This window comes from Georgenia sp. Z1491 (assembly GCF_057652395.1).
Genome location: NZ_CM172729.1, coordinates 3,019,016 through 3,134,358, shown reverse-complemented (window position 1 = coordinate 3,134,358; position 115,343 = coordinate 3,019,016). Strand labels below are relative to the sequence as shown.

Below are 115,343 nucleotides of genomic sequence, written 5' to 3'. Positions count from 1 at the left end.
GTGGTCACGAACGGGAGTGGTCAGGACCGGGCGCGGGCAGCGCCGTCCGGAGTCACGACCGGGCAGGCTCCTCGCCGTCGCCGTCGCCGTCGCCGTCGCCGTCGCCGTCGCCGTCGCCGTCGGAACCGGCCCCGTCGTCGCCGTTGCCGTCGGAACCGGCCCCGTTGTCCGGTCCGCCGCCGGCCGGGCCACCGTCCGGTCCGGCGTCCGGCGCGTCCATCCGGGTCTCCGCGTCCGCCTCGTGCGGCGCGTCATCCCGACCGGGTCCGGCCTCGTCGTCGGAGAAGAGCCCGGCGAGGAAGGAGTCGAGGTCGGAGGACTCCTCGGCCGCCCGGTCCCGTCCCGCGGCGAAGCCCTCCGGGTCGGCGAGCTCCTCGGCGGTGGGCAGCACGTCGGGGTGGGACCACAGCTCGTCGCGGGCGGCCTGACCGCGCTCCGCGCCGTACAGCTCCCACAGGCGCGCGGCCTCCCGGAGGCTGCGGGGGCGCAGCTCGAGCCCGACGAGCGTGGAGAACGTCTGCTCGGCGGGCCCGCCGGCCGCGCGCCGGCGCCGGACCATCTCGCGCAGCTGGACGCCGTGGGGGAGGTGCGGCGCGACGGCGCGCGCCGTCACCTCCTCGACCCAGCCCTCCACCAGAGCGAGCAGGGTGGCCAGGCGGCTCAGGGCCGCCTCCTGCTCGGGGGTGTCGTCCTGGTCGAACACGCCCCCGGCCATCGCGCCCTGCAGCGCCTCCGGGTCGGTCGGGTCGACGGATCGCACGGCCTCCTCGATCTTCGAGGTGTCGATGACGATGGCGCGGGCGTAGGCGCTCACCGCGTCGACCACTCCGGAGCGTAGCCACGGGGAGTGGGTGAACACGCGGGCGTGCGCGAGCTCGCGCACGGCGAGGAAGTGCCGGACCTCGTCGAGGGGGACGTCCAGCCCCTCGGCGAAGTCGGCGACGTTGGACGGAACGAGCGCCGCGCCCGGCTCCTCGAGCAGCGGGATCGAGATGTCCGTGGTGCCCACGACCTCCCGGGCGAGCGTGCCGACGGCCTGGCCGAGCTGCATGCCGTACACGGCCTGCCCGATCTGACCGAGCAGCCCGCTCTCGTCGCCGAGCTGCGCGCCGAACGCCTTGAGCTCCTCGGGCGCGTCCTCGAGCTGGTTGCGGATCGCCGCCGCCATGGCCCGGGACATCGACGCGGCGACCGGCTCGGCCAGCGAGCGGAACATCGGCAGGGTGCGCTCCACCCATGCCGCGCGCGTCAGCGCCTCGCGCGGGCCGCCCGACGGCGGGAGCTCGGTCGCGACGTCGAGCCACAGGTCCGCAGCGCGCAGGGCCGCGCGGACCGAGTCGGCCTCGGCCGAGGTGACGGCCGGGTCGCCACCGGTGACGGCCGTGCGCCGGGCGAGGTCGGTCGCGAGGCGCCAGTTGACGGGGCCGCTGCCGTCGGGGCGCATCATGGCCTGGACCTGCGCGATCAGCGGGGCGAGCGCGGAGGCGTCACCCGGCAGGCCGGCCGCCTGACCCATCGTCGCCGGGTCCATGCCGGCGCTGCGCATCGCCTGGACGGCCTGTGCAGCGGCCTCCGGGCCCAGCATCGAGGAGAGCATCTCCTCCCAGCTGCTCCTCTCGCCGTCGTCGGGCTCGCGCGGGGCGGGGTCCTGGCTCATGGCACTCCTCGGCATCGGTCGTGGTGCCACGGTAGTGCGCGCGGACCTGCGGCCCGGGATCGGTTCGCCCACGGCTAAGGCCGCAGGTCCCCGCCGCCGTGTGACCGGTCGTGGCCGGTGAGAGGCATGATGGCCGGGTGCCGATCCCGAACGACCCCTACACCGCGCACGTGCCCGAGGACGAGTCCCGCGTCGCTCTCGCCGCACGCACGCTCACGCTCGCGGTCTCCGGCACGCTCACGGTCCTGCTGCTGCTCGTCATCATGCTCGTGCCGGTGCCGTACGTCGTCGAGCGCCCCGGGCCGACCGCGGACACCCTCGGCGAGCTCCAGGGACACCCGCTCATCACCGTCGACGGCGCGGAGACCTACCCCACCTCCGGCGAGCTGCGCCTGACCACGGTCTCCACGCTCGGCGGCCCGGGCTACCCGGTCACCGCGGGCGACGTGGTCCGCGGCTGGGTGCTGGGTTCGGAGACCGTCGTGCCGCGCGAGGCGGTGTACTCCGAGACGGAGACGTCCGAGTCGATCGCCGAGCGCGGGCAGGCGCAGATGCTGTCCTCACAGACGAGCTCCACGGTCGCCGCCCTCACCGAGCTCGGGCACGAGATCCCCATGACGCTGACGGTCTCGGTCGTGTCTCAGGACTCGGGCGCCGCGGGGGTCGTCGAGGTCGACGACGTCATCACTGGCATCGCCGCCCCCGGCGGCCGGATGGAGGACGTGCCGGACTACCAGGAGCTGGTCGGGACCCTCGCCGAGGTCGAGCCGGGACAGACCGTGCGGCTGCGCGTCGAGCGTGACGGCGAGCCGCGGGAGGTCGAGGTCGTCACGTCGGCCCCGCCGGTCGACGCCACCGGCGCGCCCCTGCAGGAGGGCTCCCTCCTCGGCATCGGGATCCTGCCCGACGTGGATCTCCCCGTCGACGTCGCCTTCGACATCGACCGGATCGGCGGGCCCTCCGCGGGCATGATGTTCGCCCTGGCGATCATCGACATGCTCACCGAGGGCGAGCTGACCGGCGGCGAGGTCGTCGCCGGCACCGGGACGATGGACCTCGCCGGCCGCGTGGGGCCCATCGGCGGCGTCCGCAAGAAGATGGTGGGTGCCGAGAACGACGGCGCCGACTGGTTCCTCGCCCCCGCATCGAACTGCGCGGAGACCGTGGGCTACGTGCCGGACGGGCTCACTGTCGTCCGGGTGGCCACCCTCGAGGAGGCGCGCACCGCGGTCGAGGAGATCGCCGCCGGGCGCGGTGACCAGCTGCCGGGCTGCGACGTCGTCGCGGCCGACTGACGCTGCCGCGCACCGACTCCGCCGGCCCCTCCTGAGGCGTCCCGCCCCGGGGCCGCCGGCCCCGCGCGCGGGCTCAGCTCAGGGTCGCGGCGAGCGCGTGGACGAGGCCGGGCACGGCGTCGGGCGAGCCGGCGACCATCGTGTCGTCGTCGTGGGCGCGGGTGCGCAGCGCGCACCACGACTCGCCGGAGCGCAGCACGCCGACGGCCATGCGCACGTCCTCGCGCGACGGGTGCTCCCGGAGAGCCCGGAGCGACTCCTCGGGGTCCGACGGCAGCCCGGCCTCCGCCTCCGGCGGGACCACGATCCGCTCGACGACGATCGCGGCGCCGGCGACCTCGTCCGGCCACGCCAGCTGACCGAGGAGCTCGTCGAGGGTGTCCGACTCGGGCAGGCCCTCCTGCTCGACGGCGAACAGGTGGTCGGGATCCGTCCGGCCCGCCAGCACGGCCTCGACCCCGAGGGTCGTCTCGAGCGACGGGTCCGCGGCAAGGGCCTCGCCGGTGCGCACGAGCGCCGCGACGATCACCGGACCGTCCCAGCCGGCCCGGGCGGCGTGCCGCTCGAGGTCGAGCACCGCGGCTCGCACGGCAGAGGTCCGTGGGGACGGCGCGGCACCGTCGGTCGACGGGGTGTCGGTGCCGGCTGCGGGCACGGCACCGCCGGGCGTGGTGGGACCGGGTTCGGGCGGGTTCGGGGCGTCCGTCATGGGCCCATCCTCACCCACGCGTGCACCGGCGGGGTGCCGAGGCTGCGCCCTGCGCGAACAACGTGGCCGAGGCCTCCCGAGGGGCGAACCGGGCCGGGCGTGCAGCGCTTACCCTGGAGTGGACCATCGACAGTCGTGGGGCCCGATGCCGGACCGCGCGACCGCACATCCGTGAGGTGCCTTCCGCGTGACCATTCCACCCATGTCCCGACCCGGCCGCGCGCAGGGCCCTCGACCGGGCTCGGGCTCCAACGAGCGCACCGTCGGCACCCTCGCGATGACGATCATCGTCATCGGCGTGCTCGCGGCGCTCGTGTTCGCCTTCGCCCAGGTCTGGACGGAGCTGTCCTGGTACCACCAGATCGGCTACGAGGGGGTGGTCTACCGGGAATGGGGCTCGCGCGCCGTCCTGTTCGTCATCGGCCTCGTCGTCTCCGCGGGCGTGGTGCTCACGTGCCTGGAGATCGCCTACCGCTCGCGGAAGGTCTACGCCCCGACGACTCCGGAGGAGCGGAACCTCGACCGCTACCGCGGCATGATCGAGCCGCGACGGAGGCTGCTGTTCGTCGCCGCCGCGCTGGTCCCCGGCATCTTCATGGGCCTGCGCCTGCAGTCGTCCTGGCGCGAGCTGCTGCTGTGGCTCAACGGACAGACGTTCGGGACCACCGACCCGCAGTTCGGCCTGGACCTGGGCTTCTTCGTCTTCACCCTGCCGGCGCTGCGCGCCCTGCTGTCGGTGGTCATGACCATCGTCGTGCTGGGCCTCATCGCCACCGTGGTCGCGCACTACCTCTACGGCGGGCTCTCGCTGGCGCGCAAGGACAGCCGGGTCTCCCGTGGCGCGCGCGTCCAGCTCGGCGTGCTCGCGGCGCTGTTCGCCCTGCTGCTGGGCCTCTCCTACTGGCTGGACCGCTACTCCCTGCTCGTCGGTGACAACCAGCGCTTCTCGGGTGCCTCGTACGCCGACGTCAACGCCGCGCTACCCGGGCGCGCGGTGCTCGCCGCCATCGCGGTGCTCGTCGCCGTGATGTTCGTCGTCGCCGCGGTGCGCAGCACCTGGCGCCTGCCCGCCGCGGGGGTGGCGATGATGGTGGTCGCGGCCATCGTCGTCGGGACCGCCTACCCGGCCGTCGTCCAGCGGTTCGAGGTCGAGCCGAACGCCATCGAGGCCGAGTCGCCGTACATCCAGCGCAACATCGAGGCCACCCGGGCGGCGTACGGGCTCGACGGCGTCGACAGCGAGCCGTACGAGCCGACGACCGACGTCGAGCGCGGCCAGCTCGGCGAGGACAGCGCGGCGACCACGCAGATCCGCCTCCTCGACCCCAACCTCGTGTCGCCGACGTTCGACCAGCTCCAGCAGATCCGCCAGTACTACGGCTTCCCGGAGCAGCTGAGCGTCGACCGCTACGAGCTCGACGGCGAGATGCAGGACACCGTCATCTCCGTGCGCGAGGTCAACCACGACGGCCTCAGCGACGAGCAGCGCACCTGGGTCAACCAGCACACCGTGTACACGCACGGCTTCGGCGTCGTCGCCGCCCAGGGCAACTCGCTCGACCGGGACGGCCGTCCGCTGTTCTTCCAGGAGGGCATCCCGTCCCAGGGAGAGCTCGGCGACTACGAGCCGCGCGTCTACTTCGGACAGGACACCGACTTCTACTCGGTCGTGGGCGCCCCCGAGGGGACCGACCCGTGGGAGCTGGACTACCCGTCGGACTCCGCGCCCAACGGGCAGGTCAACTCGACGTTCACCGGCGACGGCGGACCGTCGATCGGCAACTTCCTCGAGCGCGCGATGTTCGCCATGCGCTTCGGCGACATCCAACTGATGTTCTCCGACCGCGTGACGTCGGAGTCGCAGATCCTCTTCCACCGCGACCCGCACGAGCGCGTCGCCCGGGCAGCCCCGTACCTCACGCTCGACTCGCGGGCCTACCCCGCGGTCGTGGACGACGACGACGACCCCGAGACGCCGTCGCGGCTCGTGTGGATCATCGACGGCTACACGACGTCGAACGACTACCCCTACTCGGCCCGCGAGTCCCTCGAGGAGGCCACCGAGGACTCCCTGTCCGAGGGGCAGGCCGGTGTGGCCGGCACGGCCTACGTGCCGGAGCAGGTCAACTACATCCGCAACTCGGTCAAGGCCGTGGTCGACGCCTACGACGGCTCGGTCACCCTCTACGAGTGGGAGCAGGGCGAGGACGAGAACCCGGACCCGATCCTTCAGGCCTGGCAGTCCGTGTTCCCGGAGAGCAACATCCAGCCGGTCAGCGAGATGAGCGGCGACCTCATGGCGCACATGCGCTACCCGGAGGACCTGTTCAAGGTGCAGCGCACGCTCCTGTCGCAGTACCACGTGACCGACCCGGCCACCTTCTACTCCGGTGCGGACTTCTGGAACATCCCGACCGACCCGACGGCGTCCGGCAACGGCGTGCAGCAGCCGCCGTTCTACCTGACCCTGCAGATGCCCGGCCAGGACGAGGCGACGTTCTCGTTGTCGACCGCGTACATCCCCGGCGGTGAGAACCCGAGGAACGTGCTCACCGGGTTCGTCGCCGTCGACTCGGAGACGGGCAACACCCCGGGGGAGGTGAGGGACGGCTACGGGGACATCCGGCTCATCGAGCTTCCGCGCAACTCGACCGTCCCGGGACCCGGGCAGGTCCAGAACAACTTCAACTCGAGCCCGGAGGTCTCCACCGAGCTCAACCTCCTGAGGCAGGGTGGCTCCGACGTCCTCCTCGGCAACCTGCTCACGCTCCCCGTGGGTGGCGGTCTGCTCTACGTCCAGCCCGTGTACCTCCAGGCATCCGGCGGTACCGCGTACCCGACGCTCCAGCGCGTGGCCGTGGCGTTCGGCGACGAGATCGGGTTCGCCCCGACCCTGGACGAGGCCCTCGACCAGATCTTCGAGGGCGAGTCCGGCGCGGCCACGAGCGAGGGCGCCGGCGTGGAGTCCCCGTCCGAGGGCGCCGAGCCTGAGGAGCCGACCGGTTCGGTCGACGTCCCGGCCGGTGCGCAGCAGCGGCTCGCCGACGCACTGGCCGAGATGCAGGCGGCGCTCGCCGAGTCCAACGAGGCGATGGCGGCCGGCGACTGGACGGCCTACGGCGAGGCGCAGGAGCGGCTCAGTGCGGCCGTGGAGGACGCGCTCGCGGCCGAGGCCGAGATCGCCGCGGCGACGGGTGAGGACCCGATCGGCGAGTCCGCGTCCGAGGCGCCGTCCCCCGGGGTCGAGACCCCGAGCGAGTAGCCCGCACGACGACGGAGCCCCGGCCGCGAGGTCGGGGCTCCGTCGCGTCCCGGCCGGTCGGCACTTGGTCGCCTGACGATCACCGGCCCCCGCCGACGGCGTTCGCGCCCGAGGCGGGGGCCGTGAACGTGCCCGGGTGCGGCCGTGAGGCGGGTCGCAAGGTGAGCGGACCCACGTCGTCATCGGTTGAGTCCCTGTTCCCCGTGTCGTAATGTTGAGGAGTCGCCGCGGGGTGGAGCAGTTCGGTAGCTCGCCGGGCTCATAACCCGGAGGTCGCAGGTTCGAATCCTGTCCCCGCTACGAGATAAGGCCCCTGGCCAGCGGAAACGCTGGTCAGGGGCCTTCTTCATGTCCCCGGCAACGCCCCGACTACGGTCTAACCTACGGTCTGGCAATCAAGCCCGGCCACCCGGGCTGTCGGTCGCCGTCGATAGGATCGCCTCAGAGATGCGCCCCGCTTCCGGCGGTGCAGCAGAGCCGGTGAGGAAGGGCGACGATGGTGACGGAGGCGGAGGGCACCACCAGAGTGCGGACGAGGAACGCCAACCTGGTCTCGGCGAAGGCCGCCAAGAACGATGAGTTCTACACGCAGTGGGCGGACATCGAGCGGGAGATGAACGCCTACCTGGAGTACGACCCTGACGTCTTCCGTGACAAGGTGATCCTGCTGCCGTGCGACGACCCGGAGTGGTCCAACTTCGCCAAGTTCTTCGCCCTCCACTTCACGGACTACGGCATCAAGAAGCTGATCTCCACCTCGTACGCACCGGACAGCAACCCGGCGAAGATCAGCCATCAGCCGACGCTGTTCGAGGTGAACGACCCGCAGTTCGATGAGACCAAGACGCACACCAACGGCAAGAAGTTCATCCTCGAGCCGAAGGACATCAACGACGACGGCGTCGTCAACATCGATGACCTCCGGTGGGAGTACCTCGAGGGCGACGGGGACTTCCGCAGCCCCGAGGTCACTGCGCTCCGCGACGAGGCCGACATCATCATCACCAACCCGCCCTTCAGTCTCTTCAAGACGTTCATCCCCTGGGCGATCGAAGCCGGCAAGAAGGTCGCTGTCATCGGCAACAACGGTGCTACCACCTATGTAGAGGTCTTCCCCCTCATCCGGGACAACCGACTCTGGAAGGGCGCGACAGCCAACAGCACGGACATGGTCTTCGGGGTCCCCAAGGGCACCCCTGTGAAGGACGCCGACCGCCTCAAGGCCGAGCGGCTGGGTTATCTGTCCACGGATGAGTACGATTTTACGCGAATGGGTCATGCATGCTGGTTCACCAACATCGAGCACGGTAGAAGGCACGAGCCTCTGCAACTGATGACCATGGCGGACAACATCAAGTTCTCCAAGCACAAGGACGTACGGGGCGTCGGCTACCAGCGCTACTACAACTTCGAGGCGGCCATCGAGGTCCCCTGGGTCGATTCGATCCCGAGCGACTTTGATGGGCCGATGGGTGTCCCCATCACGTTCCTGGATAAGTACAACCCCGACCAGTTCGAAATCGTCGCGCACGCCGATGACATGGATGCGATGCGCGAGATCGGAGTGGACACGCTCGGGGAGGAGTTTGTCAAGAAGTACTACGAGGACGGCGGCACCGGAAGCAACAGCGCCGGACACCGTCGGCTCGGCCTGACCAAGCCGTATCACCACACTGCGTACAAGCGCATCATCATTCGGCGGAAGGACGCACTGTGAAGACCGATCTCAAGCACTACTCTGTCGCAGACGTCCTGGAGGGCTTCGTGTACAACGAGCTCGAGGCTAAGGGGCTGTTCGGTCTGGCAGGAAAGCTTGTCATCCAGCCCGAGTACCAGCGCCACTACATCTACGGCGACGGCAAGAAGGACGTCGCCGTCATCGACTCGCTGCTCAAGGGCTACCCGCTCGGCCTCATCTACTTCAACGTGGACGACGAGAACGATCAACTCGAGGTCCTGGACGGCCAGCAGCGCATCACGAGCATCGGTCGCTTCATCACCGGGAAGTTCGCAATCAAGGACGCCAACGGCAAAGAGCAGACCTTCTCCTCGCTGCCCAAGGACGACCAGCAGCGGATCCAAGACGCCGAGCTCCTCGTCTACCACTGCTCTGGCACGGAGTCCGAGATTAAGGAATGGTTCCAGACCATCAACATCGCCGGCGTCCCGCTCAACAAGCAGGAACTGCTCAACGCGATCTACTCCGGCCCCTTCGTGACCAAGGCGAAGGCTGAGTACAGCAACTCGAACAACGCGAACATGCAGAAGTGGGCCTCCTACATCAAGGGCGACCCCAAGCGGCAGGAGATCCTCGCCGTCGCGCTGGACTGGGTCTCGTCCTCCGAGGGCGTCACTGTCGACTCCTACCTCGCCAAGCGCCGGCACGAGGAGAACATCGCCGGGTTGAAGACCTACTTCACATCCGTGATCGACTGGGTCGACGGCGTCTTCATCCGCCCGCCGGATAAAGAGATGCGCGGGCTCGAGTGGGGTCGGCTCTACGAGGAGTATCACGCCACGTCGTACAACGCTGCCCAGATCGACGCGAGGATCGACGAGCTGCGCGCTGACCCAGCCGTGCGCAACGTCAAGGGCATCTACGAGTACGTGCTCGGCGGCGAGAAGCAGCGGCAGCTCCTGGCCATTCGCCTGTTCGACGAGAAGGACAAGCGCGTCGCCTACGAACAGCAGACGAAGAAGGCCAAGGCTGACAAGGTGTCCAACTGCCCGCTGTGCGCGAGCGGCACCGACAACAACAGGGCTCGCATCTACAAGCAGAACGAGATGGACGCAGATCACGTGACCGCCTGGTCCAAAGGGGGCTCGACTGACCTGTCCAACCTGACCATGCTCTGCCAGTCGCACAACCGCGCCAAGGGCAACAAATAGCCGCCGCACCGCTGGTGACAGGAGACGACGATGCCGAAGGGCGACAGCTTGCCGACCGTCTGGACTCGGCCACCCCATACGAAAGCCAAGCACGACATCCTCACGCGGTACCTCGGCGCGTGGTTCGGCATCTTCGGAAGCAGCAAGTTCCACCCGCGGGTCAACGTGCTGGACGGCTTTGCCGGCCCCGGTCACTATGGTGACGACGAGCCCGGTTCGCCGGTCTTGACGCTCAACACCCTCTTGGAGCACCGTTCCTTCGCCGACTTTGGCAGCACTACGTTCAACTTCATCTTCAACGAGTGGAATGACGAGAGGTTCGCGTCGCTCAAGGGCGTGCTTGCCGACGTCAAAGCGATCCGTGCGCCCTGGCCGGTGAACGTGCGAGTCCTCGAGCGTAAGCAGAACTTCCAGACCCTTGCCCGGGAACTGCTCGACTCTATCCCCACGGGCAAACAGTTGGCACCGACGTTCGCGTTCATCGACCCGTTCGGTTACAAGGACGTCCCGATGTCCTTGATTCGCGACTTGGTCAGCCATCCGTCGTGCGAACTGTTCATATACTTCGATTTCAACAGCGTCAATCGGTTCGCGAACGCCGGAAACGTTGACCCGCACTTCACAGCGCTCTTCGGATGTGATGATTACAAGAACGCCCCGGCCGCCGACGCCGGTCGCGGACAGTTCATCCATGACCTGTATGAGGAGCAACTGCGCAACGAGTGCGACTTCGCGCACGTCTGCAGTTTCGAAATGATCAACGCGAGCGGGCGTACCGGAAGCTATCTCTTCTTCTGCACCAGAAACGACCAGGCGTACGACAAAATGAAGGAGGCGATGTGGAAACTTGCTCCTGGCGGCGGGTACCGGTTCGATGACCGGCTAGCTGGTCGTCCGGTGCTCTTCGAGGACGAGGCCAACACAGGGCCACTGCAGGACGAACTGGCCAAGCATTTCGCCGGGCGAACGGTAATCTTCGAAGAGGTCAACCAATACGTGATAACCAGGACGCCCTTCCATAGCGGTCAGGTTAAAAGGATGACCTTGAAGCCGATGCAAGAGGCGGAGCGCATCTCTTCGCCGAATCAGAAGAGGAAGAACACATTCCCAGATGGCACCCTGATCGAGTTTCCGCCGCTGCCCGCCTGACAGAGGCTGTCATAGAGCTCTCGCCAAATGGGGCATGTCGTCCCAGGTGCGGCCGTTGAGTTCACGTCCGTTCGCTTTGGGTGTTCGTCCGCCCCACTGCTTGAAGAAGAACGCCACGCCGGCCTGGCCACACTGGTCGCGGATGTCCTCGACCCAGGCCGGGTCCATCGGGCGCGCTTGTGGTCCGGACTCGCCCCCGGCGATCACCCAGTCGATGTCGGCAAGGTTCAGGTCGGGCAGTGCCGTGAGGAGCGGTTCGCAGGACAGGAACCGCGTTGTCGCTGGGACTGTTCGGAGGTGATCGATCCGATTGACCACGTCGTCGGACTCCACCGAGACACCCATCCAGAGGTTGTCTGGCCAGTCGAGCTTGTGGGCGACCCGCTCCATCCGCAGGGCGCGCTTGGTGAGCACCTGGTACGTGTGCTGTGGGGTGTCACGGATTACATCGAAGATGTCGCGGATGAAGTCGAGTGGGACCTTGGCGTGGAACAGGTCGCTCATCGAGTTCACGAAGACCACCTTCGGCGTCCGCCACCGCAGCGGCTGGTTCAAGGCTCGCGGGTGGATGGTCACCCCGAAGCCGGGCCCGGATGTCCTCGGGTCTCCGTCGTTCTGGTACTTTTCCGCGCCCATCGCCTTGAGGCGCTTGGAGAGTGCCAGCGCGTAGCAGTTGTCACAGCCGGCCGCGACGCGGTCGCAGCCCGTGACGGGATTCCATGTGACCTCGGTCCACTCGATGGCGGAGTTGGTTGCCATATCCATCTCCTCTCCGGGTCATGGTCCGAACGTAGTGCTGAGGTGCGACAGCCTAGTCGTCGTGGCGTGGCGCACTTCTGGCGCGTCTGTCGGGGACTGGTCGTCGCGGGGGAGTGACGCGGACAGTAGCCCGCTTCGATGCTCTCCTGATATTCGAGTCGATGCTGGTTCTGCGCCGAGATCGGGCTCTGACGTCGGCGGATCCAGGTGGCAGTCTCGTGTCATGGATGAGCCGACTCTCGCCGATCTGGGCATCGACTTCACTACCTTTGGGGCTGACGATCTCGAGATCTGGTTGAGCCTCTACCGCGTCGAAGACGATGGCGGTCTCCTGCGTGGCTTCCGGGCTGAAGTCACCTACGTCGACCTTGTCAGCAGCGTGCACGACGTCGGCACCATGACCGGCTGGTGCACCCGATGGGCCGACTCCGGACGGTTGGCTGACGCGGGCGACTGCTTGAGCACGGATGCCGCCATCCTCGCCGCTGTGGCCGAAGACATCGTTGACTCGCCTGAGGTGGGGATCATCGAGGACGTGCTCATGATCGACCGGGTCACGCTCGCTGAGGAGTGGCGCGGGCACAAGCTCCTCGGCGCGATCGTGACGAACGTCGTCGACCTGCTTCAGGTGTACCCGAGCTCGACGATTGCCGTGACCCAGCCCGAGCCGCTGTCCCTGTCCTCCGGCAAGGCGCTGGAAGAGGGGCCGTTACGCGATGCGGGGATGGCCAAGTTGCACCGGGCATGCGCCGCAGCAGGGTTCCAGCAGTGGGAGGACACCATCGTCTGGTGGCGCACCTTCGATGACGGCGACGCGAACGTGCCCTTCGAGGACCCGTGGACGTGAACCGGGCAGCACCTGGCCTCAGGGTGGTCAGGCATGCCCGCGGCGTGGCCTCGCTGCGCCAGCCGACGGATGCCAAGCATCCTCGGCCATTGATGGGCGCCTCTCGGTCACAGAGCGCCCATTCGTGGCTCGGATCGGGTGCCACTTTGGACCGTAGGCGCCCAGCTTTGACCAGTGGAGCCCGGCTCTCCCGACGGTCGGGTCACTCACCGAGTTCGGGACCATCCTGCGAAGTGATCGCCTCGATCTCGGTGGCAGTACTACGCATCCTCGCAATGGCGTCGATGTTGCGCTGCGCGCTGCGTCCCTTCTTCGTCTGCGGGTTGAGCTGCTCCCAATCGTCGACCACGGGCTGGATCCGGGCGCTGAGCGCGGCGAACTGCGCGGCCGCTGCCTCGTAGGCCGCACGGTCCCTTCGGACCCGCTCCTCGTCTTGCTCCCGCTGGCGCTGCAGCGCTGCTCGGGCCGGTCCCAGCGCCTGCTCGACCCGCTCCTGGACCTCGGCTTCGATGGTGGCCTCCGCAGCCGCCATACCCTCGGCACGGCCCTCCTGCACCGCCTGAGCCCGCAGCCGCGGGATCTCCGCCTCGCGGCGGTCGAGGACGCCCGCGCGGTCGTCGAGCTCGGCACGCTCTCCCTCGATCCACGTACGCGCGTCGTCGACTCCCGACCTGAAGTTCTCCACCTGGGCCGCCACCCGATGCGCGCGCTCAGTGACTTCGCGCTTGGCGTCCAGGGTCTCGGTGTACTCGACCTTGCCGAGACCGGAGAGGTGACGCTCGGGGTCGTAGTCGCGCTCGACCGGGTACCCCAGGCGGTGCATGTGCTCGCGCAGACCCTCCTGGTATCGGGCCATCTTCGCCTTGGCCTGCTCCATCACCTGCTCGACCTCGCCAGTGCCCGTATCGATGACTGGCTCCCCGGTGGCCCTGTTGACCTTGTCGACCGTGACGTCGCGATGGGTTCCCCACATCCGTGAGGCGTCCACGCGCAGCTTGCCCGGGTGCTTCGGATCAGGCCCGAGGGTGTCGGCCATGATCTGGATGTGCGGGGTCGACTCGTCGAAGTTGACGTCGTAGCCATGGATCGCCGCCTGACCACCGGTCAGGACGCTGCCGGAGTAGTAGCGCACGACCTCGTCGAAGTACCGCAGCGCCTCCTGCCGGTCCCTGGCGACCCACCGGCTGCGCGTCCTCGGCTCACCCGAGTCGTCCAGCGCTGGCTCGCCGGTGTCCTTGTCGACGATGGGGTAGTAGCTGGGGATCTCCTCGCAGAGCGTCTTGGGGAGGTGCACCACGATCAGCGTCGTCTCGAACGAGTTGTCGTTCCACTTCCGGTGGACGTTGTCGATGCGCTCGTCGCCGTAGTCGAGGACCTCCCTCGTCGACGTCGGGCGACGGAACCCGCCCTCGGTGTCGTTGACCATCGCCACGTTCAACGGGGTGTCCTCGAGCACGATGTTGCGGTTGATCGCGGCGTGGATCTTCGCCGCCTCGGGGTCCAGCTCGCGCATCGACTCGTGGAGCAAGGAGGCGCGATCGGCACGTGTGCCGCCTGTGCCCTTCGTGCCCCGATGCTGCAGATGTCTGATGTTGCCGCCAGCGCGTCCGGTGATCGTGCTCATGACGCCACCCGCTCTCCGTTGATGTGGTTCCAAACGGGTGGAAGCGGATCGTCTTTAGCCCCGTAAAGACGATCACTCGCTGCGCTCGTGATCGTCCGGGGCCCTCCGGGGGAACCTGTATGGACCATGAGGGCGTCGCCGACCGCGATACGGGTCTCCGGCGACGTCATGATGACCATCGCGGACGAGGTGCTCTCCGTGTTCATGCGGCACCTCCCTCGACGGCTGCGGGCGTCTCGGCAAGAACGATGCCGCGGTCAGCCAGCTGGCTCCTCAACGACCGTGCCCGCTGGCGCTCAGCATGGGCTGAGAATCGACGGGTCTGGTCGATCTCCAAGCCCGCGTCAGGCGACCTGTCCGCGACCTCGCCCAGGACGACGTCCACGGCGAACTCGTGATCGAGGTCCCTGACGGTGACCAACTCCCCGTGGGAGACCCGCACCCGCTCGGAACGAGAGCCATCGACGCGATGGGGAATCGCAATCAACCGTTCCCGGGACACGGTCTGCCCGACCGTGCTGACGGCGTAGTGCGGCTGGCCGTCGATCTTCTTCGCCTCAACCATCAAGGTGATGCGGCGCACGAGCTGATCCAGGGAGTCACCAGTCGAGCGCTTCCCGGGAACGAAGAAGCCGAACTCGACGGGATCGACCGCGACGGCGATGAGGATCAGTCGCGGGGCCGCGTCGCGCTTGTTGGCGTAACGAGCCGAGATGGGGCCGGCCTGGCGCGGATCGAGGAGCTGGAGGAAGTCGGCCCACTCCAAGACCCGGGAGCTGGGCTCGTTCATCATGAAGATCTGCTCGCCGTTGTAATCGTCCGGCCCGTTCTTCGCAGTGGCGCGGAAGATCGGCCAACCCAGGCGAGCAGAGAGTTCCGCGGCGACGGATTCGACCAGGTAGCTCTTGCCCTGATCGCTGGCTCCCATCGCCCAGACGACCGTCTTCTGGAAGATCCCCGCCCGGAGCTTCTCGACCTCGAGGTGCATCTCGCGCTTGGCGCGGTTCTTCAGCGCCAGGTTCACCTTCGCCTCGTTTCGCGTGTAGATGTCCATCAACGTCTTGTCCTTGAGGATGTCCAGCTCGTCGACCTCGCCGTCGAGCACCTTCTGCACGAGGGTGTCGCCCAACTCGTTCCACTCCTTCATCGGGATCGCGGCCTTGCGGCCGATCACGGCGCGGCGGGCCCAGGCATCGCGGTGCTCGGCCTCGATCTCGGCGTAGTCCTTCCCCCGGAGCGTGATGACCTCTTCGACGCCGTACTGATGCTTGTCGGGGTCCTTGGCGTGGATCAGGTAGGCCTGCGCGTTCTCGATGCGACCGCCACGAGGCGGACCCTTCACGACGCTCTTGTCCCAGCCGAAGGCCTGATCCATCGCGGCGCACTGCAGCTTCCCCTCGACCTGCCGCCCGGCGCTCTGCTGGATGATGACGTGGACGTGGTCGTCCTTCGGGCACCCGTCCGCCAGGAGATCCTTGTCGTGCTTGATGATCCAGAACCCTTGGCAGCCGCCGCCCGCTGCTTCGTATCGGCGCAGGACCTCTTCACCGATCGCCCGCGTGTCACCCGAGAGGATCAGTGCCACGTCCCAGCCCGGCCAGTACTCCGGCTTGAGCTGCTGAGTGAATGTCACGTACGCCGGCGGCTTCCGGCCGCTGGGGCCACTCCGCCTCTTCGTTGCCTGGCTCATCGCGACCACCGCCCCACGCGCGCGCCATTGCCTCCATCGCGAACCAAATGGCGCGCGTAATGGCGCGCGTCGGAGGCCCGGTCGAGACTGTGCTGACGGGCCACGGAACGCAGCGCGGCGCGGGTCGAAACCCCTGGATTATGAGGCAGTTCGTAGTGCGGGGGGCTATCGGCAAGCTTGAGCCCCCCGCGCATTGGAACCGGCGCTGCGCGCCATTTGGTAGCAATGGTGGAGCAACTCTTCATCGGCGCGACACGCCGGTGGTCACCAACGGACGGATCGATCTCGCTCTGCTCGTCGAGCGCCAGACCAGGCTCCACGACATGCTCAGGACCGGCCTTCGGCCGGCTGGGGGACAGGCGGTAGGCGCTGGGCGCCTTCGCCGCGGTCGAGGTCACGATCACGCTCGGAGCAGGGCATTCCAAGGCCCTCAACGGGCTTCCTCCCACCCGTGTCGTGGACCAAGACAGATGGGGACGACTCGCGGTCGCGGTCGGGGGTCCTGCGGCACTGGTCGCGTTCGCCATCGACCCACCCATGCCCTCCTGAGGGGCATCGGCATCGAGGGGGACATCTCCCGTCATGGCTTGCTCACCTCCGACCAGCCGGTGGCGTGAGTCATGGCGTTCAGGACGAGCTTGGTGTGCCACTCATCGAGGCCGGTCAGGACCTCCGCCAGGGGGACGGTGCGGTCGAGGTCGACCAATGACGCGGCGATCTGCAGGAGCCGCTGCTCGCCGCCGGAGAGCCATCCGGACTCGTCCACACGGGAGGTATCGAAGTAGGGCCCGTGCTCATCGGTGCGGATCCAAGGTCCGCTGAGCAGAGCTCCATGGACGGACTGGGCCAACAGGTCGATGCCGGCCTCCTCGGTCGGGATACCGGTGGCTCGTTTGCGGAGCTCGATGCTGACGTCGTCGGGGCTCATCGGCGCTCACCACCGGTGGCGGTCTCGAGCTCGCGCAGCCAGGCATCGAGGCTCTCCACGCGGTAGACAATCTTGCGGCCCATCCGTGCGAACGGCGGACCCTCGCCGCGGTGTCGCCACTGCGACAACGTGCCTTCGGTGGTGGCAAGGAAGCCCGCAGCCTCTTTGGCTGAGAGGACGCCGCGGTAGACGAGGGGGGTTTCAGACATGACTCTCCTGCAGGATCGTGCTCTGCAGGTAGAGAACCCGGTGCGCCGTCGCAGGCGATCAAAATCGGGGGAACTACCAGTCGGGAGATGCCCCTAGGGCGTGTCTCCTAACTGGTTGGGGTTGCGGGCGGCAGGGTGGGGGTCATGTCGCGGACTCGTGTGTTGTCGGATGCTGCGTGGGCTCGGATCGAACCGCTGATGCCGGCCCCGTCTCGCAAGGGAGGTCGTCCGTTCCAGGACCACCGCCAGGTCGTGGAAGGGATCGCTTGGCGGTTCCGCACGGGCTCTCCGTGGCGGGACCTGCCCGAGTGCTTCGGACCGTGGCAGACGGTGTGGAAGCGGCACCGCCGGTTCAGTAGCGACGGCACGTGGGACCAGATCCATGCGGTGCTGCTGGCCGAGGCCGACGCGGTCGGGGAGATCGACTGGGCGGTGAGCGTGGACGCCACGGTCAATCGCGCCCATCAGCACGCCACGAACCTCCCGCGGGACACAGGGGGCACCGTCGAACTACACGAATCTGCTCATCGAGCCCGCTAACCACGCAGTCGGACGCTCCCGTGGAGGGTTGAGCACCAAGATCCACCACCTCGTCGATGGCCGCGGGCTTCCGCTGGTCGTGCTGGTGGGCCCGGGCCAGGGCGGTGATGCGCCGATGTTCCCGGTGCTCATGGGCCACCTGCGCGTCGCTCGCTGCGAGTCGGGCCGGCCCAGGACCCGACCAGAGCGGGTCCGCGGGGACAAGGCCTACTCCTCCCGAGCGATCCGTCACCACCTACGCCGGCGCGGGATCGGCGCTGTCATCCCTGAACCGTCCGACCAGCAAGGACACCGCAAACGCCGTGGCCGCAAGGGCGGGCGGCCCGTCACCTACGACATCGAGGACTACAAGGGCCGCAACGTCGTCGAACGCGCCTTCAACGAGGACAAGCAATGGCGTGGCCTGGCCACCCGCTACGACAAGCTCGCCCTGACCTACCGCGGCGGCGCCGTCCTGCGGGCCATCACCCTCTGGCTCAAACGGTTAGGAGACACGCCCTAGCCCTTCATTCTGCTTCGGGCTGCTCTGTCTGTATGACTCCAGATTACACGTGTGTGACTCCCGTATCTAGTGGTGAGTGGGAGTCAATGCACAACATCTTGTGGATAAGAGTCGAATGGCCTTTCTTGAACCTGCGCTCGAGGGCTACGGTCTAAGGATGGGGACGACACGACGCAAGGCAGCCACCACGCGGCTCGAGCCCGGTGAGCACAGCATCGATCGCAACACCCCGACCAGGCGCACCCTGAAGGGGCGCGAGGTCATGGTGCTTGACTGGAGCGTCCGCCTGCACGACGGACGCCTGCTGCCAGACCGTCGCACGCAGGGCGCAACGGCGGCTGAGGTCCGTCGCAAGGCAAAGAGGCGCGCCGACGAGCTGCTGGCCACCGGTGGGCACGCCGTGTGGAAGGGCTCCGACAAGATCGAGCGCTACCTCGACGAGGTCACTGCCCCACTGATCGAGGACGCCGGACGCCCGGCGACGGTGCTCCAGTACCGCCGGGTCCTGAAGATGGTGCGCTCCCGTCTGGCCGGCCATTCCATCGTCTCCGCGTGGCACTACGACGTCCTGACCAGAGCCCTGCACGCTATCGCCTCCGAGCACGGTGCCGAGAGCGCCCGGCAGGCCAGGTCGGTGCTGGGCAAGTACGTCGGTCAACCCATGCAGCGACACCGGCTGGTCGACAAGAACCCCCTCGAGGGAGCGCGGCTGGATCTGAAGAAGAACGCACGCCCGGTTACCAAGCCGAAGGTTGGCGGTCGCGCACTGAACGCCGCCGAGCAGGAACGGGTGATCACCTGGTTGCTGTTCGCCGATCCAGCCCAGGGCGTCGAGCCGCCCAAGCGGGGGCGGTGGACGCTGGCAGATCGGGTCTCGAAGCGTCGGGGCACCATCGATCTGACGATCCTTCAGGCCGGCACCGGGCTGCGGATCAGCGAGGCCCTGCAGATCACCTGCGACCTGCTCTACGTCGGCGACGACGGGGTGCTGAGGGTTAACGTCACCAAGGAGATCGCCAAGACCGGAGTTGCCCGCCAGACCCCGGTGGCCGACCCGCGCATCGAGGCGCACTTGCTGGCGCGACTCAACCGAGCCAGGTCGCCCAAGGAGTTCGTCGTCGGGTCACCTGCGGACCCGATGAAGCGCTGGAGCAGCAGCGGCAACGGTGGTGCTGGCGGGCAGGTGGCCATTCTCTACCGTCGACTGGCCGAGGAGCTCGACATCCCACTGATGGAGCACGCGCGCACGCACTTGTGGCGCACCACCCTCTCGAGCCGGTACGCCGAGGCCGGGGTCGACCGCGAGGACTACTCGGCGGCGCTGGGCCACGACGAGCAGACCAACGAGGCCTCGTACACCGATCGAACCGACACCAGCGCCCTGGTGCAGGCGTATCGCCGCATCCACGCCAGTTGAACATCTACGGGCAAGACTACGGGCTAGATCAGTAATCTACGGTCAAGGCGAGTCACTTCGAGTAAGGAAGCGTGGCCCGAAAACCGTTGATGTGTCGGGCAAAGATGAGGTGTCGGCTCATCGAGGGGAATATTGGTCTCCTAACCCGGAGGTCGCAGGTTCGAATCCTGTCCCCGCTACCACGCGCAAGGCGCCACGAAGGCCCGGACCACATGGTCCGGGCCTTCGTCGTGCGTCAGGTGCCTGCCGGTCGGGTGCGCGCCACCTGCGGCACAGCCGGGACGCCATGCCCGGGCACGCAGCCTCGGCGTCGGCGTCCCCACCGAGTGGTGAGCGGCGAGCGGCGGCAGCGGCCGACGAGCCGCCGGCCGGCTCACACGTAGAAGCCCTCGCGCAGGTTGATGCCGTGCTCCACCCACGCCTTGAGCGCGTTGAGCATGCTCGTCCAGCCCTCGCAGTTGTCGAAAGCGGCGCGGGCGCCGGCCTCCGTGGGCAGCCAGGACTCCTCGGTGATGGTGGCGAGCGTGCGGGAGCCGCCGTCGATCGGCTCGAGCGCGAAGGTCGTCCGCGTGGCTCCGGAGGTGGTGGTGCCCTCGTCGGCCCCCCACTGGATGACGATGCGGTGCGGCGCCTCGCTCTCGAGCACGGTCACCGGGAACCGCCCGGGGAAGTCGGCGAAGTCCCACGTGACGTCGGCTCCGGCGTCGAGCCGGCCGCGTGCGCCGCCGGTGGTGAAGTATCGAGAGAGCTGGTCGGGATCGGCGATGGCCTCGTAGACCTCGGCGCACGGTCGTGCGACACGTCCGGAGACGGTGAACGACAGGTGCTCGGGCGGGTTCTCCATTGACATGTGATAGTTTTACAACATGTTGGCTCGGCGTGACAAGGGGTTGCCCGACATCCGCGACGACATCCGCGACGACATCCGCGACGACGTCGGTGGCGACGTCGGTGAGGGCACCGGTCACGACGCGGGGGACGCGGCCGACGACCTGGTGTTCAAGGCGCTCGCCTCGCCCGCCCGACGGCGCATGCTGGACGCCCTCAAGGAGGCCCCCCGTACCACCGGCGAGCTGTGCGCGGCCGTGTCCTTCCTCGACCGCACCACGGTGCTGCAGCATCTACGGGTGCTCGAGAGGGCAGGGCTCGTCACGGGACGCAGGGTCGGCCGGGAACGTCACCTCGCCCTCGCGCCGATGCCCATCCGGCGCATCCACGACCGGTGGATCAGCTCCTACATGCGTGCCGCGGTCGACCTGCTCGACGAGCTCGGTGCCGAGTGATCGGGCCAGGCTGCGTGGAGCCTGGACGTGGTTCGTTGCTACAGGCGCCGCCCGCGGAGCAGGCGCGTCACGATCCCGCCGATGCCGCGACCGCCGGCGCGTGGACCACCTGCCCTCGGCGCCGCCGGGCCGGCGCCGGGTCCGGGGCGGGTCGTGCGGCGAAGGAGTCGAGCTATGCGGCCGAGAATCATCGTTCGCTCCGATCAATGGTCGGTGGGGCCCGTGCACCTTAAGCCTGAGGTCCCGTGTTCGGCGCGGTGAACCTGTGCGGGCTGCCTCGGCCACCTGCGCGTTGCCCGCCGTGCGACGAGCCTGGTGCGGCACCTCCGAGGCCGGCCTCGTCGTCGTCGGTCCGTGCCGGCAGCATCTCGGAGATGGTTACCGGAACCACGCCCGGCGCATGAGGCGGGACGTGAACCGGCCGAGGAAGCGGTTACCGATCCGCCGTCCGATCCGGCCGCGCTTCACGGCGTTCACGTCACGGACGGTGCGGTTCGTGAGGTGCAGGAACCGGGACAGCTTGTTGAGGCTCATCGTGTGCTCCGTTCGGGGTGCGCTCTCGCGACCGTATCCGGCATGAGGGACATGGGGAGCGGATGAGTCCGAGATGTCGGGACCTGGGGGTGAGCGGGTGCGCCAGGTCGTCGGCGAGCCGCACGTCGATCTCCGTGACGACCACGCGGCTCACGTGCGCCAGCACGGCGGCGTACACCTGACCCCGCCCATGACCCAGCCGCCCTCGCCGGCGAGGCGGAGCGCCTCGGCGAGATCCGACGTCGCGGCCCTCGAGCGTGGTCAGCAGGATTGGTCGCTATTGACCATCCAGGGGACCTGGACCCCTACCTGCAGCCAGCTACTCCGGGCGCATCCCGCAGCAGGAGCTGACGACTTACCAGCGGGCTGACCGTGATGTCCTGGCTAAGGACCGCCACATACTTCAACTACGCTGTCAGGTGTCGAGAATGTGCATCCGGATGCGGGTGATGTCCTCGACCTTCGTCTCGCGACGGGGGATCTCGTCCAGTACCCGGCTGCCGGCGCGGTCCACGAGGAGTACTCGGTGGGAGTCGATGAGCAGCCCGGGCACCACGAGATCACGGACGTATCCCCTGAGCTGTGCGAACTGCTTCGTGCTTGTCCAGTCGCCGTCCGTGGGGGCTGGGGCCGCGATCTTGACCTCCACCACGGCGAGCGGCTGCTCGTCTCGCAGCACTGCGTAGTCGACCTGCTTGCGGCCGACCCTGAACTGACGAACCAGGTCGAGACCAGTCCCCTCGAGCACCTGCCGGAGCAGCGGCTCGACAACGTACCGTTCGACCGTCGCCTCGAGCCCGAGCGCTCCCGAAGCGATCGTGCGCCACCTGTCCAGGTCGAAGACGCTGGGATCGGGCAGTTCGGGATCGCCGGACGGAGGCCTGATGATCCTCTCGAGCTCAGCTTGGTCCGCAGTCCTCGCGGCACGGAACTGCAGCCGTTCGATGACCTCAGGACGGAGGTACTTGCCGGACTGTCCCTGCATGACGAGGGCGGAGTCCGACGCGCGGCGGAGGTCGGACAGGGGGATCGGCTCGATCTCGACGGGTGCCGTGAGATACGTCCAGTGCTGCGCCCTGCCGGCAGGAGAGTCACCTTCGACCTCCAGGTCGGTCGAGAAGAATGACTCGCTCGCCGTGCGCGCGACGAACCGGACCTCCTTGTACGGAGTGGTGAGGTAGATGAGCGCGAGGTCTCCGGGCTGAGCACGCTGGTTCGAGGTCCACATGAGTTCAGCACCTGCCCGTCGATAGCTGGCGAGACTCCGGGTGTCGAGAAGTGCGTCCGACGCGCCGAGCAGCAGCCAGGCGTTCATGGGCTCGGTCTCGACCGGCGCCAGCGGATCGATGGCCGACCGTCCGCGTGGAGCCCGGCGGACCCGGTTCCCGGTCCGTACGAGACCGTGCTGGTCGTGGGAGTCGGCCAGGCTTCGACGAAGGCGCTTCCTCATGGTGACGATTATTCCTGAGGGGTCTGACATCTGATTGCTGCCAGCACGAGCGAGGCCGTGACGTGGCGAGCGGATGCCTTCAGAGGGATCCACTCGAGCGGTCAGGACTCCACCCGCGCCGAAAGTGGCACGATCACGCCGCCGGGATCTGCTTCCGGAACGCGTTCGCCTGCTCGTAGGACTCCAGGCCGGCATCGGAACCGAGCCCGGTGGCCACGAGCGACCCGCACGCCATGCCCAGGCGAGCGGCCTCAGCGACGGGCTCCCCGTCGAGCAGCCCCCGGATGAATCCGGCGGCGAAGGCGTCCCCGCATCCGGTGGTGTCGACGACGTCGACGGTCGTCGTCGGGTAGCGCACGTCGATGCTGTCCTTGGTGCTGATCGAGACGCCCTCGGCGCCGAGGGTGATGATCGCTGTGCCCACGCCGCGGTCGAGGAACCAGCGGGCGGCGTCGGCGTATGTGTCGGCGCCGGTCAGCAGCAGGGAGTCGTCGTCCGACGGCAGGATGTAGTCGATCAGCGGCAGGATCGGGTCGAGGGCTGCATGGTCGGACTCGCCGCCGTCGGTCGGCAGGAGGTCCACGGTGACGGTGATCCCGCGGTCCTTCACGCGGCGGAGGAACTCGACCGACGCGTCGCCGTCGATCCCGGGCATGAGCCCGACGCCGCCGAGGTGGACGTGCTCGATCCCCTCGAGGATCTCCTCGCCGAGGTCGTCTGGGGTGATGTGACCGTTGGCGCCCACCACGTGCAGGGCCGGGCGCGAGCCGTCGCGACGGATGTTGAGCATCGAGGCGGACGTCGGGGCGTCGCCCGAGGCGCGCAGGCCGCTCACATCGACACCCTCGTGGGTCATCTGATCGCGGACGAACTGGCCGAGGGCGTCCTCGCCGACGACCCCGGTGGTCGCGATCGGTACCCCGAGGCGGGCGAGGTTGACAGCAGGGGCGGCGGCGGTGCCGGCCACCGTCAGCTTGATCTCGTCGAGCAGCGTGAGGCCCTGCCCGTCGGGGATCGCCTCGACGTAGCGGCCGAGGACGTCGGCGATGTGCAGGCCGATGGTGCGGACTCGAGCGGTGCTCATGGTGACTCCTGGGCATCGTTGGACGGAGAATCCGCGCTCTGTGGCGCGGATTCTCGAGTGTACGAGCAGGTCAGCGGTGTGTGGCCGCGCCCACGCTTCGGCTCGTGCCCAGCAGCGTGTCCCGCGCCAGGGCGCCGGCGGCCGCACCGACGGGCCGGTCGCCGAGGAGGCTGCGATGCTCCTGCGGACGGCCCCCGAGGACCATGTTGCGCAGGACCGTCGATGCGGGCAGCCAGCGCACGTCGTAACCGTCCGTCGCGGTGCCGTCGTCGTGGACCCAGCCGAGGTCGCCGAGGAGGGACCCCACGACGTCGTAGGCGGGGGGTCGGTCGGGCGTGGCCGCGGCGTGTGCGAGCAGCAGGAGCGTGGCCGTCGCGTCGAACCCGGTCCCGGCAGGGACCAGACGCGTCGCGAGGTGCTCCCACAGGAGGCGCGGGTCGTTCTGTGCCGCGCGGCCTGCATTCGTCAGGTGCAGCTCTCCATTGACGGTGCGCAGGAGGCCGTGGGTGCGCAGGGTCCGGCGCAGCTCGAGCAGCGGGATCGCGTGGGACTCGCGGTTGTTCGCACCGATCCACTCCCACAGTGTCGGGACCAGAGGGGCCACCGCCATGACGTCGCCCGGCCGCAGGTAACCGGCCGACGTCAGCCGGATCGGCTCGTCGGCCGCGCGGTCGAGGAACCAGCGATGGGGGGTCAGGGCGTCGGCGAGCTGAGCGTCGGTGAGTGCGCTCGGTGACTCCAGCGCGTCGGCGACGGCGCCGGCCAGCCCGCGGGTCGGCGGGAACGACTCCGTCGCCACCAGCAGGTCGACCAGGCGCGGGTCCGCCCGGAGGCCCGTGAGCCGGAGCGGCGGGGAGGCGAACGACGCGTCGACGGCCGCGACGTCCAGGTGATCCGGGTCGTCGAGGACCAGCGCGAGCGCCGCGCGGTCCACGGCCCCACCGGAGTCTTCGGGCGGCGCAGCCCGTTCGCCGTCGACGAACCGGGCGACCGGCGACCCGGGCTCGACGTCGAGGACCGCCGACAGCACGACGGTTACCTCCCACGAGTCGCCGTAGTCGTAGACGTAGCGCAGCACGTCGGCCGGCTCCTGCAGCGTCTCGTCGAGCCGGACGTCGGCCGCCGGGCTCCCGTCGTCGTCGGGCTCCTTCTCCTCGAGGTCGAACGGGCACAGGAACAGCTGGCTGTCGAGGTCGAACGGGTAGCCGCCGAGGGAGAACCGGTGGAGATGACGGTCCTCCCAGCCGAACGCCGCCTGGATCACGCGGTGCGCCGCATCGAGGGTGAGGTCGGACCGGACGTCGACCAGGCGCCAGATCGGTGGGTCGGACTGGTCGAGGTGCAGCAAGAGCCGGAAGGTGCGGGCCTCCTGCCGGGGTGGGCGGCGATGCTCGGGGCGCCCGGTGGCAGGTGCGTCGGGGCGGGGCCGACGGCGGACGGCCTGAAGCCTCGACCGGTCGCCGGCGCGGAGCTGGTCGAGGAGGGTGCTCGGACGGAGGGCATCTGCCATCGCACGAAACTATGCACCAGGGGCGCGCTCTGCCTACCGCCGGTGCAGCTCGCGGAACCGGTATCGCGCGCCCGACGACGACACGTGCCAGCCCTCGGCCGGCTCACGGCGCACCTCGGTCCACTCACCGGGGTCCAGGGTCGGCGCTCGCACGAGCGTCGGGTCGTCGCCGAGCCGCACGTCGATCTCCGTGACGACCAGGCGGCTCACGTGTGGCAGCGCGGCGGCGTACACCTGGCCCCCGCCCATGACCCAGCCGTCCTCCCCGGCGAGGCGGAGCGCCTCGGCGAGGTCCGACGTCGTCGTCGCGCCGGGGAAGCGCGCCGGGTCACCCGAGGTGAGGACGACGTTGAGCCGGCCCGGCAGCGGGCGGAACCGCTCCGGGAGTGAGTCCCACGTGCGCCGGCCCATGACGACCGCGTGCCCGCGCGTGGTGGCGCGGAAGTGGGCGAGATCCTCGGGCACGTGCCAGGGCATCGAGGTGCCGTCGCCGATGACGCCGTCGAGGGACTGGGCCCAGATCGCGCCGAGCCCCGGGGCGGACCGCCCGTCGCCTGTCGCGGCGTGCTCGCCGAGAGACATGCTCAGACGGCGACCGGCGCCTTGATGGCCGGGTGGTGCTCGTAGCCCTCGACCGTGACGTCGCCGATCTCGTGCTCGAAGATCGACCCGCGCGGGGCGAGCCGCAGGGTGGGGAAGGGGTGGGGTTCCCGCGTCAGCTGCTCGGTGACCTGCTCGACGTGGTTGTCGTAGACGTGGCAGTCGCCGCCGGTCCAGATGAAGTCGCCGACCTCGAGGCCGACCTGCGCGGCGACCATGTGGGTGAGCAGCGCGTAGGAGGCGATGTTGAACGGGACGCCGAGGAAGAGGTCGGCGCTGCGCTGGTAGAGCTGGCAGGACAGCTTCCCGTCGGCCACGTAGAACTGGAACATCACGTGGCACGGCATCAGCGCCATCTTGTCGAGCTCGGCCACGTTCCAGGCCGAGACCACCATCCGGCGCGAGTCGGGGTTCGTGCGTAGCTGCTCGAGCACGGCGGAGATCTGGTCGACGTGGCTGCCGTCGGGTGTGGGCCAGGAGCGCCACTGCACGCCGTAGACGGGACCGAGGTCGCCGTCCTCGCCGGCCCACTCGTTCCAGATGCGGATGCCGTTGTCCTGCAGCCACCGCACGTTGGAGTCGCCCGCGAGGAACCAGAGCAGCTCGCCGACGATCGACCTCAGGTGCACCTTCTTGGTCGTGATGAGCGGGAACCCCCGGGACAGGTCGAAGCGCAGCTGGTGTCCGAAGATCGAGCGCGTCCCCGTGCCCGTGCGGTCCGACTTGCGCGTGCCGGTCTCCATGACCAGGCGGAGCAGGTCCTCGTAGGCGGTGCTGACGGTCGAGGGGGCTGTGGTGGTCACCAGTGCATCGTAGGCGCCCGACGACGCCGGCCCACGGTGGCGTGCGCGACCGCGTCGTGCCTGCCGGGGCGCGTGCCCTGGCCGGGCCTCGCGGGGAGGTCCACGCACGACGACGGCCGGAGGCGTGTGCATCCGGCCGTCGTCGTGGAGCCGGGCCGTCCCCGGGGTCCGGGTCGGGCCCAGGTGTGGGCGTCAGGCCCGGGCGTGGGTCAGGCCCGTGAGTGGGCGTCAGGCCCGGGCGGCGGCCGCCTCGGACGACGTGGCGTCGATCGGGGTGGCACCGGCGCCGTGCGTGACGGTGATCTTGCGGGCCCGGTTCTCCTCGGCGACGGGGATCGTCAGCGAGAGCACGCCGTCGGTGTAGGTGGCCTCGATGCGGTCGAGGGCCACGCCGTAGCCGAGCGTGAGCTGGCGGGCGAACGTGCCCGACGGGCGCTCGTGGGTCAGCCACTCGGCGTCCTCGGGGGCACCCGCGGTGCGCTCGGCGCGGACGGTGAGGGTGCGGTCCTCGACGTCGACGTCGATCGATGCCGGGTCCACGCCGGGCAGGTCGATCGTGGCGACGTAGGAGTCGCCCGTGCGGTACAGGTCCAGCGGCATCCCGGGCGAGCTGGGCGACTGGCGCATCGGGTTGAGCATGCGCTCGAGCTCGCGGAACGGGTCTGCGGTGCGGTAGGTGGCCATGAGTGGTGTCCCTCCTTGGTCGGGGCCGGGTGGGTCGCCCGGCGTCATGACTCCATTGTTGCCGCCCTGAGCGGTCCAGGTCAGTAAAGTTGAGCCATGTTCGCTCAAGGCTGACGGCCTGGCTGTGGCACCGTTCGTCGAGGGCGCGGATCGTCGTCGAGGACGCGGTGTGTTTCCCAGGGCGCGGATCGTCGTCGAGGACGCGGTGTGTTTCCCAGGGCGCGGATCGTCGTCGAGGACGCGGTGTGTTTCCCAGGGCGCGGATCGTCGTCGAGGACGCGGTGTGTTTCCCAGGGCGCGGTTGGTCGCCGAGCGCGCGGTCGACCTGCTGAGGGCGCGGTGTGCGGCCGAGCGCGCGGTTGACCTACCGAGTGGAGGTCCGGCGGCCGTCCACTCGGTGCGTCGATCGCGCCCTCAGTGGCAGACCGCGCTCTCGGCGAGGAGTAGGCGGAGCAGGCGGCGCGGCTCGGCGCGGCTCGGCCGGGCCCGGTGGGGGTGCTGTCGGCCGGCGTTACTCCTGATCGGCGAACAGCTCCGGCGGCGGTCCGAACGCGGTGCGGGTGCCTTCGACGACGTCGCGCCCGAGCGCGCGGGCGCCCCGGTAGCCCAGCACCATGCCGACGCCGAACGGGGCGAGGCGGCCGAGGGCGAGCCGGAGGCCACGATTCGCGCCGGCCCGGGCGAGCTGCGCCGTGAGCGCGCGGTTGAGGGACCGCACGCTGCCGGACGAGAGCTGGCCGAGTGCCGTGCGCGCCCAGCCGAGCCCGCTGAGCCCGAGCTCACCGGACACGACCCGGGCCCCCTCCTCGCCGAGCAGGGCGGAGAGCAGCAGGGAGCGGCGCTTCTCCAGGTCGTCGACGTGGACACCGTGCACCTCGGCGACGGCGAGCACGTAGCGCGCCGAGGCGTCGACGAACGCGGCCATCTGGGCGCTCGTCATTCCCACGGCGACGGCCGTGCCGAGGACGGGGAACGCGGCCGTCGCGCCGACCGCACCGCCCAGGCGCGAGACCGACCGGACGTAGTCGCGCTCGAGATGACGCAGCAGCCGCTCGGGACTCGGCCGCCACATGCGCTCGCGCGTCTTGCGCACCTTGGTCCGGGCGCGGCGCCCCTCGACCCGGATCGCGGCGTCGACCATGCGCCGGAAGCGTCCCGGCGTGACGACGTCGTCGTCCGGGGTCTCGACGTCCGCGCTCACGTCGTCGGCGTTCTCGACGTCCGCGCTCACGTCGTCGGGGATCTCGTCGTCGGCGTTCTCGACGTCCGCGCTCACGTCGTCGGGGATCTCGTCGTCGGCGTTCTCGACGTCCGCGCTCACGGCGCCGGGGCCCCTGCTGCGCTGTCGGTCACCGTCAGGGTCGTGCGGGCGCCGGCGCGCAGCGTGCGACCGACGGTGCACTGCCGCTCGATCGCCTTGTCGATCCGCTCGAGGAGCCGGTCGCGCGCACCTTCCTCGAGCCCGCCCACCCCGAGCGCGAGGTCGACGTGCAGGTCGGTGTACCGGTTCTCCGCCGAGTCCTTCTCGCGGCGGACGCGCGTGACGACCTCCGCGTCGTCGCCGAGAGCGTGGGCGATCCGGTGGTCGGCGGACAGCGCCTCGCACGCCGCGAGGGCGATCTGCAGCAGCTCGCCGGGCGTGAAGGCCCCGGGCGCGCCGTCGCCGCCGATCCGCACGCTCGCGCCCCGGGCGTTCGTGCCGGTCGCCGTGCGCACCCCGGTGCGCGTGACCGTGAGGTCCGGGTCGTCGTCGGGCTGTGCCGTGGCGGGGAGGGGATCGGTCATGACGACGATCGTGGCACGCGTGGGCCCGCCGTGCGCGGCCGGGGCTCGGCGCGCTGTGCTTCGTGGGCCCGCCGTGCGCGGCCGGGGCTCGGCGCGCGGCACGTACGCGTGCTCTAGGTTGGTGACGTGAACGTAAGCCGCGCCAGTGCCGCAGACATCTCCACCCCCAAGGCCGTCATCATCGTGCTGTACGGCGCGTCCGGGGACCTGGCCCACCGCATGGTGATTCCCGCGATCGCCGAGATCCGCACGCGTGGACTCATGCCGGAGAGCTGGGCGATGGTCGCCTCGGCGCGCGAACCGCTGACCGACGACGAGTTCCGGGGCCGGGTGCGGGAGAGCCTCGCGGAGAGCAGCGGCGGACTGCCGGAGGACGCCGAAGAGATCCTCACGCACATGTACTACGCCTCGGGCCGCTTCGGCCCGCGGGACGAGTCCGAGCTGCCGGAGATGCTCGACCGCCTCTACCGCGACATGTGGTCCACGGCGGGCCAGGAGCCTCTCGTCATCCACTTCCTCGCGGTCCCGCCCAGCGGGTTCCGTTCGGTCACGGAGGGCCTGAAGGTCCACGACCTCGTCACCGAGTCCACCAGGGTGGTCTTCGAGAAGCCCTACGGGACCGACCTGAAGAGCTTCGAGCAGCTCGACCGGGACGTCAAGGAGGTCCTGGCGGAGGAGCAGATCTTCCGGATCGACCACTTCCTCGGCAAGGAGGGCGTCCAGACGATCTACGTCCTGCGATTCGCCAACCACCTGTTCGGGTCGGAGTGGTCCCGGCACTCGGTCTCGCAGGTGCAGATCGACGTCCCGGAGGACCTCGACGTCGCGGACCGCACGGACTTCTACGAGCAGACCGGCGCCGCGCTCGACATGCTCGTCACCCACCTGTTCCAGGTCCTCGGCCAGGTCGCGATGGACCCGCCGTTCGACATCCGCAACCCGGAGCAGATCCTCGCCGAGCGGGAGCGGGCCCTGCGCGCGCTGCGGCTCGACCCGGCGGAGGTCGTCCTCGGGCAGTTCGAGGGCTACCGCGACCTCGAGGGGGTGCCCGACGACTCCACGCAGGACACGTTCGTCGCGGCCCGCGTCTGGGTGGACACCGACCGGTGGCGAGGGGTCCCGTTCCTCCTGCGCACCGGCAAGCGGATGGCCCTCAAGGCCCAGCGCATGACCCTCGTGCTGCGCCGCCCGGACGGCCCGCTGTTCGACGAGGACCTCGAGCCCAACACGATCGAGGTCAACTTCGCCGGCGCCGGCGCGGTCTCGCTCAACATCGCGGTGAAGAAGCCCGGACCGGAGTTCACCTTCTCCTCCGGCCGCGCCCGTCTAGACCTCAACGACGTCCCGCTGAGCGAGGCGCTGAGCCCCTACGCGTCGCTGATCCACGACGTGCTCACCGGCGACCGCTCCCTGTTCACCACCGCGGACGGCCTGCGCGCCGCGTTCGAGGCCTTCGCCCCGCTGCAGGGCGACGAGCGCCCCGATCCGCAGCCCTACGCGCCCGGCTCGTGGGGTCCCGCCGCCGCAGCAGAGCTCGCCTTCCCCCACCGGTGGATGCTCGGACAATGACAGAGGCAGCCCCGGTCGACGACGCGGTCGAGCTCGCCCGCACCTGGGCCGAGGCGAGCGCCGAGGGGGAGCGTCCCGAGGAGCGGGCCGCCACACGTCGCCTGGCCGACCTGCTCGCCGACCCGGGAGGGCTCGACCTCGCGGTGCGCTTCGTCGACCGGGTCGCCCGGCCCGAGGACGTCACCGTGGCCGCGCGCGAGCTCGCCCGCATCGGCTCCGGGGCGGACGCCGCCTTCCTGTCGGGGTTGGACCGGACGCTCCTGCGTGCCGGGGCCCTCGTCGGCCGGCTCGCGCCCGGCGTCGTCGTCCCGCTCGCCCGGCGGCGCCTGCGCCAGATGGTCGGCCATCTCGTCGTCGACGACACCGACCAGGCGCTGACCGAGCGCCTGGCTCGCGCGGCGGGCGACGGGGAGCGCCTCAACCTCAACCTGCTCGGTGAGGCGGTCCTCGGCGAGGAGGAGGCGTCGGACCGCGCGCGGCGCACCCTCGAGCTCGTCTCGCGCCCGGACGTCGAGCACGTCTCGGTCAAGGTCTCCACGCTCGTCCCGCAGATCTCCACCTGGGACACCGAGGGCACGGTCCAGCGCGTCGGCGAGCGGCTGCGCCCCGTCTACCGCGCCGCGCTGGCCCGGGACCCGCACGTGTTCGTCAACCTCGACATGGAGGAGTACCGGGACCTCGACGTCACCGTGGAGGCGTTCACCGCGATCCTCGCCGAGGAGGAGTTCACCGGCCTGTCCGCCGGGATCGTCCTGCAGTCCTACCTGCCCGACTCCTCGCCCGCGCTCGACCGGCTCCTCGCCTTTGCCCGCGGCCGCCGCGACGCCGGGGGCGCGCCGGTCGGCATCCGCCTGGTCAAGGGCGCGAACCTGTCGATGGAGCGCGTCCAGGCCGAGGTGCGCGGCTGGCCCCAGGCGCCGTTCACCACCAAGGCCGAGACCGACGCCGCCTACCTGCGCCTGCTCGAGCGCGCCCTGCGCCCGGAGAACGTCGGTGCCGTGCGGATCGGCGTGGCCTCGCACAACCTCTTCCACGTCGCCCACGCCCACCTGCTCGCCGGGGAGCGGGGCGTCACCGGGATGATCGACGTCGAGATGCTCCAGGGCATGGCGCCGGCGCAGGCCCGCGCCGTCGCCGCGGACGCCGGACGGATCGTCCTGTACACGCCGGTCGTCGCGCCGAAGGACATGGACTCCGCCATCGCCTACCTCGTGCGCCGCCTCGAGGAGTCCGCCGCCCCGGAGAACTTCGTCCACGCGTTCGCCACCGGCGACCCCGGCGCGCTCGACGGCCAGGAGGACGACTACCGGGCCGCCGCCCTGGCGGCGGCCGCGCCCGCACCGCCACCGCGCCGCACCGGTACCCCCGTCCGCTCCGCGCAGCGGTTCGTCCAGGCCGTCGACACCGACCCGGCGCTCGCCGCCTCGCGGGTGTGGGCGGCCGAGCACGTCGCCGCCCCCCGGCGCGAGCCCACCTCCCCGGTCCCGTCGACCACCGGGGCGATCGACGACGCCGTCGCCCGCGGCCTCGACGCGCGCGCCTCGTGGGCGGCGCTCGAGCCGGGGGAGCGGGCCGCCGTGCTGCGCGGCGCGGCCGACGCGCTGGAGGCCAGGCGTGGGGAGCTCGTCGGGCAGGCGGCCGCCGAGGCGGGCAAGGTGATCGACGAGTCCGACCCGGAGATCTCCGAGGCGGTCGACTTCGTCCGCTACTACGCCGACCGTGCCGAGGACCTCGGGCTGTTCGCCGACCACCTCGACACCGACGGCGCCCGGTTCGTGCCCGACCGGCTCGTCGTCGTCACGCCGCCGTGGAACTTCCCCGTGGCCATCCCCACCGGAGGAATGACCGCCGCGCTCGCCGCGGGGTCGGCCGTCATCGTCAAGCCCGCGCCCCAGACCCCGGTCCTCGCCGAGATCGTCGTCGAGACGCTGCGCACCGCGCTCGCCGACGCCGGCCTGGACCCCGACGTCCTGCAGGTGCTGCGGGCGCGGGAGAACGAGGTGGGCCGGCGGCTCGTCACCCACGAGGACGTCGACCGGGTGATCCTCACCGGCGGTACCGACACCGCGCGGCTGTTCGCCGGCTGGCGGACCGACCGCGCGGGCGGGCACGGCGTGCTCGCGGAGACCTCTGGGAAGAACGCCATGGTGGTCACGGCCTCCGCCGACTACGACCTCGCCGTCGCCGACCTCGTGCGCTCGGCGTTCGGCCACACCGGCCAGAAGTGCTCGGCAGCCTCCGTCGCGGTGCTCGTCGGACAGGCCGGGACCAGCGAACGGTTCCGGCGCCAGCTCGTCGATGCCGTGGGGTCGCTGCGGGTCGGCACTCCGGACGACCTGGGCGTGACGACCGGGCCCCTCACAGAGCCCGCCGCCGGACGCCTCCTGCACGCGCTCACCGAGCTCGACGAGGGCCAGACCTGGCTCGTGCGACCACGGCGCCTCGACGGCGAGGGGCGGCTCTGGTCACCCGGCGTCCTCGACGGCGTCCAGCCGGGCTCCCGCGCGCACCTCACCGAGTTCTTCGGCCCCGTCCTCGCGCTCGTGCGCACCGAGACGCTCGACGAGGCGATCGAGGTCGTCAACGCCACCGACTTCGGCCTCACCTCCGGACTGCACTCCCTCGACGGCGAGGAGATCGAGCGGTGGGCGGAGGGGATCGATGCCGGGAACCTCTACGTCAACCGGCACAGCACGGGCGCGATCGTGCGCCGGCAGCCCTTCGGCGGCTGGAAGGACTCCAACGTGGGCCCGGGCGCGAAGGCCGGCGGACCCAACTACGTCACCCAGCTCGGCAGCTGGGTCGAGGACGGCCTGCCCTCGCGCCTGGCTGAGCCCGAGCCCCGCGTGCGCGCGGCGCTCGCCGACCTCACCGGCATCGTCCCCGTCCAGCCCGAGCGCCGGTGGCTGCGCGCCGCCGTCGGCTCGGACGCGCACGCCTGGGCGAACGACCTCGGCCTCGCTCACGACCCGACCGGGCTGGCGGCCGAGTCCAACGTCCTGCGCTACCGTCCGCTGCCCGTGCTCCAGGTGCGGGCCGGGCCGGACGCGCGGACGGTCGACCTCGTGCGCCTCCTGCTGGCCGGCGAGCTGACGGGGACGCTCGTGCGGGTCTCGCTGCACCCGGACCTGTCCGCCCGGCTCAAGGGCTGGGCCACCGAGGGCGAGCCCGCCCGACGGGCGCTGCGCCGGCTCACCGAGCACGTCTCCGCCGTCGAGACGGCGCAGGACCTCGCCGCGCGACTGGCCGGCGGGCGCGGGCGCGTGCGCGTGCTGGGCTCGGAGCGGGCCGAGCTCGGGGACCTGCTCGCCGACGTCCGGTACCACGTGTCCGTGGCACCCGTGCTGGCGACCGGGCGTCGCGAGCTGCTCGGGATGCTGCGCGAGCAGGCGGTCTCGACCACCCGCCACCGCCTCGGCCACCTGCCCGCCGAGGCGTAGGGCCGCGTCGGCGGCGCCCGGTCCGCGGGCGGCCCCGACGAGCGCGGGAGCGTCCGGCCGGGTCGTGCCCGGCGGGGCCGCGAGCCGCCTCAGGCCTGGTCGTCGGCGCCCAGGCCGCCCTGGCCGCCCTCCTGCTCGGCGAGGTAGGCGAGCCCGACCCGCCGCTCGGCCTCGAGGACCGTGTCGACCGCCCCGACCACGGCCGACTCGATCTTGCGGCCGAGCAGCGGGATCGAGCAGGTGACGTCCCCCCGGTAGTCGAGCGCGGTCGCACCGCCGGCGATCGGACGCAGCGCCTGTGTGCCGTTGACGCGCGCGGGCACGCCGGAGACGTTGAGTCCGAACTCCGCCGTCCGGCCGCCGTCCGCGCCGGGCGCCGACCACTGCTCCTCGATGCGGACGACGAAGCTGTCGCCGACGAGACCGCGGTAGGTCGCCGGGATGATCGTCGTCGGGATCGTGGCCTCGACGTCGAGCAGGAACGAGCCGTCGTCGGACTCCGTGATCGACGCAGTGTGGCGGGTGGCTCCTGCCGCCCGCACGCGGCGGTCGGTGAAGTCGCGGTCGGCGAGCATCCGGGCGACCTCCGTGGGGGAGGCCGGGAACTCGACGGTGTGGTCGAAGCGCATGCGTGCTCCATCTCTTGCAGGGTCTGGTGCCAGCGTAGGCGCAGCGGGTTCGCGGCGCGGTTCGCGGTCGGGCGCGTGGCTTCCGGGCGGCGGATACCCGGTCCGGTGCGCCTGCCGCGCCCCGTACGCTGTGCGTGTGCCGACGCTGTCCAACATCCTCACCGACTCATACCCGGGCTCCTCGGGGGACGTGGAGTGGTTGCACCAGCTCGTGGGGGACTGGCAGGTCATCGCCGACCTCATGTTCGCGGACCTCCTGCTGTGGGTGCCCGACGGCGAGGGGGGCTTCGCGGTGGCGGCCCACTGCCGTCCGCAGACCGGGGCGACGGTGCACTACGACGACGCCGTCCGGTCCAGGCCCGACCGGCAGCTGGCGGACCTCATCGGTCACGCGATGGCCGACGGCGGCACGCACACCCGCGAGGTCGTCCGCGACGACGGCCACCAGGTGCGCACCGTGCTCCAGCCCGTGCTGCACGAGGGGAAGAACGTCGCCGTGCTCGGCCGGGAGCAGGTGGTCTCGCCCGCGATGATGCGTTCGCGCATCGAGGTCGCCTACATGGAGCTCGGCGACGCGCTCGCGGCGATGGTCTCGCGGGGCGAGTTTCCGCAGACCGGCGCACCCACCGGCGACCGGCACGGGACGCCGCGCGTGGGTGACGGCGTCATCCGACTCGACGTCGAGGGGCGGGTGACGTTCGCCAGCCCCAACGGGCTGAGCAACCTCCACCGGCTCGGGCTTATCGGTGACCTCAACGGGGAGGTCCTCGCCGAGGTGCTCACCGACCATCTCGAGGAGGCCGGCGCGATCGAGGAGACGCTCGCCGTCGTCGTCATGGGGCGGGCCGCCTGGCGCACCGAGGTGGAGGCGGGTCGCGTCATCCTCTCGCTGCGTGCGATCCCCCTGACCGACCGCGGCGAGAGGCGCGGCGCGCTCCTGCTGTGCCGCGACGTCTCGGAGATGCGCCGCCGGGAGCAGCAGCTGCTGACGAAGGACGCGACCATCCGGGAGATCCACCACCGGGTGAAGAACAACCTGCAGACCGTCTCCGCGCTGCTTCGCCTCCAGGCCCGGCGCAGTGGCAACGAGGAGACCCGCCAGGCGCTCGGGCAGGCCGAGCGGCGCGTGACGACGATCGCGCTCGTGCACGACACGCTCGCCCAGGGGCTCGACGAGGTGGTCGACTTCGACGAGGTCTTCGGCCGCGTGTTCGCCCTGGCCGCCGACGTCGCGGTGCCTGACGCGCACGTCACCACGCGGATGGACGGGCAGTTCGGCCTCGTACCGGCGGACGTGGCCACGGCACTGGCCGTGGTGCTCACCGAGCTCATCACCAACGCGGTCGAGCACGGGCTGTCCGGCCGGCCCGGGAGCGTCGTGGTGCGGGTGGAGCACCACGAGGAGTCTCTCGAGATCTACGTGACGGACGACGGCGTCGGGCTGGCCGAGGGCAAGGTCCTCACCGGTCTGGGCACACAGATCGTCAAGACCCTCGTGGCCGGGGAGCTCGGCGGCGCCATCGAGTGGCGGGGCGGCACCGACGGCGGGACCGAGGTCCATCTCCGGGTCCGGGTGGGACGCCCGCGGTCACTGGGCTCCGCCCGGACGGACCGGCTGGGCCGGCCGCTGCGCTGAGCGGGTCCGTGGCCCGTGCCGGACGGCGTGGGACGCGCGGGCCGAGACGGCTCCCGCCTGACGGTGTCGAGGCGGGCGGGCGGGCGGTGCGGCGCGGGTCGTGACTACCGGATGCGGACGGGACTGCCGACGCGGGGGGTGGGTCAGCCGGCGCGGCGGGCGCGGGCGGTGCGGCGCTTGAGTGCGCGGCGCTCGTCCTCGGAGAGGCCGCCCCAGACGCCGGAGTCCTGGTTGTTCTCCATCGCCCACTTCAGGCAGGTGTCCATCACCGAGCACGATGTGCAGACGGCCTTCGCCGCGTCGATCTGGACGACGGCCGGGCCCGTGTTCCCTATCGGGAAGAAGAGCTCCGGGTCCTCGGTCAGACACGCTGCTCGGTGACGCCAGTCCACTTGTTCCTCCAAGCACGCACGGCTGCCCGTACCGGTTGTCGGGGTTTTCGTCGTGCGATGTAGTCGCTGCGAGCACCAACAATCCCACGGGCACCATCCGGTCACAAGGCTCGTCCTCGACCGTTGCTCAGGTGAGCGGCGTGGGTTTGCTCACAGCATGATCGTCGTCTCGTCCCTGTCGGGTGACCCCTCGGGCGTGCCGTGGTACGCGCCGTGCAGGACCTAGGGTGGCGCCGTGCCGACCCCGCAGACCCCACCGAGCGTCCCGCTGTCCGTCCGCATCCTGCAGGCGGTGTGCGTGGTCCAGGCGGTGGCGCTGCTCGTGGTGGCGGGTGGCCTCGCCGCCGATCTCCTCTCGGGCGAGGCGGTGGTGCGGGCCACGGTCGTGATGCTCGTGGTCGTCTACGCCGTGCTGGCGGCCCTCCTCCTGCTCGGTGCCCGGGCCGCCGGCCGCGGGCGGGCCGCGGTGCGAGGGGCGCTCATCACCTGGTGGCTGCTCGCGGGCGTCTCGGCGGTGACGATCGACCTCGCGCTCGGTCTCGCCCTCGCTGCCGCGGCCACCTGCGTCGTGGGCCTGGTGGCGATGTTCTGGCCGGACACGCGACGTTTCATGCGGTACAGGCGCGGTCGGTAGCCCGCCGGACGTCCGCGCCCGTCTCGTCGTCCCGGGCACCCGCACTGCCCTCCACGTGCCGGCCTCTGGCGTCGCCCTCGCGCACGATCTGGACGGGCAGGGACCGGCCGGACCGGACGAGCGCCGCCCGCCCGGGGACCGTCGCGGCCAGCGGGTCCGCGCCGGCCCCGAGGCCGCCGGGGACGAGCCGGCCCGAGATCGGCAGGTCGGGACGCAGCACGACCATCGGGCCCGTGATCCAGGTCGTCAGCGGCGCCCGATGGGCGGAGAGCACGGACATGGTGGCCGCCGCTGCGAGGACCCGGGCGCCGCGGGTGGGGAGCTCGACCACGTGGTCGAGCGCCTGAGGTCCGAGCCGGTCGACGTCGTCGGCCACGACGACCCGGCCCGGATCGCCGGACGGGTCAGCCGCTCCGGCGCGCACGACCTCCGCCCCGGCGGCCGCGAGCCTGGCCGCGAGGGCCGCGAGCGTGGCCGTCCGCCCTGACCCCGGCGGGCCCACGACCAGCAGCACGCCGCCCGCAGCGAGCGGCACCGTGACCGGGTCGGCAGTGTCGCCCCCGACGCCGAGGGCCACCTCGGTGCCGGCGCGCTCGCCCGCGGTCGCGGGCAGCTCGGGCGCCTCACGCGGCAGGGGACGCAATGTGGGCGACCGCTCGGTGGGGACGGTGGGCGCCACGGCGGGTGGGACGGGTTCGGCGTCGACGACCTGGACGACCCGCTGTCCCGACGGGCGCACGAGCACGGCCCGCCCGGGGACGGCGGTGCCGACGGACATCGACCGGTCGACGCCCGCGAGCGTGGCCTCCGTCGCGTCGCGCGGACTGAGCACGAGCCGGCTGCGCCCGACCTCGGCCCAGCGCGCCGACGCGCTCGCGGGCGACCCGGCGAGCGCCACGTGGTGGCCCCGGGAGAGCACCCCGCGCAGCGCGGTGGGCAGCGCCGCGAGCGACTGGCCCGGCCCCAGCGCGGCGTCGAGGCGGTCGAGGAGCAGCTCGACGTCGTCGATCAGCAGCATCTGCCCCGGCGCTGCCGCTGCGCCGCCGAGGACCTCGAGCAGGCGCAGGACCAGACGCGGGTCGTCGGGCGGGGCGAGCGTCCCGGTCGCGGCGCCGGATCCCACCGCGTCGTGGCCGCCGACGACGTGCACGGTCCGGCCGTCCCGCGCGGCCGCGGCCCCCAGCGCGCGCAGGGCCGTGGTCCGACCGGTGCCGGGCCCGCCGAGCACGAGCAGCGCCGACCCGTCCCAGCACCACGGCTCCAGCGCGAGCCTGCCCGGCTCGTCGACGAGCGCCACGGCGGTCGACGGGAGCGGCACACCGGTCGCCGGATTGATCCCGCCGGCAGCGACGGCCACGGGGAGCTCGGGGGCCCACGGCACGGCGGGCGCCGCCGTGCCCTCCGCGGCCGCCCGCACCGCGGCCACGGCGTCGGCCGGCAGCCCCGAGCCCGTCGGCCCGAGCCAGGCGACCTGCACCTCGCGCGCCGCATCGGTCCGCAGCACCGCCCGGCCCGGCACCGCGGGCAGCTCGGCGGCCCGCGCCGTGCCGACGACGTCGCGCGAGTCGGCGGCCTCGAGCACCCGCAGGCAGAGCCGCACCGTGATGTTCGCCCGCACGTCCGGCCCCACGATCCCCGACGGCCGTTGCGTGGCGAGCACGAGGTGCAGCCCGAGCGAGCGCCCCTGGGCGGCCAGGCGGACGAGGTCGGCGAGCAGCTGCGGGTGGTCGTCCGCCAGGGCCCGGAACTCGTCGACGACGACGAGCAGGCGCGGCAGCGACCCACCGCGCGCGTACAGCTCGCCGAGGTCCTTGGCCCCGGCGTCCGCGAGCACCCGTTCGCGCCTGCGCAGCTCGGCGCCGAGGGAGGTGAGCGCCCGCACCGTGGCGGCGGGGTCGAGGTCCGTGAGCACGGCGGACACGTGGGGCAGCGGGGCGAGCGGCGCGAACGCGGAGCCGCCCTTGTAGTCGACGAGCACCATCGCGAGGTCCGTCGGCGAGCAGGTGGCCGCGAGCGCGACGAGCCAGGAGGTCAGCGCCTCGGACTTGCCGGCGCCCGTGGCTCCGGCGAGAAGGGCGTGGGGCCCCTCGGCGACGAGGTCCACCTCGACCGGGCCTTCCGTACCCCGCCCGACCGGGACCCGCAGGCCGTGCCCGGCCGACCAGCGCCGACGCACCGCAACCGGGGTCAGGGGGCCGAGGAGGTCGGTGAGGTGCACCGAGGAGGGCAGGGACTCGCCCTCGCCCCCGGCGACCTCGAGGGCACGGGCATGCCGGCCCGCCCACGTGGGCGACACCCCGTCGTGCGGGCCCGTCACCACGATCCTCGTGCACCACGCCGGCGGCCGGTCACCTGCGACGGCGAGGACGAGGTGCCGGCGCCCGGCAGCGGCCTCGGGCGCCCGCGCGTCGGGCCCGGCCGCCACGACCGAGACGTGCCAGGGCTGCCCGCGCGGACCGGGCTGCGCCGCAGCGTCGGACCCCGAGGTCCCCGTGCCCGAGGGGGCCCGGCGCGCGGATGGGAGCGCCCACCCCGCCGGGACGGACGCCGTCGCCGTCGGCTCGTGCGTGAGCACCTGGGCGAGCAGCCAACGGGCAGCTCGGGCGCCGCCCGGTCCGGTGAGCCCGACGACGTCGCCGGGGGACAGCCTGAGGTCCCCGGTGCTCCGGGAGCCGCCCCCGCTCCTGCGCCGGGAGGCACCGCCGCGCCGCGCCTCCCCGCGGCGTCGGGGCTCTCCTCCGGGCAGGTGGCGCCGACCGCCCCGGAGGGCGCGGCCGCGGCGGTGCGGCCCGGACCTGAACCGCAGGACGAGGACGTCGGCGGGTCCGCCGACCGGGCGCAAGCCGGCAGCGGCGAGCAGGAGCACCTCGGAGGCAGCCGGTCGGGGCGGGACGCGGGAGGCCGGGTCCCGCTCGGCGAGCAGCCAGATGCCGACGGCCAGGACCGGGACGCCCAGGATGGCGAACCGCCACGGCCCGGCCGACGAGCCGAGCAGCAGCGGCACCATGACCAGCGGGGCGAGCAGCATGGGGGCGAGCCGGGCGACGGCACGCAGCCCGCGCCGTCCACCGGGCGGCAGCACGACGGGCCGGGGCGCGGCCAGGCTGCCGGCTCCGCCGGTCACCCGCACGGATCCGGCCCCGGCGAGGAGGGTCGTCCCGAGCGCCACCGGCTCCCAGCGCGGTCCGAGGAGGCGCCCACGCCGGCCGGGCACGGTGCCGGCCCTACGTGTGCCGTGCCTGGACCCCGGGTCGCGCGCCTCGACCCGGCCGGAGCGGGCACGCAGCTCGAGGTGGTCCCGCGAGAGCAACGGGTCCTCGAGGTCGACCCGGCCGGGACCTCGCCCGACGCTCACGACCCGTCGGCCCACCGCGAGCACCCGCCCCGCCCCGGGACCGTCGTCGACCAGCGCGAGCTGGTCCGCGGCGAGCACGTCGGACAGGTCCTCGGCGTCGGGCGAGGAGTCGAGCTCGTGGGCGGCCATGCACCCACCGTGCCGGGCGCGGCGGACGGCCGAGGAGACGCCTGTGGACAGGAGTGTGCGGGCGCGCAGGTCACAGGCTCGCGTGACCGGGGATGTCGTCCGGCGTGCCCGCCTGCCGCCGCCTCGGCTACTCGGCGCCGAGAGCCGCCACCGGCGAGACCCGCAGCGCGCTGCGGGCCGGCACCACGGACGCCAGGACGCCCGCGACGAGGGCGACGACGAGCGTGAGGCCGAGCCCGCCCCACGGGACCGCGAGCGCCGTCATCTCGGTGGCCGCGAGCAGACACGTGATACCGATCCACCCCACAGCGAGCCCGAAGGCTGCGCCCACGACCGTCCCGACCACGGTGAGGAGCACGCCCTCGACGGCCAGGGCACCTCGGACCTGGCGCCCGGACATTCCGACCGCCCGCAGCGTGGCGAGCTCCCGGCGCCGTTCGACGACGGACAGCGAGAGGGTGTTCGCCACGCCCACGAGCGCGATGACGATCGATACCGCGAGGAGGCCCACGACGACGACGAGGATCCGGTCGATTGCCTGGTCGTACACGAGCCGCTCGGCCCCGGCTCCCTCGACGGCGACCGACGTCCCTGCGGTCGCCGCCGCGTTCGCGGCCTCACGCACGTCGGAGACGACCTCCTCGGCGTCGGCCGAGTCGTCGATCCGCGCCCACACGTCGGTGGGCCCCGAGGAGGGGTAGAAGGACCGGACGGCGTCCTCGGTGAGCAGCGGCGAGTCGCCGTGGTCCGCGACGATCACGGACATCTCCCGCTGCGTGGACTCGTCGACCTGCCACGTCTCCGGGTCCGGCACGCCGACCGCCACCGTGTCGCCGTCCGCGACGCCGAGCGCGCGAGCCGTGTCCCGCGGTAGCACGATCGTCTCGTCCGTCAGGCCCTCCGGGTAGCCGTCCCGCAGGACGTCCCCGGCGTCGGCCGGCAGCCCGTAGGCGATCGAGCCGATACCGGACCCGTCGCTGTCCGCCGAGATCGACCGCGCCTCGACCATGAGGTCCGCGGAGGTCACCCGCACGGATGCGGACAGACCGGGGACCGACCCGACGGCCGAGGCCACCGGCTCCTCGAGCGCGACCGACCCGTCCGGTCCGTAGGTGGGGTCGTGGACGGCGAGGTCGACGGGGAACCGCGAGGCGAGCTCGACGGCGAGCGAGGCGCGGACCGACTCGGTCCCCGTCGTCACTCCGGTCACGAGGCCGATGCCGATGACCAGGGCCATCGTCGTCGCCGACGTCCGTCGCGGGTTGCGCGTGGCGTTCGCGGTGGCGAGCCGCACGGTGGCGCGGGCCGGGCGCGGGGAGAGTGCGGCGAGCCCCGCACCGAGACCGCGCGCGACGAGCGGGACCACGAACACCAGCCCCACGAGCAGGCCGAGGCCGAGCAGGGCGGCGCCGAGGACGAGCAAGGCGACCATGAGGAGCACGGTGGACTCGGCGGGTGTCCCGGTGCCGAGGTCGGCGGCGACGAGCAGAGCGCCGGCCATCGCGGCCACCCCCGCTGCGGCAAGGGCGATCGCACAGGCCCGACGCGCGGGCGAACCGCGCAGGAGGGTCGGCGCACGCGCGGGCCGCATGGCCTCGACCGGCGCGACGGCGCTCGCCCGCCGCGCCGGGGGCAGCGCCGCGAGCACGGTGACGAGCGTGCCGGCGGCGACGGGGAGCGCGATCGTCGTCGGGCTGGGCCCGACCGTGCCGGCGAGCGGGATGCCCAGGTCCCGGCCCGAGCTCTCCCACAGCCCGAGCGCGAGCACCATGACCCCGAAGCCCAGGGCCGTGCCGACGGCGCTCGCCACCACGCCGAGAGCGGCCGCCTCGGCGAGCACGGAGGACCACACCTGGCGGCGCGTCGCGCCGACCGCACGCAGCATTGCCAGGGTCCGGGCGCGCTGGGCCACGAGCACCTGGAAGGTGTTGGCGATGACGAGTCCCGCGACGACCAGCGCCAGGCCCGCGAAGAGGATCGTCGTCACGGTGATGACGTCCCGGAACCCGAAGGTGTCCTGCAGGCGGGCGTCGACGTACTCGTCGGCCGTGAGGGTGGCGGCGGAGCCCGGTGCCGCAGCGAAGTCCTCGGCGGCGGCGAGCACGCGCGACGCGACGTCGTCCGCGTCGGCCCCGGGCTGAGCCGTCAGCCCGACGCCGTACACCCCGTCTCCCATGTCCTGGTCGAGGAGGTCGAACGCGACTGCCTGCGGCACGTAGACGGTGGTGGTGGGGATGCCGAGCACGGGGCTCGGGTCCTCGGCGATCCCGACCACCGTCATCTCTCTCGCGTCGGTCTCCACCGGCTCGCCGTCCTCGTCGAACGCCTGCCCGACCACCCCGACCGTGTCCCCGATGCGGGCACCGGCCCACAGGCTCGCCTCCTCGCTGAGCACCACCTCGTCGTCGCCGGCCGGCCACGTCCCGTCGACGAGCTCGGCGGGCGGCTCGGCCCCGGGCTCCGGGGCGGCGGCGAGCTGGAGCGCGGTGGTGGAGTCCCCGGTGCCGACGCCGACCCACGTCGAGAACGTCGGGGTGGCCTGCGCGACCCCGTCGACCCCTTCCAGCGTCGAGATGTCCTCGGCGGTCGCGTCGGTGCCGGTGAGGACGATGTCGGACCCGGCCAGGGCCGCTCGCAGGACGCCGCGTGCGCCGTCGTCGATCGCCCGGCCCGTGAGCAGCGCGAGCGTGAGGAAGCACGCCGCGAGGACGATCGCCACACCGGCGGCGACGAGCCGGCCCACGGAGTGCCGTGCCTGCCCGGCGGCGAGGCGAAGCATCAGGCCACCTCGTTCTCGGGACGCAGGGCGTCGAGCCCGGCGAGCACGGAGGACGGCGTGGGGTGGTCGATGTCGCCACGCACCAGGCCGTCGGCGATGAGCACGACGCGATCGGCGTGCGCGGCGGCCGCCGGGTCGTGGGTGACCATGACGACGGTGCGGCCGAGCTCGCGCACCGAGGTGCGCAGGAGGGCGAGCACCTCGCTGCCGGTGCGCAGGTCGAGGTTCCCGGTCGGCTCGTCGGCGAGGACGACCTCCGGGCGCGTGACGAGTGCCCGCGCGATCGCGACCCGCTGCTGCTGCCCGCCGGACAGCTCCGCCGGCCGGTGCGTGAGCCGGCCGCCGAGCCCGAGCACGTCGATCAGCTGCTCGAACCACTGCGCGTCCACCGTCCGCCCGGCGAGCTCGAGGGGCAGGAGGATGTTCTGCCGCGCCGTGTACATCGGCAGCAGGTTGAAGGCCTGGAAGACGAAGCCCATCCGGTCGCGGCGCAGCAGCGTGAGCTCGGCGTCCTTCAGCGCCGTGAGCTCGGTGTCCCCGAGGTGGATGGTGCCCGAGGTGGCGGAGTCCAGGCCGGCGAGCAGATGGAGGAGCGTGGACTTGCCCGAGCCGGACGGGCCCATGACGGCGGTGAACGTGCCCCCCGCGACGTCGAGGTCGACCCCGGCGAGGGCGGTGACTGCCGCGTCCCCGCGGCCGTGCACCTTGCGCAGGCCGCGGGCGCGGAGCACGGCCCCCGGGGCGGAGGAGCCGGTGGCGCCGGCGGGAGTGGTCGCGATCGTCATGACAGTCCTTCTTCGTCCGGCGTCGGGCCTGGTCCCGATGCTGCCCCGAACCTACGAACGCCGGCGCCGCGTCGCGTCGGCCCGACGTCGGGACCTGCCGTCATCCCGTGGTCGTACGACCGGTGGACGGCGTACGACCGCCCTGTCCCTCCCTGCCGGGCCGGACGAGCCCGGTCTCGTACGCGAGCACCACGGCCTGCACGCGGTCGCGGACGGTGAGCTTGGCGAGGATGCGGCCCACGTGGGTCTTCACGGTCGCCTCGGCGACGAACAGCTCGCCGGCGATCTCCGTGTTCGACCGGCCGTGCGCCATGAGGACGAGCACCTCCCGCTCGCGCTCGGTGAGCGCGTCCATCACGGCGGGCCGGGCGAGGTCCTCGGGTGGCAGGAGATCGGCGACGGTCTCGATGAGGCGCCGGGTCGAGGACGGGGCGATGACGGCGTCGCCCGCGTGGACCGTGCGGATGGCGGCGAGCATGTCCTCGGGCGGTGCGTCCTTGAGCAGGAAGCCCGAGGCCCCGGCGCGGATCGCCTGCAGCACGTACTCGTCGAGGTCGAAGGTCGTGAGGATGACGACCTTCGGCGCGGGCTCGCCGTCCGCGGCGCGCTCGGTGACCTCCCGCGTGGCCGCGAGCCCGTCGAGGTTCGGCATGCGCACGTCCATGAGCACGACGTCCGCCGCCACGCCACCGAGCATCCGCAGTGCCTGCGCGCCGTCGCCCGCCTCGCCGACGACCGTCATGTCCGGCTGCGAGCCGATGACGAGCGCGAACCCGGCCCGGACGAGCTGCTGGTCGTCGACGAGGGCCACCCGGATCGGGTCGGTCGGGTCTGCGGGCTCGGTCACGTCGGTGTCCTCTCGGTGGCTCGACGTCGATCCTGCCCGACGTGGGGTCCCGCGCCGGCGTGCACCGGCACCTCGAGGCGCACGCGATAACCGCCGGCCGGCGCCGGGCCGGCGAGCAACGTCCCGCCGAGCACCGCGGTGCGCTCGCGCATGCCCACCAGGCCCTGCCCCTGACCGTCGCCGCGGGCCGCCGCGCCCCGCCCGTCGTCGTCGATCTGCAGGGTCAGGCCGGCCGGTGACCACTTCACGAGCACGGTGACGGCGGCGGCGGGGCCGGCGTGCTTGAGCGCGTTCGTCAGCGCCTCCTGCGCGATCCGGTAGACCATGAGGCCCGCACCGGCGGGCAGTGGGCGGGACTCGCCCAGGCGCACGACCGAGACCCCGAGGCCCGAGCCGCGCACCTGCTCGACGAGCCGGTCGAGGTCCTCGTCGACCGGCTGCGGTACGAGCGCGGCGCCGGCGTCGTCGCCGCGCAGCACGCCGAGGATCCGCCGGATGTCCCCCAGCGCTCCTCGTCCCACCTCGCCGATCGTGGCGAGGGCCCGCTCCGCGGCCTGAGGGTCCTGCGCCGCCGCGTAGCGGCCGCCGTCGGCCTGCGCGATGACGACCGAGAGGGTGTGGGCGACGACGTCGTGGAGCTCGCGTGCGATGCGGGTGCGCTCGTCGGTGACGGCGAGCCGGGCGCCGCGCTCGCGGTCGATCTCGGCGAGCCGCTCGATCTGCGCAGAGCGTGCCCGGTCCTGGATGGCCGTGCGGCGCAGGAGACCGACGCCCCACGCGCCGGCGGCGGCGCCGCCCGTGGCGAGGACGACGGCGAACATGTCGGGTCCCGACCAGTAGCCGGGTGCCCCGAGCGCAGCGGCGAGCACGACAGCTCCCAGCAGGGCGCCGCCGAGCGCCACCCGGTGGCCGACGACGCTCCCATGGGCGGTCACCGAGTACAGGGCCACGAGCACGAGGACGTCGACGGGCAGGACCGGCACGCCGAGGAGCACCACGTGCGCCAGCGCGCCCAGGTACACGGCGACCGCCGAGGTCTCGGGCGACGAGCGGCGCCACGCCAGCGCCGCGCAGATCCCGGCGACGACGATCACGACGAGCGCACCCACGCCCGAGGACCAGAGCCCCGGGGCCCACCCGCCGCCGAGGCTCGCGACCGACAGCGGCCCGAGGGTGAGGCCCGCCAGGACCGCGACCAGCACGTCGCCCCGGCTGGGTCCCGCGCGCGGCGCGACGGGCCGGGTCCGGTCGGGGTCGGCGGGCGTCATGCGCACACCCTAGGGAGGCGGGCACCGGCCGGCGTCAGACCGCCGGGGGACACCCCGGTGCGACCGAGGAACGACGCCGCCTGTGCCACGGGGCCACCACCGGCAGCACCACGCCGCCCGTGCCGCGCGGTCACCAGCGGCAGCCGGTGCCGCTCGGCCGCGGGCGCCCCTACGCGACCGGCTCGACCAGCTCCGCGGAGTTGTTCCGCGGGGTGTTGACGGCGCGGGAGACCGCGTACCAGGTGAGCGCGGGCGTGCCCGTGGCGAGGATCGCGAGCGCCTCGGCGGGGTCCGTGACGGTCGGGTCGAGCCAGAGGTCGATGTCGGAGGGCTCGAGGATCACGGGCACGCGGTCGTGGAGCTCGCGCATGTCACCCTCGGCGGCGGCCGTGAGGATCGTCGTGGTGCACAGCCAGTCGGCGTCGGGCTCGTCCTTCGGGCGCCACCACGAGAACATGCCGGCGAAGGCGATCGGAGCGCCGTCGGACCGGGTGATGAAGTGGGGCGTCTTCGGGCCCGTCCCGCTTGCGGGCGCCCGCCACTCGTAGTAGCCGTCGGCGAGGACCAGGCAACGGTTCGTCCGCAGCGGTGCCTTGAACGAGGCCTTCTCCGCGACCGTCTCGCTGCGGGCGTTGATCATCTTGCTGCCGACCGTCGGGTCCTTCGCCCAGTGGGGGACGAGACCCCAGCGCGCGACCTCCATGCTCCGTCTGGGGCCGGTCGCCTCGCCGGAACCCTCGCGGCCGACGATCCGGCCCTCGGCGTCGACGAGGCGCTCGACGACGATGAGCACGTCCTGCGTGGGCGCGACGTTCCAGGACGGCCGCAGGTCCGCCACCCCGTCGGCGACGGCGTGGACGTCGAAGACGTCGGCCAGGTCCTGCGCCTGCCGAAAGCTCGCGTAGCGACCGCACATGGGCCCAGCCTGCCACGGCGGTCCGACGCCGCGACGGGCCCGCCGGCCATCCGCGAGGCACCCGCCGAGCACCCGGCGGGCCCCCGCCGGTGACGAGTGAGCACGGTTCGGCCCGTGTCGGCGGCCTGCGCAAGGATGGCCACATGAGCGACACCGAGACGGGCGACACCGAGACGGCTCCGGCACGCCCCGAGGACCGCCAGCGCTGGACCGAGCTCGCCGAGCAGGTCGACGCCGCGCGGTGGGCGTACTACATGCGCGATGCACCCACGCTGTCCGACGCCGAGTACGACGCCGCCTACCGCGAGCTCGAGGCGCTCGAGGAGGCGCACCCCGACCTGCGCTCTCCCGACTCGCCGACCCAGTCCGTCGGCGGCACGTACTCCACGGACTTCGCCGCCGTCGACCACGCCGAGCGGCTGTACTCCCTCGAGGACGTCTTCTCCCTCGAGGAGCTCGCCGAGTGGTTCGCCCGCATCGGGGCCGAGGTGAGCGACGCGACCGGGGCCGCGGCCGACGAGGCGCCCGACGTGCCCGTCACGTGCGAGGTCAAGGTCGACGGCCTGGCAGTCAACCTCACCTACGAGGCCGGGCGGCTCACCCGGGCCGCCACCCGCGGCGACGGCGTGACCGGGGAGGACGTCACGCTCAACGTGCGCACCCTCGACTCCGTCCCGCACGTGCTCGACGGCGGACCGCACCCGGTGAGCATGGAGGTCCGCGGCGAGGTGTTCTTCCCCGTCAAGGAGTTCGCCGAGCTCAACGCCGCTCTCGTCGAGGCGGGCAGGGCGCCGTTCGCCAACCCGCGCAACTCCGCCGCCGGGTCGCTCCGGCAGAAGGATCCCCGAGTGACCGCCTCGCGCCCGCTGGCGTTCCTCGCCCACGGTGTGGGCGCCGTCGTGCCGGGGGAGGACTTCGAGGTGCCGACCACGCAGCACGGCTTCTACGAGCTCCTCGCCTCGTGGGGACTGCCGGTCTCGGACCTCACCAGGCTGCTGTCCGGACGGACGGCCGTCGAGGCATTCATCGCCGAGCGCGGCGCCGCCCGGCACGAGGGCAGCCACGAGATCGACGGCGTCGTCGTCAAGGTCGACGACCGCGCGCTGCAGCGGCGGCTCGGCCACACCTCCCGGGTGCCGCGCTGGGCGGTCGCCTACAAGTTCCCGCCGGAGGAGGTCAACACCACGCTCCTCGACATCCGGGTCAACGTCGGCCGCACGGGCCGCGTGACCCCGTACGCCGTGATGGAGCCCGTCCTCGTGGCCGGGTCGACCGTCTCGATGGCCACGCTGCACAACGCCTCCGAGGTCGCCCGCAAGGGCGTGCTCATCGGGGACACCGTCGTGCTGCGCAAGGCGGGCGACGTCATCCCCGAGGTGGTCGCGCCCGTCGTCGACCTGCGGGACGGCTCCGAGACGGAGTTCGTCATGCCCACCGAGTGCCCGAGCTGCGGGACCACCCTGGCGCCGGCCAAGGAGGCCGACGTCGACCTGCGCTGCCCCAACGCACGCTCCTGCCCGGCCCAGCTCACCGAGCGCGTCGAGCACGTCGGCTCCCGCGGCGCGTTCGACATCGAGGCGCTCGGCTACGAGACCGCGCTCGCGCTGACGAACCCGGACGCCACGCGCGACCCGGACGGGCCGGACGGGCCGACCGGGGGGCGGGAGCCGGCGCTAGCGGCCGTCGCCGCCGGGCACGCCCTGGTCACCGAGGACGGCGAGATCACCGACGTCGACGACGTGCCGGCGCCCCAGGAGCCGGTCCTCCCCGACGAGTCCGGCCTGTTCGACCTCACGGCCGAGGACCTGCGCGAGGTGTTCGCCTACCGGCCCGAGCTCGCGCGCGACGAGGCCTCCGGCTCGTCGGCGTTCGTGCCGACCGGCCGCTGGGTGCACCGCCGCGTGTTCTGGACCCAGCGCACCGTGAAGCGGTTCAAGACCAAGGACGACGAGGTGGTGCCCCCGCGGCCCACCGGCACCACCGACAAGCTCATCGCCGGGCTCGAGGAGGCGAAGGACAAGGACCTGTGGCGGGTGATCGTCGCCCTGTCGATCCGGCACGTGGGCCCGACCGCCGCGCGGGCGCTCGCCACGGAGATGGGCTCGCTCGAGGCGATCTTCTCCGCCCCGGTCGAGCGGCTCGCCGAGGTCGACGGGGTGGGGCCGACGATCGCGGCGTCCGTGCTCGCCTGGTACCACGGCAGCCCGGGTGTCACGGCGGACGGAGGGGGCGACGGCGAGGACGAGGCGATCGACGACGCGGGAGCGCAGCCCGTCGTCGACGGCGACGACGTGGCGGAGACCGAGGTCGACGCCGTGGACGCCGACGACGTGGCCTGGCACCGCGAGATCGTCGAGCGCTGGGCCGCTGCCGGCGTGCGGACCGAGCAGGAGGCCTCGGCGGACACCCCGCGTACGCTCGAGGGCGTCACCGTGGTCGTCACCGGTTCCCTCGAGGGGTTCACCCGCGACTCGGCGAAGGAGGCGATCCTCGCGCGCGGCGGCAAGGCGTCCGGGTCGGTGTCGAAGAAGACGCACGTCGTCGTGGCCGGGGAGAACGCCGGCTCGAAGGAGACGAAGGCGCGGGACCTGGGCGTGCCCGTGCTCGACGAGGCGGGCTTCGTCAGGCTGCTCGAGCAGGGCCTCGACGCGGCCGTCCCCGCGCCCTGACCACGTCGTCGAGCGTGCGGTTCCCGGTCGCCGAGAGTGCGGTTGGCCCACCTCGAGGGTGCGGTTGATGGTCGCCGAGAGTGCGGTTGAGCAAGCCCGCCTGCACCGTGAGCGGGCCCGCCCGTCGTCCCCGTCGCCAGTGTCCCGGTGTCAGATCGTTGCGCCGGTCTCACCGCCGCCGCGCACTCGTGCGGCGCCCCTTCGCCGTCGCGCGCTCGGGAGGCATCAGGCCGAGCACCGGTTCGAGGGGCACGAACTCCTCGCTCCCGCCAGCCGACCTGATCGCCGCGCTGAGCCGGGCGATGACGTCGATCGGGTGGGCAGCCGTCGCGGCCTCGAGCCGGGTCACCGCATGCCCCGCAGCAACGAGCGCCTGCTCACGCGCCTCCTGGTCCGCACGGACCGCGCGGATCTCCTCGGCCGTTCCGACGTACTTCACGTGTCCGTCGAACTCGATCACGAGCCACCGCGGCTGGCCGTCGTCGAGAGTGCCGATGCGGATCGCCAGATCGGGATAGCAGGTCCGGTCGTGGCACCTGATCTCGACCTGGGCGACGACGTCGCGGCGCCCCCAGGTGAGGACGATCCAGCGGGTCACCGACTCCCACGCGGACTCGGCCCACGGCATGGTCCACTGCAGGATGTCCAGTGCACGGCGCCTGCCGCGCGCACCACGGGGGAGCCGGCCGAGCGCGAGAAGCAGCTCGTGACGTTCGCGTCCGGCCCGCCGTTCTCCGGGTGCTCGATCGCGCCGGTCGGGCGCGGACACGCGGGCAAGGTGGTGGTCGGCCACGACGAGCGCTGCCACCGGGCGGGTGAACCTGGCGTGGTCGAGAACCGTGCGTCGCGGGGTCGTCACGGGGACGTGGTGCGCGGTGGTGACGTCCGCGGGGTCGAGGACGAACCGGTGCCGCTCGACGTCGTCGGCGGACTCGGTCGCGGCGCCGGGCCCGACGACGAGCTGCACCTTGTGAGGGATGTCGAGCGTACGGAGGCCGAGCAGGATCGCGGCCGAGGACAGACAGAACGTGTGCGGCGTCTTCAGGCGGTCATGAACGGCGTAGATGCGGGCCCGGTGCTCGAGCCTTGCGCGATCCGCTCCCTCGACCGTGGTCGGAAGCCCGACGACGGAGCCCCGCCGTAGGCGGGACGGCACCATTGGCTCCGACTGTCGTGAGTGGCCACCGCCGTCGCTGCCGGTCGAGGACTGTCCGTCGGACGTCCGCCAGGGCCATGCGGGCACACGTGACAGCATCTCGGGAACGGGTGGTGGGCTCGGCTGCGGAGACGCGGTCGTCATGGAGTGATCGTGGCGCCCCGGAAGGACGGTGGCTCGGCAGGACCTGCGGGCTGTGGATGCCGGTGTCCGGACAGTGCCTGTGGAGCGGCCCGCATTCTCGACGACCGTGAACCGCACACTCGACGACCAGCAACCGCACACTCGACGACCGTGAACCGCACTCTCGGCGACCGTGAACCGCACACTCGACGAACGTGGGAGCTAGAGGAGCGGCCCCAGGGGGCGGACAAGGCGCTCGAGCGGCCGGCGCCACCACCCCCGCGCCCGCCACTCCTCGAGCGTCAGCTGCATGGAGTTCGTCAGGTCCGTGTCGAAGACCCGGGCCATGTGCTCGGCGAGCCCGTCGTCGTGCACCTCGAGATTGACCTCGAAGTTGCCCTGCAGGGACATCCGGTCGATGTTCGCGGTGCCGATCGTCGTCCACCGCCCGTCCACGGACATCGTCTTGGAGTGCACCATCGCGTCCTTGAACAGCCACAGCTCCACGCCGGCCTGGAGCAGGTCGTCGTAGTAGGGGCGCGAGACCCAGTCGGCGAGGACGTGGTTGGTGCGGTGGGGGATGATCACCCGTACGCGGACGCCCCGGGCGGCGGCCGAGGTGAGCGCGCGCAGGATCTCCCGGTCGGGGATGAAGTACGCCATCGTGATGTCGACGGTGTCCACGGCCCGGTCGAGCGCGTCGAGGTACATGCCGCGCACGGGGAAGAGCATGCGGTGGGGCGTGTTCGAGCGGGCCTCGATCTGCGCGAGCCACTCGCGGGCACCCGGGTCGGGCAGCTCGGGCAGCCTGCGCGTGCGGTGGTCGTTCCAGAAGTCCACAAAGGCGTTGGCCAGCTCCCACACCGCCGGCCCGGTCACGCGCAGGTGCGTGTCGCGCCAGGTGGTCGCGTAGAGGTCGCCGATGTTGTACCCGCCGACGTAGCCGGTTGTCTCGTCGACGACGAGGAGCTTGCGGTGGTCGCGCCCGGTCTGGCGCATGTTCCCGATGAGCAGGCCCGGCCGGATGAGCGGGAACCGCCGCACGTGCAGGTGGGGAAGGTCCGCGAACCGGTAGAAATGCAGGCCCTGGTTGAGGTTGCCCCACGAGTCGAAGACGACATAGGTGTCGACCCCGCGCCGGGCCGCCGCCTCGAGGGCCTCCTTGAAGCGCCGTCCCGTGTCGTCGCGCTTCCAGATGAACGTCTCGAAGTAGACGGACCGCGTGGCGCCCTCGATGGCCGCGAGCATGTCCTCGTAGAGGTCCTGGCCGTAGGTGAAGACCTTCATCTGCGAGCCGTGCACGTCGAGGTCGACCGGCTCGGTGGCCGGGAACTCGCCGGACAGCGGCTCGCGGAGCTTGCGCAGGTGGTCGACCGCCATGATCCCGCCGGCGGCCGTCAGCTGGGCGGCGGCGGTGACGGCGGCGACGCGCACGCCCGTGCGGAGCAGCGTGTCGAACGTCCTGCGGGGCATGGGCGCCAGCCTAGGCGCACCGCTGATGGAACTAGACTTCCACGCATGCCCTCCTTCGACTCCGCCGAGGTCGCGCGCGTCGCGGCGCTCGCCCGCATCGAGCTGACCCCGGACGAGATCGAGCGTCTCGCCGGGGAGCTCGAGGTGATCACCCAGGCCGTCGAGCGCGTCTCGGAGATCGCCACGCCCGACGTGCCGCCGACCTCGCACCCGCTGCCGCTCGTCAACGTCTTCCGGGACGACGAGCCCGCCGACGGGCTCGACCTCGCCGAGGTGCTCGCGGCCGCGCCGGCCGCCGAGGACGACCAGTTCCTCGTCCCGCAGATCCTGGGGGAGGAGGCGTGAGCGACCTGACCCGCATGAGCGCCGCCGACCAGGCGGCCGCCCTGGCCGCCGGCGAGGTGAGCTCCGTCGAGCTCACGGAGGCGCACCTGGCGCGCACCTCCGCCGTCGACGCCGACGTCCACGCCTACCTCGACGTCAGCGCCGACGCCGCGCTCGGCACCGCGCGTGACGTCGACGCGCGCCGCGCGGCCGGCGAGGAGCTGTCCCCCCTCGCGGGCGTGCCGATCGCGGTGAAGGACAACATCGTCACGCGCGGGCAGGCGACCACGGCCGGCTCCCGGATCCTCCAGGGCTGGCTGCCGCCCTACGACGCGACCGTCGTCACGCGACTGCGCGCCGCCGGGATGCCGATCCTCGGCAAGACCAACCTCGACGAGTTCGCCATGGGCTCCTCCACCGAGCACTCCGCGTTCGGGCCGACCCGCAACCCGTGGGACCTCACCCGCATCCCGGGCGGCTCCGGCGGCGGCTCGGCGGCCGCCGTGTCCTCGTTCCAGGCGCCGCTCGCGCTCGGCTCGGACACGGGCGGCTCGATCCGCCAGCCCGCCGCGGTCACCGGCAGCGTCGGCGTCAAGCCCACCTACGGCGGCGTCTCGCGCTACGGGGCGATCGCCCTGGCCTCCTCGCTCGACCAGATCGGACCGGTCTCCCGCACCGTCGTCGACGCGGCGCTGCTGCACGAGGTCGTCGGCGGGCACGACCCGCTGGACGCCACCTCGCTCACCGACCCGGCGACCGGGCTCGTCGAGGCCGCCCGCACGGGGACGCTGCAGGGCCTGCGCGTCGGCGTCGTGGCCGAGCTCGGCGGAGACGGCTACCAGGCGGGCGTGCGCGCCTCCTTCGACGGGGCGCTCGACGTGCTCCGCGCGGGCGGGGCCGAGATCGTCGAGGTCTCCGCACCGTCCTTCGAGCAGGCGCTCGCGGCCTACTACCTCATCCTCCCCGCGGAGGCCTCCTCCAACCTCGCCCGCTACGACGGCATGCGGTTCGGCCTGCGGGTCGAGCCGTCCGAGGGGCCGGCGACCGCGGAGCGCGTCATGGCCGCCACCCGCGGGGCCGGGTTCGGCGACGAGGTCAAGCGGCGCATCATCCTCGGCACGCACGCGCTGTCCGCCGGGTTCCACGACGCGTACTACCGCGCCGCCCAGCAGGTGCGCACGGTGGTGCAGCGGGACTTCGCCGCGGCCTTCGCGCAGGCGGACGTCCTCGTCTCCCCGACGGCGCCGACCACGGCGTTCCCGATCGGCGAGAAGATCGACGACCCGCTGGCGATGTACCTCAACGACATCGCCACGATCCCCGCCAACCTCGCCGGGGTCCCTGCGATGTCGCTGCCGTCGGGCCTGTCCGACGACGGCCTGCCCGTCGGGCTGCAGATCATCGCCCCCGCGCGGCAGGACGCGCTGCTCTACCGCGTGGGCGGCGCGCTCGAGCGGGCACTGGACGAGACGTGGGGCGGTCCGCTGCTGGACCGGGCCCCGGAGCTGACGGAGGCGCAGCGATGACCGACACCCTCATGGACTACGACGAGGCCGTGCGCCGGTTCGACCCGGTCATCGGCCTGGAGGTCCACGTCGAGCTCGGCACCCGGACCAAGATGTTCGACGGTGCGCTCAACGAGTTCGGCGGCGCGCCCAACACGCACGTCACGCCCGTCTCGCTCGGCCTGCCCGGCGCGCTGCCCGCCGTCAACGGCACAGCGGTCCGGCACGCCGTGACCATCGGGCTGGCGCTGGGCTGCGAGATCGCCGAGTCCTGCCGGTTCGCCCGGAAGAACTACTTCTATCCGGACCTCGCGAAGAACTTCCAGACCTCCCAGTCGGACGAGCCGATCGCCTACGACGGCGAGCTCGCCGTCGAGCTGGCGGACGGCACCGAGGTGACCGTCCCCATCGAGCGGGCGCACATGGAGGAGGACGCCGGGAAGAACACGCACGTGGGCGGGTCGACCGGGAGGATCCAGGGCGCCGAGTACTCGCTCGTGGACTACAACCGGGCCGGCGTGCCGCTGGTGGAGATCGTCTCGCGCCCGATCGTCGGCACGGGAGCGCGCGCGCCCGAGGTCGCCCGCGCCTACGTGCAGTCCCTGCGGGACATCTTCCGGGCGCTCGGCGTGTCCGAGGCACGCATGGAGCGCGGCAACGTGCGCGCGGACGTCAACGTCTCCCTCCGGGAGAGCCCCGAGGCGCCGCTCGGCACGCGTACCGAGACGAAGAACGTCAACTCGTTCCGATCGATCGAGCGGGCCGTGCGCTACGAGATCCAGCGGCAGGCCGCGCTGCTCGCGGCCGGTGGCAGCATCACGCAGGAGACGCGCCACTGGCACGAGGACACCGGCACCACCTCGGCCGGCCGCGTGAAGTCCGACGCCGAGGACTACCGGTACTTCCCCGAGCCCGACCTCGTGCCGGTCGCGCCCTCGCGCGAGTGGGTCGAGGAGCTGCGGGCCGCCCTGCCCGAGCTGCCGGCGCTGCGTCGACGTCGGCTCATCGGCGAGTGGGGCTTCAGCGAGCCGGAGATGCGCGACGCCGTCAACGCCGGCGCGCTCGACCTCATCGAGGCCACGGTGTCCGCCGGCGCGTCGCCCGCCTCCGCCCGGAAGTGGTGGATGGGCGAGCTCGCCCGCACGGCCAACTCCCGCGGCGTCGAGCTCGACGCGGTCGGCGTGAGCCCGGAGCAGGTCGCCGAGCTCCAGGGCCTCGTCGACTCCGGACGGGTCAACGACAAGCTCGCCCGCCAGGCCCTCGAGGGCGTGCTCGCGGGCGAGGGCGGCCCGACCGAGGTCGTCGAGGCGCGCGGGCTCGCCGTCGTCTCGGACGACGGTCCGTTGCTCGCCGTCATCGACGAGACCCTGGCCGCGCAGCCCGACATCGCCGAGAAGATCCGCTCGGGCAACCTGGGCCCGATCGGCGCGGTCATCGGCGCCGTCATGAAGGCCACCAGGGGCCAGGCGGACGCCGCCCGGGTCAAGGAGCTCGTCCTCGAACGCGTCCGGACCTGACGGACCGTCGCGATCCCTTACAGTTTCGTCCACATCACGACCACGGAGGTCCCTATGGCAGTGCCCAGCCCGTCCTACACCACGACCCTGCGGGTGCTCGTCGGCACCTCGCCGCGCGCGACGGCCGAGGTGGTGAGCGCCGTGGTCGACGCCGGCGGCTCCGTCATGGGCGTCGACGTCGTCCACTCCGGGGCCGAGGGGCTCACGGTGGACATCACGGCGGACACGATCGACGGCGAGCACCTCGAGCGGGTGCGCGACGCCATCGAGGCGGTCGAGGGCGCGAGCGTCTCGAAGGTCTCGGACTCCACGTTCCTCCTCCACCTCGGCGGCAAGATCGAGGTGACCTCGAAGGTCCAGCTGCGCACCCGGCGCGACCTCTCCCGCGCCTACACGCCCGGCGTCGCCCGCGTGTGCAAGGCGATCGCCGCGAACAAGGAGGACGCGCGCAGGCTGACGATCAAGCGGAACACGGTCGCGGTCGTTACCGACGGCACCGCCGTGCTCGGCCTGGGTGACATCGGCCCCGAGGCGTCGATGCCCGTGATGGAGGGCAAGGCCGCGCTGTTCAAGGAGTTCGGCAACGTCGACGCGTGGCCGGTCGCGCTCGACACGAAGGACACCGAGGAGATCATCTCCATCGTCAAGGCCATCGCCCCGGCCTACGGCGGCATCAACCTCGAGGACATCTCGGCGCCGCGCTGCTTCGAGATCGAGGCGCGTCTGCGCGACGAGCTCGACATCCCGGTGTTCCACGACGACCAGCACGGCACCGCCGTGGTCGTCCTCGCCGCCCTCATCAACGCGCTGCGCGTGGTGGACAAGAAGCTCGAGGACGTGAAGATCGCGGTCTCCGGCGTCGGGGCCGCCGGGCACGCGATCATCCAGCTGCTCATCGCCCAGGGGGCCCGCAACATCGTCGCGTTCGGCCGCAACGGTGCTCTGCACTCGGGACACCCGGAGTCCGACCCCCACCGCCAGTGGGTCGCGGACAACACCAACGCCGAGGGCTTCTCCGGCTCCCTCAAGGAGGGCCTCGCCGGCATGGACGTCTTCGTCGGCGTCTCGTCGGCGGACATCCTGAACGGCGACGACGTCGCGACGATGGCCGACGACGCGATCGTCTTCGCGCTCGCGAACCCGGACCCGGAGGTCGACCCGGCGGAGGCGTCGCGCACGGCCGCTGTCGTCGCTACCGGGCGGAGCGACTACCCGAACCAGATCAACAACGTGCTCGCCTTCCCCGGGCTGTTCCGGGGGCTGCTCGACGCCGGGGCGCGGCACATCGACTCCGAGATGCTGCGTGTCGCGGCCGTCGCGATCGCCTCGGTGGTGAGCGAGGACGAGCTCAACCCGTCCTTCATCATCCCCGGCGTGTTCGATCCGCGCGTCGGTGAGGCGGTGGCCGAGGCCGTCCAGGGCTACGCGTCCCAGCAGCTGGCCAAGGCGGCGGGCAAGGCACCGACCGCGAAGACCGAGGCGACGCCGCGCGCCCCGTGGGCAGAGGTCGTCTGATCGCGGCCTGACACCGTGCGGCCGCCACGAGCAGCCCGGCCGCCCCGCACGAACGAAGGACCCGCCCCGGAGGGCGGGTCCTTCGTTCGTGCGGGGCGTGCCCGTACGGGCCTGTCGTCCGTGCGTGCCGGCCGTCTGTGCTGGACGGTCGTCAGCGCAGCCAGCCGTTGCCGACGATGCCACCCCACCACTTGCCGATGCCGAGCGTGTCGCCGGAGAGCGTGAGCGCCGGGATGACGACGAGGAAGCCCTCGAGGACGTGGCTGTCGAGGATGGGGTTCGAGGCGGCGTCGACCGCGAACGGGGGCTGGGCCAGGTACATGAAGAGCAGCAGCAGCGCTCCGGAGACCGCGGCGATCTTCAGGCCGGCCCCGCTGACGAGCGCGACGCCGATGCCGAGCAGACCGGCCATGAACAGGATGTCGCCGAAGGGGTTGGCGAACAGCTCGAAGAAGCCGCCGAGCGGACCGTTGACGGCCACGCCGTTGATGTAGCCCTGGGCCGGCGTGCCGCCGTTGATCCACGAGTTCGCCGACTCGGTAGCGAAGCCGAGACCGAACGTCTTGTCGAGGAACGCCCAGAGGAAGTACAGGCCGATCCCGATGCGGGAGAGCCCGAGGAAGACGCGGGCGGACGAGCTCTTGATGATGTCGTCCTGGTAGATGGTGGCGGACCGCGTGCCGGCGGTGGTGGTGGCCATGGCGAGCTCCTTGTGTCGGATCAGCGGGTGGGCCGCTGCTTGGTCGGTACAGGTAGATCGTGCCCTGCCGGAACGCCACTCTCGTGGGCTAAAGGTCCCAATCGGAGAGATCGTTCGGGAGGTCATCCCTGCGGACCGCTCGGGAGCCGTGTCCCGGCCGCAGACGTGGTGCGAGGACGCGTCCCGGCCTCGGACGCAGGTGGCGTGAGCACCTGTCCCGGCCGCGCCCGGGCGGCGCACTCACATAGCGTCCGGCGCACGGATGGTCGCGGAGTCGGCCCGGCACGCGAGACATGCCGACCTGAAGCACAAGATGCTCGACGAGCAGGGCCGCGACCAACGTGGCGAAGCGACCGCAGCGCCGGCAGCCAACGGCAGTGAACCGTTGGAATCTCGGGCGAAACCAGACCTGTGACCGAGCGCACGGCCCGCTGGCTTGCCGATCGCGAGCCGCCCGGCCTAATCTCTACGAGGCCTGAACGGGAGAGACGGACACCAGCTGGTGGCCGGTCCCGAAGGCCACACCGACAACTACCGGCCCATGGCCAGTGCGCGTCGGTGCCATCATGAAGAACGGCACGTCACGAGCTCGTCGAGAGCAGGTTGACAGCCGGGAAACAGATGGTTAAGGTATTCAAGTTGCCCTGATGCTGTGGGCCTGGGTGTTTCTGGGTCTGGGTGTTGTGGGTGGGTTGTTTGAGAACTCAACAGTGCGTGATTGTTTTTGATGCCATGTGTGTGGGGGTGTCGATGCGTCGTGGCCGGCTCGTTGTGGGTTGGTTGGGTGTGTTGGTGTCCTCGCATGTTTTTGTTTGTTTTTTTGGCTCTGCCAGCTTGTTTTTCCTGGGTTGGTGGGGTTGGTTGGGATCGCCTGGCTCCTTGTTGGGGGTTGGGTTGGTCTTCGTATGGATAGTCGCTCGCGCTGGCCTTGGGGTTGGTGTGGGTGCGAAACTTTTACGGAGAGTTTGATCCTGGCTCAGGACGAACGCTGGCGGCGTGCTTAACACATGCAAGTCGAACGGTGAAGCTCAGCTTGCTGGGTGGATCAGTGGCGAACGGGTGAGTAACACGTGAGTAACCTGCCCTTCACTTCGGGATAACCTCGGGAAACCGGGGCTAATACTGGATATGACATCTGCTCGCATGAGTGGGTGTGGAAAGATTTATCGGTGGAGGATGGGCTCGCGGCCTATCAGCTTGTTGGTGGGGTAATGGCCTACCAAGGCGTCGACGGGTAGCCGGCCTGAGAGGGTGACCGGCCACACTGGGACTGAGACACGGCCCAGACTCCTACGGGAGGCAGCAGTGGGGAATATTGCACAATGGGCGAAAGCCTGATGCAGCGACGCCGCGTGAGGGATGACGGCCTTCGGGTTGTAAACCTCTTTCAGCAGGGAAGAAGCGAAAGTGACGGTACCTGCAGAAGAAGCGCCGGCTAACTACGTGCCAGCAGCCGCGGTAATACGTAGGGCGCAAGCGTTGTCCGGAATTATTGGGCGTAAAGAGCTCGTAGGCGGTTTGTCGCGTCTGCTGTGAAAACGCGGGGCTCAACCTCGCGCCTGCAGTGGGTACGGGCAGACTAGAGTGTGGTAGGGGAGACTGGAATTCCTGGTGTAGCGGTAAAATGCGCAGATATCAGGAGGAACACCGGTGGCGAAGGCGGGTCTCTGGGCCATCACTGACGCTGAGGAGCGAAAGCATGGGTAGCGAACAGGATTAGATACCCTGGTAGTCCATGCCGTAAACGTTGGGCACTAGGTGTGGGGCCTGTTTCCACGGGGTCCGCGCCGTAGCTAACGCACTAAGTGCCCCGCCTGGGGAGTACGGTCGCAAGGCTAAAACTCAAAGGAATTGACGGGGGCCCGCACAAGCGGCGGAGCATGCTGATTAATTCGATGCAACGCGAAGAACCTTACCAAGGCTTGACATATACCGGAAACATCTAGAGATAGGTGCCCCGTAAGGCTGGTATACAGGTGGTGCATGGTTGTCGTCAGCTCGTGTCGTGAGATGTTGGGTTAAGTCCCGCAACGAGCGCAACCCTTGTCCTGTGTTGCCAGCACGTAGTGGTGGGGACTCATGGGAGACTGCCGGGGTCAACTCGGAGGAAGGTGGGGATGACGTCAAATCATCATGCCCCTTATGTCTTGGGCTTCAAGCATGCTACAATGGCCGGTACAAAGGGCTGCGATACCGCGAGGTGGAGCGAATCCCAGAAAGCCGGTCTCAGTTCGGATTGGGGTCTGCAACTCGACCCCATGAAGTCGGAGTCGCTAGTAATCGCAGATCAGCAACGCTGCGGTGAATACGTTCCCGGGCCTTGTACACACCGCCCGTCACGTCACGAAAGTCGGTAACACCCGAAGCCGGTGGCCCAACCCTTGTGGAGGGAGCCGTCGAAGGTGGGACTGGCGATTGGGACGAAGTCGTAACAAGGTAGCCGTACCGGAAGGTGCGGCTGGATCACCTCCTTTCTAAGGAGCATCTGGCACTCACAAACCCCCTTCTGTCCGCTGTCCTGGCACTGCGGGCCGGCCCCCTCTTTTCGGGAGCTGGCCGTGCGTGTGTGCCAGTGGCTGGTGTGGGGGTTGGTTGGTGGGCCGAGTGGCCTGCTGGTTCCGCCCGAGCCGTTGGTGCTTGGGGGTGTGGGTGGTGCTCATGGGTGGAACATCTGAGATGGTCACGCGCTGTTGGGTCCTGAGACCACCCACCCCCACTAGTTGGTGTGGGGTTGGTTGTCTTGGTGCCCTGCTCACCGAGCCTGCCACTGTGTGTGGTGGGGGTTGGTGGGTGTGGGTGGGTTGTTTGAGAACTGTACAGTGGACGCGAGCATCTTTGTATGTTTTGTTGAGTGTTGTGTTCCTTAATTGTGTTCCACCGTCCGCACGCGTGAGTGTGTGGGTGGTGGTGAGGGAAGTTTTTAAGAGCATTCGGTGGATGCCTTGGCACCAGGAGCCGATGAAGGACGTCGTAGCCTGCGATAAGCCGCGGGGAGCTGGCAAACGAGCTGTGATCCGTGGATGTCCGAATGGGGGAACCCGGCCACCGTCATGGGTGGTCACGCGCGCCTGAATGTATAGGGCGTGTGAGGGAACGCGGGGAAGTGAAACATCTCAGTACCCGCAGGAAGAGATATTCCGTGAGTAGTGGCGAGCGAAAGCGGATCAGGCTAAACCGTGCGTGCGTGATGAGCCGGCAGGCGTTGTGCGTGCGGGGTTGTGGGGCATGTCCGTTCCTTTCTGCCGAAAGGGGCGCTGCAGTGATCGTTGTGGGAGCTGAAAGGTCTGGGAAGGCCTGGCGTAGAGGGTGAGACCCCTGTAGGCGTACCGCGACGCGTGTGGTGTGGATGTGTTCCCGAGTAGCACCGGGCCCGTGAAATCCGGTGTGAATCTGGCAAGACCACTTGCTAAGCCTAAATACTACCTGGTGACCGATAGCGGACAAGTACCGTGAGGGAAAGGTGAAAAGTACCCCGGGAGGGGAGTGAAATAGTACCTGAAACCGGATGCTTACAATCCGTCGGAGCCTCCATAGTTGGGGTGACGGCGTGCCTTTTGAAGAATGAGCCTGCGAGTTAGTGGCGTGTGGCGAGGTTAACCCGTGTGGGGAAGCCGTAGCGAAAGCGAGTCCGAACAGGGCGTTTGAGTCGCGCGTTCTAGACCCGAAGCGAAGTGATCTACCCATGGGCAGGTTGAAGCACGTGTAAGAGCGTGTGGAGGACCGAACCCACTTAGGTTGAAAACTGAGGGGATGACCTGTGGGTAGGGGTGAAAGGCCAATCAAACTTCGTGATAGCTGGTTCTCCCCGAAATGCATTTAGGTGCAGCGTCGCGTGCTTCTTGCCGGAGGTAGAGCTACTGGATGGCCGATGGGCCCTACAAGGTTACTGACGTCAGCCAAACTCCGAATGCCGGTAAGTGTGAGCGCGGCAGTGAGACTGCGGGGGATAAGCTTCGTAGTCGAGAGGGAAACAGCCCAGATCATCGGCTAAGGCCCCTAAGCGTGTGCTAAGTGGGAAAGGATGTGGAGTTGCAGTGACAACCAGGAGGTTGGCTTAGAAGCAGCCATCCTTGAAAGAGTGCGTAATAGCTCACTGGTCAAGTGATTCCGCGCCGACAATGTAGCGGGGCTCAAGCACACCGCCGAAGCCGTGGCACCACAGCATGTCCCAAGCCCCCCCTTGTGGGGTGGTTCAGGGGTTGTGGTGGGTAGGGGAGCGTCGCGTGGGAGGTGAAGCTGCGGGGTGACCCAGTGGTGGATCCTACGCGAGTGAGAATGCAGGCATGAGTAGCGAAAGACGGGTGAGAACCCCGTCCGCCGAATGACCAAGGGTTCCAGGGCCAGGTTAATCCGCCCTGGGTTAGTCGGGACCTAAGGCGAGGCCGACAGGCGTAGTCGATGGACAACGGGTTGATACTCCCGTGACCGGCGAAGGACCGCCCATACCGAGCCCGGTGATGCTAACCACCCAAACCACCCTCATCGCCCTTCGGGGCGAGTGGGTGGGGCGCGTGGGACCCGAACCGGTAGTAGGTAAGCGTATTAACAGGGGTGACGCAGGAAGGTAGCCGCGCGATCCTTATGGCTTGGATCGTTCAAGGGTGCAGGGCGAGACACAGGTAAATCCGTGTCTCACATAGCCTCAGGCCGGATGATGACACCGTATGGTGGAAAGTGGTGATCCTCTGCTGCCAAGAAAAGCCTCGACGCGAGGGACTAGCCGCCCGTACCCTAAACCGACTCAGGTGGTCAGGTAGAGAATACTAAGGCGATCGAGATAATCATGGTTAAGGAACTCGGCAAAATGCCCCCGTAACTTCGGGAGAAGGGGGGCCCTATGGGTGATCACCACTTGCGGGTGTGAGCCTGGCGGGCCGCAGAGACCAGGGAGAAGCGACTGTTTACTAAAAACACAGGTCCGTGCGAAGTCGCAAGACGATGTATACGGACTGACGCCTGCCCGGTGCTGGAAGGTTAAGAGGACGGGTCAACCCCCTTGTGGGGGTGAAGCTCAGAATTTAAGCCCCAGTAAACGGCGGTGGTAACTATAACCATCCTAAGGTAGCGAAATTCCTTGTCGGGTAAGTTCCGACCTGCACGAATGGCGTAACGACTTCTCCGCTGTCTCGACCATGAACTCGGCGAAATTGCATTACGAGTAAAGATGCTCGTTACGCGCAGCAGGACGGAAAGACCCCGGGACCTTTACTATAGCTTGGTATTGGTGTTGGTTGCGGCTTGTGTAGGATAGGTGGGAGACCGTGAAGCATGCACGCCAGTGTGTGTGGAGTCATCGTTGAAATACCACTCTGGTCGTTACTAACGTCTAACCTCGGTCCGTGATCCGGATCAGGGACATTGCCTGGTGGGTAGTTTAACTGGGGCGGTTGCCTCCTAAAGAGTAACGGAGGCGCTCAAAGGTTCCCTCAGCCTGGTTGGCAATCAGGTGTTGAGTGCAAGTGCACAAGGGAGCTTGACTGCGAGACAGACATGTCGAGCAGGGACGAAAGTCGGAACTAGTGACCCGGCGGTGGCTTGTGGAAGCGCCGTCGCTCAACGGATAAAAGGTACCCCGGGGATAACAGGCTGATCTTGCCCAAGAGTCCATATCGACGGCATGGTTTGGCACCTCGATGTCGGCTCGTCGCATCCTGGGGCTGGAGTAGGTCCCAAGGGTTGGGCTGTTCGCCCATTAAAGCGGTACGCGAGCTGGGTTTAGAACGTCGTGAGACAGTTCGGTCCCTATCCGCTGCGCGCGCAGGAAACTTGAGAAGGGCTGTCCCTAGTACGAGAGGACCGGGACGGACGAACCTCTGGTGTGCCAGTTGTTCCGCCAGGAGCACGGCTGGTTGGCTACGTTCGGGAGGGATAACCGCTGAAAGCATCTAAGCGGGAAGCCTGCTTCAAGATGAGGTTTCCACCACCGTTTGGTGGGAAGGCCCCCTATAGACCATGGGGTTGATAGGCCGGATGTGGAAGCGACGAAAGTCGTGAAGCTGACCGGTACTAATTGGCCGACAACTTCCAACACACAACACCCCCACACGCGCACCGCGTGCGTACGGGGGTGGGACATGAGGAAGATACGAGCACAACACGCAACAACTTTGCGCGTCCACTGTACGGTTCTGGAACCACCCACCCCCAGACCAGCCACCCCACCAGGTGGTCATGGGTTTGGAGGGTAGATACAACTGGATGATGGTTCCGCCAGGTTACGGCGGCAATAGCGAGGGGGAAACGCCCGGTCCCATTCCGAACCCGGAAGCTAAGCCCCTCAGCGCCGATGGTACTTCACGGGCGACCGTGCGGGAGAGTAGGACACCGCCGTACACACCATTCTGAAGGCCCCCACCACACCGGTGGGGGCCTTCAGCCATTTCTTCGTCCGTTCTCGCACCCGCCGAGACCTCGGCACGCCGCTGTGCCGGGCCCCTGTACGGCCACCAGTCGTGCCGGCGGGCCACCTCAAGGGTTGAACATCGCGGCACTCGTGATGACGACCTGTCTCGATCCTGGACCTAGACTCGCTGGCATGAGCTCCGACGGCGCACCCGACATCAAGCCTCGCTCCAGGCAGGTCACGGACGGCATCGAGGCCACCGCTGCGCGCGGCATGCTGCGTGCCGTCGGGCTGGGCGACGACGACTTCGCCAAGCCCCAGATCGGTGTGGCCAGTTCGTGGAACGAGATCACCCCCTGCAACCTCTCCCTCGACCGGCTCGCCAAGAAGTCGAAGGAGGGCGTGCACGCCGCCGGTGGTTACCCGCTCGAGTTCGGCACGATCTCCGTCTCGGACGGCATCTCTATGGGCCACGAGGGCATGCACTACTCGCTCGTGTCGCGCGACATCATCGCGGACAGCGTCGAGACAGTGATGATGGCGGAGCGCCTCGACGGTTCCGTGCTGCTCGCCGGCTGCGACAAGTCCGAGCCCGGCATGCTCATGGCGGCCGCACGCCTCGACCTGGCCAGCGTCTACGTCTACGCGGGCTCGATCATGCCCGGCTACGCCCGCCTCTCGACCGGGGAGGAGCGGGAAGTCACCATCATCGACGCCTACGAGGCGGTCGGCGCCTGCGCCCGCGGCCTGATGTCCCGCGAGGACGTGACGGCGATCGAGAAGGCCATCTGCCCGGGCGAGGGCGCTTGCGGCGGCTTCTACACGGCGAACACCATGGCCTCCGTCGCCGAGGCCATGGGCATGTCGCTGCCCGGTTCGGCGGCCCCGCCCGCGATCGACCGGCGCCGGGACACCGCCGCCTTCGAGGCGGGCGAGGCGGTCGTCGAGCTGCTCCGCCAGGGGATCACGGCCCGGGACATCATGACCCGTGAGGCGTTCGAGAACGCCATCGCGGTCGTCATGGCGTTCGGCGGCTCGACCAACGCGGTCCTCCACCTGCTGGCCATCGCGCACGAGGCCGACGTGGACCTCGAGCTCGCGGACTTCCAGCGCATGAGCGAGAAGGTCCCGCACCTCGGCGACGTCAAGCCGTTCGGCCGGTACGTCATGAACGACATCGACAAGGTCGGGGGCGTCCCCGTGGTCCTCAAGGCGCTTGACGAGGCCGGGCTGCTCAACCGCGACTGCATGACGGTCACCGGCAGGACGATGGCCGAGAACCTCGAGGCCGTCTCTCCGCCGGACCCCGACGGCAAGATCATCCACCACATGTCCGAGCCGATCGCCAAGCGCGGTGGCATCACCATCCTCAAGGGCTCCCTCGCCCCCGAGGGCGCCGTGGTGAAGTCCGCCGGGTTCGAGTCCGACGTCTTCGAGGGCACCGCGCGCGTGTTCGAGCGGGAGCGGGCCGCCATGGACGCGCTCTCGGACGGCACCATCACCGACGGCGACGTCGTCGTCATCCGGTACGAGGGCCCCAAGGGCGGACCCGGTATGCGCGAGATGCTGGCCATCACCGGCGCGATCAAGGGGGCGGGCCTCGGCAAGAGCGTGCTGCTCATGACGGACGGCCGATTCTCCGGCGGCACCACCGGCCTGTGCGTCGGGCACGTCGCCCCCGAGGCCTCCGACGGGGGGCCGATCGCCCTCGTCCACGACGGCGACCGCATCCGTCTCGACGTCGGCACCGGCACCCTCGACCTGCTCGTGGACGACGACGAGCTCGACCGCCGCCGCGGAACCTGGGAACCAGCTGCCCCGCGGTTCACCACCGGCGTGCTCGGCAAGTACCAGAAGCTCGTCCAGTCGGCCTCCCGCGGCGCGATCCTCGAGTAGACGACGCCGTGGTGCGCCGGCACCGACGGCAGGTGAGAACGCTGTCACTGCGGACTCACTCGCGCGGACTCATCTGTTCCCTAGCGTGGAGGCAGCGCCGGGAGGTTCCCGGCCGACGTGAGGACGCGTAGCCATGACCGACACCCCCGCTCGCCCCGTGCGTTCCGCCGCCGCCCGCATCGCCGCGCGGTACTCGCCGCCGGTCGAACGCCCCACCCGGCCCCTCCGCCCGGTTACCGACGCCCAGGTCGCCACCACCTCGCTCCCGGTTACCGACGCCCAGGCGCCCACCAGCTCGCTGCCGGTCAGCGACCCGAGGGCAGCGACGCCCGCCGAGCCGGACGACGGCCGCGGCGCGGAGCTCGTCGAGCTGTCGCCCCGCGCGGTCGATGTGCCTGTGCGCGGGGACCATGCCACGGCCGCCGAGGGACCTACCGCCGGTCCGACCGCCGCCGACCGGCAAGACCTCGGCCCGTCGGTCGCGCTGCCCCGCCTCGTCGCCGGCGCACGGCTCCTGCACGTGCTCGGTCTCCTCGGGGTCGGGCTCCTCGCCGTCGCGGCCCTCGTGCTCGTCGCCCCCGTCGTCGCTGACCTGACCTCGGCCTCGACGTCGCGTGCGTTCGCCGGCAGCGCCCTCATGGGCGCAGGCGCGATCGCCCTCCTGGGTGTCGCCCGCTGGCTGGACCACCTCCTGTCCGACCGCATCGCCCGCCACTACGCGGAGTCGCTCCTGCACCGGGTGGTCGAGCGGAGCGTCGACCACCCGGCCGCCGTGTCGCGGCTCGGTGCCCACTCGGTCCGTGCGATTCGGGACGCGACCGCCCATCTCCACGCCCGGCTCGTCCCGCTCGCCGTCGTGCTCGTCGGCGCCGCCGTCGCGCTCACGATCGTTCACCGCAGCCTCGCGCTCGTCGCCGCCGCGCCGCTCATCATGCTGGGCGCCGTGGCGGCCGCGACGGCCGCGTCGGCATCCCGCGCCACGCGCGCCGAGCGTCGCGCCAGGCACGAGCTCACCACGGCGCTCGGCTCCGCCCTCTCGCCCCCGGACACCTACGAGGTCGAGCCGGTCGCGTCCCACGTGGTCGTCGCGGGTGCCGAGCACGAGCCGGACGCGGGGGAGGACGCCGTGGCCGACACCCTGGACCCCGACGACGACGAGCTGGCCGGCGCCCGGACGCGCGACCCGGCCGCCCGCGGTGGTGCCGCTGGCGCTGGTGACTCAGCTGGTGCCGAGGCGGACCGTCCCGGCGACCTTCCGGCCGACGTCCGGACCGCGCTCGGGCGGCTCGCCGAGGCCCAGGCCGGGTCGGCCGAGGCGCTGGGCACGCTGCGCGCGGTCGGGCTCGTCGTCGTCGGTTTCGCGCTCGCCGCGGTCGCCGTCGCCGGCCACGCCGCGGGTGTGCCGGTCGGCGAGCTCGCCGGGGCGCTCGTGGTCACCGCTATCGCGGCGACGTCGGCCCTCGACGTCGCCGAGGGAGCCCGGTTCGTCCCGGCGACCGTCGACGCGCGCCGAGCCCTCGGGCGCGCCCTCGCCCACGACGAGTGAGGGCGCCTCGCCCACGACGAGTGAGGGCGCCTCGCTCACGACGAGTGAGGGCGCCTCGCTCACGACGACGGAGCGCGCTGCCGGCCGGGTGGACGGCCCGCAGGCCCCCGTTCCCCAATTCGTCTCACTGATCGGGAACGTGAACCACGATGCAAGACGACTGGCGTCCGCGCGGGCGGCGGGCGTACAGTGCACGTGTGCCCAGGATCAGCATTCTCGTAGTCGGCCGCGCGGCCGACGCTCGTTGAGAGCTGGTCCGGCCGCGCCCCTCGACACCCGCCGGGTCGAGGGGTTTTTGCATGCCCGGCGACACGGCTGACCCGGACCAGGGTCGTCCACGAACCGGCCCCGCGGGCCGGAGAGGCGAAGGAGGGACCATGACGAGCACGTCGCACAGCGCGCCGAGCCATTCCGCGCCCGACGACGAGGCCGCGCGCCACGACGTCGGCGCGGCCGGGACCGGGACCGACGACGCCGTACTCGGGGACGAGGTCGGCGCGCGGCGCAGGGCCGTGCCCGCCAGGGGAGCCACGCCCGGCATCGACCCGGTCGAGGCCGACATCCTCGCGACGGCGGCCGTCGCCGAGCGCACGCTCGCCCACGGTGGCACGGGCGGGACCGGCGTCGTCCTGCGGGGCGGCCGCATCGAGACAGTCGCCCAGGACGCGGAGATCACCGAGCCCTCGACGGGCGCCCGCAACATCGTCCGCGCCCTCGAGGAGCTGGGCGTCGACACGATCTTCGGGATCCCTGGCGGCGCGATCCTGCCGACGTACGACCCGCTGTTCCAGTCGGACAAGGTGCGGCACATCCTCGTCCGCCACGAGCAGGGCGCCGGCCACGCGGCCGTGGGCTACGCGGCGGCGACCGGCCGGACGGGCGTCTGCATCGCCACCTCGGGGCCGGGGGCGACCAACCTCATCACGGCCATCGCGGACGCCAACATGGACTCCGTCCCGCTCGTGGCCATCACCGGCCAGGTCGGCGCGGCGGCGATCGGGACGGACGCCTTCCAGGAGGCGGACATCGTCGGCGCCACGATGCCGCTGACCAAGCACTCCTTCCTCGTCACGGACCCGGACGAGATCCCGGCCCGCATCGCCGAGGCGTTCCACCTCGCCGCCACGGGCCGACCGGGCCCGGTGCTGGTCGACGTCGCCAAGTCCGCCCAGCAGGCCGAGGCGGACTTCGTGTGGCCGCCGGTGATGGACCTGCCCGGCTACAAGCCGACGGTCAAGCCGCACGGTCGTCAGGTCAAGGAGGCGGCCCGGCTCATCGCCTCCGCCTCGCGCCCCGTCCTCTACGTGGGTGGCGGCGTCATCCGTGCGCAGTCCACCGACGCGCTCGCCGAGCTCGTCGAGGTCTCGAACGCCGCGGTCGTCACGACGCTCATGGCCCGCGGCGCGTTCCCGGACTCGCACCCGAACAACGTCGGCATGCCCGGCATGCACGGCACCGTCGCTGCGGTGGCGGCGCTGCAGAAGGCCGACCTCGTCGTCGCGCTCGGGGCCCGGTTCGACGACCGCGTGACCGGCCGCCTCGACAGCTTCGCCCCGCTCGCGAAGATCGTGCACGCGGACGTCGACCCGGCGGAGATCTCGAAGAACCGTCGCGCCGACGTCCCGATCGTCGGGGACCTGTCCGAGACGATCCCTGCCCTCACGGCGGCGCTGCGCGACGCCCAGGTCCAGCACGGCGAGCCCGAGGTCGCGGCCTGGTGGGACCAGCTCACCGACCTGCGCACCCGCTACCCGCTGGGCTGGGCGCCCACGGCCGACGGCCAGCTCGCGCCCCAGCACGTCATCTCGCGCCTCGGCGAGCTCGCCGGACCGGACGCCGTCTACGCCGCGGGCGTGGGGCAGCACCAGATGTGGGCCGCCCAGTTCATCAGCTACGAGAAGCCGCGCACGTTCCTCAACTCCGGCGGCCTGGGCACGATGGGCTACGCGGTCCCGGCCGCCATGGGAGCCAAGGCCGCCCTGCCGGACACGCCGGTCTGGGCGATCGACGGCGACGGCTGCTTCCAGATGACCAACCAGGAGCTGGCCACCTGCGTGCTGGACCAGATCCCCATCAAGGTCGCGATCATCAACAACTCCTCGCTCGGCATGGTCCGCCAGTGGCAGACCCTGTTCTACGAGAGCCGCTACTCGTCGACCGACCTGCACACCGGGCACGACACGGTGCACATCCCGGACTTCGTCAAGCTCGCGGAGGCCTACGGATGCGTGGCGATCCGGGTGACCAAGGTCGATGAGATCGACGCCGCGATCGAGCGCGCGATGGAGATCAACGACCGCCCGGTGGTCATCGACTTCGTCGTCAGCCGCGACGCGATGGTGTGGCCGATGGTCGCCTCCGGCGTCTCCAACGACGAGATCCAGTACGCCCGTGGGCTCACGCCCGACTTCGAGCACGAGGACTGAGGGGAAGGACATGAGCACCAGGCACACGCTGTCCGTTCTGGTCGAGAACAAGCCCGGCGTCCTCACGCGCGTCACCGCGCTGTTCGCCCGTCGCGCGTTCAACATCCACTCGCTCGCGGTGGGTCCCACCGAGCGGGAGGACGTCTCGCGCATCACGGTGGTCGTCGACGCCGCCGAGCTCCCGCTCGAGCAGGTCACCAAGCAGCTGAACAAGCTGATCAACGTGCTGAAGATCGTCGAGCTCGAGCCGGGGAACACCGTCGAGCGCGAGCTCCTGCTCGTCAAGGTCCGCGCCGACGACGCCTCCCGCACCGCCGTCCTCCAGGTCGTCGAGCTGTTCCGCGCGCACGTCGTCGACGTCGCGCCGGAGGCCGTGACGATCGAGGCCACGGGCGGCGACGCCAAGCTCGACGCCCTGCTCACGGCCCTCGCGCCGTACGGCATCCGTGAGATCGTGCAGTCGGGCTCCGTGGCGCTGGCGCGCGGCTCGCGCTCGCTCACGGACCGCACGCTGGACCGCGTGCGCAGCGCCTGACCGGGCGCCCGGCGCACCGCACGCACACGCGCGCACGCACCACCCGCGCGTGATGCCGGCGCTCCCGCACCGGCGCCCGCACGACCGACGACCTGCACGAACACGACCGAGCACCAACGAACGAAGGAGGGCCCTCGTGGCCGAGCTGTACTACGACGACGACGCCGATCTGTCGATCATCCAGTCCAAGAAGGTGGCCGTCATCGGCTACGGCAGCCAGGGGCACGCGCACGCGCTGAACCTGCGGGACTCGGGCGTCGAGGTCGTCGTCGGCCTGCGCGAGGGGTCCTCCTCCCGCGCGAAGGCGGAGGAGCAGGGCCTCGCGGTCGCCACCGTGGCGGACGCCGTCTCCGGCGCCGACGTCATCATGGTCCTCGCCCCGGACCAGCACCAGCGCACGATCTACTCCGAGGACATCGAGCCGAACCTCAAGGACGACGCGGCGATCTTCTTCGCCCACGGCTTCAACATCCGGTTCGACCTCGTCACGCCGTCCGCCGGCCACGACATCGCCATGGTCGCCCCGAAGGGCCCGGGCCACACGGTGCGTCGCCAGTACGAGGACGGCCGCGGCGTGCCGGTCCTCCTCGCGGTCGAGCAGGACGCCTCGGGCACGGCCTGGGACCTCGCGGCCTCCTACGCGAAGGCGATCGGCGGCCTGCGCGCCGGCGGCATCAAGACCACCTTCACCGAGGAGACCGAGTCCGACCTGTTCGGCGAGCAGACCGTGCTCTGCGGCGGCGTCAGCCAGCTCGCGCAGTACGGCTTCGAGGTCCTCACCGAGGCCGGCTACCAGCCGGAGATCGCCTACTTCGAGGTCCTGCACGAGCTCAAGCTCATCGTCGACCTCATGTACGAGGGCGGCATCGCCAAGCAGCGCTGGTCGGTCTCGGACACCGCCGAGTACGGCGACTACGTCTCGGGCCCGCGGGTCATCACCCCCGAGGTCAAGGACAACATGGTCGCGGTGCTCGCGGACATCCAGTCCGGCGCCTTCGCCGAGCGCTTCATCGCGGACCAGGACGCGGGCGGCCCCGAGTTCGCCGCGCTGCGCAAGAAGGGCGAGCAGCACCCGATCGAGGCGACCGGCCTCGAGCTGCGCAACCTGTTCTCCTGGGTCGAGACCCGGGACGCGGACTACACCCAGGGCCAGGTCGGTCGCTGACCGGCTGCCCGCACGAGGAGCTCGACCCGGCCCGGCCCGTCGCCCCGCGCGGCGGGCCGGGCCGGGTCGGCCCGGCATGATGAACGGGGCCGCCAGGCCCGCACGGACGTGGAGAGGACAACTGTGAGCGAGCAGCGCGAGATCGACCTGGGTGTCGTCGGTGGCGACGGGATCGGCCCGGAGGTGGTGGCCGAGGCCCTCAAGGTCGCGCGCGCCGCGCTGGACGGGTCCGGCGTCACCCTGCGGGAGACCCCGTACGACCTCGGCGCCGCCCGCTGGCACCGCACCGGGGAGACGATCACCGACGCCGAGGTGGCCTCCCTGCGTGAGCACGACGCGATCCTGCTCGGGGCCGTCGGCGACCCCGGTGTCCCCTCCGGCGTCCTCGAGCGCGGCCTGCTGCTGCGCTTGCGCTTCGAGCTCGACCACTACGTCAACCTGCGGCCCGCGAAGCTGCTGCCCGGGGTCGCCACCCCGCTGGCCGACCCCGGTGCCATCGACCTCGTCGTCGTGCGGGAGGGCACCGAGGGCCCGTACGTGGGCAACGGCGGCGCGTTGCGCGTGGGCACGCCCAACGAGCTGGCCACCGAGGTCTCGGTCAACACCGCGTTCGGGGTCGAGCGCGTGGTCCGCGACGCGTTCGCCCGCGCGCAGGCCCGGCCCCGCAAGAAGCTCACCCTGGTCCACAAGCACAACGTCCTCGTGCACGCCGGCCACCTGTGGCGGCGCACGGTCGACGCCGTCGCCGCCGAGTACCCCGAGGTCGCGGTCGACTACGCCCACGTCGACGCGACGATGATCTACCTCGTCACGGACCCGTCGCGGTTCGACGTCATCGTCACCGACAACCTGTTCGGCGACATCGTCACGGACCTGGTCGCCGCCGTCACCGGCGGCATCGGCCTGGCCGCGTCGGGCAACGTCAACCCCGACCGCACCTCGGCGTCGATGTTCGAGCCCGTCCACGGCTCCGCCCCGGACATCGCGGGCACCGGGAAGGCCGACCCGACCGCCGCGATCCTGTCGGCCGCTCTCATGCTCGAGCACGTCGGCCAGGGCGCGGCCGCCGCGCGCATCGAGGCGGCCGTCGAGGCCGACGTCGCCGCCCGCGCCGGCGCCACGCGCACCACGAGCGAGATCGGCGACGCCGTCGCCGCCGCCGTCACCTCCGACGCGCTGGCCACCACCGGGGGCGAGCGATGAACGCCGAGGAGCCCACCGCCGTCGGCCAGGAGGTCGGCGACGCCCAGGTCAGCCAGGGCGAGCCCGGCGACGCGACCACGCCCGGCGGTCTTCCGCTGCCCGCGCGCGGCACCGGCCTGGACATGCCCGGGACGCCGTCCGCCGACCTGCCGCCGGCCGGCGAGCTGGCCGCGCGCGTGGCCGGCGGCCGCAACCCGAACCCCGCCGACGACGCGCGGTACGCCGAGATCATGGGCGACCTGTCATTCGGCACGGCGTTCACGGACCACATGGTCCGGGCCACCTGGACCCACGACGACGGATGGGGGCCCCTGCGCCTCGAGCCGTACGGGCCGCTGCAGCTCTCGCCCGCCGCCTCCGTCCTGCACTACGGGCAGGAGGTCTTCGAGGGCCTCAAGGCCTACCGCTGGGAGGACGGCTCGGTGCGCACCTTCCGGCCCGGCTTCAACGCCGCCCGGCTCGCGCACTCCGCGCGGCGGCTCGCGCTGCCCGAGATGCCGGCCGAGGACGTCGTCGCGTCGATCGCCGCGCTCATGAGCGTCGACGAGCGGTGGGTCCCCTCGGACGAGGGGGCGTCGATGTACCTGCGGCCGTTCATGTTCTCCTCCGAGCCCTTCCTCGGCGTGCGCGCCGGGCGCCAGGTCGAGTACCTGCTCATCGCCTCGCCGGTGGGCCCCTACTTCGTCCACGGGTTCGAGCCCGTCGGCATCTGGGTCTCCTCGACCTACCACCGGGCCGGCGTCGGCGGCATGGGCGACACCAAGACCGGTGGCAACTACGCCGCCTCCCTGCTGCCGCAGGCCGAGGCCTACGAGAAGGGCTTCGAGCAGGTCCTCTTCCTCGATGCCTCGACCAACACGTACGTCGACGAGCTGGGCGGGATGAACCTCGTCGTCGTCGGCTCCGACGGCACCGTCCGCACGCCTGACCTCACCGGCACGATCCTCCGCGGCGGCACCCGGGACGCGCTGCTCACGCTGCTGGCCGAGTCCGGCCGCGAGGTCCGCGAGGAGCCGATCGCCCTGGCCGACCTGCTCGCCGACATCCGCTCGGGCGCCGTCGCCGAGGTGTTCGCCTGCGGCACCGCCGCGGTCGTCACGCCGATCGGGCGCCTGGCGGGGGAGGACTTCGACGTCACCGTCGCCGACGGTCAGCCCGGCCAGGTCACGCGGTCGCTGCACGCCGAGCTGACCGACATCCAGTACGGCCGCGCGGCGGACACCCACCAGTGGATGTATCGGCTCGTCTGAGCAGGAGCGGACCCGAATGACGCACGAGCTGCACGTCTACGACACGACCCTCCGGGACGGCGCCCAGCAGGAGGGCATCAACCTCACCGTCACGGACAAGCTGGCGATCGCCGCGCTCCTGGACGAGCTGGGCGTGGACTACATCGAGGGCGGCTGGCCGGGCGCCATCCCGCGGGACACGGAGTTCTTCCAGCTTGCCGAGAAGGAGCTCGAGCTGACCCACGCGCGGCTCGCGGCCTTCGGCTCGACGACGAAGCCCGGCGTGCCCGCGGCCGAGGACGCCCAGGTCCAGGCGCTGGTGGAGTCCGGCGCCGGCGTGCTCACGCTGGTGGCGAAGTCGGACTCCCGGCACGTCGAGCGCGCGCTGCGCACGTCCCTCGAGGAGAACCTGCGGATGGTGCGGGACACCGTCTCCCACCTCGTGGGTCTGGGCCGGGAGGTGCACGTCGACTGCGAGCACTTCTTCGACGGTTACCTGCACGACCCCGGGCACGCGCGCGACGTCGTGCGGACCGCGCTCGAGGCCGGTGCCACGACCGCGGTCCTGTGCGACACCAACGGCGGGACGCTGCCCGACGAGGTCGGCCGGATCGTCGCCGAGGTGCACGGTGCGGTCGAGGGGCGGATCGGGATCCACACCCACAACGACGCCGGCACCGCCGTGGCCTCGTCGATCGCAGCGGTCGACGCCGGGGCGAGCCACGTCCAGGGCTGCGTCAATGGGTACGGCGAGCGCACCGGCAACGCCGACCTGGTGGCGGTGATCGCAAACCTCGAGCTCAAGCGGGGAATCGTCGGCATCGGACCGGACCGGCTGCGCGAGGCGACGCGGATCAGCCACCAGATCGCCGAGCTGACCAACATCCCCGCGTTCTCCCGGCAGCCCTACGTGGGGTTCTCCTCGTTCGCGCACAAGGCGGGCCTGCACGCGTCGGCGATCCGGGTGGACCCGGACCTCTACCAGCACGCCGACCCGGCGGCCGTCGGCAACGACATGCGGATGATCGTGTCCGACATGGCGGGGCGGGCCTCGATCGAGCTCAAGGGCCGCGAGCTCGGGTTCGACCTCGCCGGCCGCTCCGAGCTGCTCACCCGCGTGACCGAGCGCGTGAAGGCGGCGGAGGCGCGCGGGTACACGTACGACGCTGCGGACGCCTCGTTCGAGCTGCTCCTGCGTGAGGAGCTGGGGGAGGGCGGCGCGGAGGCGTACTTCGACGTCGAGTCCTGGCGTGCACAGGTCACCTCGCTCGACGGTCGGGGACGGACCGAGGCCGAAGCGACGGTCAAGCTGCGCACCGGCCGGGGCCGGATCGTGCGCACGGGGGAGGGCAACGGGCCGGTCAACGCGCTCGACCACGCCCTGCGCGAGGCGCTGGTGGACACCTACCCCGAGATCGAGGCGTTCGCGCTCGTCGATTACATGGTGCGCATCCTCGACTCCCAGCAGGGCACCGACGCGTCGGTGCGCGTGCTCGTGCGGTCGTCCGACGGGGTGCGGTCCTGGTCGACGGTCGGGGTCGGGACTGACGTGGTCGAGGCGTCCTGGGAGGCGCTCGTGGAGTCGTTCGTCTGGGGACTCGTGCACGCCGAGGTCGCGCCGCGCTGAGTCCGGTGTGAACCGGCGCGGGCGCTCGGTGCCGTCCGAGCGCGTAGGTCGGCCCTCAGGGCAGCGCCGACGGGCCCGGACCGGAACACTCGTCGTCGTCGGATCCGGATGCATGTACCGGCGACGGGCCCGGATGTGTGTACGGACGACCTCTCGGTAAGACGGACAATATTGTCCGTTTCATGAGAACTCAGCCCCCGTTGACTGCGCCCATCTTCCGGTCGGAGGGCCAGGCGCGGATCCTGTCCGAGATCCTGCTCGGCGACAGGGAGCTGGGTGTCACCGATCTGGCGGCGGCTACCGAGCTCGCCTATCCCACGGTGCACCGCGAGGTCGAGCGGCTGGTGGACGCCGGCATCCTGGCGGAGCGCCGCGTCGGCCGCACCAGGCTCCTGCGCGCCGACGAGGACAGCCCGCTCGTGCCCCCGCTGCGGGAGATCCTGCTCGTGTCCACCGGCGTCGTCGCGGCGCTCGGGCATGCGCTGTCGGCGGTCGACGGGATCGACCAGGCGTTCATCCACGGCCCCTTCGCGGCCCGGGCCCGTGGCATCGAGGGACCGGCGCCCAGGGACATCGACGTCATGGTGATCGGCCCCGCCGATGCGGAGGAGGTCTTCGAGGTGTGCGAGATCGTCGAGCCGGTCGTCAGGCGCGCTGTCCGCCCCACCGTCATGACCAACTCGGAGTGGGTGGCGGCGCCGGACGTCCGTGCGCGGGTCACCGCAGGCCCGGTGCTCGACCTCATCGGAGACCGGCCGCAGTGGGGCCGAGCGAACGACGGCTCGTAGGGTCGGCGGATGGAGCCCATCCCGTTCCGACCGACCGACGACGACCGGGGCCGCCACCCGATGCCCGCGTCGGTGCCGCCCGGGCTGCGCCTCGAGCTGAGCCGTGCCAGGCTGCTCGACGGCGCGGAAGCCACGTTCGACGAGTGGATGTCCACGCTGCACGACCGCTACGACGAGTGCGAGGCGACGCTGGCCGACGAACGTGTCGCGTTCGAGGCGACGTTCCTCAACCGCGAGGCCGACGGCTCGATGTGGATGTACCACCTCACACTGCTCGGCGAGGACTCCCGCGGGCTCGACCCGACGGCGAGCAGCATCGACGCCGACCACGAGGCCTACGCCCGGCGCACGAAGGAACGCGGCTGGGAGGAGCTCGCCCCCACGTTCCTTCTCGCCCCGCCGCACATCCGCGAGGCCATGCGGCAGTGGGGGACGACCGGTACGGGCGGTGGTGACGCCACGGCATGACCTCGGTGGAGCGACGCGACGGCGGGACCTGATCACCCCGGCGCCATGCTCGGCGTGCGACGTAGGCTGGCCGGGACGACGAGCGCGGGGCGGGAGCGCCCTTCGTCGTCGGGCATGTCCGTGCGGCGCGCGCCCACGGCCAGGAGGAGGGAGCTGATCGGTGCGGGCCGAGACTGAGCCGGACCGGTCGGTCGACGCCCCGGACCCCGCGCGCTGGCGGATCCTCATGGTGGTGCTCGGCGCCATCTTCATGTCGCTGATCGCGGTGAGCATCGTCAACGTCGCGCTGCCGTCGATGCAGGAGGGGCTCGGCGCCTCGGCGTCGGACCTGCAGTGGGTGCTGTCCGGGTATGCGCTGACGTTCGGCGTCGTGCTCGTGGCCGCCGGCCGCGCGGGCGACGTCATGGGCCGCGGCGGCATCTTCCTCATCGGGCTGGCCATCTTCACCGCCTCCTCGATCGCCGCCAGCGCGGCGCCCAGCTCGGAGTGGCTCAACATCACCCGGTTCGTCCAGGGCGTGGGCTCGGGCCTCATCAACCCGCAGGGCGTCGGGATGATCCAGCAGTACTTCCGCGGCGCCGAGCGCGCCCGCGCGTTCGGCTACTTCGGCGCGGCGGTCGGGGTCTCGGTGGGCATCGGCCCGGTGCTCGGCGGCGTGCTCATCAACGCCGGCGGCCCCGAGCTCGGCTGGCGGCTGACGTTCCTCGTCAACGTGCCCGTCGGGATCGCCACGATCGTCCTGGGGCTGCTGTGGTTCCCCAGGCCTCTCATCCGCTCCCGTCGGCACGCCGACCCCGCCACCCGGGCCGAGCGCTCGCTGGACCCCGTCGGTGCGCTGCTCCTCGGCGCCGCGGTCCTCGCGATCCTGCTGCCGTTCATGGAGGGGCGCGGGTCGGCGATCCTCTGGCTGCTCGTGCCGGTCGGGCTGCTGCTCGTGCGTGTCTGGGTGTGGTGGGAGCGGCGGTACGCGCGCACCGGGCGCAGTCCGATGGTGGATCTCAGCATCTTCCGCACCCGCAGCTTCAGCAACGGGGCGCTGATGATCACCCTGTACTTCCTGGGGATGACGAGCGTGTGGGTGCTCGTCGCGCTGTACATGCAGCAGGGCGACGGGCGGTCCGCGCTCGAGGCCGGGACTATCGGGTTGCCGTCGGCGGTGCTGTCGGCGATCGGTGCGAACTGGGCGGGCAAGCGCGTGCTGACGTATGGGCGCAAGCTGGTGATCGGTGGCCTGCTCGTGGCCCTGGTCGGCCTGCTGCTGAGCATCGTGGTGGTGGTCCTGCATGACGTCGCGGGCCTGAGCGTCTGGTGGCTCATGCTGTCCCTGTCCTTCATCGGGGCCGCGCAGGGCTGCGTGGTCAGCCCGAACCAGACGCTCACGCTCGCGGAGGTGCCGCTGCGGTATGCGGGCAGCTCGGGCGCGATCATGCAGACCGGTCAGCGGATCGGGACGTCGATCGGGATCGCGGTGATCACGGCGGCGGTGTTCAGCACGCTCGAGGTCACCGACTGGCCGACGGCGGCGTCGGTCGGCTTCGGCCTCGTGACGCTGGTGGTCGTGGCGACGCTCGTCGTGGCGATCAAGGACCAGCGCGACCGGCGGGCGGGTGGCACGCCGACGGTGTGAGGGTGCGGGGCCGGGCCGGTCCTGCGCAGGGCGAATGGACCAGCCGGCCGGGGACACGGGTCGGCAGGTCGCACGAGTTGTCGCGGGCGAGTCATGCTCCGAGCTCGACGAGGACGGCAGCCTGGTCATCCGGCTGGCGCGCACCTGCCCGATCTGTTTGCATACAGCATGCGAAAACACTGGTGGCCGATCGCAGGCATCGTGTGGATCGTCTCCGGCCTGGCCGCCGTCGGGGCGGAGCTCTGGTCGGGCGTCCGCTCGTCCGCCCCGTACTCCTTCGCGGAGCAGGCGATCAGTGACCTCGGGTGGGTCGGCTGCGGCGCGTCCGACGCCTACCCGGACGGGCCCGTGGAGATCTGTTCACCTGAGCACACGGTCCTCAACGTCGCGTGGATCGTCACCGGGTTGGCGTTCGCCGCGGCTGCCCTCGCGCTGCGTCGGGTCCTGCCGGTTGGCAAGCGCGGCGGGATCGGGGCGTGGCTCCTCGTCGCCGGCGGGCTGGGGCAGGCGGGCGCCGGGCTGTGGCCCTCGGACGTGGACCTCACGCTCCACACGATCATCGCGATGATCGGTTTCCTCGCCCAGAGCGTGGCCCTGATCCTCATCGGCTCGGGCTGGCTCCGGTCGCGCGCCGCGCTCGGCCGGACCACCCTGATCGCGGGCATCGTGACGATCTTCGGGCTCCTCCTGCTCATGGCGCCGACGGCATGGTCGCTACCGTTCGGCATCCTCGAGCGGGCCGCCGCGTGGCCGTTCCTCCTGTGGCTGGTCCTGGCCGGTGCCGCGGCGATGCGGGCCTCTCGGGCGCCCGACGCCCGTGGTGCGCGCGGCGGCAGTCCGGCTCCCCGCGCGGCGGGACGGTAGCGCCGTGCCGAAGATCGTCGACCACGGCGCGCGTCGCGAGGAAGTCACCCGTGCGGCGCTCGAGCTCGTGGCCCGCGGTGGGCGGCGTGCGGCGACGGTGCGCGCGCTGGCGGACGCCACCGGCTGGTCCGCGGGGGCGGTGCGGCACTACGTCCCGTCCACGGCAGCCCTCGAGTCGCTCATGCTCGAGCACGTCGCAGGACAGGTGCAGCGCCGCGTCGGGGACGTCGTGCGAAACGGTCGCAACGACGGTCTCGACCCTGTCGAGCTGGTGGCCCACATGGTCGAGCAGATCCTGCCGCTGGACGCCGAGCGGGACGCGGAGCACCGCATCTGGCTCGCGCTCTACGTGGATCCCGGCATCGCGGCCGAGGAACTGAGCTGGGCCTGGACGGGCAAGCGGATGTTCCACCGTCAGCTAGTCCTCCTGCTCGCGGGTGCCGAGACCGTCCCCGACTACCCGGAGGAACTTCCTCGGGAGCAGGAACGACTGGCAGGACACCTCCACGCCTTCATCGACGGACTCGCCCTGCGCCTCGCGAGCGGCTGGGTGGAACCGCGACCGCCGCAGGAGGACCTGAGGGACATGCTGCGCGTGCTGGCCGCGCGGTCCGTCGAGCTGGGGAAGGTGTCCTCGGCGCCGTCGCCCGCGCAGGGCTGAGCTGCGCGTCAGTGACCCGAGACCCGAGCGTGACGCTGACCCGACGGGCCTCCGCGCCGTGATCTGGCCGCAGCGTCGTGACCGTGTGTGTGCCGGCGAGCGATCGCTGCTGACCGCGTGCGCTGCTCGAGAGCCTGGCTCGATGACCGGCCTCGACATCGAGGCGGCCACGCGACGGACCGGCTGACGGACCCCCCACGCCCGTCCACGCGTACGACCCCTTTCAGCCCAACGATTCGGATGGACGCCGGCGCCCGGCGGGGGAGAGGCTGACCCGATGCGCCTCTTCGCTGCGATCCGGCCGCCCGCCGAGGTGCTCGACCACCTCGAGCTGCCGCTGACCAACCTCCGTCTCGGCGCTGGCGCGCCCCTGCGCTGGGTGCCGGTCGACCAGCAGCACGTCACCGTGGCCTTCTACGGCGAGGTGCCCGACGGCGCGGTCGGCGACGTCGCCGATTCACTCGCCGAGGCCGCCGCCCGGCACGCCCCGCTCGACCTGCGCCTGCGTGGTGGCGGGTCCTTCTCCGGCCGCATCCTGTGGGTCGGCGTCGGCGGGGAGACCGCGCGGCTCACCGTGCTCATGGCCGACGCCGCCGACGCCCCCTACGTCCGCCCGCCCGACCCGGAGGACCAGGACGACGACGAACCGGGAGCGCCCGCGCGCGGCAACGGCCGCGGTCGCCAGGAGCGTCGCCGTGCCCACCTCACCGTCGCGCGCGAGTCGCGCCGATCGCGCGGGACCGACATGGCCGGCCTCGCCTCCGCCCTCGCGGTCTACGAGGGTCCCACCTGGCGGGCGGACGCCGTCGAGCTCGTCTCCTCCCGGCTCGGCGAGGGACCCGCTGGTGGGCCGCTCCACCAGGTTCAGGCCGTGATCCCGCTGGCCGGCCCCGCGTAGCGGCGCCGCCACATCTCGGCGGCCCGCTCCGGGAGACCTCGAACGGACGTCGACGTCGGACCGACCTCCCCGCATCCCGCGTGCACCTGGGCGGTACGCGCGCGGAGGTCGGCCGCCTCCGCGATCAGCGCGTCGACGTCGCCGATCTCGACGGCGGTGGCCCGCTCGCGCAGCTCGAAGAGGATCTCCTCCGCCTCGAGGCCGGCAGCGACGCTGTCGAGGACGATCCGCACCCTGACCGAACCGCGCGCCAGCCCCAGCCGGTCCTCCGCGACGGTCAGCACGTCGTGCCACAGCCGCGCCTCCCGGTGGCACTGGAGACCCGTCGGTCGGATCTCGAGCCCGGGACCGTGGGCGAGGCGGGCACGGGCGTCGAAGACGTGCAGCCCGACGTCGACGAGGGTCGCGGACGCCGGACGGCCGGCGACCTCGAGGCGCTCCTCGACGGCCTCCCAGCCCCGGGGTCGCGCGACGACGGTGGTCCGGCCGGAGGTTTGGCGAACCCGCCACGTCGGGTCCTCGCGCACACGGCGCGCCTTGGGCCCGGGGCCGAGCAGGGCGCCGTCCGCCGCGGACTGCCCGCGGCGCCTCCGCTCGGCCAGGAGCTCGCCCCGCTCGCCGTCGAAGCGCGCGTGGAGGGCTCCGATGAGGGCGAGGGCGTCGGGTGAGGGGACCCGCCTGGAGTCACGCCGCACGCCGACGACGACGGGTGGCGCACCGGTGGTGCGGGTGTTCGCCGTCGGGCGGGGGATCGTGGTGGCGCCGTGTGCGGGCCGGGTGTCGGTGAGGGTCATGGCTGTGGCTCCTTGCGCGTGGTGCGTCGGTGGGGTGTCGGTCGGGCGACGTCGTCGTCAGTGGAACTGCTGCTCCTCGGTGGACCCGCGCAGCGCGAGGGTCTCGCCCGTCGGGTTGAGCGCGGTGGCGACGAGGTCGAAGTAGCCGGTGCCGACCTCGCGCTGGTGCCTCGTCGCGGTGTACCCGTCGGCCTCGGAAGCGAACTCACGCTCTTGGAGCTCGACGTAGGCGGTCATCCCCTCGTGGGCGTAGCCGCGAGCGAGCTCGAACATGCCGTGGTTGAGCTGGTGGAAGCCCGCCAGGGTGATGAACTGGAACCGGTAGCCCATGGCGCCGAGCTCGCGCTGGAAGCGGGCGATCGTCTCCTCGTCGAGGTGCGCGCGCCAGTTGAACGACGGCGAGCAGTTGTACGCGAGCATCTGGTCCGGGTGCTCCGCGTGAACGGCCTCGGCGACCTCGCGGGCGTGGTCGAGGTCCGGCGTGGAGGTCTCGACCCACAGCAGGTCCGCGTAGGGCGCGTAGGCCAGGGCGCGGGCGATGACGGCCTCGGTCCCGGCGCGGGTCCGGTAGAAGCCCTCCGCCGTGCGCTCGCCGGTGGTCAGCCGCGCGTCCCGCGGGTCGATGTCCGAGGTGATGAGCGTGGCCGCGAGCGCGTCCGTGCGGGCGACGATCAGCGTGGGCACGCCGAGGACGTCGGACGCGAGCCGGGCCGCCCCCAGCGTGCGCACGTGCTGCGCCGTGGGGACGAGGACCTTGCCGCCCAGGTGCCCGCACTTCTTCTCCGACGCGAGCTGGTCCTCGAGGTGGACCCCGGCCGCGCCGGCCGTGATCAGCGCCTTGGTCAGCTCGAACGCGTTGAGCGCGCCGCCGAAGCCGGCCTCGGCGTCGGCCACGATCGGGGCGAGCCAGTCGAAGCCCGGGTCCGTGCCCTCGGAGAAGGAGATCTCGTCCGCCCGCAGCAGGGCGTTGTTGATCCTGCGCACGACGCTGGGGACGGAGTTGACGGGGTACAGCGACTGGTCGGGGTAGGTCTGGCCGGCTGAGTTCCCGTCCGCCGCGACCTGCCAGCCGGAGAGGTAGATCGCCTCGAGGCCGGCGCGAACCATCTGCGTGGCCTGGTTGCCGGTGATCGCGCCGAGGGCGTGGACGTAGTCGCGGGTGTGCAGGAGCTCCCACAGGCGGTCCGCTCCGCGCCGGGCGAGGGTCGGCTCCTCGCGGACGGTCCCGCGCAGGCGCACGACGTCCTCGGCCGTATGGTCGCGCCGCACGCCGGACCAGCGTGGGTTGCTCGCCCAGTCCTGGGCCAGGTCGGCGGCCTCGGAGCGGATGCGGCCCTCGATCGACCGGGGGTGGCCGGTGCGGGGTGCAGCGGCGCCGGTGGTCCCGGTGGTCCCGGCTGTGGTCTCGAGAACGGTGCTCATGGGATGCCTCTTCCTCGTGGCTCTCCGCGGAGATCGGGTGAAATCCGCGATGAGTACACGTTCGCGAGCGGTGGCCGTCCCATCCAGCACGGATCTGTGTAAAGTTCGAGCGATCTTCACCGAGGGAGAAGAGATGGCCGCGCGCACACGCATCACCACGCCCGACGACGCCGGAGCCGCTCGGCGGCCCGCCGCGTCGCCGGCCGGACCGGGGGACCCCGGCGAGCCGGACACTCAGGGGAGCGCGGCCGGGACCGGAGCACGGGCCGAGCCACGCGCCGGCGACGACGGGCTCGACCTCGCCGTCCTCGGCCGGCGCATCCGGCACGCGCGCCAGGGCGCCGGCCTCACGCTCGCCGACCTGGCGGCACGCGTGGACCGGGCGCCGTCGCTGCTCTCCCAGATCGAGAACGGACGGCGCGAGCCCCGCCTCGCGCTCGTCCACGCGATCGCGCGCTCCCTCGACGTGCCGGTCGCTGACCTCATGCGCGCCGAGCCGCCGACCCGGCGCGCCGCCCTCGAGCTCGCCCTCGAGCGCGCCCAGGCCGACCCGACCTACGCCTCGCTCGGACTGCCCTCCGTGCGCGCCACCGCGAAACTGCCCTCCGACGCGCTCGAGGCCCTCGTCGGCCTGCACGCCGAGCTCGCCCGCAGCGCCACGGTCCGCTCGGCCACGCCGGAGGAGGCCCGACGCGCGAACGCCGAGCTGCGCGCCACGATGCGGGGGCGGGACAACTACTTCGCGGAGATCGAGCAGGTCGCGGCGGCGATCTCGGAGGCGGTCGGCCACCGGGGCGGACCGCTGACCGACCGCGGGGTCTCCGCCGTCACCGCGCACCTCGGCTTCACGATCCACCGCACCGACGACCTGCCCCGCTCCACGCGTTCGGTCACCGACCTGCACCACCGCAGGATCTACCTCCCGATCACGGCCCGGGGCGGTCACGACCCGCGCACGATCGTCCTGCAGACCCTCGGCCACTTCGCCCTGGAGCACGCCGACCCCCGCGGCTACGCGGAGTTCCTCGCTCAGCGGGTCGAGGCGAACTACTTCGCCGCCGCCCTGCTCGTGCCCGAGCGCTCCGCCGCCGACCTGCTCACCGCCGCCAAGAAGGAGCGGGACCTCGCGATCGACGACCTGCGCGACGCCTTCGCGGTCTCCTACGAGACCGCCGCGCACCGGTTCACCAACCTCGCCACCGAGCACCTCGGTCTGCCGGTGCACTTCCTGCGCGTCGGGGAGGACGGGGTGATCTACAAGGCCTACGAGAACGACGACGTCACGTTCCCCACCGACGTCACCGGCGCCGTCGAGGGTCAGATCGTCTGCCGGAGATGGGCCTCGCGCCGCGTGTTCGACAACGTCGACCGCTACGCCACCCACTTCCAGTACACGGACATGGGGCGGGGCACGTACTGGTGCACCACGCACGTGGAGCGCACCGACGGCGGGGACTTCGCGATCGACGTCGGCGTCCCGTTCGACCACGCGAAGTGGTTCCGGGGGCGCGAGACGTCCGTGCGGCAGAGGTCGAGCTGCCCGGACCCGGCGTGCTGCCGGCGCCCGCCGGCAGCGCTCGCGAGCCGGTGGAAGTCGCACGCCTGGCCGAGCGCCCGCGCGCACAGTCACCTGCTCGCCGCTCTCCCGCCGGGCACGTTCCCCGGCGTCGACGACACCGAGGTCTACGAGTTCCTCGATCGCCACGCCACCGGCGCGTGAGGCTCTCCCCCATGTCGTCGAGAGTGCGGTTCCTGGTCGTCGAGAGTGCGGGTGACCGCACTCTCGCGGTCGGAGAACCGCACTCTCGACGAATGTCAGGGGGTGCGTAGGCTCGAGGCGTGCATGGTGAGTACAAGGTCCCCGGAGGCAAGCTCGTCGTCGTCGACCTGGAGGTGGCCGACGGACGACTGACGGACGTCCACCTCGCGGGAGACTTCTTCCTCGAGCCCGACTCCGCGCTCGCCGAGCTCGACGCGGTCCTCACCGGGCAGCCGGAGTCGGCGTCGGCGGCGGACCTGGCTGCCGCCGCGGCGACGGTCCTCGACCGGCCGGACGTGCACCCGTTCGGCCTCACCGCCGAGGGCGTGGGCATCGCCGTGCGCCGGGCGCTGGGCCGCGCGATCTCCTGGGACGACCTGACCATCGAGCTCGTCCACGGGCCCACCCTCCACCCGGCCATGCACGTCGCGCTCGACGAGGTGATCCCCGGCGAGGTCGCCGCAGGACGGCGCGGCGCCGTCCTGCGGTTCTGGGAGTGGGACGCACCCCTGGTGGTCATCGGCTCGTTCCAGTCCGTGCGCAACGAGGTCGACGAGGCCGCCCTCGACCGTTACGGCATGTCCGTGGTGCGGCGCGTCTCCGGTGGCGGGGCGATGTTCATGGAGGCCGGCAACTGCATCACGTACTCGCTCGTGGTGCCGACCTCGCTCGTCGAGGGCCTGAGCTTCGAGCAGTCCTACGCCTTCCTCGACGCGTGGGTGCTCGACGCCCTGAAGGAGATCGGCGTGAACGCCCGGTACGTCCCGCTCAACGACATCGCGTCCGACGCCGGAAAGATCGGGGGAGCGGCCCAGAAGAGGTTCGCGTCCGGAGTGGTGCTGCACCACGTGACGATGAGCTACGACATCGACGCGCAGAAGATGCTCGACGTGCTGCGGATCGGCCGCGAGAAGCTCTCCGACAAGGGCGTGCGCTCGGCCGCCAAGCGCGTGGACCCCATGCGCAGCCAGACCGGCATGGCGCGCGAGGCGATCATCGAGTCCTTTCTCGACCACCTGCGGCTGCGGTACTCCACGGTCGAGTCGGGGCTCCACCCCGAGGAGCTCGAGAAGGCGCAGGCGCTCGTCCGGTCCAAGTTCACGGATGACACGTGGACCTACCGCGTGCCGTGACCGGCCCGCTCACCACCCGCGCTCGGCGAGCCGGTGCGGGGCCGGGAGGTCGGTCACGCTGATGCCGACCATCGCCTCGCCCAGGCCGCGCGAGACCTCTGCGACGACCGCCGGGTCGTCGTAGGCGGCTGTCGCCCGGACGATCGCCTTGGCGCGGGCGACCGGGTCCCCGGACGTGAAGATGCCCGAACCGACGAACACGCCGTCGGCGCCGAGCTGCATCATCATGGCGGCATCGGCGGGCGTGGCCACCCCGCCGGCGGTGAACAGCGGGACCGGCAGCCGTCCCGCCTCGGCCACCTTCACCACCAGGTCGTACGGGGCCTGGAGCTCCTTGGCCGCGAGGTAGAGCTCGTCCGCGGACCGCGCGCGCAGCGCGTTGATCTCGCCGATGATCTGGCGGATGTGGCGGGTTGCCTCCGAGACGTCGCCCGTCCCGGCCTCGCCCTTGGACCGGATCATCGACGCGCCCTCGGTGATGCGGCGCAGCGCCTCGCCCAGGTTGGTCGCCCCGCAGACGAACGGGACCGTGAAGGCCGTCTTGTCGATGTGGTGGGCGTAGTCGGCCGGCGAGAGGACCTCGGACTCGTCGACGTAGTCCACCCCGAGGTGCTGGAGGACCTGCGCCTCGACCATGTGACCGATGCGCGCCTTGGCCATGACGGGCACGGAGACGGCGGCGATGATCCCGTCGATGAGGTCCGGGTTGCTCATCCGGGCCACGCCGCCCTGTGCGCGGATGTCGGCCGGGACGCGCTCGAGCGCCATGACGGCGACCGCGCCCGCGTCCTCGGCGATCCGCGCCTGCTCGGGCGTGACGACGTCCATGATGACGCCGGCCCGCAAGGAGTTCGTGAGCTCCTCGGCAGGGCGCGCGGACGTCTCGCGCCCGGCGTGGGTGGTGGTCGAGGTGCTGGTGGCGGTCATGACGAACCTTCCGTGCGATGTGTAGACACGGCCGATGATTGGCCTAGGTCAAAAGCGTAACCCGTCCGCCACTAGGCTCGGACCCGATGACGACAGGTGAGATCGCCGGGGCCGCCGCGGGGCAGACCTCGGCGGAGATCCGGGGCGGGACGGCGGCGGAGATCGTCGACAGCGTGCGCGACCTCGTGGAACGCGGCGGCCTGCGTCCGGGCGTGCAGCTCCCGTCGGTGCGGACGCTCGCCGACCGGCTCGGCGTCAACCGCAACACGGTCGTCGCCGCCTACCGCCAGCTCGGGCAGGCCGGGCTCGTCGTCACCCGCGGCCGGGCAGGCACGCAGGTGGCAGGTCGCTCCGCCGTCGCGCAGGAGGGCTACGCCGCAGACACCGTCCTGCGCGACGTCGCCACCGGCAACCCCGACCCCGCGCACGTCCCCGACCCCGGTCCGGCGCTCGCCGCCCTGTCGAGCAGGCCCGTGATGTACGGCGAGCCCGTCGTCGACGCCGGGCTCGAGGACCTGGCGCGCGGCTGGCTCGACCCCGACGTCGGGGCCGCGGGGGAGCGCCGCCTCACGGTGACGAGCGGGGCTTTCGACGCCGTCGAGCGCCTCCTGGCGCAGGCGCTGACCCGGGACGACGCCGTCGCGCTCGAGGACCCGTGCTTCCTGGCCACCATCCGCACCGTGCGGCTCGCCGGGTACCGGCCCGTCCCGGTGCCGGTGGATGCGGAGGGGATGACCGTCGACGGGCTGCGGGCCGCCCTCGAGAGCGGCGTCCGCGCCGTCGTGTGCACGCCCCGGGCGCAGAACCCCACCGGCGCGAGCCTGAGCGAGTCGCGCGCGGCCGCGCTGCGCGAGCTGCTCGCGGAGCACCCCTACGTGCTCGTCGTCGAGGACGACCACTACTCGCTGCTGTCCAGGCGGCCGTTCCGCACGATCGTCGGCCCGGACCACCGGCGCTGGGCCCTGATCCGGTCGGTCTCCAAGTTCCTCGGCCCCGACATGTCGCTGGCCCTGACCGCCACGGACCCCGAGACCGCCGACCGCCTCGCGATGCGCCTGAGCCCCGGCACCACGTGGGTCAGCCACATCCTCCAGCGCCTCGCGCACGCACTGCTCACCGACGACGCCGCCCGGCGCACCATCGAGCGCGCGGCCGTCCACTACGCCGACCGCAACGCGGCGTTCACCGCCCGCCTGGCCGCGCACGGCATCGACGTACCTGGCTCCGACGGCCTCAGCCTCTGGGTGCCGCTGCCCGGGCCCGCCCGCGACGTGTCGGAGCACCTCATGCGGCGCGGCTGGCTCGCCCGCACCGGGGACGAGTTCGCGATCGACGACGCCGACCCGTCCTGGCACCTGCGTCTGACCGTGCACCACCTCGACGACGACGCCGCGCAGGCCCTGGCGGACGACGTCGCGGCGGCCTGCGGAGCGGTGGCGGGTCGCTGAGCGGCGGTCAGCTCCGCGCGACGAGCAGGACGACGTCCAGGAGCGCGATGACCAGTGCCGCGCGGAACGGCGCCCGCCCGCCGAGCACGAGCGCGCCGACCGACAGCAGCACGCTCATGGCGAGGACCGCCCATCCCCACCACGGACCGGTGCCGGCGGGCCCGAGCACGACGACCGCCGTGCCGGCGACGAGCGCGACGACCGCCAGCACGCTCGAGCGGCGGGCGCCGAGGCGGTGCGGCAGCCCACGCACGCCGGTGCGCGCATCGTCGTCGAGGTCGGGCAGCGTGTTGAGCAGGTGCGCGCCGAACCCCAGGACCGAGCCGACGACCATCACCCACCACGGCGGCATCGCCGGCGGATCGAGGGCGAGCCAGGAGAACGCGGGTAGGAGCCCGAACGCCACCACGTACGGCAGCCACGACCACACGGTGCGTTTGAGCCCGAGGTTGTATGCCCACGCGGCGGCGACGAGGGTCAGGTGCACGAGTCCGGCGAGCAGACCGACCGCCAGGGACAGCGCGACGCAGGCCGCCGAGGCGAGAACCAGCGCGCGGCGCAGCGCCGCCCGCGTGATCTCGCCGGTGACGAGCGGCTTGTCCCGGCGAGCGGTCGCCACGTCGCGGTCGGCGTCGACGAGGTCGTTCGACCACCCCACCGTGAGCTGCCCGGCGAGCACCGCGGTCGCGACGAGTGCCGCCTGCCCGGCCGAGTGCCCGGCCGTGACGGCCAGCAGCGCGGCGAGCACCGTGACGGCCGCGGTCGGCCCGGGGTGGCACGCCCGGACGAGCGCGACGGCGGTCCGCATGGGCCGAGCGTAACCAGCCGCCCACGTTCCCCCGCCGGCTACTGGCGGCCGCCGGTCACCATCGGGCAGCTCGACTACTGCGGCGTTAGCCTGGCGGGATGACCAGCGTCGTCGCTGTCGAACCCGTGCTGCCGGAGCACCGCTACGCGCAGCAGCGGCTCGCGGACGCCCTGGTCGAGGTCATCGGCGTCGACGGCGCCACCGAGAAGCTGCTCCGCAGGATCCACGCGAACTGCGGCGTCGACCAGCGTCAGGTCGCTCTGCCGCTCGAGGAGTACGCGGCCCTGACAGACTTCGGCGCCGCGAACGACGCCTTCATCGGCGCCGCGCTGGAGCTCGGCTCCGAGGCGGTGACCGGCGCTCTCGAGCGCGCCGGGCTGCGGCCCGGGGACGTCGACCTCGTCGTCTCCACCACCGTCACCGGGCTCGCGGTGCCGTCGATCGAGGCACGCGTCGCCGCGCGCGTCGGACTTCGTGACGACGTCGTCCGGGTACCGATGATCGGGCTGGGCTGCATGGGTGGCGCGGCCGGCATCGCGCGCGTGCACGACCTGCTGAAGGGGCGCCCGCGGGGCGTCGCCGTCCTGCTCTCCGTCGAGCTGTGCTCCCTGACGATCCAGCGTGGCGACGCCTCCCCGGCCAACCTGGTGGCGAGCGGGCTGTTCGGCGACGGCGCCGCCGCCGTCGTCATGGTCGGCGACGAGCACCCGCTCGCGTCCGGCGACGGTGCCGCCGCGCTGGACAGCGCCGCCGGCCCCGTCGTCGTCGACAGCCTGAGCCGCCTGTACGGCGGCACGCAGGACGTCATGGGATGGGACGTGCGGTCGACCGGTCTGCGGATCGTCCTCGGCGCCGAGGTGCCCGACCTCGTCCGCGGCCACGTGGGTGAGGACGTCGCCGCGTTCCTTCGGGACCACGGGCTCGGCGTCCGTGACGTCGGCTGGTGGGTGTGCCACCCGGGCGGCCCCAAGGTCATCGACGCGCTGGTCGAGGCGCTCGGCCTCGGCCCCGAGGCGCTCGCGCTGACCACCGACTCGCTGCGGCGCGTCGGCAACATGTCCTCGGCGTCGGTGCTGCACATCCTGCGGGACACCCTCGACCGGCGACCGCCCGCGCCCGGCTCGTACGGGGTGATGATGGCGATGGGCCCGGGCTTCAGCCTCGAGGTCGTGCTGCTGCGCATGCCGGAGGCACCGTGACCGGGACGAGCCTGCTGCTCTTCACCGCGCTCGTGCTCACTGTCGGCGCGGAGCGTGTGGCCGAACTCGTCGTCGCCAGGCGCAACGCGCGCTGGAGCTTTGCGCGCGGGGGGCGCGAGCACGGGGTCGGCCACTACCCGGTGATGGTGGTGCTGCACACGGGGCTGCTGCTCGGGTGCCTCGTCGAGGTGTGGACGCTCCGCCCCGACTTCGTGCCCGTCCTGGGCTGGTCGATGCTCGCGCTCGCCCTGGCGGCGCAGGGTCTGCGCTGGTGGTGCATCGCCTCGCTGGGGCACCAGTGGAACACCCGGGTCATCATCGTCCCCGGCCTGACGCTCGTGGCCCGCGGGCCCTACCGGCTGCGGTGGCTCAGGCACCCGAACTACGTGGCCGTCGTCGTCGAGGGGTTCGCGCTGCCGCTCGTGCACACGGCGTGGGTCACGGCGCTCGTGTTCAGCGTGGCGAACGCGGCGCTGCTGACCGTGCGGATCCGCACCGAGAACCGGGCGCTGACCGAGCTCGGCGACCCGACCGGTGTGGCCGGCCCGTCGTGACCCTCGACCTGCTCGTCGCCGGTGGGGGACCCGCGGGCCTCGCGACCGCGCTGCTCGCCGCCCGGGCGGGCCTGAGCACGGTGGTGATCGAACCCCGGGCCGGCGTCATCGACAAGGCCTGCGGCGAGGGGCTCATGCCGGCCGCGCTCAGCCGGCTGCTCGATCTCGGGGTCGAGCCTGCGGGACGGGAGCTCCGGGGGATCCGTTACTGCGCGGGGACGGTCACCGCCGAGGCGGACTTCGCCGACGGCGCTCCCGGACGCGGGGTGCGTCGCACGATCCTGCACGCGGCCCTGCTCGACGCCGTGCGGGAGGCGGGCGTGCCGATCGAGGCCGGGCGTGTGCGCGACGTCGTGGCGCACCGGGAGGGTGTCGTGGCCGACGGGCGCCCGGCGCGTCACCTCGTCGTGGCTGACGGGCTGCACTCGCCCCTGCGGCGAGCGCTGGGACTGGACGCGGCGGTCCGCGGCCCGCGCCGCTACGGGCTGCGGCAGCACGTGGCGGTGGCGCCCTGGACCGATCGGGTCGAGGTGCACTGGGCCGCCGACGCCGAGGCGTACGTGACGCCCGTCGGACCGGACGAGGTCGGGATCGCGATCCTCACCTCGACGCGGCGACCTTATGCGGAGCACCTCGCGGCGTTCCCGGAGCTGGTCGAACGCATCGGCGGCCCGGGTGCGGGCGGGGGAGGCCCACGTTCGTCCGTGCGCGGCGCGGGCCCGCTCGGGCAAGCCTCGCGGCGCCGGGTGGCCGGCCGGACGCTGCTGGTCGGTGACGCCAGCGGCTACGTCGACGCGCTCACGGGGGAGGGGCTGTCCCTCGCCCTGGCGCAGGCCGAGGCGGCGGTAGGCGCAGTGGTCGACGACGACCCGGAGCGGTACGAGCGGGAGTGGCGGCGGATCGTGCGCCGCCACCGGATTCTCACCCGGGCGCTGCTGACCGCGACCGGCGTGCCGGCCGTCCGACGACGGCTCGTGCCGCTCGCGCGCGCCCTCCCCGGCGTGTTCGGCGCGGCCGTCCGCGAGGTCGGCCGGGTGGGGTGAGCGACGTCGTCGGTGCTCGGCGCTCGGGGCTCGGGGCTCAGGGCTCGGCGCTCGGGGGCGTCCGGCGCGGGCCGTGAGCCGCGACGGTGCAGCGCCGGCTCCCGGATGAGACGGTGGGAGTGGCGCCGGTCGAGTGCCGGTCGCCGCGTCATCGCCGCCCGACCGAAGGAGACCCCCGTGTCCGAGACAGCTCCCACCGTCGACCTCGACTTCAACCTGGCAGGAAAGGTCGCTCTCGTCACTGGCGGCGCCGCCGGCATCGGCTCCGCGATCGTCGACGCGTATGCCGCCAAGGGTGCGCGTATCGCCGTCCTCGATCTCGACGGCGATGCCGCAGCCGCGAAGGTGGCCGACCTCGACGGCGGCGTGTCCCAGCAGTGCGACGTCTCCGACGAGGCCTCCGTCCGGCGGGCCGTGGACGCCGTCGTCGCCGAGACCGGCCGCATCGACATCCTCGTCAACAGCGCCGGCGTCGCGCTCCTCGGCCCCGCCGAGGAACTCTCCGTCGACGACTTCCGCACGACGATCAACATCAACCTCACGGGCTTGTTCGTCGTCGCGCAGGCCGTCGCCCGCCACATGCTCGAGGCCGGTCAGGGACGCGTCATCAACATGGCGTCCCAGGGCGGGAGCGTGGCGCTCGACCAGCACGTGGCGTACGGCGCCTCGAAGTTCGGCGTCATCGGCCTGACGAAGAACCTCGCCAACGAGTGGGGCGGCCGCGGGGTCACGGTCAACACGATCTCGCCGACCGTCGTCCTGACCGACATGGGCCGCAAGGCGTGGGCGGGCCCGAAGGGTGACGCGCACAAGGCCGAGATCCCGAACGGCCGGTTCGCGTACCCCGAGGAGATCGCCGCGGCCGCCGTGTTCCTCGCCTCCGACGCCTCGGCGATGATCAACGGCGCCGACCTCGTCGTCGACGGCGGGTTCACGATCCGCTGATGCGACGGCGGTCCCGCGAGGCTGGGGAGCAGCGGTGCCCGGCCGCGCCAGACGTGGTCCGGCCCACATCGCCCCGGCGCCGGGACGTTGTCCACAGCCGGGCGGCCGCCCCTCGATCGGGCCCGCGGACGGGGCTACTGTCGTGGGCATGACGTCGACGAGCATCGAGCAGAAGGTGCGCCAGCTGGACAACGACGTCGAGGCCATCTACGAGATGCTCTCGACCATTTCCCTCACCCAGCGGCGTCACACCAACCGCCTGGGCGAGATCAGCAACGACATCACCGCACACGGCGCTCGGCTCGACTCGATCGAGTCCAAGGTCGATGCGGTCGATGGCCGTGTGGGGTCGGTGGAGTCGAAGGTGGGCACGGTCGACACCAAGGTAGACGCGGTCGACACCAAGCTCGATCGCGTACTGGAGCTGCTTCAGCCCTGACGGTCGGCCGCGAGCCAGCGCCTGCGCAGGGCGTGCGCGGCGGTCTTCGGGCGGCGGTCACGGGTGAAGACGCCCTTCTTGTTGCCGCCGACCCGCATGACGCCGGCCTTCGTGGCGAAGTCGGCGAAGTTCCACACGTGCTCGCCGATGACGGCGTCGATCGAGTCGAACACCTTGTGGTTCATCTCCAGGTACGCGACCTGGTACTCCTCGCTCCACGGCTCTGCCGGCTCCGAGTGGAGTCCGGCCAGGGTGTCTGCGCCGTACTCGGTGACGATGATCGGCTTGCCGTCGCCCGCCCAGGCCTCCAGCTCAGCCGTCCATGCGCGCTCGGCGGCCGCCAGCTCCCCGGTGTGCACGTACCACCCGTAGTAGCGGTTGAGCATGAGGACGTCGGCGAACTGCGAGACCCGGCACTTCCCGTGGGGCGCGAGCATGACGTTGACGAAACCCACCGGGCGCGTCGGGTCCAGCTCGCGCGTGAGCGCGAACAGCGGCCGGAAGTAGTCCTCGGCCGGCTCCGTGTCCGACTCGGGCTCGTTGGCGATCGACCACAGCACGACGCTCGGGTGGTTCTTGTCCCGGTGGATCAGCTCCCGGATCGCCTGGGCGTGCACCTCGCGGCTCTCGTCGTTGATCGTCTCCGGTGAGAAGGTCGTGTAGCCCTGGGCGCCGAAGATCCCGCCGCCCAGGCCCATGTTCTGCCCGACGGCGGCGACCTCGTCGATGACCACCAGCCCGTGGCGGTCCGCGTGATCGAGCACGTCCTGGCTGTAGGGATAGTGCGACGTGCGCAGCGAGTTCGCCCCGATCCAGTGCAGCAGCTCGGTGTCATGGACGAGGTGGGCGTCCGAGTGCCCCTTGCCGATGACGTCGTGGTCCTCGTGCATGCCGAAGCCCCGGACGTAGAAGGGCTCCCCGTTGATGAGGAGCTCGGTGCCGCGCACCTCGACCGTGCGGATCCCGACGCTCTGGTGGTAGCTGTCGAGCACCTCCTCGCCGTCGACGATGCGCACCTCGAGGTCGTAGAGGTAGCCGTCGCCCGGCGCCCACCTGTGGACGTCGGGCACGGTGAGGGTGCCCGACGCACTGCCGGCGACGAGTGCCGCGTCCCCCTCCTCGACGACTCGGCCTGCGGTGTCGCGCAGGATGGCGGCAACCGTCGGTGTGGCCTGGGACGACGCGCGGACGGACCAGTCGACCGTACCCGTGGAGCCGTCCAGGCCGGTGACGACGGTGACGTCGGTGACGTGGTCGTGCGGCGTCGCGTGGAGCCGGACGGAGCGGTGCAGACCTGCGTAGTTGAAGAAGTCGTGCCAGTAGGTCTGGCGGCGTCCGTCCTCGGTGTCCTCGACGACGCCCGGCGGGATCGACCGGAAGCTCAGCTCGTTGTTGACCACGACCGTCAGGCGGAACGTCCCACCGGGGGTGACGTGCTCGGTGACGTCCGCCTCGAACGGCGTGTAGCCGCCCTCGTGGGAGACGACCTCGACGTCGTCGACCCAGACGGTCGCGCGGTGCGTGGCCGACTCCAGGTGCAGGACGATCCGCTCGCCCGCCCAGCCGCGCGGCACCCGGACGGTGCGCTGGTACCAGGCGTCGCCGACGTGGTTCTTGACGGCCGGGTCCGGCACAAGGTCGTTGTAGCTGGCGGGCACGGCCATGTCGCGGGCGTCGGGGAGCGGGCCGGCGAACCAGTGCTCGTCCCGGCCGCGGCCGTCAGGGTCGAGGGCGAAGTCCCAGATCCCGTCGAGTCGGCGCGAGTCTCGGGTGGCCGTGTCCTGCGGGCGGATCGTCATGGCGTCCCTTTCGTCGATCGTGTCGTGCCCAGGGTCCCCGCCAGTGTGTCGCGGGGCTGCGCCTGCCGCATGACAGGGGGCGACGCTTGAGCGAGCGGTGCAGGATGGAGAAATGGTGGACGAGCCGCACGACGCCGAGCAGGACGTCGATCGCGAAGTGGGCAGCCGCTTCGTCTGGGTGGAGGACGAGGTCACGATCACCTCGACCGCGCGCTCGATCCAGAAGCGGAAGGGCAGGGTCGACGCCGAGGTCGTGGCGGCAGTCGTACCCCTGTTGTCGCACGAGCGGCGAGTGTTCCACTCGGAGGCGGACTTTCAGTTCGCCCTCGGGATGGCCGTACGGGAGGAGACGGGGGCGCGTGTCCGGCTCGAGGTCGCTGTGAAGCCGGGTGTGCATCTCGACATGATGGTCACCGACTCGCAGACCGGCGCTCAGACGGCGGTGGAGCTCAAGTACCTCAAGGCCGCATGGCGTGGAACTGTCGACGACGAGCAGTATCAGCTGCCTGGTCACGACGCTCGGGACCTCGGCGGCTACGACTGCCTCAAGGACCTACGACGCAACGAGGACTTCGTGGCCGTGGAACAGGGGCGTTCCGCGCTGCTCGTTGTCCTCACCAACGACCCCGGCTACTGGTCGCCCCCTAAGAATGGCGGGACGACGAACGCCGAGGACTTCCGGATCCACGAGGGGGCGGTCATCGAAGGTGTCCGCGAGTGGGGGCCGGGCGCCGGTCCGGGCACGAAGAGCGGCGGCCGCGCAGCACCGATCGAGCTCCGCGGCACGTACCAGCCCCGGTGGCACGACTACTCCCGGCTCGACGGCCCGCGCGGCCTGTTCCGGTACACGACCCTAATCACGCGAACCTGACGGGAGATTGACCGATCAGCAGCGGCGATCCGAGCTACCCCGCCACGTACGATGTCTCGCGGTGCCCGATGGCGGGCGTTCACCGAGAATCGACGGAGCGCCCGTGCAGATGAGCCCACCGCGCAGGCAAATCAGGCGTCGCTGGATCGTCGTCGGCGTTCTCGGTCTGGTCATCGTGCTTGTGACCGCCGGCGTCCTGTGGCGCCTGCCGCCGCCGGCCACCGACCTCGCCGATCCGCCGCGGGGCGAGCTCGACGCCGGGGCCGGTGGCACGTGGGAGGTCGGGGGGTTCACCGTCGTCGTGGACGACGGCCTCACCGTCACGCACCCGGCCGCGGACGGGCCGGTCTGGTCCACGCCCGCGGGGGGCGCCTTCCTCACGGCCGCCGACGGCGATGCCACCTACCGCGACGACGTCGGACTGCTGAGGATCGCCGACGAGCACGAGGCGACCTGGACCGAGCAGAGCCTGACCGATGCCACGCTCGACGGCGAGGAGCTCCGGCTCAGCGGGCGGCTGAGCGGCGACGAGGGCGAGATCGGGTGGGAGCTCACGCTCGCCCAGGGGGCCGAGGAACGGCTCGACGTCGATGCCCGCCTCGTGACCCAGGGGCCCGCGCCGACCCGCCTCTACCTCACCGCTGCGCTCGCCGACGAGGAGAGCGTCCACGGCCTCGGTGCCCAGAGCGGCGAGTTCGACCTGCGCGGCCGACGCGTCCCCCTGATCTCTCGCGAGCAGGGTGTGGGGCGCGGGAACCAGCCGCTCTCCTTCGCCGTCGACATGGCCGAGGCGGCCGCGGGCGGGCAGGACACCACCTACCTCGTCAGCGGCGTCAACGTCACGAGCCGCGCGCGGAGCCTGGCCTACCGGGGCGGCCGGATCGCGAGCGTCGACCTCACCGGCGACGAGCTCGTGTGGGAGGTCTGGTCGGAGGAGGCGTCCTTCTCGGTCGCTGCCGCGGGGACGCCGCTCGAGGCCGTCGAGATCCAGTCCGGGTGGGCCGGGGCCGCCGAACCGCCGCCGGACTGGACGCAGGAGGGCGCCGTCGTCGGCCTGCAGGGCGGGACGGAGGAGGTGCGCGCGGAGCTGGAGGTGCTCCGGGGCGCCGGCGTGCCGGTCGCCGCCGTGTGGCTGCAGGACTGGACGGGTCGACGGGTGACCTCATTCGGTGACCGCCTCCAGTGGAACTGGGTGCTCGACGAGGAGCGCTACCCCGGATGGGACGAGCTCGTCGAGGAGCTGGCGGCTGACGGCATCCGCGTCCTCACCTACACCAACGCCTTCCTCTCCGCCGACAGCGGGGCCGCAGCCGCCGACCGTGGCGACCGGGACCTGCACGCTGAGGCAACCGAGCTCGGCCACCTCGTCGTCGGCCGTGACGGTGAGGTCGTCGAGCTCGACCAGCAGGGCTTCACCGCCGCCATGGTGGACCTGACCAGCCCGGAGGCCCGCGAGTGGATCGCCCAGGCGATCGCCGACGAGGTCGCAGGCGCGGGGGCGTCGGGCTGGATGGCGGACTTCGCCGAGGGCCCGCCGCCGGACGCCGTCCTGGCCGGCGGGACCGGCGAGGAGTGGCGGGCCGCATGGCCCGTGCTGTGGCAGGAGGTCAACAACCGCGCGCTCGAGCTGGCCGGTCTCGCCGAGGAGGGCCTCGTCTGGCACCGCAGCGGGCACTCCGCGTCCTCGGGATCCGCCGACGCGCTCTGGCTCGGCGACCAGCTCCAGGACTGGTCGGCCGAGGACGGGCTCGCCTCCGTGCCGGCGATGCTGCACGCCACTGCGGCGAGCGGGATGGCGCAGATGCACTCCGACGTCGGCGGCTACACCAGCCTCGCCCTGCCCGTGGTGCCGGACATCGGACGCGACGCCGAGCTCCTCGCCCGGTGGGGCGAGGCCTCCGTGCTCGGTCCGGTCTTCCGGACCCACGAGGGCAACCGGCCCGCCGACGTGGTCCAGGCCGCCGGCTCCGGCGAGACCGCCGAGGTGCTCGCATCGTCGGCGCGGCTGTTCGTCGCCCTCGGGCCGGAGCGCGCGCGGCTGACGGCGGAAGATCCGCTCGGGGCCGCCCAGCACCACCCGTGGATGGTGCACGGCGGCGACGAGCTGCTGGAGCAGGCCGGCGCGGAGCTCGCCATGGGGCCGGACGTGGTGCTCGCCCCGGTGCTGGAGCCGGGGGAGGACAGTGTCGACGTCGTGCTCCCGCCCGGCCGGTGGGTGCACGTCTGGAGCGGCGACGTGTACGGCGAGGACTCAGGTGTTGCCGAGGTCGAGGTCGACGCACCGATCGGTGAGCCGGCCCTGTTCGTGCGCGAGGGGAGCGCGGTGGCCGAGGAGACGGCGGCGTTCGTCGCTGCGGAGCGCGGCTGAGACCTGCGGGACGATCGGCGGGCACGTGCGGGGCAGAACCCCGCTCACTCGCGGGGCGGACCCGCGCTCATTCGTCGGGCGGAACCCCGCTCACTCGTGAGGATCGGGGCGGGCAGGCGCGGGGCGGGGGCCGAAGACCGCCGTGCCGACGCGGACGATCGTGGCGCCGGCGGCCACGGCCGGCTCGATGTCGCCCGACATCCCCATGCTCAGCTCGAGCGCGCCGAGCCCGCCGACCTCCTGACCGATGCGCTCGCGCAGCTCGGCGAGCTCGGTGTACGAGGCGCGCACGAGCCCGGCGTCGGGACTGTTCGCGCCGATCGTCATCAGACCGGTGAGCCGCAGGTGCGGGCGCTCGCCGACGTACGCGGCGAGGTCGACGGCCGACTCCGGGTCGACGCCGTGCTTGGTCGGCTCGCGGGAGGTGTTGACCTGGATCATGACGTCGAGCGGCCGCGGCTGCCGACGCGGGCCGATACCCTCACCGGCGTCGAGGCGGCGCCCGACGGCCTCGTCGATCTTCCGCGCCCGCCTGGTCGACTCGATCGACTGCACGCACGTCGTCCACGGCAGGGCCGCGTTGATCTTGTTCGACTGCAGGTGCCCGATGAGGTGCATCTCGTGGCCCAGCACGTCCGGGGCGGACAGCGCGGGCCCGGAGCCCGCGAGCTCGTCGACCCGGTTGTGGCCGAGGACCGTCGCGCCGGCGTCGAGCGCGGCCAGGATCTCCTCCGTCGGCTGCGTCTTCACCGCGACCAGGATGCGCACCTCCCGCGGGTCTCGGCCGGCGTCGGTCGCCGCGGACACCACGCGCTCGCGCACGGCGCGCATCCGCGCGGTCAGGTCGGTCATCGGGGCACCATATCGCCGCCGGGGCGTCCGGTCCGACGCTCTCCGTCGGCGAAGCGGTAGCGTCGTCGCCCGACACCCCAGGTGAGGACGGGCATGACGACGATGACGCGGACGACGCTCGCGGACGGCCGCGAGCTGATCTACTTCGATGCGCACGGTGCACCCCGGCGGGAGCCCGGCCCGGACCGGCGGCCGCTCGACCCGCGCCCCGCCACGCCCCGGCTGCGACGAGACCCGCTCACCGGCGACTGGATCACCGTGGCGACGGCGCGGCAGGGCCGGGCGCACCTGCCGCCGCCCGAGTTCGACCCGCTCGCACCGCAGGCGCCCACCAACCCGAGCGAGATCCCGGACGACTACGAGGTGGCGGTGTTCGAGAACCGCTCGCCCTCCTTCGGGCCGGGACTCGGCGAGGCGGAGGAGACCCACGGGCTCGAACGGGCGAGGGACGCGTTCGGCAGGTGCGAGGTCGTCTGCTTCAGCCCCGACCGCACGGGCTCGTTCGCCACGCAGACGGAGGCCCGGGCCCGCACGATCATCGACGCCTGGGCGCAGCGCACCGAGGAGCTCGGCGCGATGGAGGGCGTCGAGCAGGTCTTCGTGTTCGAGAACAGGGGGGTCGAGATCGGCGTGACCCTGCACCATCCGCACGGTCAGATCTACGCCTACCCCTACGTCACGCCTCGCACGCGGCTGCTGCTCGACCGGGTCCGGGAGCACGGCGGCGACCTCCAGGGCGACGTGCTCGAGCGCGAGCTGGCGGGACCGCGCGTCGTGGCCCGGACCGAGAGGTGGGTGGCCTACGTGCCCTTCGCCGCCCGCTGGCCGATCGAGCTCCACGTCCAGCCCCGGCGCAAGGTCCCCGACCTCGCGGCCACCGACGACGCCGAGCGCGACGAGCTCGCCGGCCTCTCCTTACGGCTGCTGCGCGCGGTCGACGCGCTCTACGACACCCCGACGCCGTACATCGCCGCGTGGCACCAGGCGCCGGTGCGCGAGGGGCGCGACGACGTCCGCCTGACCTGGCAGATCACGTCGCCGCGGCGGGCGGCGGACCGGCTCAAGTACCTCGCGGGCTCCGAGGCCGCGATGGGCGCCTGGGTGGGCGACGTCGTCCCGGAGGCCGGCGCCGAGCGTCTCCGTGAGGCCCTGGCACGGGTCGACGCCGACAGGGCGGCCCAGCGCGGGGGTGAGGCGGGTGCGTGAGGAGTTCGCCGCGGCGTTCGGTCGCGAGCCGCTCGGGATCTGGTCGGCCCCCGGGCGCGTCAACCTCGTCGGCGAGCACACCGACTACAACGGCGGCGCCAGCCTCCCGTTCGCCATCGACCGCAGGGCCCGGATCGCCGTGGCCCCGCGGGAGGACCGGGTGGTGCGGGCCGGCACGACTTTCTCCCCGGGCGTCGTCACCCACGACGTCGGGGCTCTCGCAGGTGGAGCGGAGCGCCCGACCGGGTGGAGCGCCTACGCGCTGGGGGTGGTGTGGGCGCTCGGCGAGGTGCGTGCGCTCGACGTCCTGCCCGGGTTCGACGCCTGGATCGACTCCGACGTCCCCGTCGGTGTCGGCGTCTCGTCCTCCGCTGCGATCGAGGCCGCCGTGTGTGTCGCGCTCGACGCGCTCTGGGGCCTGGGCCTCGACCGGCCGACAATGGTGCGCGTGTGCCAGCGGGCCGAGAACGTCGTGGCCGGAGCACCGACCGGCACGCTCGACCAGTCCGCGGCGTTGCTCACCCGCGCCGGCGCCGGCATCCTGCTCGACTTCGGCCGGGGCACGGTGGCAGAGGTGCCCCTCGACCTCGTCGGGGCGGGACTCGAGGTCCTCGTCGTCGACTCGACGGTGCGGCACGACCATGCCACCGGCGGCTACCGGGAGCGCCGGGCCGAGTGCGAGCGGGCGGCGGAGCTCGCCGGCGTCGAGCACCTGGCGCAGGTCGCTCCCGGCGACGTGGCCGGTTGGGCGGGACGGATGCCCGACGCCGAGCACCGCCGGATGCGGCACGTCGTGACCGACACCGCCCGCTGCCACGAGGTCGCACGCCTCCTGGGGGAGGGGGCACCCCGGGCGGTCGGCCCGCTCCTCACCGAGGCGCACGCCTCCCTGCGGGACGATTTCGAGGTCTCGGTGCCCGCGATCGACGCCGCCGTCGACGCCGCGGTCGCCGCCGGCGCGCACGGTGCCAGGCTCACCGGGGGCGGCTTCGGCGGGGCGTCCATCGCGCTGGTGGACGCGTCCGAGGCCGAGCGCATCGCGTCCGAGGTCGACGAGGCGGTGGTACGGGCGGGCTTCCCACGTCCCGAGATCTTCCCCGTCGTGCCGAGCGGCGGCGCGCGCCGGGACGGCCTCGGCTGAACGATCGGTCGACCGCACGAGGCGGGCCGGCGGCTCAGTCGTCGAGCAGCCAGTGGTGGCGCATCCCCAGCGCGCGCTCGAGCGCGGCGAGGGCGCCGCCGATGGTCAGGAGCGTGTTCAGCCAGCCGGGGAGCGACACCGGCGAGGTGAAGTCGAACCATCCCGTCCAGACGCTCACCAGCTGGAGCAGCTGGGGGGCCTGCAGGATCAGCGCGATGACGAGGAGCGTCCACGACGCCGCCACAAGGAGCCGGCTCAGCCCGGGCTGCTGGCGCTCGAGGTCGGCCCGCCAGCGCTCCCCGGTGCCGGGTCGCGGCTCGAGCCGGATCTCGTTCCCCACGGCGTCGACGAGGTGCGCGCGCCTGATCCCGTACATGCTCCAGGCGACCTCGACGCGGTGCCGGGGCGGGATCTCGAAGGTGGACCGACCGCGCTGGATGCGGTCCTGCGTACCGTCGCGGTACAGACGAACCTTTTCGTCGAGGTCGAACAGGTCGACGTCGACGTCCCACGTGACGCCGAAGACCGTGATCCCGAGCTGGGAGCGCCAGAGCCACTGCCACCCGGTCACCCGACGCAGCGCGCTGCCGTCGCCCGGTTGCTCACCCTTCGGTCCGTTCCTCGCCATGGGCCCAGTCAAGCGGCGGGCGGGCGGGTGGTCGTCCGCCCTTCGACGGACCTTGCCCGTGGTCCGTCCGACCGACCCGACGACGAGCCGCACCCCCGTCGGGTGGGGCGTCGTGGCGGCACTCAGCCCGCGGCGGCCACCCGCACGACCGCCAGCACCACGCGCCCCGCCTCGTCGGACGCGGCGAGGTCGACGACCGCGGTGAGCGCCCAGTCCAGCTCCTCGTTCTCGTCGACGAGCCGCTGGGTGACGAGCCACCAGCGTCGCTCGCCCGGCTCCGGCGCGACCTCGGCATCGACGCCGGCCAGCTCGAGGTCGGCGTCGTCGGGGTCGATCGTCACGGTGACCACCTGGCGGCTGGTCGCGTCCGGCCCGGTCGACAGCCACTCGTGCGCGTCGTAGAAGTCGTCGAGCACGTGCGTCCAGTCGTCCTCCGTGACCGGCGCCGACGGGGCGAGGCGAGCCCCGCCGTCGGGTGCGTGCCAGCCCGACCCCGACGCGAGGCGGGCGAGCGCGTCGGGGGCGTCGTTGGCCATCTGCCGGACGTAGGCGGTACTCGCACGCAGGACGGCCGAGCGGAAGGCGTGGGTGTTGCGGGTGAGCGCCACGTTCCCGTCGGCGTCGGCCCCGAGCCGAGGTTCCTCCGTGCCGCCCTCGGCGCGGGCCGCCGTGCTCTCGTCGCCCGGGTCGACGGTGCCGTCCGCGAGCGCGGACCACTCGTCGAGCAGGGAGGAGTCGACGGCGCGGACCATCGCCCCGAGCCAGTCGACGATCTCCGTGACGTTCTCGGTGCGGTGCGCGTCGGGGACGACCTGCCGCAACGCCCGGTAGGCGTCGGTGAGGTAGCGCAGCACCACGCCCTCGGACCGGCCCAGGTCGTAGCGGGAGATGAGCTCGGAGAACGTCATCGCGCTCTCGATCATCTCGCGCACCACCGACTTCGGGGCGACCTCGAGGTCCGCGACCCACGGGTTGGACTGCCGGTAGGTGGCGAGAGCGGCGGTGAGGATCTCCTCGAGCGGCTTGGGCCAGGTGACATCCTCGAGGGCCTCCATCCGTTGCTCGTACTCCATGCCCTCCGCCTTCATCGCGGCGATGGCCTCACCGCGGGCCGCCCGCTCCTGCCCGTAGAGGACGGGCCGGGGGTTCTCCAGGGTCGCCTCGACCACGGAGACGACGTCGAGGGCGTGCAGCTCGTCCTCGACGTCGAGGAGGTCGATCGACGCCAGCGCGAACGGGGCGAGCGGCGCTGTGAGGGCGAAGTTCTTCGGCAGGTCGAGGGTGAGCCGCACGTACGGCTCACCGGGGTGCGCGCGGCGCCACTGCGCGCCCCGGTGCTCGACGACGCCGGCGAGGCGCAGCGACCGGTAGATCTCGATCGCCCGGCGCACGTGCATGTTGCGGGGCGTGTCGGGCTCGTGGTTGTCCGTGAGCAGCCGGTACGCGGCGGCGACCGGGTCCCCGGGGCGGGCCAGCAGCGACAGAACCATCGTGTGGCTCACCTGGAGCTGGCTCGTCAGCCGCTCGGGGGTGGCCTCGACGAGCCGGTCGTGCGTCTTCTCGGTCCAGTTGACCAGACCCGGCTCGGGCTTCTTGCGCACGATGCGCTTCTTCTTGGTCTCGTCGTCCCCAGCGCGCGCGAGCAGGCGCGCGTTCTCGATCTCGTGCTCCGGGGCCTGGGTGAGGACCTCGCCGGAGGTGTCGAACCCGGCACGGCCGGCCCGGCCGGCGATCTGGTGGAACTCGCGCGCGGAGAGGTGGCGCATGCGCTCGCCGTCGAACTTCGTCAGCGCCGTGAGCACCACCGTGCGGATGGGCACGTTGATCCCGACGCCGAGCGTGTCGGTCCCGCAGATGACCGGCAGCAGACCCCGCTGGGCGAGGCGCTCCACGAGGCGGCGGTACCGCGGAAGCATCCCCGCGTGGTGCACACCGATGCCCTTGCGCAGCAGGCCGGACAGGGTGGCGCCGAACCCGGTCCCGAAGCGGAAGTCCCCGATGGCGTCGGCGATCGCGTCGCGCTGCTCGCGCGAGGCGATCTTCACCGAGGTCAGCGCCTGGGCGCGGGTGACGGCGTCCTTCTGGGAGAAGTGGACGACGTAGGCGGGCGCCCGGTGCGTGGCGGTGAGCTCGACGAGCAGGTCCTGCAGCTGCTGGACGGACCACGTGAAGGTGAGCGGCACGGGGCGCACGGCGTCGTCGACGACCTCGACGTCCCGCCCCGTGCGGCGGGTGAGGTCCTCCGCGAGCCAGGTGACGTCGCCGAGCGTGGCGGACATCAGCAGGAACCGGGCGCGGGGCAGCTCGAGCAGGGGGATCTGCCAGGCCCCGCCGCGCTGGGGGTCCGCGTAGTAGTGGAACTCGTCCATGACGACGGTGGCCTCCGCCGTCGGACCGTCCGGCCCCTCGCGCAGCGCCGTGTTCGCGAGGATCTCCGCGGTGCAGCAGATGATCGGGGCGTCGGGGTTGATCGAGCTGTCGCCGGTGACCATGCCGACGTTGGTCGCGCCGAACAGGGCGACGAGCTCGAAGAACTTCTCCGACACCAGTGCCTTGATGGGGGCGGTGTAGACCCCGGGGCGGCCCTGGGCCAGCGCGTGCGTCAGCGCCCCGACGGCGACGAGCGACTTGCCCGAGCCCGTCGGCGTCGCGAGGACCACGTGCGCGTCGGTGGCGAGCGCGACGAGGGCCTCCTCCTGGTGCGGGTAGGGCTCCCGGCCGGTTGAGGAGACCCAGTGAAGGAAGCTCTCGAGGATCGCGTCGCCGTCGGGCGTGGCCCCGCCGGCCTCGTCCTCGAGGCGGTCGAGGAGGAGGTTGAGCGGCGGCCCGCCGGGGACCTCGTCCGACGCCGGGGCCTCCGGCGCGGGTGCGGTCGCGTCCGTGGTGGGCTCGGGGGAGGTGGTCACCCGCCCAGGGTGTCACGCCGCCTCCGACTCCCGGCGACCGAGCGAACCCCCTCCCCACCAGTGAGGGGACTTTCCTTCGCAGGCTCCCGACCGCAATCTCGGCGGCTCCCAACCGCAATCTCGGCGAACGAGGCGGGGTCAGGTTCGTCGTCGCGAGACGACCACCGCACGCCCGACCAGCCCGACGGCGAGTACCGCGAGCCCGGCCGCGAGCGAGGTCCAAGGCAGCGTCGCGACGAGGACGACGCAGCCGACGAGCCCGAGCACCTGGAGCGCCGGTGGGTACCGGCGGTCGGCACCCCGCTGCGTGAGTGCCGCGAGGTTGGCGACCGCGTAGTAGACGAGCACCCCGGTCGAGGAGAAGCCGATCATCTCCCGCAGGTCGACGAGCAGGACGGCGACGGCGACGAGTCCGCCGATGACCATCTCCACCCGGTGCGGCACCTTGTGGACCGGATGGACGGCTTCGAGGGCGGCCGGAAGGTCGCGGTGGCGTGCCATCGCCAGCGCGGTGCGCGAGACGCCGGCGAGCCCGGCGAGGAGCGCGCCGAGGCAGGCGGCGGCCGCGGCCACGCGCGCGGCCACGCCGGCCCACGGACCGAGGCCGGCCGACTGCGCGGCGTCGACCAGGGGAGCGGAGGAGGCGGCGAGACCGGCCGGGCCGAGCGTGGCGAGCAGGGTGAGCGCGACGACGGCGTAGAGGACGACCACGGCTGCGAGCGTGGTGACGATGGCGCGCGGGATGGTGCGCCGCGGGTCGATGACCTCCTCGCCGAGGGTGGCGATCCGCGCATAGCCGGCGAGCGCGAAGAACAGCAGGCCGGCGGACTGGAGCACCCCGTAGGCGCCGCCCGGGGAGTCCCAGGTGCCGAGCGCGGCGCCCGGGTCCACGCCGCCGCCGAACCACGCGGCCGCGAGGACGACCGCGAGCAGTGTGAGGACGAGGCCCGCGATCGCTGCCGCCCCGCGGGCGGTGCGGGTGATCCCGCGCAGGTTGACGGCGGTGAGCGCGACGACGGCGACCGCCGCGACCGGCCGGGACCACTCGGGCGGCACGGCGTAGACGGCGAACGTCGTGGCCATCGCGGCGGCCGAGGCGGTCTTGCCGATGACGAATGCCCAGCCCGCCGTGAACCCGGCCCACTCGCCGAGGCGCTCGCGACCGTAGACGTACGCGCCGCCCGAGGTGGGGTAGGCGGCGGCGAGCTGTGCGGTCGAGGTCGCGTTGCACAGAGCGACGATCACCGCGAGGGCCAGCCCGAGGAGCAGGAGTCCGCCCGCGGCCGCGGCAGCCGGAGCGAACGCGGCGAAGACCCCGGCGCCGATCATCGAGCCGAGCCCGATGGAGACGGCGCCGGGAAGTCCGAGGCGGCGGTCGAGGGAGCCCGGCGGGCCGCCCGACGAGACGGTGGGTGGGGCGGGCGGCTCGGTCACGCCGGTGAGGCTACGGGCGCCGGGTGTCCGGCGGGTGACCGTGGATCGCTGCTGGAGTGGGCGCCGGCTCGGGTGTGAACGCGGGTGCGGGCGTCGGGGTGGACGTCGGCGCGGGCGCGTCCGGACCGGCGCTCCCTGAGCCCGGGACCCGAGATCCGGGACCGGCGTCCGTGCGCGCGGCCCGGACCGACAGGCCGTGCATGAGCCGCTCCAGCGGCCCGCGCCCCAGGGTGAGGTACCAGGCGAGGCAACCGACCGCGAGACCGCCCGCGAGGATCGCGAGCGCCCGGTTGCTCTCGCTGTGGGTCGCGAACGTCTCCGGCCACCAGTCGATCGCCACGACGTGCGCGGAGTACGCCGTCAGCGACATCGTGCCGATGGCCCGGATCGGCAGGAGCGCGACGTGGACGAGGCGCGGCAGCAGCAGGCAGGCGGCGAGGATCGCCAGCGCGACTCCGCCGGAGCCGAGCATCTCCACCACGGAGGCGCTGTGCGCCTCGGAGGCGTAGTGGTCGGTGGAGGAGGGCCACACGAGGTTCGAGTCGAAGCTGAGGCCGGGGATTCCAGGGACGTGCCACGGCTCGTCGGAGGTCGATCCCTCGGGCATGCCGGTGGAGCCGATCTCGGTGTCGATGACGGCGGGCGGGTTCGAGCCGGTCCAGCCGAACTGGACGGACGACTGCTCGCCCGGGTAGGGGTCGTCGGCCGTCTCGCCCGCGAACGAGACGGAGTCCGAGGCCGCGTCACGCAGGAGTGCGCCGCCCCCGTAGCCGACGCCTGCCGAGAGGATGCCTGCGCCGAGCAGGATGAGCAGGATCTTCCAGCTGCGCATGTCGAGCCGCGCGACGCCCATGCCGACCAGGACGAGGCCGTACCAGACCAGCCCCGGGTAGAGGCCGAACATGGCGTCGAGGACGGCTCCGTTGGCGCCCCACGAGTCGGTCACCATCCCCGCGCCCTCGAGCACGGTGAACAGGTAGGGCATCCCGACGGCGGAGACCACCAGCCAGACGCCGCCCGTGACGAGGAGCCGTCGCGCCCGCCACCGGTGGAACGGCAGGGAGAACATGAACCAGACGGCGTAGAAGCCGAGGATGAGCGCGACGAAGGTGTCGAGCATCGCCAGCGCGGCGGCGATGGCGAGCAGGAGCACGGCCCGGACGAGGATCCGGGTGCGTGACTGCAGGGCCCGCAGGCCCGTGTAGGGCGTGCGGCCGCCGGTGAGGATGCCGAGCGAGACGCCCGCCAGGAGGCAGAAGAGGATCGAGCTGCGGCCGTGCGCGAAAGCGAGCCAGCCGGACAGGGTGGACAGGTCGTCGGTCGTGTGCCCGACGTGCGCCGTGACCATGCCGAGCACCGCGATACCCCGCGCGAGGTCGAGCCCGACGAGGCGGGCGGTGCTGCGCGGGGCGGCGGGGCCGTTCGGCGGGGCGTCGGCGTCGGCGGTGGTTCCGGGCGGGGAGCCGGCGAACGGCGGTGCCTCGGAGCGGTGCGCGGCGGACCAGGGCGGCCTGGGTCCGACCTGTGACGGCGCCCCGTTCGACACGGCGGTCCCCGGGTAGGAGGTCGCCGGTCCCTGGTTCGACGTCGGCCGGTCGCTCGGTGGTGACCACGGGCTCCCGGCGTACGGGTCGGTCGTCGGTCCGCCCGCGGGCGCCGGTGAGCTCGCGCCAGGGTAGGGCCAGGCGGACGCCGCCGCGAGGGGTGTGCCCGCGGGCGAGGTGGCGGGCGTGTGTGCCCCAGGCGTCTGGCTCATCCTGCGAATCCTGCCGCGCGAGGGGCCCCGCGCACGACCTCTGCGGGTGCCTCGAGCGGGGGAGCGCTCCCCATGTGCTCCCCCTCACCGACGAGCGAGCGCCGAGCGCGTACCGGTCTGGCGGGTGACCGCCCCGTGACCGCGCGACCGGCCCTGCATAGCCGCGTTCTTCGTGTCGTCGCAGGTCAGTTCACCGTGAGGTCACCCGCTCGACGCCGACGAGACGCAGTCGGGGCGCACCGTACTGGGGCCGGACGGTGACGCCCGGCTCACCCCTCAAGGAGAAGATTCATGAATCACGTCAGATCGCGCCGCATCGCGGCGGCCGCGCTAGGCACCGCGCTGGTCGGTGTCGCGCTACCGGCCGCGGCTCTGCCCGGGCCCGCCGACCTCGAGCCCGACGAGCCGGCACTCGTGGAGGGCGAGGTCGACGGACCCGTGCTCCCCGCCGAGTGGGAGGCCGCCACGGCCACCCCCGAGCAGGAGGCCGCCGGTGAGCCCACGCTCACTCCCGGCGACGGCACCCGGATCTCCGGCACCCAGACGCTGGTCGCCGGCCGGACCGCAGCGGACGACCCCGTCGAGCAGATCTCCGTCAACGGTGAGGACGTTCCTGCCGCCTCGACCCTCGGGGGCGAGGACGACGCCATGTTCCAGGTCGACATCGCCTCGAACTCGATGGACCGCAGCTACGGCAACTACCTGGTCGTGAACGGCACGCGCATCACGATCCTTGACACGTGGGTCAACGCGACGACACAGATCCCGGTCCCCTACGAGCTGCTCGTACACGGCGAGAACACGATCACGCTGGGCACCGGCACGCGCGCCAGCAGCTGCGGCATCAACCACGACGACTTCGACGCCGACGACTTCCGCCTCACCCTGGCGGACGGCACCGAGGTCCGGGACGACGCGAACCCCGACAGCATCATCCTCGGCGACGGCAACTGCGGATCGAACGCGACCCGTGCCCGTTCCGTCGACCTCACCTTCACCATCGACGCCGAGCAGGGGGACGAGTCCGGTCTCCTGCACGCCCTCGACTCCACGGCGCTCGAGGACGGGGAGCACGAGGTCGCCGCGACCACCGCGGCCGGCGCGACGACGACCCACACCTACACGGTGGACAACACCGGGCCGGCACTCGTCTCCTCCACGCCCGAAGCGGGCTCGACCCTCGTCGGGGACGCCGTGGTCGCGGCCGAGGTCGCCGACGACGCCGGCATGCGTGGCGAGACGACCCTCACCCTCGACGGTGAGCCGGTCCGGATCGGTCAGACGCTCTCCTCGGACAGCCTCGCGGCCGGTGAGCACGAGCTCGTCGTCGAGGCCACCGACGAGCTCGGCAACGCCGCTCGCCACGTCGTCCCGTTCACGTCGGCCTCCAACGCTCCCACCGTGGGAGCGATGAGCCCGGAGAGCGGTACCGCGGACGTCGGGGACGCCGTCGAGCTGTCCGTCGACGTCGTGGACCCCAACGGGGCCGACCTCGAGACGACCTTCTACGCCGCCGAGCCCACCGCCCCGACCGCTGCCGCCCAGGGAACGGTCGGGGAGCTGCCGCTCAGCCAGCTCGACCTCACGGGTCAGGAGGAAGCGCCGGTCGACGCGCTCCTGCCGGGTGACGGCGAGCTCCTGCGCAGCCCGGCGGGCGAGGACGTGACGTTCCAGCGCTTCGACGTGCCGGTCGAGACCGACGCCGACGACGAGATGGTCGTGTCCTGGTCCGGCGAGGTCGACCCGGCCCGCGGCGCGCGGCTGTACGTCTGGGACACGGCCGAGCAGGGCTGGCAGGAGGTTGACGACGTCCGCGGCGCCGACGAGGGTGAGACGCACCTGAGCGGTGCCGCGCAGGCCGCGCACGTCGACGACGGCGAGGTGCACGTGCTCGTCGAGGGCTACGACCCGTTCGCCGACGACCTCGCGGACGAGCCCGACGACGCGTTCCGCGACCCGGAGACCTACGACTTCTCGCTCGCGCACCTCACGGACACGCAGTACTACGCCGAGGGCGCCTCGGAGCGGGAGACCGAGGAGGAGCGTGCGCTGTTCGCCGACTCCTACCGTGGCATCGCCCAGTGGATCGCGGACAACGCCGACGAGCACAACATCGCCTATGCGTTCCACACGGGCGACATCACGGAGAACAACATCCTCCTGACCGACGACGAGGCCTGGAACGCGCAGGTCCGTGCGGAGTTCGAGTTCGCCGACGAGATGCAGTCGATCATCGACGACGCGGGCGTGCCGAACGGTGTGCTGCCCGGCAACCACGACAACGTCTACGGGGCAAACCACGACCTGTTCAACGAGTTCTTCGGGCCGGAGCGGTACGAGGCCCTGTCCGAGAGCTGGGAGAACGCCGAGTACGGCGGGCCGTGGCGCGAGGGCGACAACTCCGCGCACTACGACCTGTTCACCGAGGGCGGCCTGGACTTCATCGCCGTGCACCTGCCCTACTTCGCCACCGAGTCCCAGCTCACCTGGGCGCGTGAGCTCCTCGCCGAGCACCCGGACCGCAACGGGATCCTGGCCTCGCACGAGTACCTGGGCGCCTCCTCGGCACCGGACGGACGGGGCGGCGCCTACGGTGGTACCGACGGTCAGCGGATCTACGACGCGGTGGTCTCCCAGAGCCCGAACGTCTTCCTCACGCTCGCCGGGCACATCCACGGCGTGACCACCAACGTGCGCACCGACGTGGCCGAGCCGGGCCACAACGTGGTCGAGATGCTCGCCGACTACCAGGCGTTCGAGGTTGACGGCGAGCGCACCACCGGCTTCTTCCGTCTGCTGCAGTTCGACGTCGACCGGTCCGAGATGACGGTGGACACCTACTCGCCGCGCCTCGACGAGCACGGCGCGAACGAGTACGACACAGGCGAGCGGTACGACGCGACGGCGGACGAGTTCACCGTTCCGGTGGACCTCACCTCGCGCACCACCTCGATCGCGACGGACGCCGTCTCGGTGGCGGTCCTGAGCGACGAGGCGATCGCCACGGACACCGTCGAGGGCGAGGGCACCGCGACCGCCGAATGGACGGGCCTGGCGCCCGGCACGACGCACGGCTGGTACGCGGTGGCGGAGAACGCGACCGGCGGTCGCGCGGTCTCGCCCCTGGCGACCTTCACCACCGCGGGCGAGCCGGGTGAGGAGCCGGAGAACCCGGAGGAGCCGGGACCCACGCCGCCGGCGGCGGGCGTGGGCTTCCACCTCAACGACGGGTGGGACGCAGCGGCCGAGCACGAGTTCTCCTACGGCCGCACCGGTGACGAGGTGCTCGTGGGGGACTGGGACGGCGACGGCAGTGACACGCTCGCGGTGCGCCGCGGGAACGCCTACTTCCTGACGAACTCCCTGTACGGCGGGAACGCGGACGTCGAGCTGGCCTACGGCCGTGCCGGGGATGTCGTGCTGGTCGGTGACTGGGACGGCGACGGCGTGGACACCTTCGCCGTGCGCCGTGGCAACAGCTACTTCGTGTCCAACAGCCTTCAGAGCGGCTGGGCGGACGCCGAACTGGACTACGGCCGGGCCGACGACGCAGTTCTCGTGGGTGACTACGACGGCGACGGCGTGGACACCTTCACGGTGCGGCGTGGGAACACGTACTTCATCGCCAACTCGCTGACCGGTGGTGACGCCGATGCCGAGCTGGACTACGGCCGGGCCACGGACGAGGTGTACGTGGGTGACTGGGACGGCGACGCGACGGACACGTTCGCGGTCCGTCGGGGGATCACGTTCTTCGTCTCGAATTCGCTGACCTCGACGACGGCGGAGATCGAGCAGGACTACGGCCGCACCGGCGACGAGGTCTTCGTCGGCGACTGGGACGGCAACGGCACCGACACCCTCGGCGTCCGCCGCTGACCACCTCTCACGAGTGAGGGGAGTTTTCCGCGAGTGCGGGAATCTTCCCCACGAGTGAGGGGAGTTTTCCGCGGGTGAGCGGACGTCCTCCCCGCAAGTGAGCGACGTCCGTCGACAGCAGTGAGCGCCGCCCGGACCACGGTCCGGGCGGCGCTCACCCGTTCGTCATCGGGCGGAGCGGACCGAACCCCGCTCACTCGCCATCGGGAGCGACGAGCCGGGCATCGACCGTGTGGGCCTGGCCCCTCAAGAAGGCCTGCGGTACCATGCGCACTCGCCTGATCTCTGTCGATATCGGTGCACCGGCAGGTCAGTTCACGAGTTCTACACCGGGCGGTCGGCACGGGTTGTCCATCGGCGGGCAGCCTGGTTGTACCGGTCGCTAACCACGGTTTCGCCTCCGAAGGAGTTCCGACCGATGGCTACTCGCAGACCGCGTCGCCTCACGGCGATCGCCCTCGCCTCACTGATGGTGGGTGCCGCGCTTCCTGCGGCGGCTGGCCCGGGCGCCGCTCTCCCCGCGGTGGCGGCCCCGGGCGCCGTACGGTTCGAACCCGCCGAACCCGCCGACGACCAGGGCGGGTCGGCCGGTCCCGTCCTCCCGCTCGAGCACGAACCGGCGACGGCCGGCCCGGAGCAGGAGGCGGCCGGGGCGCCGACGCTCACGCCCGCCGACGGCACCCGGCTCTCCGGGCGGCAGACCCTCGTCGCGAGCCCGACGTCGGGGACCGACCCGCTCGAGTCCATGTCGATCGACGGTGAGGACGTCCGGGCCCGCACGACGCTCGGCGGAGGCGAGGACGCGCTCTTCCAGGTCGACGTCGGCAGCAGCTCGATGTCGCTCGGCTCCGCCAGCTACTTCGTCGTCAACGGCACCCGGCTGACGAACGTCGAGACCGACGCGGGCGAGCCCACCCGCGTGGAGGTCCCGTACGAGCTCCTCGTCCTGGGCGAGAACCACATCACGATCGGCGCCGTCCCACGCCCGGGCGCGTGCGGCATCGACGTCGATGACCTCGTCCTCGACGACTTCCGGCTCGTCCTCGCCGACGGGACGGAGATCCGGGACGCCGCCAACCCGGACGACGTCACGGTCGACGTCGGCAGCTGCATGTCGACCACCGCTCGGAGCGCCACCCAGGACCTGACCTTCACCATCGGGGGCGAGGCGACGCCCGGCTCCGGCCTGCTGCACATGTTCGACACGAGCGGCGTGGGCGACGGCAACTACGCGGTCACCGCCACGACGGCTTCGGGTGCCATGACCACCCAGAGGCTGATCGTCGACAACACGGGACCTGCGCTCGTCTCCTCGACTCCCGCAGCCGGCGACGTCGTCGTCGGCGAGTTCACGATCGGTGCGGAAGTGGCTGACGACGCCGGTGTGCGTGGACTCGTCGAGGTCTTCCTCGACGGCGACCCCGTGCAGCTTGGCCAGACGATCAGCACCGACGACCTCTCGGCGGGCGAGCACGAGCTCGTCGTCGAGTCCGGCGACCAGCTCGGCAACGCTTCGGGTCACGTGGTGCCCTTCACCGCCGCGCCGGGCTCGCCGACGATCGGGGCGATGAACCCGCACAGCGGTGCGGTCGTCGACGGTCCGAGCGCCGACCTGTCGGTGGAGGTCACGGACCCGAACGACTCCGACGTCGCCACCACCTTCTACGCCGCCGACCCCACGTATCCGGACGCCGCATGGCAGGGCGTGGCCGACGAGCTGCCGTTGGACCAGCTCGACCTCACCGGTCAGGAGGAGGCAGCGACCGACGCACTGCGCCCCGGGGACGACGAGGTGCTGCGCAGCCCGGCCGCCCAGGGCGTGACCTATCAGCGCTTCGACGTGCCCGTCGAGGCCACCGACGATGACGACCTGCTCGTCTCCTGGTCCGGTCAGGTCGACCCGGCCCGCGGCGTCCGTCTGCACGCGTGGAACGCCCAGGACCTCGTGTGGGAGGAGCTCGCCGACGTGCGCGGCCAGGTCGACGGGGACACCCACGTGTCCGGCTCCGCCACCTCGGACCACGACGACGCCGGCGAGGTCCACCTCCTTGTCGAGGGCTACGATCCCTTCGACGACGACAGCGACGATGCCCCCGACGGCGAGTTCCGCGACCCGTCGACGTACGACTTCTCGCTCGCCCACGTCTCGGACACCCAGTTCTACTCCGAGGGCGCGGTCGGTGCC

At 71.6% G+C, this 115,343-nt stretch carries 85 protein-coding genes, 1 tRNA gene and 3 rRNA genes (1 of these 89 cut by a window edge); 50 read left to right on the top strand and 39 right to left on the bottom strand.

The features are described 5' to 3' along the window. Positions 1-52 precede the first annotated feature (52 nt). The gene (locus tag AC24HA_RS14395) at positions 53-1,657 is read right to left on the bottom strand and encodes a zinc-dependent metalloprotease (protein ID WP_425707911.1); all 1,605 of its coding nucleotides are present in this window, start codon (positions 1,655-1,657) and stop codon (positions 53-55) included. Between the two features lie 137 nt (positions 1,658-1,794). On the opposite strand from AC24HA_RS14395, the gene AC24HA_RS14390 reads away from it, so the two are divergent. Further along, the gene (locus AC24HA_RS14390; protein WP_425707912.1) at positions 1,795-2,952 is read left to right on the top strand and encodes a YlbL family protein; all 1,158 of its coding nucleotides are present in this window, start codon (positions 1,795-1,797) and stop codon (positions 2,950-2,952) included. Between the two features lie 73 nt (positions 2,953-3,025). Here the strand turns inward: AC24HA_RS14390 and AC24HA_RS14385 are convergent, their stop codons facing one another. After that, positions 3,026-3,661, bottom strand: coding sequence for a PPA1309 family protein (locus AC24HA_RS14385; protein WP_425707913.1), 636 nt, complete (start codon positions 3,659-3,661; stop codon positions 3,026-3,028). Positions 3,662-3,863: 202 nt separating this feature from the next. On the opposite strand from AC24HA_RS14385, the gene AC24HA_RS14380 reads away from it, so the two are divergent. The 5 genes from AC24HA_RS14380 to AC24HA_RS14360 all read left to right on the top strand — a co-directional run bounded on the left by AC24HA_RS14380 (position 3,864) and on the right by AC24HA_RS14360 (position 10,961). Then, complete coding sequence (locus tag AC24HA_RS14380) at positions 3,864-6,923, top strand: UPF0182 family membrane protein (RefSeq protein WP_425707914.1); 3,060 nt, start codon at positions 3,864-3,866, stop codon at positions 6,921-6,923. Positions 6,924-7,149: 226 nt separating this feature from the next. Then, a tRNA-Met gene (locus AC24HA_RS14375) sits at positions 7,150-7,223 on the top strand. 196 nt (positions 7,224-7,419) lie between these two features. Further along, positions 7,420-8,640 carry an adenine-specific methyltransferase EcoRI family protein gene (locus tag AC24HA_RS14370; RefSeq protein WP_487563529.1) on the top strand — a complete coding sequence of 407 codons (1,221 nt, stop codon included), beginning with the start codon at positions 7,420-7,422 and terminating at the stop codon, positions 8,638-8,640. Then, on the top strand, positions 8,637-9,812 hold the full coding sequence (locus tag AC24HA_RS14365) for an HNH endonuclease family protein (protein WP_487563528.1): 1,176 nt from the start codon (positions 8,637-8,639) through the stop codon (positions 9,810-9,812). The genes AC24HA_RS14370 and AC24HA_RS14365 overlap by 4 nt, the downstream gene beginning before the upstream one ends. Before the next feature lie 30 nt (positions 9,813-9,842). Beyond that, positions 9,843-10,961, top strand: coding sequence for a three-Cys-motif partner protein TcmP (locus AC24HA_RS14360; protein WP_487563527.1), 1,119 nt, complete (start codon positions 9,843-9,845; stop codon positions 10,959-10,961). 9 nt (positions 10,962-10,970) lie between these two features. Here the strand turns inward: AC24HA_RS14360 and AC24HA_RS14355 are convergent, their stop codons facing one another. Next, positions 10,971-11,720 carry a DUF5131 family protein gene (locus AC24HA_RS14355; RefSeq protein ID WP_487563526.1) on the bottom strand — a complete coding sequence of 250 codons (750 nt, stop codon included), beginning with the start codon at positions 11,718-11,720 and terminating at the stop codon, positions 10,971-10,973. A gap of 223 nt (positions 11,721-11,943) precedes the next feature. Between AC24HA_RS14355 and AC24HA_RS14350 the strand changes: the two genes are divergently transcribed. Beyond that, positions 11,944-12,567, top strand: coding sequence for a hypothetical protein (locus AC24HA_RS14350; protein WP_487563525.1), 624 nt, complete (start codon positions 11,944-11,946; stop codon positions 12,565-12,567). Positions 12,568-12,769: 202 nt separating this feature from the next. Here the strand turns inward: AC24HA_RS14350 and AC24HA_RS14345 are convergent, their stop codons facing one another. From AC24HA_RS14345 to AC24HA_RS14325, 5 genes are all read right to left on the bottom strand, one after another. Beyond that, a complete protein-coding gene (locus AC24HA_RS14345) occupies positions 12,770-14,191 on the bottom strand; it encodes a hypothetical protein (RefSeq protein WP_425710285.1) in 1,422 nt (473 codons plus the stop codon). Positions 14,192-14,393: 202 nt separating this feature from the next. Next, positions 14,394-15,881 carry a Rep family protein gene (locus AC24HA_RS14340; RefSeq protein WP_425710284.1) on the bottom strand — a complete coding sequence of 496 codons (1,488 nt, stop codon included), beginning with the start codon at positions 15,879-15,881 and terminating at the stop codon, positions 14,394-14,396. Next, the gene (locus AC24HA_RS14335) at positions 15,878-16,285 is read right to left on the bottom strand and encodes a hypothetical protein (protein ID WP_425710283.1); all 408 of its coding nucleotides are present in this window, start codon (positions 16,283-16,285) and stop codon (positions 15,878-15,880) included. Before AC24HA_RS14335 ends, AC24HA_RS14340 begins: the two co-directional genes overlap by 4 nt. Positions 16,286-16,461: 176 nt before the next feature. Continuing rightward, entirely contained in the window at positions 16,462-16,809 is a 348-nt protein-coding gene (locus AC24HA_RS14330) for a P-loop NTPase family protein (RefSeq protein ID WP_425710282.1), read from the bottom strand. Then, positions 16,806-17,018, bottom strand: coding sequence for a helix-turn-helix domain-containing protein (locus AC24HA_RS14325; protein WP_425710281.1), 213 nt, complete (start codon positions 17,016-17,018; stop codon positions 16,806-16,808). The genes AC24HA_RS14330 and AC24HA_RS14325 overlap by 4 nt, the downstream gene beginning before the upstream one ends. Before the next feature lie 144 nt (positions 17,019-17,162). Between AC24HA_RS14325 and AC24HA_RS14320 the strand changes: the two genes are divergently transcribed. After that, positions 17,163-18,060 (top strand): IS5 family transposase gene (locus AC24HA_RS14320; RefSeq protein ID WP_487563524.1). Its coding sequence is split into 2 segments (ribosomal slippage): positions 17,163-17,513 and positions 17,515-18,060, totalling 897 coding nucleotides; the frame shifts between segments, so codons are not numbered across the junction. A 157-nt stretch (positions 18,061-18,217) separates the two neighbouring features. Beyond that, positions 18,218-19,477 carry a tyrosine-type recombinase/integrase gene (locus tag AC24HA_RS14315; protein ID WP_425710047.1) on the top strand — a complete coding sequence of 420 codons (1,260 nt, stop codon included), beginning with the start codon at positions 18,218-18,220 and terminating at the stop codon, positions 19,475-19,477. 373 nt (positions 19,478-19,850) lie between these two features. Here the strand turns inward: AC24HA_RS14315 and AC24HA_RS14310 are convergent, their stop codons facing one another. Then, the gene (locus tag AC24HA_RS14310; protein WP_425710048.1) at positions 19,851-20,327 is read right to left on the bottom strand and encodes an SRPBCC domain-containing protein; all 477 of its coding nucleotides are present in this window, start codon (positions 20,325-20,327) and stop codon (positions 19,851-19,853) included. A gap of 142 nt (positions 20,328-20,469) precedes the next feature. Here AC24HA_RS14310 and AC24HA_RS14305 point away from each other — a divergent pair, with 142 nt between their 5' ends. Then, entirely contained in the window at positions 20,470-20,760 is a 291-nt protein-coding gene (locus AC24HA_RS14305; protein ID WP_487563644.1) for an ArsR/SmtB family transcription factor, read from the top strand. Between the two features lie 378 nt (positions 20,761-21,138). Here the strand turns inward: AC24HA_RS14305 and AC24HA_RS14300 are convergent, their stop codons facing one another. From AC24HA_RS14300 to AC24HA_RS14260, 9 genes are all read right to left on the bottom strand, one after another. Further along, complete coding sequence (locus AC24HA_RS14300; RefSeq protein WP_425710050.1) at positions 21,139-21,294, bottom strand: hypothetical protein; 156 nt, start codon at positions 21,292-21,294, stop codon at positions 21,139-21,141. Between the two features lie 415 nt (positions 21,295-21,709). Beyond that, positions 21,710-22,744, bottom strand: coding sequence for a hypothetical protein (locus tag AC24HA_RS14295; protein WP_425710051.1), 1,035 nt, complete (start codon positions 22,742-22,744; stop codon positions 21,710-21,712). Between the two features lie 133 nt (positions 22,745-22,877). Next, positions 22,878-23,828 carry a carbohydrate kinase family protein gene (locus tag AC24HA_RS14290; RefSeq protein WP_425710052.1) on the bottom strand — a complete coding sequence of 317 codons (951 nt, stop codon included), beginning with the start codon at positions 23,826-23,828 and terminating at the stop codon, positions 22,878-22,880. Positions 23,829-23,898: 70 nt separating this feature from the next. After that, entirely contained in the window at positions 23,899-25,338 is a 1,440-nt protein-coding gene (locus AC24HA_RS14285) for a plasmid pRiA4b ORF-3 family protein (RefSeq protein WP_425710053.1), read from the bottom strand. A gap of 33 nt (positions 25,339-25,371) precedes the next feature. Further along, on the bottom strand, positions 25,372-25,920 hold the full coding sequence (locus AC24HA_RS14280; RefSeq protein ID WP_425710054.1) for a dihydrofolate reductase: 549 nt from the start codon (positions 25,918-25,920) through the stop codon (positions 25,372-25,374). A gap of 2 nt (positions 25,921-25,922) precedes the next feature. Then, positions 25,923-26,681 carry a thymidylate synthase gene (locus AC24HA_RS14275; protein ID WP_425710078.1) on the bottom strand — a complete coding sequence of 253 codons (759 nt, stop codon included), beginning with the start codon at positions 26,679-26,681 and terminating at the stop codon, positions 25,923-25,925. A 288-nt stretch (positions 26,682-26,969) separates the two neighbouring features. Next, entirely contained in the window at positions 26,970-27,425 is a 456-nt protein-coding gene (locus tag AC24HA_RS14270) for an Hsp20/alpha crystallin family protein (RefSeq protein WP_425710055.1), read from the bottom strand. 511 nt (positions 27,426-27,936) lie between these two features. Further along, on the bottom strand, positions 27,937-28,746 hold the full coding sequence (locus AC24HA_RS14265; protein ID WP_425710056.1) for a hypothetical protein: 810 nt from the start codon (positions 28,744-28,746) through the stop codon (positions 27,937-27,939). Continuing rightward, the gene (locus AC24HA_RS14260) at positions 28,743-29,210 is read right to left on the bottom strand and encodes an OsmC family protein (protein ID WP_425710057.1); all 468 of its coding nucleotides are present in this window, start codon (positions 29,208-29,210) and stop codon (positions 28,743-28,745) included. The genes AC24HA_RS14265 and AC24HA_RS14260 overlap by 4 nt, the downstream gene beginning before the upstream one ends. Positions 29,211-29,336: 126 nt before the next feature. Between AC24HA_RS14260 and AC24HA_RS14255 the strand changes: the two genes are divergently transcribed. Together AC24HA_RS14255 and AC24HA_RS14250 are read left to right on the top strand one after the other, a co-directional pair. Next, positions 29,337-30,779 (top strand): glucose-6-phosphate dehydrogenase, encoded by a 1,443-nt coding sequence (locus tag AC24HA_RS14255; protein ID WP_425710058.1) that lies wholly within the window; start codon positions 29,337-29,339, stop codon positions 30,777-30,779. Beyond that, on the top strand, positions 30,776-34,219 hold the full coding sequence (locus AC24HA_RS14250; protein WP_425710059.1) for a proline dehydrogenase family protein: 3,444 nt from the start codon (positions 30,776-30,778) through the stop codon (positions 34,217-34,219). Before AC24HA_RS14255 ends, AC24HA_RS14250 begins: the two co-directional genes overlap by 4 nt. An 89-nt stretch (positions 34,220-34,308) precedes the next feature. Here AC24HA_RS14250 and AC24HA_RS14245 read toward each other — a convergent pair whose 3' ends face one another. After that, on the bottom strand, positions 34,309-34,848 hold the full coding sequence (locus AC24HA_RS14245) for a DUF2505 domain-containing protein (protein WP_425710060.1): 540 nt from the start codon (positions 34,846-34,848) through the stop codon (positions 34,309-34,311). 136 nt (positions 34,849-34,984) lie between these two features. On the opposite strand from AC24HA_RS14245, the gene AC24HA_RS14240 reads away from it, so the two are divergent. Beyond that, positions 34,985-36,484, top strand: a complete 1,500-nt coding sequence (locus AC24HA_RS14240) for a sensor histidine kinase (protein ID WP_425710061.1) — start codon at positions 34,985-34,987, stop codon at positions 36,482-36,484. A gap of 143 nt (positions 36,485-36,627) precedes the next feature. Here AC24HA_RS14240 and AC24HA_RS14235 read toward each other — a convergent pair whose 3' ends face one another. Continuing rightward, entirely contained in the window at positions 36,628-36,876 is a 249-nt protein-coding gene (locus AC24HA_RS14235) for a WhiB family transcriptional regulator (protein ID WP_425710062.1), read from the bottom strand. A 235-nt stretch (positions 36,877-37,111) separates the two neighbouring features. On the opposite strand from AC24HA_RS14235, the gene AC24HA_RS14230 reads away from it, so the two are divergent. Continuing rightward, entirely contained in the window at positions 37,112-37,510 is a 399-nt protein-coding gene (locus tag AC24HA_RS14230; RefSeq protein ID WP_425710063.1) for a hypothetical protein, read from the top strand. Here the strand turns inward: AC24HA_RS14230 and AC24HA_RS14225 are convergent. From AC24HA_RS14225 to AC24HA_RS14200, 6 genes are all read right to left on the bottom strand, one after another. Further along, positions 37,485-40,994, bottom strand: a complete 3,510-nt coding sequence (locus AC24HA_RS14225) for an FtsK/SpoIIIE domain-containing protein (protein ID WP_425710064.1) — start codon at positions 40,992-40,994, stop codon at positions 37,485-37,487. The two genes, AC24HA_RS14230 and AC24HA_RS14225, sit on opposite strands and share 26 nt — an antisense overlap. A 127-nt stretch (positions 40,995-41,121) precedes the next feature. Further along, positions 41,122-43,773, bottom strand: a complete 2,652-nt coding sequence (locus AC24HA_RS14220; RefSeq protein WP_425710065.1) for an ABC transporter permease — start codon at positions 43,771-43,773, stop codon at positions 41,122-41,124. Next, the gene (locus AC24HA_RS14215; protein ID WP_425710066.1) at positions 43,773-44,558 is read right to left on the bottom strand and encodes an ABC transporter ATP-binding protein; all 786 of its coding nucleotides are present in this window, start codon (positions 44,556-44,558) and stop codon (positions 43,773-43,775) included. The genes AC24HA_RS14220 and AC24HA_RS14215 overlap by 1 nt, the downstream gene beginning before the upstream one ends. A gap of 100 nt (positions 44,559-44,658) precedes the next feature. Next, a complete protein-coding gene (locus AC24HA_RS14210; RefSeq protein WP_425710067.1) occupies positions 44,659-45,405 on the bottom strand; it encodes a response regulator in 747 nt (248 codons plus the stop codon). Further along, positions 45,402-46,673, bottom strand: a complete 1,272-nt coding sequence (locus AC24HA_RS14205; protein WP_425710068.1) for a sensor histidine kinase — start codon at positions 46,671-46,673, stop codon at positions 45,402-45,404. The genes AC24HA_RS14210 and AC24HA_RS14205 overlap by 4 nt, the downstream gene beginning before the upstream one ends. 169 nt (positions 46,674-46,842) lie before the next feature. Then, entirely contained in the window at positions 46,843-47,589 is a 747-nt protein-coding gene (locus AC24HA_RS14200; RefSeq protein WP_425710069.1) for an SOS response-associated peptidase, read from the bottom strand. A gap of 143 nt (positions 47,590-47,732) precedes the next feature. Between AC24HA_RS14200 and ligA the strand changes: the two genes are divergently transcribed. Beyond that, positions 47,733-50,258: an NAD-dependent DNA ligase LigA gene (ligA, locus tag AC24HA_RS14195; RefSeq protein ID WP_425710070.1), complete on the top strand. Its 2,526-nt coding sequence runs from the start codon at positions 47,733-47,735 to the stop codon at positions 50,256-50,258. Positions 50,259-50,427: 169 nt separating this feature from the next. Here ligA and AC24HA_RS14190 read toward each other — a convergent pair whose 3' ends face one another. After that, positions 50,428-51,417: a hypothetical protein gene (locus tag AC24HA_RS14190; RefSeq protein ID WP_425710071.1), complete on the bottom strand. Its 990-nt coding sequence runs from the start codon at positions 51,415-51,417 to the stop codon at positions 50,428-50,430. A 342-nt stretch (positions 51,418-51,759) separates the two neighbouring features. After that, a complete protein-coding gene (locus AC24HA_RS14185; protein WP_425710072.1) occupies positions 51,760-53,010 on the bottom strand; it encodes a phospholipase D-like domain-containing protein in 1,251 nt (416 codons plus the stop codon). A gap of 45 nt (positions 53,011-53,055) precedes the next feature. Between AC24HA_RS14185 and gatC the strand changes: the two genes are divergently transcribed. From gatC to AC24HA_RS14165, 4 genes are read left to right on the top strand one after another with little or no spacing between them, the layout of a single operon-like run. After that, positions 53,056-53,355: an Asp-tRNA(Asn)/Glu-tRNA(Gln) amidotransferase subunit GatC gene (gatC, locus tag AC24HA_RS14180; protein ID WP_425710073.1), complete on the top strand. Its 300-nt coding sequence runs from the start codon at positions 53,056-53,058 to the stop codon at positions 53,353-53,355. Further along, on the top strand, positions 53,352-54,860 hold the full coding sequence (gene gatA, locus AC24HA_RS14175) for an Asp-tRNA(Asn)/Glu-tRNA(Gln) amidotransferase subunit GatA (protein ID WP_425710074.1): 1,509 nt from the start codon (positions 53,352-53,354) through the stop codon (positions 54,858-54,860). Before gatC ends, gatA begins: the two co-directional genes overlap by 4 nt. Next, positions 54,857-56,356, top strand: a complete 1,500-nt coding sequence (gene gatB / locus AC24HA_RS14170; RefSeq protein ID WP_425710075.1) for an Asp-tRNA(Asn)/Glu-tRNA(Gln) amidotransferase subunit GatB — start codon at positions 54,857-54,859, stop codon at positions 56,354-56,356. Before gatA ends, gatB begins: the two co-directional genes overlap by 4 nt. 54 nt (positions 56,357-56,410) lie before the next feature. Further along, positions 56,411-57,871 (top strand): NAD-dependent malic enzyme, encoded by a 1,461-nt coding sequence (locus tag AC24HA_RS14165; protein ID WP_425710076.1) that lies wholly within the window; start codon positions 56,411-56,413, stop codon positions 57,869-57,871. Between the two features lie 151 nt (positions 57,872-58,022). Here AC24HA_RS14165 and AC24HA_RS14160 read toward each other — a convergent pair whose 3' ends face one another. Continuing rightward, entirely contained in the window at positions 58,023-58,571 is a 549-nt protein-coding gene (locus tag AC24HA_RS14160; protein WP_425710077.1) for a DoxX family protein, read from the bottom strand. 953 nt (positions 58,572-59,524) lie between these two features. Here AC24HA_RS14160 and AC24HA_RS14155 point away from each other — a divergent pair. The 17 genes from AC24HA_RS14155 (at position 59,525) to AC24HA_RS14075 (ending at position 81,847) form a co-directional block, all read left to right on the top strand. Continuing rightward, positions 59,525-61,045: ribosomal RNA gene (locus AC24HA_RS14155) — 16S ribosomal RNA — on the top strand. A gap of 436 nt (positions 61,046-61,481) precedes the next feature. After that, positions 61,482-64,601, top strand: a 23S ribosomal RNA gene (locus AC24HA_RS14150). Positions 64,602-64,787: 186 nt separating this feature from the next. Continuing rightward, positions 64,788-64,904, top strand: a 5S ribosomal RNA gene (gene rrf / locus AC24HA_RS14145). The 16S, 23S and 5S rRNA genes sit together here, the layout of an rRNA operon. 202 nt (positions 64,905-65,106) lie before the next feature. Further along, positions 65,107-66,810 (top strand): dihydroxy-acid dehydratase, encoded by a 1,704-nt coding sequence (gene ilvD, locus AC24HA_RS14140; protein ID WP_425709862.1) that lies wholly within the window; start codon positions 65,107-65,109, stop codon positions 66,808-66,810. 133 nt (positions 66,811-66,943) lie between these two features. Beyond that, positions 66,944-68,356 carry a hypothetical protein gene (locus AC24HA_RS14135; protein ID WP_425709861.1) on the top strand — a complete coding sequence of 471 codons (1,413 nt, stop codon included), beginning with the start codon at positions 66,944-66,946 and terminating at the stop codon, positions 68,354-68,356. 377 nt (positions 68,357-68,733) lie between these two features. After that, entirely contained in the window at positions 68,734-70,782 is a 2,049-nt protein-coding gene (locus AC24HA_RS14130) for an acetolactate synthase large subunit (protein ID WP_425709860.1), read from the top strand. A gap of 10 nt (positions 70,783-70,792) precedes the next feature. Then, complete coding sequence (ilvN, locus tag AC24HA_RS14125) at positions 70,793-71,317, top strand: acetolactate synthase small subunit (RefSeq protein WP_425709859.1); 525 nt, start codon at positions 70,793-70,795, stop codon at positions 71,315-71,317. A gap of 136 nt (positions 71,318-71,453) precedes the next feature. Next, positions 71,454-72,482: a ketol-acid reductoisomerase gene (gene ilvC / locus AC24HA_RS14120; RefSeq protein ID WP_425709858.1), complete on the top strand. Its 1,029-nt coding sequence runs from the start codon at positions 71,454-71,456 to the stop codon at positions 72,480-72,482. Positions 72,483-72,605: 123 nt separating this feature from the next. Next, the gene (locus AC24HA_RS14115; RefSeq protein ID WP_425709857.1) at positions 72,606-73,685 is read left to right on the top strand and encodes a 3-isopropylmalate dehydrogenase; all 1,080 of its coding nucleotides are present in this window, start codon (positions 72,606-72,608) and stop codon (positions 73,683-73,685) included. A gap of 122 nt (positions 73,686-73,807) precedes the next feature. After that, positions 73,808-74,935 (top strand): branched-chain amino acid aminotransferase, encoded by a 1,128-nt coding sequence (locus tag AC24HA_RS14110; RefSeq protein ID WP_463648887.1) that lies wholly within the window; start codon positions 73,808-73,810, stop codon positions 74,933-74,935. Positions 74,936-74,951: 16 nt separating this feature from the next. Then, positions 74,952-76,541, top strand: a complete 1,590-nt coding sequence (gene cimA, locus AC24HA_RS14105; protein WP_425709855.1) for a citramalate synthase — start codon at positions 74,952-74,954, stop codon at positions 76,539-76,541. Between the two features lie 182 nt (positions 76,542-76,723). Next, positions 76,724-77,329, top strand: coding sequence for a winged helix-turn-helix domain-containing protein (locus AC24HA_RS14100; protein ID WP_425709854.1), 606 nt, complete (start codon positions 76,724-76,726; stop codon positions 77,327-77,329). 9 nt (positions 77,330-77,338) lie between these two features. Beyond that, positions 77,339-77,797: a DUF6176 family protein gene (locus AC24HA_RS14095; protein WP_425709853.1), complete on the top strand. Its 459-nt coding sequence runs from the start codon at positions 77,339-77,341 to the stop codon at positions 77,795-77,797. Positions 77,798-78,023: 226 nt separating this feature from the next. Then, positions 78,024-79,424, top strand: coding sequence for an MFS transporter (locus AC24HA_RS14090; protein ID WP_487563643.1), 1,401 nt, complete (start codon positions 78,024-78,026; stop codon positions 79,422-79,424). Between the two features lie 168 nt (positions 79,425-79,592). After that, the gene (locus AC24HA_RS14085) at positions 79,593-80,288 is read left to right on the top strand and encodes a DUF998 domain-containing protein (protein WP_425709851.1); all 696 of its coding nucleotides are present in this window, start codon (positions 79,593-79,595) and stop codon (positions 80,286-80,288) included. A 4-nt stretch (positions 80,289-80,292) separates the two neighbouring features. Then, the gene (locus AC24HA_RS14080) at positions 80,293-80,949 is read left to right on the top strand and encodes a TetR/AcrR family transcriptional regulator (RefSeq protein WP_425709850.1); all 657 of its coding nucleotides are present in this window, start codon (positions 80,293-80,295) and stop codon (positions 80,947-80,949) included. A 277-nt stretch (positions 80,950-81,226) separates the two neighbouring features. Further along, entirely contained in the window at positions 81,227-81,847 is a 621-nt protein-coding gene (locus AC24HA_RS14075; protein WP_425709849.1) for a 2'-5' RNA ligase family protein, read from the top strand. Here AC24HA_RS14075 and AC24HA_RS14070 read toward each other — a convergent pair. Together AC24HA_RS14070 and aceA are read right to left on the bottom strand one after the other, a co-directional pair. Beyond that, entirely contained in the window at positions 81,814-82,641 is an 828-nt protein-coding gene (locus AC24HA_RS14070) for a hypothetical protein (protein ID WP_425709848.1), read from the bottom strand. The genes AC24HA_RS14075 and AC24HA_RS14070 overlap by 34 nt on opposite strands. A 57-nt stretch (positions 82,642-82,698) precedes the next feature. Continuing rightward, positions 82,699-84,063, bottom strand: a complete 1,365-nt coding sequence (gene aceA, locus AC24HA_RS14065; protein ID WP_425709847.1) for an isocitrate lyase — start codon at positions 84,061-84,063, stop codon at positions 82,699-82,701. Positions 84,064-84,196: 133 nt separating this feature from the next. Here aceA and AC24HA_RS14060 point away from each other — a divergent pair, with 133 nt between their 5' ends. Together AC24HA_RS14060 and lplAB are read left to right on the top strand one after the other, a co-directional pair. Next, positions 84,197-85,783, top strand: coding sequence for a helix-turn-helix domain-containing protein (locus AC24HA_RS14060; RefSeq protein ID WP_425709846.1), 1,587 nt, complete (start codon positions 84,197-84,199; stop codon positions 85,781-85,783). A 119-nt stretch (positions 85,784-85,902) separates the two neighbouring features. Then, positions 85,903-86,955 carry a lipoate-protein ligase LplAB gene (gene lplAB / locus AC24HA_RS14055; protein WP_425709845.1) on the top strand — a complete coding sequence of 351 codons (1,053 nt, stop codon included), beginning with the start codon at positions 85,903-85,905 and terminating at the stop codon, positions 86,953-86,955. Positions 86,956-86,964: 9 nt separating this feature from the next. On the opposite strand, the gene pdxS is transcribed toward lplAB, so the two are convergent. Next, the gene (pdxS, locus tag AC24HA_RS14050) at positions 86,965-87,882 is read right to left on the bottom strand and encodes a pyridoxal 5'-phosphate synthase lyase subunit PdxS (protein ID WP_425709844.1); all 918 of its coding nucleotides are present in this window, start codon (positions 87,880-87,882) and stop codon (positions 86,965-86,967) included. An 86-nt stretch (positions 87,883-87,968) separates the two neighbouring features. On the opposite strand from pdxS, the gene AC24HA_RS14045 reads away from it, so the two are divergent. Next, complete coding sequence (locus AC24HA_RS14045) at positions 87,969-89,330, top strand: aminotransferase class I/II-fold pyridoxal phosphate-dependent enzyme (RefSeq protein ID WP_425709843.1); 1,362 nt, start codon at positions 87,969-87,971, stop codon at positions 89,328-89,330. 7 nt (positions 89,331-89,337) lie between these two features. On the opposite strand, the gene AC24HA_RS14040 is transcribed toward AC24HA_RS14045, so the two are convergent. Continuing rightward, entirely contained in the window at positions 89,338-90,138 is an 801-nt protein-coding gene (locus AC24HA_RS14040) for a UbiA family prenyltransferase (RefSeq protein ID WP_425709842.1), read from the bottom strand. A 98-nt stretch (positions 90,139-90,236) separates the two neighbouring features. Between AC24HA_RS14040 and AC24HA_RS14035 the strand changes: the two genes are divergently transcribed. The 5 genes from AC24HA_RS14035 to AC24HA_RS14015 all read left to right on the top strand — a co-directional run bounded on the left by AC24HA_RS14035 (position 90,237) and on the right by AC24HA_RS14015 (position 94,318). Then, positions 90,237-91,337 carry a type III polyketide synthase gene (locus AC24HA_RS14035; protein ID WP_425709841.1) on the top strand — a complete coding sequence of 367 codons (1,101 nt, stop codon included), beginning with the start codon at positions 90,237-90,239 and terminating at the stop codon, positions 91,335-91,337. Further along, the gene (locus AC24HA_RS14030; RefSeq protein ID WP_425709840.1) at positions 91,334-91,891 is read left to right on the top strand and encodes an isoprenylcysteine carboxyl methyltransferase family protein; all 558 of its coding nucleotides are present in this window, start codon (positions 91,334-91,336) and stop codon (positions 91,889-91,891) included. Before AC24HA_RS14035 ends, AC24HA_RS14030 begins: the two co-directional genes overlap by 4 nt. Then, positions 91,888-92,934, top strand: a complete 1,047-nt coding sequence (locus AC24HA_RS14025) for an NAD(P)/FAD-dependent oxidoreductase (RefSeq protein WP_425709839.1) — start codon at positions 91,888-91,890, stop codon at positions 92,932-92,934. The genes AC24HA_RS14030 and AC24HA_RS14025 overlap by 4 nt, the downstream gene beginning before the upstream one ends. A 177-nt stretch (positions 92,935-93,111) precedes the next feature. Beyond that, entirely contained in the window at positions 93,112-93,879 is a 768-nt protein-coding gene (locus AC24HA_RS14020; RefSeq protein WP_425709838.1) for a GolD/DthD family dehydrogenase, read from the top strand. Between the two features lie 148 nt (positions 93,880-94,027). Continuing rightward, a complete protein-coding gene (locus tag AC24HA_RS14015; protein WP_425709837.1) occupies positions 94,028-94,318 on the top strand; it encodes a hypothetical protein in 291 nt (96 codons plus the stop codon). On the opposite strand, the gene uidA is transcribed toward AC24HA_RS14015, so the two are convergent. After that, positions 94,309-96,117 (bottom strand): beta-glucuronidase, encoded by a 1,809-nt coding sequence (uidA, locus tag AC24HA_RS14010; RefSeq protein WP_425709836.1) that lies wholly within the window; start codon positions 96,115-96,117, stop codon positions 94,309-94,311. The two genes, AC24HA_RS14015 and uidA, sit on opposite strands and share 10 nt — an antisense overlap. A gap of 112 nt (positions 96,118-96,229) precedes the next feature. On the opposite strand from uidA, the gene AC24HA_RS14005 reads away from it, so the two are divergent. Next, complete coding sequence (locus tag AC24HA_RS14005) at positions 96,230-96,988, top strand: hypothetical protein (RefSeq protein ID WP_487563523.1); 759 nt, start codon at positions 96,230-96,232, stop codon at positions 96,986-96,988. A gap of 109 nt (positions 96,989-97,097) precedes the next feature. Further along, entirely contained in the window at positions 97,098-99,356 is a 2,259-nt protein-coding gene (locus AC24HA_RS14000; protein ID WP_425709863.1) for an alpha-glucosidase, read from the top strand. A 90-nt stretch (positions 99,357-99,446) separates the two neighbouring features. Here the strand turns inward: AC24HA_RS14000 and AC24HA_RS13995 are convergent, their stop codons facing one another. Then, positions 99,447-100,208 (bottom strand): YggS family pyridoxal phosphate-dependent enzyme, encoded by a 762-nt coding sequence (locus AC24HA_RS13995; RefSeq protein ID WP_425709834.1) that lies wholly within the window; start codon positions 100,206-100,208, stop codon positions 99,447-99,449. A 93-nt stretch (positions 100,209-100,301) separates the two neighbouring features. On the opposite strand from AC24HA_RS13995, the gene galT reads away from it, so the two are divergent. Together galT and AC24HA_RS13985 are read left to right on the top strand one after the other, a co-directional pair. Beyond that, positions 100,302-101,414, top strand: coding sequence for a galactose-1-phosphate uridylyltransferase (gene galT, locus AC24HA_RS13990; RefSeq protein WP_425709833.1), 1,113 nt, complete (start codon positions 100,302-100,304; stop codon positions 101,412-101,414). Next, positions 101,407-102,555 carry a galactokinase gene (locus AC24HA_RS13985; protein WP_425709832.1) on the top strand — a complete coding sequence of 383 codons (1,149 nt, stop codon included), beginning with the start codon at positions 101,407-101,409 and terminating at the stop codon, positions 102,553-102,555. The genes galT and AC24HA_RS13985 overlap by 8 nt, the downstream gene beginning before the upstream one ends. 34 nt (positions 102,556-102,589) lie before the next feature. Here AC24HA_RS13985 and AC24HA_RS13980 read toward each other — a convergent pair whose 3' ends face one another. The 4 genes from AC24HA_RS13980 to AC24HA_RS13965 form a co-directional block, all read right to left on the bottom strand. Continuing rightward, positions 102,590-103,183, bottom strand: coding sequence for a hypothetical protein (locus tag AC24HA_RS13980; protein WP_425709831.1), 594 nt, complete (start codon positions 103,181-103,183; stop codon positions 102,590-102,592). 122 nt (positions 103,184-103,305) lie between these two features. Further along, positions 103,306-106,089, bottom strand: coding sequence for a DEAD/DEAH box helicase (locus AC24HA_RS13975; RefSeq protein ID WP_425709830.1), 2,784 nt, complete (start codon positions 106,087-106,089; stop codon positions 103,306-103,308). 138 nt (positions 106,090-106,227) lie between these two features. After that, a complete protein-coding gene (locus tag AC24HA_RS13970) occupies positions 106,228-107,418 on the bottom strand; it encodes an APC family permease (RefSeq protein WP_487563642.1) in 1,191 nt (396 codons plus the stop codon). A 115-nt stretch (positions 107,419-107,533) separates the two neighbouring features. After that, positions 107,534-109,279: a heparan-alpha-glucosaminide N-acetyltransferase domain-containing protein gene (locus tag AC24HA_RS13965; RefSeq protein WP_425709828.1), complete on the bottom strand. Its 1,746-nt coding sequence runs from the start codon at positions 109,277-109,279 to the stop codon at positions 107,534-107,536. Between the two features lie 291 nt (positions 109,280-109,570). Between AC24HA_RS13965 and AC24HA_RS13960 the strand changes: the two genes are divergently transcribed. Continuing rightward, entirely contained in the window at positions 109,571-113,158 is a 3,588-nt protein-coding gene (locus tag AC24HA_RS13960) for a metallophosphoesterase (RefSeq protein WP_425709827.1), read from the top strand. 418 nt (positions 113,159-113,576) lie between these two features. Next, positions 113,577-115,343 carry the start of a metallophosphoesterase family protein gene (locus AC24HA_RS13955; protein ID WP_425709826.1) on the top strand. It continues 1,950 nt past the right edge of the window, so 1,767 of the gene's 3,717 nt are visible here — the first part of the coding sequence; it begins with the start codon at positions 113,577-113,579; its stop codon lies off the right edge, out of view.

Bases quoted from the DNA above. Each gene is read 5' to 3' on its own strand.
- AC24HA_RS14395 (WP_425707911.1), bottom strand. From the start codon at position 1,657: ATGAGCCAGGACCCCGCCCCGCGCGAGCCCGACGACGGCGAGAGGAGC.
- AC24HA_RS14385 (WP_425707913.1), bottom strand. From the start codon at position 3,661: ATGACGGACGCCCCGAACCCGCCCGAACCCGGTCCCACCACGCCCGGC.
- AC24HA_RS14380 (WP_425707914.1), top strand. From the start codon at position 3,864: ATGTCCCGACCCGGCCGCGCGCAGGGCCCTCGACCGGGCTCGGGCTCC.
- AC24HA_RS14370 (WP_487563529.1), top strand. From the start codon at position 7,420: ATGGTGACGGAGGCGGAGGGCACCACCAGAGTGCGGACGAGGAACGCC.
- AC24HA_RS14360 (WP_487563527.1), top strand. From the start codon at position 9,843: ATGCCGAAGGGCGACAGCTTGCCGACCGTCTGGACTCGGCCACCCCAT.
- AC24HA_RS14355 (WP_487563526.1), bottom strand. From the start codon at position 11,720: ATGGCAACCAACTCCGCCATCGAGTGGACCGAGGTCACATGGAATCCC.
- AC24HA_RS14350 (WP_487563525.1), top strand. From the start codon at position 11,944: ATGGATGAGCCGACTCTCGCCGATCTGGGCATCGACTTCACTACCTTT.
- AC24HA_RS14345 (WP_425710285.1), bottom strand. From the start codon at position 14,191: ATGAGCACGATCACCGGACGCGCTGGCGGCAACATCAGACATCTGCAG.
- AC24HA_RS14340 (WP_425710284.1), bottom strand. From the start codon at position 15,881: ATGAGCCAGGCAACGAAGAGGCGGAGTGGCCCCAGCGGCCGGAAGCCG.
- AC24HA_RS14330 (WP_425710282.1), bottom strand. From the start codon at position 16,809: ATGAGCCCCGACGACGTCAGCATCGAGCTCCGCAAACGAGCCACCGGT.
- AC24HA_RS14325 (WP_425710281.1), bottom strand. From the start codon at position 17,018: ATGTCTGAAACCCCCCTCGTCTACCGCGGCGTCCTCTCAGCCAAAGAG.
- AC24HA_RS14315 (WP_425710047.1), top strand. From the start codon at position 18,218: ATGGGGACGACACGACGCAAGGCAGCCACCACGCGGCTCGAGCCCGGT.
- AC24HA_RS14310 (WP_425710048.1), bottom strand. From the start codon at position 20,327: ATGTCAATGGAGAACCCGCCCGAGCACCTGTCGTTCACCGTCTCCGGA.
- AC24HA_RS14300 (WP_425710050.1), bottom strand. From the start codon at position 21,294: ATGAGCCTCAACAAGCTGTCCCGGTTCCTGCACCTCACGAACCGCACC.
- AC24HA_RS14295 (WP_425710051.1), bottom strand. From the start codon at position 22,744: ATGAGGAAGCGCCTTCGTCGAAGCCTGGCCGACTCCCACGACCAGCAC.
- AC24HA_RS14290 (WP_425710052.1), bottom strand. From the start codon at position 23,828: ATGAGCACCGCTCGAGTCCGCACCATCGGCCTGCACATCGCCGACGTC.
- AC24HA_RS14285 (WP_425710053.1), bottom strand. From the start codon at position 25,338: ATGGCAGATGCCCTCCGTCCGAGCACCCTCCTCGACCAGCTCCGCGCC.
- AC24HA_RS14280 (WP_425710054.1), bottom strand. From the start codon at position 25,920: ATGTCTCTCGGCGAGCACGCCGCGACAGGCGACGGGCGGTCCGCCCCG.
- AC24HA_RS14275 (WP_425710078.1), bottom strand. From the start codon at position 26,681: ATGGAGACCGGCACGCGCAAGTCGGACCGCACGGGCACGGGGACGCGC.
- AC24HA_RS14270 (WP_425710055.1), bottom strand. From the start codon at position 27,425: ATGGCCACCTACCGCACCGCAGACCCGTTCCGCGAGCTCGAGCGCATG.
- AC24HA_RS14260 (WP_425710057.1), bottom strand. From the start codon at position 29,210: ATGACCGATCCCCTCCCCGCCACGGCACAGCCCGACGACGACCCGGAC.
- AC24HA_RS14250 (WP_425710059.1), top strand. From the start codon at position 30,776: ATGACAGAGGCAGCCCCGGTCGACGACGCGGTCGAGCTCGCCCGCACC.
- AC24HA_RS14245 (WP_425710060.1), bottom strand. From the start codon at position 34,848: ATGCGCTTCGACCACACCGTCGAGTTCCCGGCCTCCCCCACGGAGGTC.
- AC24HA_RS14225 (WP_425710064.1), bottom strand. From the start codon at position 40,994: ATGGCCGCCCACGAGCTCGACTCCTCGCCCGACGCCGAGGACCTGTCC.
- AC24HA_RS14220 (WP_425710065.1), bottom strand. From the start codon at position 43,773: ATGCTTCGCCTCGCCGCCGGGCAGGCACGGCACTCCGTGGGCCGGCTC.
- AC24HA_RS14215 (WP_425710066.1), bottom strand. From the start codon at position 44,558: ATGACGATCGCGACCACTCCCGCCGGCGCCACCGGCTCCTCCGCCCCG.
- AC24HA_RS14205 (WP_425710068.1), bottom strand. From the start codon at position 46,673: ATGACGCCCGCCGACCCCGACCGGACCCGGCCCGTCGCGCCGCGCGCG.
- AC24HA_RS14200 (WP_425710069.1), bottom strand. From the start codon at position 47,589: ATGTGCGGTCGCTACGCGAGCTTTCGGCAGGCGCAGGACCTGGCCGAC.
- ligA (WP_425710070.1), top strand. From the start codon at position 47,733: ATGAGCGACACCGAGACGGGCGACACCGAGACGGCTCCGGCACGCCCC.
- AC24HA_RS14190 (WP_425710071.1), bottom strand. From the start codon at position 51,417: ATGGTGCCGTCCCGCCTACGGCGGGGCTCCGTCGTCGGGCTTCCGACC.
- AC24HA_RS14185 (WP_425710072.1), bottom strand. From the start codon at position 53,010: ATGCCCCGCAGGACGTTCGACACGCTGCTCCGCACGGGCGTGCGCGTC.
- gatC (WP_425710073.1), top strand. From the start codon at position 53,056: ATGCCCTCCTTCGACTCCGCCGAGGTCGCGCGCGTCGCGGCGCTCGCC.
- gatB (WP_425710075.1), top strand. From the start codon at position 54,857: ATGACCGACACCCTCATGGACTACGACGAGGCCGTGCGCCGGTTCGAC.
- AC24HA_RS14165 (WP_425710076.1), top strand. From the start codon at position 56,411: ATGGCAGTGCCCAGCCCGTCCTACACCACGACCCTGCGGGTGCTCGTC.
- AC24HA_RS14160 (WP_425710077.1), bottom strand. From the start codon at position 58,571: ATGGCCACCACCACCGCCGGCACGCGGTCCGCCACCATCTACCAGGAC.
- ilvD (WP_425709862.1), top strand. From the start codon at position 65,107: ATGAGCTCCGACGGCGCACCCGACATCAAGCCTCGCTCCAGGCAGGTC.
- AC24HA_RS14135 (WP_425709861.1), top strand. From the start codon at position 66,944: ATGACCGACACCCCCGCTCGCCCCGTGCGTTCCGCCGCCGCCCGCATC.
- AC24HA_RS14130 (WP_425709860.1), top strand. From the start codon at position 68,734: ATGACGAGCACGTCGCACAGCGCGCCGAGCCATTCCGCGCCCGACGAC.
- ilvN (WP_425709859.1), top strand. From the start codon at position 70,793: ATGAGCACCAGGCACACGCTGTCCGTTCTGGTCGAGAACAAGCCCGGC.
- AC24HA_RS14110 (WP_463648887.1), top strand. From the start codon at position 73,808: ATGCCCGGGACGCCGTCCGCCGACCTGCCGCCGGCCGGCGAGCTGGCC.
- cimA (WP_425709855.1), top strand. From the start codon at position 74,952: ATGACGCACGAGCTGCACGTCTACGACACGACCCTCCGGGACGGCGCC.
- AC24HA_RS14100 (WP_425709854.1), top strand. From the start codon at position 76,724: ATGAGAACTCAGCCCCCGTTGACTGCGCCCATCTTCCGGTCGGAGGGC.
- AC24HA_RS14095 (WP_425709853.1), top strand. From the start codon at position 77,339: ATGGAGCCCATCCCGTTCCGACCGACCGACGACGACCGGGGCCGCCAC.
- AC24HA_RS14090 (WP_487563643.1), top strand. From the start codon at position 78,024: ATGGTGGTGCTCGGCGCCATCTTCATGTCGCTGATCGCGGTGAGCATC.
- AC24HA_RS14085 (WP_425709851.1), top strand. From the start codon at position 79,593: ATGCGAAAACACTGGTGGCCGATCGCAGGCATCGTGTGGATCGTCTCC.
- AC24HA_RS14075 (WP_425709849.1), top strand. From the start codon at position 81,227: ATGCGCCTCTTCGCTGCGATCCGGCCGCCCGCCGAGGTGCTCGACCAC.
- AC24HA_RS14070 (WP_425709848.1), bottom strand. From the start codon at position 82,641: ATGACCCTCACCGACACCCGGCCCGCACACGGCGCCACCACGATCCCC.
- aceA (WP_425709847.1), bottom strand. From the start codon at position 84,063: ATGAGCACCGTTCTCGAGACCACAGCCGGGACCACCGGGACCACCGGC.
- AC24HA_RS14060 (WP_425709846.1), top strand. From the start codon at position 84,197: ATGGCCGCGCGCACACGCATCACCACGCCCGACGACGCCGGAGCCGCT.
- pdxS (WP_425709844.1), bottom strand. From the start codon at position 87,882: ATGACCGCCACCAGCACCTCGACCACCACCCACGCCGGGCGCGAGACG.
- AC24HA_RS14045 (WP_425709843.1), top strand. From the start codon at position 87,969: ATGACGACAGGTGAGATCGCCGGGGCCGCCGCGGGGCAGACCTCGGCG.
- AC24HA_RS14040 (WP_425709842.1), bottom strand. From the start codon at position 90,138: ATGCGGACCGCCGTCGCGCTCGTCCGGGCGTGCCACCCCGGGCCGACC.
- AC24HA_RS14035 (WP_425709841.1), top strand. From the start codon at position 90,237: ATGACCAGCGTCGTCGCTGTCGAACCCGTGCTGCCGGAGCACCGCTAC.
- AC24HA_RS14015 (WP_425709837.1), top strand. From the start codon at position 94,028: ATGACGTCGACGAGCATCGAGCAGAAGGTGCGCCAGCTGGACAACGAC.
- uidA (WP_425709836.1), bottom strand. From the start codon at position 96,117: ATGACGATCCGCCCGCAGGACACGGCCACCCGAGACTCGCGCCGACTC.
- AC24HA_RS14005 (WP_487563523.1), top strand. From the start codon at position 96,230: ATGGTGGACGAGCCGCACGACGCCGAGCAGGACGTCGATCGCGAAGTG.
- AC24HA_RS14000 (WP_425709863.1), top strand. From the start codon at position 97,098: ATGAGCCCACCGCGCAGGCAAATCAGGCGTCGCTGGATCGTCGTCGGC.
- AC24HA_RS13995 (WP_425709834.1), bottom strand. From the start codon at position 100,208: ATGACCGACCTGACCGCGCGGATGCGCGCCGTGCGCGAGCGCGTGGTG.
- galT (WP_425709833.1), top strand. From the start codon at position 100,302: ATGACGACGATGACGCGGACGACGCTCGCGGACGGCCGCGAGCTGATC.
- AC24HA_RS13980 (WP_425709831.1), bottom strand. From the start codon at position 103,183: ATGGCGAGGAACGGACCGAAGGGTGAGCAACCGGGCGACGGCAGCGCG.
- AC24HA_RS13970 (WP_487563642.1), bottom strand. From the start codon at position 107,418: ATGATCGGCGCCGGGGTCTTCGCCGCGTTCGCTCCGGCTGCCGCGGCC.
- AC24HA_RS13965 (WP_425709828.1), bottom strand. From the start codon at position 109,279: ATGAGCCAGACGCCTGGGGCACACACGCCCGCCACCTCGCCCGCGGGC.
- AC24HA_RS13960 (WP_425709827.1), top strand. From the start codon at position 109,571: ATGAATCACGTCAGATCGCGCCGCATCGCGGCGGCCGCGCTAGGCACC.